Origin of the sequence: Mycolicibacterium aubagnense (assembly GCF_010730955.1) — a bacterium.
GTDB lineage: Bacteria > Actinomycetota > Actinomycetes > Mycobacteriales > Mycobacteriaceae > Mycobacterium > Mycobacterium aubagnense.
The window spans coordinates 1,373,482-1,484,801 of the sequence record NZ_AP022577.1; the positions used below are offsets into that span (position 1 = coordinate 1,373,482).

A 111,320-nucleotide genomic window follows, 5' to 3' on the forward strand; every position below is an offset into this window, starting at 1 on the left:
CGTCGCGAGTTCGCGCGCAAGCGATTTGGTGAAACCGATGATGCCCGCCTTGGCCGCCGAATAGTTCACCTGGCCGAGCGTCCCGGTCAGCCCGGCCGCCGACGTGACATTGACGATGCGCCCGGTACCGTCCGTCGGAAGGTACGAAAGTGCGGCCTGCGTGACGTTGAACGCGCCCATCACGTGGATGTCGAACAGCAACCGGAACGCATCCTGCGTCGTCTTCTCGAACATCGCGGGCTTGGTGACGCCCGCGTTGTTGATCAGGATGTGCAGCGCCCCATCGCCCAGTGCCGCCGCCTGCGCCACCGCAGCGTCCGCCGAGTCGCGGTCCGAGACGTCGAGCGCCGCGGACTCAGCCCGGCCACCCCCCTGCGAAATACGTTCTGCCACAGCGGCGGCAGCATCTTTGTCGAGATCGGTGACCAACACGGCGGCGCCCGCGGCCGCCAGTGCGCTCGCCACTGCCGAGCCGATTCCCCCGGCGGCACCGGTGACCAACGCCGCGCGCCCGGTCAGGTCGAAATACGTCCTCATCAGTAGCTCCTCGGCAGTCCGAGCACATGTTCGCCGAGGAAATTCAGGATCATCTCCTGGCTCACCGGTGCGATCTTCATCAGGCGGGATTCCCGGAAGTACCGCGACACGTGGTACTCCTCGGAATATCCCATGCCGCCATGCAGTTGCAGGGCCCGGTCGGCCGCGGCGAATCCCGCGTCGGCACAGAGGTATTTCGCGGTATTCGCCTCACGCCCGCAGGGTTTGCCGTTGTCGTAGAGCCACGTCGCCTTACGCAGGATCAGCTCGGCCGCATCGAGACGGGCCAGCGAGTCGGCCAGCGGGAACTGCAGGCCCTGATTCATCCCGATGGGGCGGTTGAAGACGTGGCGCTCGTTGCCGTACTTCACCGCCTTCTCCAGCGCGACCCGTCCGATCCCGAGCGCCTCGGCAGCGATGAGCATCCGCTCCGGGTTGAGGCCGTCGAGGATGTACTTGAACCCCTGACCCTCCTCGCCGACCCGATGGGCCTCGGGCACCATGAGGTCGTCGATGAAAACCTCGTTGGAGCTGACGGCGTTCCGGCCCATCTTGCGGATCGGCCGAATGTCGACGTGGTTGCGGTCGAGGTCGGTCAGGAACAGCGTCATGCCGTCGGTCTTCTTGGTGACCTGGTCGTACGGCGTGGTACGCGTCAGCAGCAGGATCTTCTCCGACTCGATGGCTTTGGAGATCCATACTTTTCGGCCGTTGATGCGGTACTTGTCACCTTCGCGCTTGGCGAACGTCGTGATGCGCGAAGTGTCCAGTCCCGCACCCGGTTCCGTAACACCGAAGCAGACGTGCAGGTCGCCGTTGACGATGCGCGGCAGCGTCTCCTTCTTCATCTCCTCGGAGCCGTGCTTGACGACCGGTTGCATGCCGAAGATCGACAGGTGAATGGCGCTGGCACCGTTCATGGCGGCCCCTGATCGGGCCACCTCCTCGAGCAGGAGCGTCGCCTCGGTGATGCCCAGACCGTGGCCGCCGTACTCCTCCGGGATGGTCATGCCGAGCCAGCCGCCCTTGGCGATGGCGTCGTAGAACTCCTGGGGGAACTCGTGTGCCTGGTCCTTCTCCATCCAGTAGTGGTCGTCGAACTTGGCCGCCAACTCCGCTACCGATGACCTGATGAGCTCCTGATCTTCGGACAGCGCGAAGTTCATGCCGGATGAGATCAACTGTTGGCCTCCGCAGCAGCGTGCAGCGCGTCACCCCGAGCGCCTTCGTCGTGATGACTGAGCGCCTGGATCGACACGTCGTGGCCCTCGGCCGCCTTGCGCAACGCACCCACGGTGGCCTGCTCACGCGAAATGTGCTGGAACGGGTCGAAGTTGTACCAGCGCATCGCGTTCTCATGGGTGATCTTGTTGATCTCGTCGTCCGGAACACTGTTGGCGGTCAACACGTCCCATAGTTCTTCGGGCGCACCCGGCCACATCGAGTCACTGTGCGGGTAGTCGGCTTCCCAACAGATGTTGTCGATGCCGATGTTGTTGCGCAGCGTGACACCCACGGGGTCGCTGATGAAGCACGTCAGGAAGTGCTCACGGAACACGTCGCTGGGCACCTTGCCCTTGAAGTCCTGCTTTGTCCACGTCGAGTGCATCTCGTAGGTGCGGTCCGCACGCTCGAGGAAGTACGGAATCCACCCGGTGCCGCCCTCGGACAGCGCGATCTTGAGGTCCGGGTACTCCTTGATGGGCCGCGACCACAGCAGGTCGGCGGCAGCCTGCACGATGTTCATGGGCTGCAGGGTGATCATGACGTCCAGCGGGGCGTCCGGCGCGGTCATGACCAGCTTGCCCGACGAGCCGATGTGGATGTTCATCACCATTCCGGTGTCGCACAGCGCTTCCCAGAGCGGGTTCCAGTACGGATCGTGGAAGCTGGGGTATCCCATGGCCGCCGGGTTCTCCGTGAAGGTCAGCGCATGCACGCCCTTCTTGGCGACGCGCCGGACCTCCTGCGCGCACTTCTCGGCATTCCAGATCACCGGGATGGCCATCGGGATGAAACGGGCCGGGTAGGCGCCGCACCACTCGTCGATGTGCCAGTCGTTGTAGGCCTGCACCAGCGCCAGCGAAAAGTCCTCGTCCTCGGTGGCGAACAGCCGGCCCGCGAAGCCGGGGAACGACGGGAAACAGATCGAGCCCAGGATGCCGCCGGCATTCATGTCCTTGACGCGCTCGTCGACGTTGTAGCACCCCGGCCGGATCTCGTCGAGCCCCTGCGGTTCCAGCCCGTACTCCTCCTTGGGACGGCCGGCGACCGCGTTGAGCGCGACGTTCGGAATGACGACATCGCGGAACTTCCACATGTCGCTGCCGTCGGCGTTATGCACGAGGCGGGGCGCGTCATCGAGGTACTTGGCGGGCAGGTGGTTCTTGAACATGTCCGGCGGTTCCACCAGGTGGTCGTCCACGCTGATCAGGATCATGTCTTCCTTGTTCATTACACGCCTTCCTCCCGCTCAGTTCTCTATCAATGAAAACTAGCTTCTCGTTGAGAGAGAATCAACGTCTACAGTCACAAACGCCAGTCGACCAGGCAACACGGCAGCCGGAATACGGCCCGGCGTTGACCGCGGCGACGAAACGTGCAAATCTATTAGTCAGAAATGAGAATCACATTCTCATCGACGAGAGGACCCAGCCTGATGCGCCTCCCCCCGCTTCCCGCAGACCGCTGGGACGACGAGGTCGACAAAGCGTTGGCAGGCCTCGTATCGGACGAGCAGCGCGATCCAGAAAGGGTGAGCAATCTGATCGGCACGCTTGCCCGGCACCCGAAGCTCGCCAGGCCCTACCTTCGGTACAGCTTCTATCTGCTGTACTCCTCGACACTGCCGGAGCGGGTTCGCGAGCTCGCCATTCTGCGCGTCGCACACCGGACCGGTAGCGAGTACGAATGGTTCCAGCACGTCAAGATCGGCCGGCAGGTGGGACTGACCGACGATGAGATCGACGCAATCACCCGCGGCGAGGCCGGCGACGACTTCGAGCGAGCGGTGCTGATCGCGGCCGACGAACTGCTCGACAAGTTCAACCTTTCCGATGCCACGTGGTCAGCGCTGAGTACGCGGCTCGAAGAGCGTCAACTCATGGACCTGATGTTCACCATCGGTTCGTATGCGGCGCTGGCCATGGCTTTCAACACATTTGGCGTAGAGCTAGAACAGGAGACGTAAACATATGGCCCACTTCCCCAAACCCGCTGCAGGCAGCTGGACCGAGAACTGGCCCGAACTGGGCACAGCGCCGGTCGACTACACCGACTCCATCGATCCGGAGCAGTGGAAGCTGGAGCAGCAGGCCATCTTCCGCAAGACGTGGCTGCATGTGGGCCGCGTCGAGCGGCTGCCGAAGAGGGGCAGCTACTTCACCAGGGAGATGCCGTCGGTGGGCGCCGGTACGTCGATCATCGTGGTGAAGGACGAGAAAGGCGGAGTCGAGACCGTCCGGGCGTTCTACAACCTGTGCCGGCACCGCGGAAACAAGCTGGTGTGGAACGACTATCCGGGCGAGGAGGTGTCAGGCTCCTGCCGCCAGTTCACCTGCAAGTACCACGCCTGGCGGTACGCGCTCAACGGCGACCTGACGTTCATCCAGCAGGAGCAGGAGTTCTTCGACGTCGACAAGGCCGACTACCCGCTCAAGCCGGTGCGCTGCGAGGTGTGGGAGGGGTTCATCTTCGTCAACTTCGACGACGACGCCGCGCCGCTGAACGAATACCTCGGCGATTTCGCAAAAGGCCTGGAGGGCTATCCATTCCATGAGATGACCGAGGTCTACAGCTACCGCTCCGAGATCAAAGCGAACTGGAAGCTGTTCATCGACGCCTTCGTCGAGTTCTACCACGCACCGATTCTGCACATGAAGCAGGCGACGAAGGAAGAAGCCGACAAGCTCGCCAAGGTCGGCTTCGAGGCGCTGCACTACGACATCAAGGGCGACCATTCGATGATCTCGTCCTGGGGCGGCATGAGCCCGCCCAAGGACCTCAACATGGTCAAGCCGATCGAACGGATTTTGCACAGCGGCCTGTTCGGTCCATGGGACCGTCCCGACATCAAAGGCATTCTGCCGGAAGAGCTTCCACCGGCCGTCAACCCTGCCCGGCAGCAGACCTGGGGCCAGGACTCCTTCGAGTTCTTCCCCAACTTCACCCTGCTGCTGTGGGTTCCGGGTTGGTATCTCACCTACAACTACTGGCCGACGGGCGTCGACAGCCACATCTTCGAGGCGAACCTCTACTTCGTCCCGCCGAAGAACACGCGGCAGCGGCTGTCCCAGGAGTTGGCGGCGGTGACGTTCAAGGAGTACGCACTCCAGGACGCCAACACCCTGGAGGCCACCCAGACCCAGATCGGCACGCGGGCGGTCACCGAATTCCCGTTGTGCGATCAGGAGATTCTGCTGCGCCACCTGCACCACACCGCGCACAAGTACGTCGACAAGTACCAGTCCGAACAGTCCGTGAAGACCAACGGGAGAGTTGCACATGTCTGAGACCCTCTTGCTTCCAGCAGAGTTCGCCGATCTCGAGCGGTTCTCCGACTGGATTCTGGCAACAGAGCCGGAGCGCTACGCCAAACGTCTGGCCTCCACCATGGACGAGATGCAGGACCTTTACGACGTCGGGATGGCCCGGCTCGAAGAGGTCATGGTCTACCTGGACGCCCGATTCCCGTTGCATGACATGCCAGATGACGCCAAACGGTTGATGCATCTCATGCAGTCGGTGGTGATGGTGTCCTTTCCCGTCGAGGTGTGGAAGCAGCCGCGCGTCCTCGACAGCGGGGCGGCGTGGGTCGAACTCATCAAGGAGCCGGTGGTCTAACCCGTGCTCACCCTGAAAGCCGCTGGGCTGCTTGACGTCGATGCCGGGGAGATCGTTCGCCCCGGCATCGTCCGGGTCGACGGCGACCGGATTGTGGGAGTGGGCGGTCCGGTCGAAGGAGAGGTCATCGATCTGGGCGACGCGATCCTGCTGCCTGGACTGATGGACATGGAGGTCAACCTCCTGATGGGCGGGCGGGGCGAGAACCCCGGCCTGTCCCAGGTACAGGACGACCCGCCGACGCGCGTGCTGCGTGCTGTCGGCAACGCACGCCGCACCCTGCGCGCAGGGTTTACCACCGTGCGCAACCTCGGCCTGTTCGTCAAAACCGGTGGCTATCTGCTCGACGTCGCACTGGGCAAGGCGATCGACGCCGGCTGGATCGACGGACCACGCATCGTGCCGGCCGGCCACGCCATCACCCCGACCGGCGGCCACCTCGACCCCACGATGTTCGCCGCGTTCGCCCCCAACACGCTTGAGCTGACCATCGAGGAAGGCATCGCCAACGGTGTCGACGAGATTCGCAAGGCGGTCCGCTATCAAATCAAGCATGGTGCACAGCTGATCAAGGTCTGCTGTTCGGGCGGCGTCATGTCGATGACCGGCCCGCCTGGTGCACAACACTATTCAGATGAGGAACTGCGGGCGATCGTCGACGAGGCGCATCGGCGCGGCCTGCGCGTCGCGGCACATACGCACGGCGCCGAGGCGGTCATGCACGCAGTCGACGCCGGCATCGACTGCATCGAGCACGGCTTCCTGATCGACGACGAGGCCATCGCATCGATGGTCGAGCACGGCACCTTCCTGGTCAGCACCCGACGTCTGGCCGACGCCATGGACGTCTCGCACGCCCCACCCGAACTGCAGGCCAAAGCAGCCGAAATGTTCCCCATTGCCCGCAAGTCGATCCTGGCCGCCTACGAAGCCGGGGTGAAGGTTGCCGTCGGCACCGACGCGCCGGCCATCCCGCACGGCAAGAACGCCGACGAACTCGTCACTCTCGTCGAGTTGGGACTGCCACCGCTGGCGGTGCTACGGGGCGCCACCACCACCGCGGCCGACCTGCTCAATGTCACCGACCGCGGCCGGATCGCCGAGGGCCTGCTGGCCGACATCATCGCCGTGCCGTCGGATCCGTTGTCCGACATCAGTGTTACGCAACACGTCAGCTTCGTGATGAAAGGGGGAAAGGTCTATGTCAACAACTGACGAAATCGTCGCGATCCAACAGCTCCTCGCCAAGTACGCCGTCACCATCACACAAGGCGACATCGACGGCCTCGTGTCGGTATTCACTCCCGACGGCACCTACAGCGCGTTCGGCGACACCTACCCACTGGACCGGTTCCCCGAATTGGTCGATGCAGCACCCAAAGGCCTGTTCATGACCGGGACCGCGCTCGTCGACCTCGATGGCGACGCCGCGACGGGAACCCAGCCCCTGTGCTTCGTCGAGCACTCCACCCACGACATGCGGATCGGCTACTACCGCGACACCTACGTTCGCACCGACAACGGCTGGCGATTACGCACCAGGGCAATGACTTTCATCCGCCGCAGTGGTGAACACGACTCCGGGCGGCCGCACGCGGTAGGTCGCCCCCGCCCGTGACCGAGGTAGCCGAGTTCCGCGCCAAGCTGTCCACCTGGCTCGACGAAACCGACCTCACCCCAGGGCCCGACCACTCGCTGGAAGGGCACATCCGCCAGTTCGCGCGCGTGCAGAAGGCGCTGTACGACGCCGGCTGGAGCCGCTACGGCTGGCCCGAGCACGCCGGCGGGCTCGGTGGTCCGGCGATGCTGCGGGCCGTCGTCGGCGAGGAAGTCGTCGGCCGCCGGCTCGCCGAGCCCGGGCCGTACTCGATGCTCGAAGTCCTGGCTCCGACGATGATCGACTACGCGTCGCCGGAGTTGGCCGCGGAGATGGTGCCCAAGCTGCTCAGCGGTGAAGAGCAATGGTGCCAAGGGTTTTCCGAACCGGGCTCGGGCAGTGACCTAGCGTCGTTGACAACCCGGGCCGTGCGGCGCGGTAGCAAATGGATCGTCAATGGCCAGAAGGTGTGGACGAGCTTCGCGCAGTACTCGCACCGATGCATCCTGCTGACCCGGACCGGCGACGCCGAGACCCCCAACCACCAAGCCATTACGGCGTTCTTCGTCGACATGGACTCGCCTGGCATCACGGTGCGGCCGCTGCGCACCATGCACGACGTGGACGAGTTCTGCGAGGTCTACTTCGACGACGTCGAGGTCGACGCGAGCCGCATGCTCGGCATGCCCGGCGACGGCTGGCAACTCGCGATGGACCTCCTCCCCTACGAGCGTTCGACCTGCTTCTGGCAGCGCATCGCCTACCTGTATTCGCGGTTCGACGCCTTGATTCAGGAGGTCAAGAATCAGGGCCAGCCCGTAGATTCCGATCTGGGCGAAGTCTTTCTGGCCCTGCATACGCTGCGCTGCCGGTCCAGAGCCACCCAGCACCGGCTGGCCAAGGGACAGAAGCTGGGCCCGGACACGTCGATCGACAAGGTGCTACTGGCCGCCGCCGAGCAGCGGCTGTACGACGCCGCACGCGATCTGTTGCCCGGGGTCGTCGAACTCGACGAAACCCCCTGGCGCACCGAGTATCTGTACTCACGAGCAGCCACCATCTACGGGGGAACCGCCGAAGTGCAGCGCAACATCATCGCCCGTCGGCTGCTCGATCTGGGGAAGGAGTGACCATGTCCGCACATCTTGACGCCGAGTCCCTCGCGCTGCTGGAAGACACCCTACGCAAGACGATGCTGACGTCGTCCGGCCCCGAGTTGGATGCGACGCTCATCGAGCTCGGTTGGGCCGAGATGCTCACCGACATGGCCGACGTGGCGGTACCGATGGTGTTCCGCCTGCTCGGCGAAACCGGTTCGCACGCTTCGATTCTCATGGACGTCGTGCTACATGCCACCGGCAACACCATCGGCGACACCGTGGCACTGCCGCTGCCGTATGCAGGCAATACCTGGGTCGTGTGGGACCGCAGCGCCGCGAGCCTCGACCCGACACTCGGCGGGTTGCCGCTGCGACGCGAGGACGAGGGCTATCCCATCCGCGTCGCCGAAGCCCGGATCGCCGTGGGCTGGTGGCTGGTCGGCTCAGCCCGGGGCATGCTGTCGCTGGCCCGTCAGCATGCGCTGGATCGGGTGCAGTTCAGCCGACCGATCGCTGGGTTTCAGGCGATCCGCCACCGGCTCGCCGAGACGCTCGTCGCCATCGAAGGCGCCGAAGCAACTCTGGCGCTGCCGATCTCGGGCAGCCCCGACCTGGTCGCGCTGCTCGCCAAGGCTGCGGCCGGCAAGGCGGCCCTGACGGCGGCGAGGAACTGCCAACAGGTGCTCGCCGGTATCGGGTTCACCGCAGAGCACGATCTGCACCACCACGTGAAGCGCGTGCTGGTACTCGACGGATTACTGGGCAGCTCAAGGGAACTCACCAAGAAGGCCGGAGGCGGACTACGGGCTCGGGGCTCGGCCCCGCGGCTGGCTCAGCTCTAGTCTCCAAAGAGCTTTGGTCACTTTGTTTGCGCCGGTCACAGTAGGTAACTAACGCCACTTGCGCTACCGGGCCCGGAAATTGTGATGTATCAGGACTTCGGTGATAGTTCTGCATCAGGACATCGGTGACAGTTCCGGAGGTCTTGGTCGTGACACTTCCGCCCACAGGCTCGGGTGGTGGCTGTTCATGAACCGATCGATCCTCGTGTCCGTCTGGCGATCGCGCAGTGGCCTGATGACGCGCGCGCCCCGCGGGGCGGTCTCGACGTTCTGCGCCGACTATGGAATCTCGCGAAAGTCGTTCTACGCCTTGCGTAACCGCGCCAAGACCGATGGAGCACGCTGCAGCGCTCGAACCCCGGACACGACGGCCGAAGTCGAGCCCGTCGACGCTCGATGATGAGGTCAACGAACAGGCCACCAAGGTGCGTGCCGCGCTCGAGCAGTCCGGGCTGGACCACGGGCCGATCAGAACTGTCACCGATGTCCTGATACATCACCACCGCACACCGGAAATCCGCCCTTGTTGTTCGAATGTTTGTTCGATAAAATGGGGTATGGGAATCACGCAGCGTCTCACCACCAGCCTCGACGCCATCCGAGGCGTGCACGTCCCCGACGACCTGGCTGGAGATGACGCGTTGGAGTCGATGCGCATGCTTGCCGTGCTGCAGAACGTGGTTGATCATCTAGCGGCAACAGTGGCGGGCGCCCTGGATCGGCGTGGGGTGGCCGCCTCGCAGGGGCGGACGCCGCGGGAGCTGCTGATCGCGCTGGGGTGCGCACCCGCGGTCGCCGAGCGGCTGGTACGGGTCGCTGCTGCGTTGCCGGCACTGCCCACCCTGGCCGCACATGCCGGCGACGGCGCGATCTCGGGGGAACATGTCGACGCGATCGTCAAGGGCGTCAACCACATCGCGGCACGCTCCCCCGACCCGCCGGACGAGGAGGCCCGGTTCGGTCAGGTCACGGATCTTCTCGGACAGTTCTTCTCCGGGGCCACCCCGGCGGAGATCGGTGCTCGGGCCCGCCGGCTCGGCAACCGGCACGCCGCCGCGACTGGGGGTCTGCCCGCGGCCGAGGACCGGTCCATCAACACAGTCGACCACCGAGTGACCAGCGACGGCCGGCTACAGGTGCGCGCGGATCTGGACGCCGAAGTGGGCGCCAAGCTCGCGGCCGCGATGGATGAGCTGTCCGCACCCCGCCCTGAACCCGACGGCAGCCCCGACACCCGCTCCGCGGGGAGGCGACGCGCGGACGCTCTGGAGGCGGTGTTGGATATCGCGGCCCGCGGCGGCGATATCGCGTCCGCGCCGCGCACCCAGCTGTTGGTGACGGTGCCCGCCGACACCCCGGACCTGGCGGAGTTGGCGTTCATGGGATCAATCAGCACCCTGACCCTGGACCGGCTGACCTGCGACACCGCCGTGACGACCGTGATCGTGGACGGCGAGCAGGTACCACTCGATGTCGGTCGGGACAAACGCCTGTTCCCGGCGCATCTGCGCAAAGCGCTGTATCTGCGGGATCAATGCTGCATCAAATGCGGTGCGCCGCCCGGGCGCACCCATGCCCACCACATCGTGCACTGGACCCACGACGGTGAAACCAGCCTGAACAACGGGTGCCTGCTGTGCCCGGCCTGCCACGCCAACATCCACCACGACGGCTGGGACGTCGTCATGGGACTGGACAAACACCCCTGGCTCATCCCACCAGCCACCGTCGACCCACACCGCAGGCCCATCCCGACCTACAACCGACGCACCCTGCGACTCGACGTGGCTGCGTAACCCGCAACCTCGAACCTTTTGCGCACCTTGACAACTCAACAGTGACCCTGGCTGTAGCTGCCGCTCGACATCCGGTAGCGATGTGTGTCAGTATCAGTCGAATTCGGCCGCTTCGCCAATCCTGCTGAAGCCGCACGCGGCAACGGGCGCAGCGGGTCGTCGCAAAGACCTCCGCGCCAACGTGTTTGGCATCCCCTACCTTGGCAACCCGAGCACTCGCTGCGCGATGATGTTGCGCTGGATTTCCGAGGTACCACCGGCGATGGTGCCGGCGAAGCTGCGGACGTAGCGGTCGAACCAGCTGCCGGCATGCGGGTCGAGGTTCAGCGGCACATGCGGGGACGTCATGGCCGGGTGGGTGAGGGCGTCCGAACCCGCGACATCCATGGCCAGTTCAGAGGCAGTCTGCACCGCCTCGGAGCCAAGGAGTTTCAGCACCGACATCCGCGCCACATCGTCTTCGCCGCGCGCGGAACGAGCCAGCGCGGCCGACCCGAGGCAACGCAGCGCTACGTTGTCCATCACCAAGGTGGCGAACCGAGACCGGTCCCGCTCAGTCGCCGGCTTGATGTCCGCCACGAAGTCCTGCAGCCGGTCGGCGAACCCCATCCACAACATCGTGCGCTCGTGGCCCAGTGACCCATTGGCGACCCGCCAGCCCTCGTTCAGGGGCCCGACGAGATTTTCGACGGGCACCCGGGCGTCGGTGAAGAACACTTCGTTGAAGTCGAGATCGTCAACGTCACACGCGGAGGCGAACGGCCGCCGCACGACGCCCGGGGTGTCGGTCGGCACCATCAGCACGCTGATGCCCTTGTGCTTGGGTGCGTCGGGATCGGTTCGGACGAACGTCAGGATGACGTCCGCGTCGTGCGCACCGGAGGTCCACACCTTTTGCCCATTGAGCACGAAGTGATCGCCGTCGCGGACTGCACGCGTGGACAGGGACGCAAGGTCTGATCCCGCACCCGGCTCGCTCATGCCCAGCGCGGCGGTCATCGCGGCGCGCAGAATCGGTATGGCCCAATGCCGTTTCTGCTCCGGAGTGCCGAACGTCAGCAGCGACGCCGCGATGATGCCGACACCCTGCGGGTTGAAGCTGTGGTGAATCCGGCGCTTGGACATCTCCTCTTGGTGCACGTACTGCTGCAACAAGGTGGCGTTGCGTCCGCCGAACTCCGGAGGATTGCCGGGCAGCAGCCAGCCATTGTCGAACAGCAGACATTGCCAGCGGCGCGCCCAGTCCGGGATGTGCGCGGTCGACCGAGGCCGTTCGACGGACTCGGCCTCCGATGGCAGATGCGCTTCGAGAAAGTCGATGAACTCGGATCGGAAGGCCTCAACATCCGCATCGAACGTCAACTGCATCTCAGCAAACCCCTTCCAGCAGGCAGCACATGAGAATACCATTCTCCGCATGAGACAGTTACAATCTCTGACACGGAGTATGAGAAGGCCCGTGACGAACAGTTACCAGGCCCTTCTCAGGTACAGTTCATGCATGTTCTCCGCTGATGACATGGGTGTACGGTGACCAGCCCGACGGAAGATCCCGCCTGGAAGCAGCGCGCTGTCGAACGCTCCATCAAGACGGCGAAACTCCGGGCGGCGCAACGCGTCCAACGATTCCTGGACGCAGCTCAATCGATCATCATCGAAAAGGGCAGCACGGACTTCACCGTCCAGGAGGTCGTCGACCGCTCACGCCAATCCCTGCGGAGCTTCTACCTGCAGTTCGACGGCAAGCATGAACTCCTCCTGGCACTGTTCGAAGATGCGCTGAGCCGTTCGGCCGACCAGATTCGGGCCGCCACCGAGACCGAGACCGACCCCCTGCAGCGGCTGAAGATCGCGGTCGAGTTGCTCTACGAACTGTGCCGCCCCGATCCCCTGGCCAAGCGTCCGTTGTTCACCGACTTCGCACCCCGGCTGCTGGTCACCCATCCGGCCGAGGTGAAGATCGCCCACGCACCCCTGCTCGCATTGCTCACCGAATTGATGGAAAGTGCCAGCGCTGCAGGCGAACTGCGCTCGACGGTCAACCCCCGGCGGATGGCGGCAATGACCATGCAGACGGTGATGTTCATCGCGCAATCCAGCGGCGGCACCGACGACGCAACCACGCATCCCATCACCACCGACGAAGTCTGGGACTTCCTGGCGAACGGTTTCGCCGCACAAAAGTGAGAATCCCGCAAAAGTGAGAATAGGGTTCTCACTTTCAAGAATTTGACTTACACTGCGTAGGTGCCCGACCTGTGGACCGATCTTCTCGATTGCCTGTATCTGGCTCCGCAGTCGTCTGACGACGCCGACATCTTCGTCGGGCGTAACCAGACACTGGAGTATCACCGGGTTTTCGGCGGCCAACTACTCGGACAGTTCGTCCGCGCGGCCTGCCTGTCCACGCCCGGTAAGGCGATCAAATCCATCCACACGGTCTTTCCCCGCGAAGGCCGAGCCGACGAGCCGATCACCTACCAGGTGACGCGCCACCACGAGGGCCGCTCGTTCGCAACGCTGTCAATCGTCGCCTCGCAGAGCAAGGGCGCGGTCGCGACGGCCTCGATCTCGATGCACGCCCCCGAGGACGGACACGATCAGCAGTTCGTCGGTGACGTCCCAACCGTTCTCGGTCCCGAGCACGAGGCGAAGATCGATCTGATCCCGTGGGAGACCCGCTCCGCAGACAGCCTCGACACGACCGCGGTGGGGCCGGCCGAGTACTCGCTCTGGATGCGCACCCCCGCTGTCGACGCCGAGTTCGCCCCGGCGCTGGCCGCGTACGCCACGGACCTGACGCTGATCGGCACCGCCATCCGCCCGCTCGACGGCCTGAGCCAACGTGGCAACGGCACCGCCTTCACGTCCGCGGTGACGTCACACACGCTGTGGTTCCATCGCGCGTTCCGCACCGATGACTGGCTGCTGCTGCGTCAGCACAGCCCACTGGCCGCACGCGGCCGCTGCTTCGGCCGCGGCGACATCCTGACTGCCGAAGGCGTACTGGTCGCCTCCTACGCGCAAGAAGCTCTTCTCCGGCTGTAGCGCCGGCCCCAAGACGGTAAATATCCACTGCTAGTACGGAATTGAGGCACCACATGACCGGAAGAGTTGAAGGCAAGGTCGCGTTCATCACCGGAGCGGCCCGCGGCCAGGGTCGAGCCCACGCGGTCCGGCTCGCCGAGGAAGGCGCAGACATCATCGCGGTCGACGTTTGCAAGTCGATCGTCGAGAACACCCCGATCCCGCCGTCCACCCGGGAGGACCTGGCGGAGACCGCAGCGCTGGTCAAGGACAAGGGCCGCCGCATCTTCACCGCTGAGGTCGACGTGCGGGACTTCGACGCCCTCAAGTCTGCGGTCGACGCCGGTGTCGAAGAACTGGGCCGACTGGACATCATCATCGCGAACGCCGGCATCGGTAATGGCGGCGACACCCTCGACAAGACCAGCGAGACCGACTGGACCGACATGATCGACGTCAACCTCAGCGGCGTCTGGAAGACGGTAAAAGCCGCAGTGCCGCATGTACTTTCCGGTGGCCGTGGCGGATCGATCATCCTGACCAGTTCTGTCGGCGGGCTCAAGGCCTACCCCCACACCGGACACTACATCGCCGCCAAGCACGGCGTCGTCGGGCTGATGCGCACGTTCGCCGTCGAACTCGGCCAGCACAATATCCGGGTCAACTCGGTGCACCCGACCAACGTGAACACCCCGCTGTTCATGAACGAGGGCACCATGAAGCTGTTCCGCCCGGATCTGGAGAACCCGGGCCCCGACGACATGAAGATCGTCGCGCAGCTGATGCACACGTTGCCGATCGGCTGGGTCGAACCCGAGGACATTGCCAACGCGGTGCTGTTCCTGGCTTCCGACGAGTCCCGCTTCATCACCGGCGTCACCTTGCCGGTCGACGGCGGTAGCTGCCTGAAGTAGCGAGCGTCTCCCAGGGGTCCGGACAATGACGTCCGACGCCGTACTGGTCACGGGCGCCTTCGGCCTGGTGGGCAGGCAGACGGTGCTGCGCGTCGCGGCGTCGGGCCGGCCGGTGGTGGCGACGAGCCGCGACTCGAAGGCGAATCGCAAAGCCGCACGGCGCTTTCCGCCCAACGTCACGGTGCACTGGGCCGACCTCACCGATGGCGACGCAACACGCCGGATGATCGCGGCAGTGACGCCTGCCGCGATCGTCCATCTGGCAGCGGTCATCCCGCCGGACATCTACCGGAACCCCGGCTTCGCCCGCCGTGTCAACGTCGAGGCCACCGAGAGCGTGGTCCGCGCGGCAGAGGCATTGCCGGAGCCGCCACGATTCGTGCATGCGTCGAGCATGAGTGTGTACGGCCCTCGCAATCCCCATCGATGCCAGGAGTTGGTGCGCGCCGATACTCCCCTGCGCCCATACGACGCCTACGGACGGCAGAAGGCCGAATCCGAACGGATCGTGCGCTCGTCACGGCTGGACTGGACGGTGCTGAGGCTGGGCGGCGTATTGAGCCATGAACCCGGCGCGATGGGGATGGGGACCGACAATGCCTACTTTTCCAGTCTGCTGCCCGCCGACAGCCGACTGCACACCGTCGATGCGCGCGATGCGGCGTGGGCCCTCGCCGCGGCCACTACGGCAGACATCGTGGGTGAAATCCTTTTGGTCGCAGGCGATGAGTCCCACAAGATCGCCAACTGGGAGGTCACTGCGGCGATGATGCGTGCCGCAGGGCTGGGCGATGCGCCGCCGCCCAGCCGGCCCGGCAATCCCGACAGCGACGACGACTGGTACCCGGCTGCCGACTGGATGGACACCAGCAGGGCACAGGAAGCACTTGGATTCCAACATGTTTCATGGGACCAGATGATCGCCGACTACCGGCGGGAGGTCGGCTGGCGTCGATATCCCCTGCGTTTGGCCGCACCGCTGGCGCGCGCGGCCATGAAGCGCAATGACGCGTTTCGCGGCCGGCCTGGCCCGTATACCGACCCGTGGGGCGCCATCCGGGCACGGTGGGGCGAACCGTTGGTCGACGGTTAGCGGCTCGGGAACCAACGGCCGGCAGCGTCGCGTACTCGGGGCGAGATCCGCACCGAGAAGACAGCATTGAACACGTCTTCCCGCAATCGCGTCAGTGTGGACGTCTTGATCCGCCACTGCCCGTCGACCTTCTCGTACGTTTCGTGGTAGTGACCGTAGCCCTGCAGGTTCACCCCGGGAGCGAGCCGCACCACGTCGTTCAGCGCCCACACGCCACTGGCGGTCAACGGTGACGTCAGCTCGATTTCCGGCGCGTGGACCTGATGCACGGTCGGCTGCGACGGCTTACCCAGTGTCCGCCGGAGGAAGACCACGAATTCATCCGCACCGCAGATGATCTTGCCGCCCGCCTGGCTGGTGTCACTCACGAAGTCGTCCGTGAACAGCTGCCGCCACGCCACCCAGTCCTTGGTGTCGAGCAGCCGGCAGTACCGGGCCTTCAGCTGCTTGATGGCCTCGATGTCGGCCCAGGCCGCCGGGTCGGTCGTGCGATCACCAGACATAGATGACAACGATCGCACCGAACAGTGCCACGAGCCAGCCATCGGTTGCCAGTTTCAGCCACACAGGTGCGGTCCGCACCTCCATGAACTCCTGGATGATCAGGCGGGTCTTGATGATCGCCAACACGAGCACCCCGATGGTTATCGGCGTGCTCGCGGCGACCGGCTCCGTGTGACGGGCCGGAGCCAGGAACCAGGACACCACCGTGATCATCGACAGTCCGGCCCAGACCGCGGTGGTGCGTGCGGCAGCAGTCATCTCACCTCATCACATAGAGCAGCGCGAAGATGACGACCCAGAGCAGGTCGACCATGTGCCAGTAGGTCGCACCGGTCTCGACCGGCTCGACGCGTTGGCGATTACCCAGTTCGGCGTAGGCAACGGCGAGGAACACCAGGCCGATGGCAACGTGAAACAGGTGTACGCCGGTGAGCATGTAGTAGTACATGAAGAAGCTGTTGCTCGGAAAAGTATGTCCCTGAGCGATTTTCGCCGACCACTCGTAGGCCTTGACGAGCATGAACACCACCCCGCACAGCCCACCGCCGATGGTCAGTTTCCGGGCCCGCTCGAAGTCGCCGCCGCGGGCCACCTGCACAGCGCGCGCCACGAACCACGAACTGGCCAGCAGCACCAGCGTGTTGACCACACCGATGTTCAGGCTGAGGTGCCGCTGCGACTCGATGAACAGGTCGCGCTCGTGGTGGCGGGAAATCATGAAGATGACGAAGTAGCTGCCGAAGATGACGAAGTCGCCCAGGACGAAGACCCAGAGGTCCTTATTGGCGGGCAGGTGCTTTGTCGCTGAAGTCGCAGAGGTGTGCGCCATGGTTCAGTCCTGGACCTGTTCGCTCGGCGACTGATTCTTGATGGCCACGTAGAGCAGCCGGATCATGCAGAACTCCCACACCACGAAAACCACTGTGCCGAGGTAGAAGCTGATGGACCCGTTCCAGGCCAACGGTCCAGACCGGAAGACAAACACGGGGCTGGCGAGCAGTTCGGTCACGATCATCCAGATCGACATGTAGGCAAGCCATTTCGGCAGCACGTTGTTGTGGTCGAGGAAGATCGCCAACGCCAGCACCATGTTCTGGGTGCAGAAGCATCCCAGCGATCCGACGAATGACAACAGGCACCAGTCGTAGAGCATCACCATGATCTGCGGATCACGGTCGGGCCGCAGCGCCGCCGCCACGAACGCGAACGCCGGAATCAGGCAGCCCGGCAGCCCGCCGACCACCAGCGAGCCGATGTACGCGTAGGCGAAGACGGGACTCACCGACATCCGTTTGATCTGTTGTGCGATCAGCCCATTCGCGACGCTGGCGAAACCGATGAAGAACATCAGCAGCGCGAAGCCGACCCGGATGGTCAGCGAGTGGTCGACGAAGAACTGCACGATCTGGGCTGACGTGATGTCGGGCCGCGGCGGTGGCATCACGCGCGTCAGCACCACGAAGATGAGGCCGAAGATGTTGTAGAAGACCGGGATGGTCCACCACGCGATCCACTGGTCGATCTTCGGCTTCCGGGTCCACGCCGGGGCGGTCCACGCTGGGGCCAGCGTCATGGCTCCCCCGCCTGAGCGCTGATCGCCGACCGCACCACCACGAACATCACGACGAGATACAGGCAGAATGCGCCCAGTCGCAGCCAGAACGACACGGCGCCGTTCCAGGCGAACGGTCCGGCTGTGACGATCACCGCACCCACCGCGGGGGCCATGGCGGCGGCGATGAGCACGTTGAATCCCGCCACCCAGCGCGGGAAGATCGGTACCGGTCGCTGGTCGAGGTAAACCGCCAGCGCCAGGGCGAGATTCATCACCACGACAGCCCCCACCGGCGCGGTGAACACCAGCCAGGCCATGTCGTTGAGCAGCAGGATCAGCTGTGGGTCCCGGCCGGGACGGTAGGCAGCGATCAGCCAGAAGATATCGGCGATGGCGAACAGCGTTGCACCCGTCGAGGCCGCCCCGATGTAGCTGTACGCCAAGACGTGGCTGGGCAACGACATTCGCTTCATCTGTACGGCGATGGTCATGAAGAACGGGATCAGCATGATCGCGCACAGGTTGAAGGTGACCATCGAGAACCGGATCGCTGCCGTGTGCTGGGCGTAGAAGTCCGCAACCTGTACTGCCGTCAGGCTCGGCGGCATCGGCGGCAGAAAGCCCGGGAAGGCAACGAACGCCACCGCCATGATGGCGCCGAAAACCGGCACCAGCCAAAGGCTTATCCATTGGGGCCGTAAGTCCACCGGGGACTCCCTCCATCCACCGATCGGTTGCCGATCGGCTACTTCGGACGGTAGCCGATCGGCAACCTGGTGGTCAATCCTCAGTTACGCTGTGACACGTGGGGAGATTCAGCGAGATCACGCGCAGCGCGGCGCAGACCCGCGTGCTCGACGCTGCGCTGACCCTGATCGCCGAGCACGGGGTCAGCGGCACCTCGCTGCAGATGATCGCCGACACCATGGGCGTGACGAAAGCCGCGGTCTACAAACAATTCAAGACCAAGGAAGAAATCGTCGTGGCCATCACCGAGCGCGAACTCGGCAAGCTGGAGGACGCACTTGACGCCGCCGAGGCGACCGGCCACGCCACCCAGGCCCGGGACGTGTTGCTCGACAGGGTGATCGACCTGGCCATCGACCGCCGCGGCGCGGTGAACGTACTGCAATTCGACCCCGTCATCATCCGCCTGCAGGCCGAACACGAACCGTTTCAGCGGTTCGTCGAGCGGTTGTACGGCGCGCTGCTCGGCACCGACGACGGCGTCGCCGCCAGGCTGCACGCGGCGATGTTGTCGAGCGCGATCAGCGTGGCGGTGATGCACCCTTTGGTGGCCGACATCGACGACGACACCCTGCGGGCACAACTCCTCGAGATGACGCGGCGGATGCTGGGCCTCTAGGTATCGCCGGCGAACAGTCGCTCGGCGGCCGAATATGGATCGTCACCACCGCTCGCCACCGTTTCAGCGAGCCGGTCGAGATCGGGGTGGCCCCGCAGGCGGGTGAGCGCCAACGACAGAATCTGCGCCCGGGCGCGCGCGGTCCGGCGGGCCGGACTGTCGGCCCGGTGATGCGCATCGATCGCGTCGACCAGTTCGGACAGCCCCCGCCCCTGCGCGGCAACGAGTTTGAGGATCGGGACCGCGGTTTCCGCACGTAGATCGCGGACCGTCTGGTCGGCGCCGTCCCGGTCGGCCTTGTTCACGACGACAATATCCGCGACCTCGAGCAGACCGGCCTTGGCGGCCTGCACCGCATCGCCGGCGCCGGGGTTGAGGATCACGATCGTCGGGTCCGCGATGGCGGCGACTTCAACCTCCGACTGTCCCACGCCAACGGTTTCGAGCACGATCAGGTCATAGGCCAGCGCGGCGAGCACCCTGATGGCGGCCGGCACCGCGGCAGCCAGACCGCCGAGGTGGCCGCGGGTGGCGACCGATCGAATCAACACATCCGGATCATTGATGTGGGCGGCCATCCGGATCCGGTCACCCAGCAGCGCGCCGCCGCTGTACGGCGACGACGGGTCGACAGCCAGCACCGCCACCCGCATCCCCTGCTCTCGGTACGCCCCGACGAGTGCCCCGACGGTCGTCGACTTCCCCGCACCGGGCGGCCCGGTGACACCCAGCACCCGCAGCGGAGTCGCGGCGCCGAGGGCATCGAGAACCTCAGTCCGGCGCGCACTCTCGACCATGCTCAGCAGCCGGCCGGCCGCGCGGAGGGAACCGCCGCGAGCCGCCGCGATGAGCTCATCGATCGTCATCGTCCGAACTCTATCCGACCGACCCCCTTGATTGAGAATGTTATTCTCCACTAAAGAGAGTATTCCTTGCACGAAGGGTAGGCGGTATGGAGATCAGCGGAAGTTCGGCCATCGTCGTCGGGGGCACCGGCGGGCTCGGCGAAGCGACGGTGCGGCGCCTCGTCACGGCAGGCGCAAAGGTTGTCGTCGCCGACGTCGCCGACGACAAGGGCAAGGCGCTCCAGGACGAGCTGGGCATCCGCTACGTCCACACCGACGCCACCTCCGAGGAATCGGTACAGGCCGCCATCGCGGAGGCTGAATCGCTTGGTCCACTGCGCATTTCGGTGGACACGCACGGCGGTCCTGCGGCGGGCGGACGGCTGATCGGCAAAGATGGTTCGCCGCTCGGACTGGACGGCTTCGAGACGACCATCAAGTTTTACCTGACCGCGGTGTTCAACGTGATGCGCCTGGCAGCCGCCGCCATCGCCAAGACCGACCCGCTCGAGGAAGGCGCCCGTGGCGTCATCATCAACACCGCGTCCATCGCCGGCATGGAAGGCCAGATCGGCCAGCTGCCGTACTCCGCCGCCAAGGGTGGCGTACTCGGCATGACGTTGGTGGCCGCGCGTGACCTGTCACCTCTCGGCATCCGGGTCGTCAGCATCGCGCCGGGCACCATCAACACCCCCGCCTACGGTCAGTCGGCCGACCAGCTCGAGAAATACTGGGCCCCGCAGATCCCGTTCCCCAAGCGGATGGGCCGCTCGACCGAGTACGCACAGCTGGCCCAGAGCATCATCGAAAACGACTACCTCAACGGCGAAGTCATCCGCCTCGACGGCGCGCTGCGCTTCCCGCCGCGGTAATCGACTGCTCAATGGAATGTGGGGTTCACGCCGGTCGCGTGAACCCCACATTGATACCGCGACTACCCCTTGGCGATCAGTCCGTCGACGATCTTGTTGAAGTCGGCGGTGCCGAAGGACACGTACTCGGCGAGGTTCGCATAGTCGAGTGACGCCATCACCGAACGCTCCAACTGGATGTTCATCAGGCGTTTGGTGGCCTCGACAGCCTGATTGGGAAGCTCGGCGAGCTGTTTGGCGCAGGCGATGGCCTCGGCCACCGGGTCGGCGACGACGTGATTGGCCAGGCCGAGCTCGAGGGCGCGGGCCGCCTTGATCCGCACACCGGTCAGCGCAAACTCCTTGGCCTGCAACAGACTTATCTGTGATCCCCAGACGAGCGGACCGCCATCGGCGGCGACAAGGCCGATCTGCACGTGCGGGTCGGCGAAGAACGCATTCTCGGCCATGTAGACGATGTCCGACAGCGCGGCCAGGCTGCACCCGAGGCCGACGGCCGGCCCGTTGACCGCGGCGATGACCGGGATACGGCATCGGACCATGCCGATCACGAGGTCACGGCCGTGCTTGATGGTCTTCTGCCGCAACGCCTCATCGTTGCGCAGCTCGTTGAGATAGTTGAAGTCGCCACCCGCCGAGAAGGCTCGGCCCGCACCGGTGATCACCGCGACGCGGGCATCGGCGTCCTCGTTGAGTGCCTCCCAGATACTTGCCAGCCCAACGTGCAGCGGGTCGTTGACCGCATTGAGCTCGTCCGGGCGGTTCAGCGTGATGATCCGCAGCGGACCGTCGGCGCGGACGTCGATTTCCGTTGGCATGCCGTACAAGTCAGACTCCTAATCCCAGAATGCGTTGCGCGATGATGTTCTTCTGAATCTGCGACGTGCCGCCCATCACGCTCTGCGCACGGCTGTACATGTAGGCACCGAACAGTTCGGGGTCGCCGGTACCCACGGTCGCCAGCGCCGCATGGCCGACGGACTGTTCGGTCCACGTCATCAGCAGCTTGTCCAGGGAGCCCTGCGGTCCGTGGGTGATGCCGTCGAGTTGCTCGGACAACCGCCTGCGCACATGCAGGCGCAGCATCTCGGTCTGCACCCACGCCCAGGACAGCGCCTCCGGCGGGGTGCCGTCGACCCGGGCGGCCAACTGCCGCACCAGCTTTCCGTAGCGTGCCGAGAAGCCCAGCGTCGAGGGCTCACGTTCGTGGCTGACGACCGTCATCGCCAGCTTCCAGCCCTCCCCCGGCGCGCCGACCATGTTCTCCGCCGGCACCCGCGCGCCGTCGAACAGCACCTGGCCGAATTCCTTGGTGACACCGCTGATCATCTTCAACGGCCGCTGCTCGATGCCGGGCTGGTGCATCGAGACGATGAACGCCGAGATGCCTTTATGTTTGGGCAATTGCTTGGCTTCAGCCTTGTCCGTGCGTGCCAGCACCAGACACCAGTCGGCCACATCGGAATAGCTCGTCCAGACCTTGTGCCCGTGGATGACGTACTCGTCGCCGTCCCGAGTCGCCGTCGTGGTCAGCGACGCGAGATCCGAACCGGCCCCGGGCTCCGAGAACCCTTGGCACCATCGCTGCGTGCCGTTGATCATCCCGGGCAGAAACCGTTGCTGCAGTTCCTTGCTGCCGTGATGGCCCAGTCCCACCACGAGGTAGCCGAGGCTCGGCCGCGCCGGCGCGCCCGCCTTGGCGATCTCCTCGTCGACGATCACGTCGTACACCGGCGGCAGCTCCTGGCCGCCGAACTCCTTCGGCCACGACGTGCCGAAGAAGCCGGCACCGTAGAGCGCGCGGTGCCAATCACCCTGAGCAGCCCAGTACTCGTCGCCCGAGGTCGGGAACCTACCCTTCTGCTCGGTCAGCCACGCGCGAAGCCGGTCCCGAAAGGCGGCTTCCTCCGGCGAGTCACGAAAGTCCAATGGTCAGCTCCTCCAACTTGGCCGGCCACAGTTCGGTAGCCGTCAGCACACGGCGCAGGTACACGTGCGCCAGACATTCCCAGGTGTTGCCGATGCCGCCGTGCACCTGGATCGACGTCTCACAGGCCGTCAATGCCGCACGCGCACAATAGATCTTGGCGATGCGCGCCGCCTCGATCGCCTCAGTTGCGGGCAGTGCGTCGACAGCCCAGGCGGCGTGTCGCAGCACGCTGACCGATCCTTCGATGAGCGCGAGGCTTTCGGCCAGGAGATGCGCGACGGCCTGGTAGGAGCCGATGGCAGCGCCGTACTGTTCGCGCACCTTGGCATAGTCGACGGCAAGCGCGTGCGCCCCGCGTGCGGCGCCGACGAGATCGGCGCACGTGACGGTGAGGGCGAGCGCATGCCACCGGCCGGCATCCTCGGCCGACACCTCGCTGAGCTCCGGCGGCGCTTCGACCACACCGGAGATGCCACCCAGCAGGTCGACCGAATCCGGTTGTGCGCCGGCGTCTGCCGGATCGCGGCCGAGCACCCGCCGCACATCGTCGGCCAGCACTGGACCCAGGAATGGCACGTCGACGAGTCCGCGGGCGAACTCCTCCGCGACGATGGCCACCTCGACGCCGGAGGCCCCGTCGGATCGCAGGGTCCGGAAACCGGTGCTGTCGACGGCCTTCTCCAGTTGCGCGCGACGATTCGCGTCGTCGAGATCGGCGACGGAGTGCAGGCCGAAGTCAGCGGCCAATTCAGCTGCCGATTCGGCGAGTTGCCGTTGTTCGGCGGTCAGACGGACGTCCACAGGCGCTCCTTGAGCACTCGGCGCAACACCTTCCCCGAAGGCAGCCGCGGAATTTCGGGTACGAACACAATGCGGCTCGGCCGCTTGTAGGAGGCCAGCCTGTCGCTGACCAAGTCCACCAATTCGCTATCGGAGACCGCGGCGTTCGTGGCAACTGCGGCCACCACCGTCTCGCCGTCGTGCGCGTCGGGCAGCCCGAACACCGCGCAGTCGGCCACGGCCGGGTGCGAGTGCAGGACTGCCTCGATCTCCGCGGGCGCCACCTGGAAGCCCCGCACCTTGACCATTTCCTTGCAGCGGTCGGTGATCCGCAATCGCCCGGACTCATCGAGATGTCCGATGTCTCCGGTGTGGAACCAGCCAATGACGATAACGCTCGACGTTTCTTCCGCAGGCAGGTAGCCGGCCATCACCGCTTCCGAGCGCACCTGAATCTCCCCCGACTCCCCGATGCGCACCTCGACGCCGGGCACCGGCCTCCCCACGGTATCGAGCTCTCCACCGCTGAGGTCATCGCACGCAATGACGACCAATTCCGTTGCCCCGTAGGCGGTCACCCAGCCCACGCCGGTGCGCCGCGTGACGTCCTCGGCCACCGTCGCGGTCACCGGCGTCGCGCACCACATGAGATACCGCAGCGACGAGAGATCGTAGGTTTCCAGCCGCGGGTGGGCCGCGAGGGCCAATGCAATTGGCGCCACGGTCATTTCGATGGTGATCCGGTCGGATTCAATGTGCCGCAGCATGGTCTCGACGTCGAACCGCGGGTGCAACCGGACCCACGCACCCGCGTCCAACACCGTCATGATGTTGAGTAGGCCCAGGATGTGCGACGGCGGTGTCATCACCTGCAGGCGGTCCGTGGCGGACAAACCGAGCGCGGCGCGCCACTGCCGCACCGCAGCAGCAAGCCCGCGGTGCGTATGGCGGACGGCCTTGGGCATCCCGGTGGTGCCAGAACTGAAGGCCAGGACGGCGTCGGAATCCGGCGCGGGCATGCTGCCAGACAGTTCACCCGGAGCGATCGGCTCGTCGAGGTGCACCATCGGCATCAGCTCGGCCAGCACGGAGCAGTCGCCTACCGCGTGCGAAGGCGCCGTCAACGCGAGCGCGTGCTGCACCTCGGCATGTCGCCAGGCCGGACTGAGCAGCACCGCAGCGGCGCCCAGACGCCAGATGGCGTGCAGCGCGACGACGAACTCCGGGCGGGTCGAGGACATCACCGCGACACGGTCACCGGCTCCGACGCCGCGTTCGGCCAACTCGGCTGCCATCCCGCCGGCGAGAGCGTCGAGCTCCACCCGGCTGTACTCCCGCTGGTCGAAGGCGAGCACCGCACCGTCAGCCACGTCGTGCCCGCCCCTTTCTCGGTCGTGAGAAGTTCTCCGGTTGATACCGAGAATCATATTCTCCTATAGTTAGAACGACAATACGCGACGATAGGACACCGATGCGGCCAGCCACGACGACGGCTCAGACCGGCATGGACGCGGGCACGATCACCATCCACCTCGACCGGCAGCAGGTGTCGGTGGACCGCGTCGGCGACGAAACGTTGCTCGACAGCGCGCGGCGGGCCGGGCTGGCGCCGCCGTTCTCCTGTGAGGCCGGCAACTGCGGCACCTGCATTGCCCGGCTGACCGAGGGCCGTGCGACCATGCGCAACAACGAGGCTCTCGACGACGACGAGGTTGCCGAGGGCTACGTGCTGACCTGTCAGGCAGTGCCGGACACCGCGTCGGTGACCGTGCGCTATGAAGACTGAGCCGACTCAGCGGCCAGCGGCGGCCGGTACCGCGGGTCGTAACCCGCCACCTTGATCGGGCTGCCGATCAAGCGGAAATCCCCTGCGGTGACGATGACTTCCGGAGTCGCTTCCAGCGCCTCGGGCAACGTGCGGACCGCGGCCGTGGGAATCCCCAGTGCCCGTAGCCGCTTCTCCCAGCCGGCGGCGGTATCGGTGGCCAAAACCTTCTCGACCACCGCCAGCACCTCATCCCGGCGCGCGGCCCGTTCGGCCATGGTCGCGAACGGAATCTGATCGCCGTCGCCGAAACCTGCCTCGGCGACAAACGATTTCCAGAATCCGTCATGGGTGATGAACAGCGCCAGATACCCGTCTGCGGTCTCGAAGAGTTGCGCCGGAACGTAATACGAGTGGGCGCCGTTCGGGTGGCGACGCGGGTGGGTACCGTCGTTCAGATACGCTGCCGCACGGTAGTTCAGTTGCGACAGCATCACATCGCGCAGACAGACCTCGACCTGACCGCCGCGACCGGAGACGATCTGGGCGAGCAGCCCCAGCGCCGCAGCCATACCCGTCGAGTTGTCGGCCGACGAATAGCCCGGCAGCGTCGGCGGCCCGTCCGGGTCACCGGTCATCGCCGCGACGCCGGTCGCCGCCTGGATGACGTAGTCGAATGCGGGGTCGTCGCCACCGTTGAGCCCGAAGCCCGTCATCGCCACGCAGACGATCTTCTCGTTGAAGCGCGACAGCGCCTCATAGGTCAGGCCCAGCCGGCGGATCACCGACGGCTTCATATTCACCAGCAGCGCATGGGATTCGGCGACCAGCTCACCGAGCCTGGCTTTGCCGGCCTCCGACGCCAGGTCCAGACAGATGCTGGTCTTGTTGCGGTTCAGGCTGGCGAAATAGCTGTCGCCGACCTGCCGGGAAATCTCGCCACCGGGCGGCTCGATCTTGATCACCTCGGCACCCAGGTCCGCCAGCAGCATAGTGGCGTACGGGCCGGCCAGCATGACGCCGACCTCGAGAATCCGGATACCGGCGAGAGGACCATTCATTTCGGCGCCGAGATTACGGTTTGCGGGGTGATTTCGCCGAAAAGTCGCGAAAATTCGTCATCTCGGCGCATCACGAGACTGCCTTGGCCAGCGCGGCGATCACATCCCGCGTGCGGTTCTTGGAGGCGATCAGTTCGTCGCGGTTCTCGCCGATGGGCAGCAGCCGCACCGACAGATCCGTCACGCCCGCGTCGGCGAACTGCTTGAACCGCTTGAGAATCGACTCTTCGTCGCCGGCCGCGCACAAGTCGCCGACGCTACGCGCGTCGCCGCGATCCAGCAGCTTCTGGTAGTTGGGCGACGTCTCGGCCTCGGCGAGAACCCGGTTGGCCCGGTCTTTGGCGGCCTCGATCTCGGAGTTCGCGCACAGGGTGACCGGGATTCCCGCGACGATGCGCGGTGCGGGCCGCCCCGCTTCCGCGGCTGCCTTGTTGATCTTGGGCGCAATGTGATCACCGATGGCCTTCTCGTCGGCCATCCACAGCGACGTACCGTCGGCCTGCTCGCCGGCGATCTGCAGCATCACCGGCCCCAGCGCGGACACCAGCACCGGCATCGGGGTGTCTGCGGCGAGCACCGTCGGGTTGTGCACGGTGAACGAATCGTTCTCCACGTCAACGGGTCCCGGCCCGGCGATGGCGGTGTTCAGCACCTGCAGATAGTCGCGGGTGTACGCGGCGGGCCTGTCGTAGGGCAGGCCCAGCATGTCGCGCACGATCCAGTGGTGCGACGGCCCGACCCCGAGGGCCAGGCGACCGCCCGACATGGCGTGCACCGAAAGCGCCTGGCGGGCAAGAGCGATCGGATGCTGAGCCTGTAGCGGCACCACCGCCGTGCCGAGTTCGATGCGCGACGTGTTCGCCGCCATCAGGGCCACCATCGTCAGGCAGTCGAAGTCATTGGGAACCTGGGGCAGCCACGCGCTGTCGAGCCCCGCGCCCTCGGCCCACTGGATATCGGAGACCAGCTTGGAGACCTTGCGCGCCATGTCGCCGCGCTCGGCCCCGATCATCACACCGAGACGCATCTCAGCCCACCGCGCTTTCGGACGTCAGCTTCCGCACTTCCGCCACCAGGGTGTCAAGGCCAGTACCGGTCGGAAACACCGCCGCGGCACCGACTTCCAGTAGTTTCGGCACGTCCCCGAGCGGGATCGTCCCGCCCACCACGACAGCGATGTCACCGGCGTCGGCGGCGCGCAGGGCCTCGACCGTACGGGCCGTCAGCGCCAGGTGCGCTCCCGACAGGATCGACAGCCCGACGAGGGCGACGTCCTCCTGCAGCGCGATCGACACGATGTCCTCGATCCGCTGCCGGATGCCGGTGTAGATCACCTCGAAGCCCGCATCCCGCAATGTTCGGGCGACGATCTTGGCGCCCCGGTCATGACCGTCCAGGCCCGGCTTGGCCACCAGCACTCGTATCGCCATCAGAACACCACCGGCTGCTGGAACTCGCCCCACACCGACTTCAATGTCGACACCATCTCTCCCACCGTGCAGTATGCATTCGCGCAGTCGATGAGGCGATGCATCAGGTTGTCGTCCCCATCCGCCGAACGCGCCAGGGCCGCAAGGGATTCCTTCACGGCAACGTCGTCGCGCTCGGCCTTCACCTTGGCGAGGCGCTTGAGCTGCTTGTCGCGGCCCTCGGCGTCGAGTTCATACGTCGCGAGGTCCGGCGCCGGTTCCTCGACGACGAACTTGTTCACCCCGACCACCGGCCGCTCCCCCGACTCAGTCTCCTGGTGGATCTTGAACGCCTCGTCGGCGATCAGCCCCTGCAGGTAGCCGTCCTCGATGCAGCGGACCATGCCGCCGTGGGATTCGAGATCGTGCATGATCTCGATGATCTTCTCTTCGGTGGCGTCGGTGAGCGCTTCGACGAAATAGGAGCCGCCCAACGGGTCGGCCACCTTGGCGACGCCCGTCTCGTAGGCCAGAATCTGCTGGGTCCGCAGTGCGAGTGTCGCGGACTCCTCACTGGGCAGCGCGAACGGCTCATCCCAGGCCGCGGTGAACATCGACTGCACGCCGCCGAGGACCGATGCCAGCGCCTCATAGGCGACCCGCACCAGGTTGTTCTGTGCTTGCGGGGCATAGAGGGACGCGCCGCCGGAGACGCAGCCGAACCGGAACATCGACGCCTTCTCCGTGGTGGCGCCGTACCGTTCGCGCACGACGGTGGCCCAACGGCGCCGTCCCGCACGGTATTTGGCGATCTCCTCGAAGAAGTCACCGTGCGTGTAGAAGAAGAACGAGATTTGGGGCGCGAACTTGTCGATGGTCATGCGTCCGCGCTCGACGACAGTGTCGCAGTACGTGACCCCGTCTGCGAGCGTGAACGCCATCTCCTGCACGGCATTGGCGCCCGCGTCGCGGAAGTGCGCGCCAGCCACCGAGATCGCGTTGAATCGCGGCACCTCGGCGGCGCAGAACTCGATGGTGTCGGCGATGAGGCGTAGCGAGGGCTCGGGTGGCCAGATCCAGGTGCCGCGCGAGGCGTACTCCTTGAGGATGTCGTTCTGGATTGTGCCGGTGAGCTTTTCGCGCGGCACACCCTTCTTCTCGGCGGCCGCGACGTAGAAAGCCAGCAGGATGGCGGCGGTGCCGTTGATCGTGAAGCTCGTGCTGATCTTGTCCAGCGGGATGCCGTCGAACAGGACCTCGGCGTCGGCCAGCGTGTCGACGGCGACACCGACGCGGCCGACCTCCTCACCGTACTCGTCGTCATCGGAGTCGTAACCGCACTGCGTCGGCAGGTCGAGGGCGACGGAGAGTCCCGTCCCACCCTGACCCAGCAGGTAGCGGTAGCGCTGATTCGACTCCTCGGCAGTGCCGAATCCCGGTGGCGGTGGCCGGGTGACACCTTCCTGCTGACGAAGTCCGCTCAGTGGATAACCGTACCATGCGCAAGGTGACGGCCGACGCCCGTCGTCGCTGACATTGCTCCCAACCCCTGGCTCCGACATCCCCCCGTGTGGTCGAGGTTCGGCGGGCGCACTGCGTCAACAACGCGAGCGCCATCGGCGTCGAGCCGACAGAGGCGTTGTCCGCGAAGAAGTTCGACCTGATGCAACAGGTGAACATCCGGGGCACCTTCCTGCTGACGAAGTCCGCTCTGCCGTACCTGCGCAAGTCGGCCAACGCCCATGTGCTGACCATTGCACCACCCCTGAATCTGACTCCCCGTTGGTTGGGCGCACACCCGTCCTACACGCTGTCGAAGTATGGGATGACGCTGCTGTCACTGGGCTGGGCAGCCGAATTCGCCGATGCCGGCATCGCGTTCAACTGCCTATGGCCTCAGACCTATATCGCCACCTCCGCGGTGGCGAACATGGCCGACGGCGACGCACTCCTGGACTCGTCGCGCAGCCCGGCGATCATGGGTGACGCGGCAGTGCAGATCCTGACCCGACAGGCCGCAGAGTGCACCGCGGGCTGCTACATCGATGCCGATGTCCTGACCGGAGCCGGCCGGGACCTGGCCCCCTACGGCGGCGGAGCCAACCCGATCCCGGATCTGTTCCTGGGCTAGGTTTCCCGGCGATTTGTGCACGATTCGGTGCGCTGGGCGCTGTGCGCACCGAATCGTGCACAAATCACTCAGAAGTTCGAGTTGGGGTTGTCGTAGTTGTCGCCGCGAATCCAGCGCGTCACGCCGGAGCCGTTGCGATCAAGCTTGGGCCCACAGAACAGGAACAGTCCGTCGGGCGCCTGAGCCATCTGGTTGAACGGTTGATCGCACGGCGTGTCGAATTCACGGATACCGACCACAGGCAGTGCCCGGAAATAGCGCGGCGACAACCCGCGCGCCGAGTCGCAGTAGACGACCCTGCCCCAGTCGGTGGTGGCGAACACGAAGTAGGTGACGTTGTCACAGTCCGCACCCAATGCCACAACGCGGTTGATTCCCGGCACGCACGACGGATCATCACACCGAACCGGATCGGCCGACGCAGCCGCAGGCCAATGCAATCCGACGAGCGCCAAAGCACCCACCGCACACGAGAAGCGCCGCATCACTAGAGCGTACCCTGAAACCGCTCTCCGATTTCGGTAATACCACTCTCGATAATGCACAATGGGAATACCAATGATCGGGAGACCCCTTTGAGTACCGTCGATGACGCGTCACCCAGCTTGACGACACTGAAGCAGCTTTTCGACCACCTCGGCCTGGCCGAGGTGGATTCTCCCGAAGGCACTCTGGCCATGGAACTCCCGGTGACGCAGGCGGTCGTCAACACCAACGGCGGTCTGCAGGGCGGGCTGATCGCCACCATCGCCGACGTCGCCGGCGGCCTTCTGGTCTCGCGCACCATGTCGTTCGGAAACCACATCACCACAACGGATCTGCACATCCGCTATCTGCGCCGCATCGACACCGGGCCGGCCCGCGCGGTGGCGCACATCGTGCACCATGGGCGCCGATCAGCCGTCATTCAGGTCGAAATCCTGCGCGGTAACGGCGATCTCGCCGCGACGGCAACCGTCAACTTCGCGGCGCTGGAAGGCCGGGCCTGATCACTGCCCGCCGCGCGCCTGATCCTTGACCGCCGGCACCACGGGCGGCGCGGTGCGCCAGTTCGGCAGACCGTCCTCCTCCAGTCCGACCGGGAAACCGTTCTCGTGCACCTGCGCCCAGTGACTGTGGTTGAGCTCGTGCAGGGTGAAGCAGGCATTCAGGGAGTTGTAGAAGCCCATGTTGTCCTGCGTCTGGTTCACCGATTCTTTGATCAGCAGGGCGGCCATCGTCGGCACAGCGGCGATCCGACGGGCGAATTCCAGTGTGCGGTCGGCAAGTTCGTCAGCCGGGAACACCTTGCTGACCATGCCCATCCGATGAGCCTCGTCCACCGACAGACTGTCGCCGGTCAGCATCAGCTCCTTGGTCTTGCGGGGACCGAATTCCCATGGGTGCGCGAAGTATTCGACTCCGCACATACCGAGCCGAGTACCCACCACGTCGGCGAAGGTGGTGTTGTCGGCCGCGACGATCAGGTCGCACGCCCACATCAGCATGAGCGAAGCGGCGTACACGTCACCGTGTACCTGGGCGACGGTGATCTTGCGCAGGTTGCGCCAGCGGCGGGTGTTCTCGAAGTAGTAGTGCCACTCCTGCAGCATCAGCATCTCGGCACCCGAACGAGTGGCGCCGTTGATCCGGAAACTCGGATGCTGGTCGGGCCCCGGCGTCCGTTCGGCGCGGGACTGCGCCGAGCCGAGGTCGTGGCCGGAGGAGAACATCGGGCCCAGGCCGCCGAGGATGACGACCCGCACCGTGTCGTCGGCCTCGGCCCGCAGGAACGCCTCGTGCAGTTCGGTGAGCATGCCACGGCTCTGCGCATTGCGAGTGTCCGGACGGTTCAACATGATCCGGGCGATGGTGCCTTCATCGAGGGTTTCGTAGGTGACGTACTTGTAGTCGGTCATGACGTGCTTCCCCTAAAGGCTCAGAATGGTCGCCGAGGCGGTACCCGGCGCACCGTACACCTGAGCCAGGCCGACCCGCGGGTTGCCCGGCACCTGCCGGTCCCCTGCCTCGCCGCGAAGCTGGCGCACCAGCTCGTGCATCTGACGCAGGCCCGATGCACCGATCGGCTCGCCGTTGGCGATCAGACCGCCGTCGGTGTTGATCGGCAGCGACCCATGAATTTCGGTGGCGCCGTCGGCCAACAACTTCTCCTGCTCGCCGTCGGCACACAGTCCGGTCTCGGCCATGTGGATGACCTCGGCACCGGCGTCGGTGTCTTGCAGCTGCGCGATGTCGACGTCCTCCGGGCCGATGCCGGCGGCTTCGTAGGCGGCCTTGGCCGCATACACCGTGGGCGACACATCCTCGTCGAGCGGCGCGGAGGTGGCGTGCACCTCGTAGGCGCCGTAGGTGCGGGTACGGATCTCACTGGCACGCACGTACACCGGCTTGTCGGTGTAGCGGTGGGCAATGTCGGCCCGGCACATGATGACCGCGGCGGCACCCTCATCGGGCGCGCAGAACATGTACTGCCGCAACGGGTAGTTGAGCACCGGAGACGCCATGATCTCGTCCACCGTGATCTCTTTGCGCCGGAACGCGTTCGGGTTCAGGATGCCGTTGCGAAAGTTCTTGTTGGCCACCCGCGCCAGCGTCTCCTCGGAGATGCCGTGTTTGTTGATGTAGTGGTTGGCCTTCATCCCGAAGAACTTCGTGGTGACGAACTGCCCGTTGTTGGCGTACCACTGCGGCAGCGCGAGCTTGGCCGGGTCGTCGGTGAAGGCGCCACGCGGATGCTTGTCCAGGCCGATCGCGATGCCGATGTCGTACTTCCCGAGCCGGATCGTGTCGGCGGTCTGCTGGATGGCGCTGGCCGCGGTGGCACAGGCGTTGAACACGTTGGTGAACGTGATACCCGTCAGCCCCACCAGGCGCGTCACCGCATCGGGATTGGACACCTCGTAGCTGCCGCCGAACCCGAACTGGATGTCTTTCCACTCCAGCTTGGCATCGGTCAGCGCACCCTGGATCGCTTCGGCGCCCATCTCCATCGCGGTCTTGTCGAACCGGCCGAACGGGTGGATACCGACACCGATGATCGCTACGTCATTGGACATTTTCTGTACCCCTAAACCGGCTGGAACGCGAAGGTGACGATCTCGTTGCCATCCGCGTCGGTGGTGAACGGAATCATCGTGAGCTCGACCTCCATGCCGAATTCCAGCTTGGCAGGGTCGTTTTCGGTGAGCCGGCCCTCGACGCGGATCACGTCGCCGAGCTGTACCAGTCCGACGCCGAACGGCACGAAGTCCTTGCCGGTGGGACCGGCGTACGGCGCGCCGGGCGGGAATCCCTGTGTGGTCCAAGCAATCACGGTGCCGCGGCGCGGCAGCAGCACCTCGGACATCTCGGCCTTGCTGCACTTCGGGCAGCGATCCTGGCGCGGGAACGTCGTCGCCGAACACTCACCGCACCGACTACCGATGAGCTGCGGCTCCGCATCGGGCCAGGTGGAGATTTCCGGGGCAAGCGCCTTCTGCATCATCAGTCCTAATCGCTCGCAGGGAGGGGTTTGGCTTCCTTGAGCGCAAGCGGTGTGGACCCGACGCTCAGCGTGCCCGCACCGGCCTTGGTGACCAGCACCTCTGCCGCGGAATCGTCGACATACCGCTTACCCATCACGGCGCCGCCGGACAGCTCCGGGTCGAGAGCCAATGCGCCGTCGGCCTGAGCATCGGAACTGGCATCGAGCGCCACCATCGGGGCGCCTCCGCACCGCAGGTCGTCCAGGCTGTCACCAGTGCGGACGACGATCACCTGGGTGTCGCACACCTGACTCCGCAGGCGACTACCTGTTTTGACCATGAGAAGCACATTATCAGATAGGAGAACGTCACTTCCCCGAAGTCAGCGAGTAACGGATCGGCAGGTGTTTGAGGCCGCCGACGAAGATGGTCGCGACCTGCTGCGGAGTGCCCGCCAGCTCGATCGACCGGAGCCGTGGGATCAACTCCGAGAAGAAACTGGTGACCTCCATACGCGCGAGCGCTGCGCCCAAGCAAAAGTGAACGCCGTAGCCGAACGCCACGTGCTTGTTGGGGTCACGACCCGCATCGAAACGGAACGGGTCGTCGAAGACGTCTTCGTCGCGGTTGGCCGACACGTACGACAGCAGTACCGACTCCCCCGCCGCGATCGGCACGCCCCGGATGGTGGCATCCTCGCGCGCGGTGCGCATGAACTCCTTCACCGGCGTCACCCAGCGGATCATCTCCTCGGTGGCGAGAGGCATCAGTTCGGGGTTCGCGCGCAGCCGCTCGAGTTGATCCGGATTCTCGATGAGCGCCCGCAGACCGCCGGAGACCACCGCACTCGTGGTGTCGTGGCCGGCCGTCGCGATGATCACGTAGTACGAGACGGTGTCGATGTCACCGAGCGGCTCCCCCTGGAGCCTGGCGTTGGCAATGGCCGACGCCAGGTCGCCGGTGGGGTTCTCGCGGCGCGCGGCGGTCAACGCGGTGAAATAGCTGAACATCTCGAACAGCGCGGCACCCTTTTCCTCGGGAGTGACGCCCCGGGAGAACTCCGAATCGTCGGCGCCGAACAATTCCTGGGTATACACCAACATCCGGGGGAAGTCGGATTCGGGCAAACCGAGGAGCGACATGATCACGTACAGCGGGTAATTCACCGCCACCTCTTGGACGAAGTCGCATTCGTCGCCCAACTCCATCATCCGGTCGACGTACCGCTTCGCGAGTTCATCGACGCGAACGCGCAAGTCCCGCATGGCCTTCGGCCGAAACCAGTCGGCACCGATCGCCCGCACCAGCCGATGCTGCGGGTCGTCCAGGTGGATCAGGGTGCTGATGCCCAGAGCGGCCTGGTGCTCGTCGGCCTCTTCGGTCATCAACACCGGCCGCGGCGAGTTGGTGAACTGTGTGTTGGCGCGTTCGATCGCCATGACGTCGTCGTGTTTGGTGATCGCCCAGAATGGCTTATAGCCGGCGACGTCAACCTTGGATACGGGTGCATGGGCACGCAGAAAAGCCAGTGCCGCATGGAGTTTCGACTCGTCGGCGTAAGCGGATGGATCTGCGAACACCCCGGCGGCATCGGCGGTGGTCGGGGCACTCATGGGCGGCTCCTCACTGTTGCAACTCTGCGAGTACGGCTTTGACGGTTTCCTCCGGCAGCTGCGGCGGCAGACCGATGGTGACCCGGTCGATGACACCGGCACACCGTTCCGTGATCGCGACGGCCAACTCGTTGACCGGCGCGACGACCGCGATCTCGGCGAGCATGACGTCGTCGATGAGCTGAGCCATCGCATCCCATTCGCCGCCCAGCGACAGTCGACGCAGCTCGGGCTGCAGGTCACCCCAGCCGTGCAGCTCGAGCACCCGGCGGTAGGCGGGCGTCGATGCGTAGAAGGCGATCTGCTTGCGGGCCCGTCCTGCAGCGGCGGCCATCTGATCGTCGTCGGTACCGGTAACGACCATGACCGGGAATGCGAGCTCGAAATCGACACGGTCGCGGCCCGCTCGCTCCAGCCCGCGCCGCACTGCCGGTTCGGTGACTTCCGTGAGGTAGCGCCGGGTGGTGAACGCATGGCCGACCAGACCGGCAGCCACCTCAGCGGCCAGCCCGGTCATCGCATCGCCGACAGCGGCCACGAACACCTTCGGAAATCCGTACTCGTGCGGTTCCGGGACGAACATCGGGGTCATCAGCTTGTGCGTATAGAAATCGCCCTCGAACCGCAGGGTGCCGCCGTCGCGCCAGCACGTCCAAATCGCTTGCAGTGCAGCGATGAATTCCCGCATGCGGCGTACCGGATGACTCCACGGCATGCTGAACCGGTTCTCGATGTGGGGCTGGATCTGCGACCCGAGACCGAGCAGGAACCGACCCCTCGAATAGCCCTGCAGATCCCACCCTACGTTGGCGACCGTCATGGGCGATCGGGCGAAAGCCACGGCGATACCGGTGCCGAGTTCGATACTGGAAGTGTGTTCGGCGGCAAGTGCCATCGGCAGGAACGGATCGTGGTTGACCTCTGCGGTCCAACAGCCGCTGTACCCGCGCCGCTCCAGGGTGCTTGCGGCATGCGGCACATCGGCGAGAGCGCAGTTCACGCCCCCGTCGACCGTCAGGCCAACGCGGTCGCCAACCATGTTGTAGACGCTACAGTAAGCAATTCAGTATGGTCAACGTGACAAGCCATCAGTGAGGAACTGCGATGACGGATCGGCCCGACTGGAAGCAGACTCTCGAGGACCTCGAGGGCCTGCGCGAACGGACCCGCGCGATGGGAGGGCCCGAGCGACTGGCCAAGCACCACGGCAAGGGCAAGCTCGACGCGCGCGGCCGACTGGACCACCTACTGGACCCTGGGACCTTCCGCGAATTCGGCACCTTGGTGGGCGGTGACATCGCCGCGGACGGCATCGTCACCGGATCGGGTCTCATCAATGGCGCACCGGTCATGGTGGGGGCAGAGGACTTCACCACGCTGGCCGGCAGCATCGGGCCGGGCGGCAATGCCAAGCGGTACCGGCTCGCCGAACTCGCTCTGCACGACCGGATTCCGCTCGTGATGTTGCTGGAGGGCGCGGGGTTCCGGCCCAGCGGCGAACATTACGGCCGCACACCCACCGACCTGATCGCGCAGGCTCGCTGCTCAGGCCGGGTGCCGACCATCTCGGCGGTATTGGGACCGTCCGCCGGACACGGCGCGCTCGTCGCCCCGGTGTGCGACTGGACGATCATGAGTCAGCAGGGCGCCATCTTCACCGCCGGTCCACCCGTCGTGAAAGAGTCCACCGGCGAGGAGATTTCGAAAGCAGAGCTCGGTGGCCCCGGCGTCGCGCTGACCAGTGGCGTCATCCACAACGGCGCCGCCGACGACGAGTCCGCCCTCCAGGACATCCGCCGCTACCTGTCGTACTTCCCGTCCAGCGCGTGGTCGTATCCGACCAAGCTGTCGGCGACCGACGTGTGCGCATCACGGCAGACACCTGAACTGCTCGACGTGGTGCCGCGGGACAACCGCCGCGCCTACAACATGCGCAGCGTCCTCGACATCGTGTTCGACACACCGGACTGGTTCGAGGTGCAACCCAAGTTCGGGCCCGCCATCATCTGCGCGCTGGCCCACCTCGGCGGCCATCCGGTGGCCGTCATCGCCAACCAGCCCAACGTCCTGGCCGGCGCCATCGATGCCGACGCCGCCGACAAGGCAGCGCATTTCATCACGGTGGCCGACTCGTTCCACCTGCCGATCATCTTCCTGGCCGACAATCCCGGGATGCTGCCCGGCAGCCGCTCCGAGCGCACCGGCGTACTGCGCAGCGGCGCCCGGATGTTCGCCGCCCAGACCGCGGCGACGACCGTGAAGCTGCATGTGACGTTGCGCAAGGCCTACGGTTTCGGCTCGATGGTGATGTCGCTCTTGGGTTTCGACAATCAAGGGGCGACGTTCGCCTACCCGGGCGCGACCATGGGCGCGATGAGCGCGGCCGCCCTGAGCCGGGCATCGCACGCCGACGAGGACGTCGAGGCGAAATTGCGCCGGATGGAACTCGAAGCATCATTCCGATCGGCGGGCCACCTCGGCTTCGATGAACTCATCTCACCGGTCGAAACGCGCGACGCGCTGTTGCACGCGCTCGAGCGCGGCGTGCGCGCTCGGCAAGCCGCACCCGAGCCGGTGTCACGTACCACGATCATGCCGTAACAGACCTTTCAGGAGCTGGCGTCAGTGAAGTTCACCCTCGAATATCCGATCGAATCACCCACGGCCACAGATGGTTTCCTGCATCCCCAGGCCATCCGGCAGGTGTGCCAGCAGGCGGAGGCCTCGTGGTTCTCCGCCGTGGCGCTCAGTGAGCACCCGGCACCGTCGGCGAAGTGGCGGCGCCGCGGTGGGCACGACACCCTCGACCCGATCGCGGCGCTCGGGTTCATGGCCGGCGTGACGTCGACGGTCAAGCTGGTGACCAACTTGTATGTGCTGCCTTTTCGCAATCCATATCTGTCCGCCAAGGCGCTCACGTCGCTGGACCTCGTGTCGGGCGGCCGGCTCATCGCCGGCGTCGGCGCCGGGTACCTCCGATCCGAATTCGCGGCCCTGGGGGTAGATTTCGATCGCCGCGCCGAACTGCTCGACGAAGCCCTCGCCGCGCTGTGGTCGATCTGGATGGACCCCGAGATTCCGGTAGCCGGCAGTGATTTCGGCGCCGTCGGTGAACTCTGGCTGCAGCGCCCCGCGCAACGGCCGCATCCCCCGCTGTGGATCGGCGGCAACGGTGGCGCGGCGATGCGCCGCGTCGTCGAGTACGGGACCGGCTGGATGCCCGTGATCTCACCACCGGAATACGCGGCGAGCATGCGCACCGTCGCTATTTCCGATGCGCGTCAGTTCGGCGCCGCAGTGGACACGTTGCGTGGCCGGCTCGCCGCGGCCGGGCGCGATCCGGCGGGCCTGGACGTCCAGATCTTGTGCCCTGAGGTCGATCTCGACGACGAGTCAGCGGTGCGGCGCACTCGCGAACTGCTCGATGAATTGGCGGGCTACGGCGCCACCTGGGCCGTCGTCCACGTCGACGGGTCGAGCGTCGACGCGGCCGTCGACTACATCAAAGGGTTTGGCGCAACCATCATTTCGGGTGCATCATGAAAGTCCCCTTCACTTGGAAGGTCACCGGCTGGTTCATGATCGGCTGGTCGCAGGAGTTCGCCGCAGCAGAGGTCAAACCGCTGCGGTACTTCGGTGAAGACCTGGTCGCCTACCGCGACGAATCGGGTGAGCTGCACCTGCTCAGCGCGCACTGCCGACACCTCGGGGCACACATCGGCCACGGCGGCAAGGTGGTCGGTGACTGTGTGGAGTGCCCGTTCCACGGCTGGCGGTGGGGCCCTGACGGCTCCAACCAGTACATCCCCTACCAGCCGGACCGGCCCAACAAGGCGTTGCGGCTGCGGGTGTTCCCGGTTCGCGAGCAGTACGGGTGCGTGTTCGCCTGGTATCAGCCCCACGGTGAGGAACCGCAATGGGAATTGCCCGACCTGTTCGGCAAATTCCCGCAGTTCCCCACCGACCGCGACGCGTATTACCGTCCATACCCAGAGTTTTCGCGTCGCGCCGAACGCGAGCCCGTCCACCCGCAGATCGTCGCCGAGAACGGGCCGGACAGTGCACACTTCCGCTACGTGCACGGTGCCACCGTCACGCCGGTGTGCCTGAACTGGGAAGTCGTCGACGAAGAGTGGCGGTTCCTCACCGGGTGGCCGGATGCCCGCAGCGACGACCCGGACAAGATGGCGCTATATATCCACAGCCATTTCTCGGGCCTCGGCTTCGCGGTCAGCGCCTTCGAGGGCTCGTCGAACCACCGGCTGATCTTCGCCTGCACGCCGGTCGAGGACGGCTGCTCGGACATGTTCTACTCGATCTGGTGGCCGCGCCGTCCTGGTGACATATCCGACGTGCCACCGGACGAGGTGCGTGAGCACGTCGAAAGGCGATTCCTGCAGACGGTGTGGGAAGACCTCGACATCTGGCGCTACCAGGAGTACATCGAGCACCCCGCATTGTCCAAAGCAGACGCGAAACCCTATATGGCCATGCGCAAATGGGCGACGCGGTTCTACGAGGCGCCCGCGTGATCAGGGCCCAGCCGGCGTCGGTTTCGGCGGCGCGCCAGCCAGAGCGTCAGCTCGGTGCCGGACCGCATCGATCTGGTGAACGGCGGTGCCGCGCGACCGGTGATGCTGAACGGCAGGTCGGTGCCGACCACCGACCGGTAGTGGCTGAACGTGTCGAAGCCGGCCTTGCCGTGATATGCGCCGCTGCCACTGGTGCCGACGCCACCGAACGGCACGGCCGACGGAATCATCTGGGCGGCAAAGTCATTGCGGGCCACCCCACCGCTTCGGGTGTCGCGCACGAAGGCCCGGAACTCGTCGTCATCCGGCCCGAACCAGTAGGCGACCAGCGGCGCGGCCCGCCCATTGAGGTGATCGACCACGTCGCGGACGCTCGAATACGCCCGCACCACCAGCACCGGACCGAAGATCTCTTCGGTGGTGATGCGCATGCGGTCGTCGACATCACGGACGATGGTCGGGGCGATCTTGCGGGTGCACCGGTTCGGCAGCACCTCACCGGGCGGAGCAACGGCCTCGACCATGGCACCTTTCTCCTTGGCGTCCCCGATCAGCGCAAGCACTCGGTCGAAGTTCGCCTCGTTGACCGACGAACAGTAGTCCCCGTTGCTGACGATCGACCCGAACATGGACCGCAACGTGTTTCGCGCCGCGTCGACAAAGTCATCAACCCGGTCGTCGGGCACGAAGACGTAGTCGGGGCTCACGCAGACCTGCCCCCCGTTGATCATCCGGCCTTGCGCGATCCGGGCCGCGGCGCGGGTGAGATTCGCGGCCCGCGACACCACCACGGGGTTCTTGCCCCCGAGTTCGAGCGTCACCGGCACCAGGCTGCGTCCGGCGGCCTCTGCCACCTTGGCTCCCACCGCGGGTGAACCGGTGAAAAAGAGGTGGTCGAAGGGCAACCCGGAAAAGGCGGCCGCCACCTCGGGTCCGCCCGTGACGACCGCCAGCTCCGTCTCATCGAAGTACTCGGGCGTGAGTGCCTTCATCAGCGCCGCGGTCTGTGCGGTGACTTCCGACATCTTGACCATCACCCGATTACCGGCGGCGAAGGCGGCCGTCGCAGGCAGTACCACAAGATTGAGCGGAAAGTTCCACGGGCCGATGACCCCGACGACCCCCAGCGGGGACGGCACCACCTCGGCCCGCAGGCCCAGCACCCGGGCCGCGCGCATCGCAGTGGTTGATTTCATCCATTGCGGCACATGCGATCTGGTGTGCTCGATCACGGACATCATGCCGAGGACCTCGGTGAACAATGAACCGGCTTTGGCCCTCGTGCCGTAGTCCGCCGCCATCGCGTCGGCGAAGGCGTCAGCGTTGTCCAACACCAGCGCGACCAGGCGGTCGATGCGATTGCGCCGCAGGGCGGCCCCGGGAAAACCGTCGGCCAGGAACGCCTGCCGCTGGCGGTCGAGAACCACCCGCAACGCTGCCGGTTCCGCGCCGTCGCCCATGGCCGGACAGTAGCACTTCGGGGAACTTCCTGACGCCGTAACGGCATCTACTGTAAGCTTTACGGTATTGGCAGCCGGATGCCCATCAGTTAGAGGTGGTGAGTCTCGTTCAGGACACTGACGTCAACGAGGGTGTCGACCTCCTCCGTGACCCGTACGTCTTCTTCGCCCAGAAGCGAAGGGAAGGTGGCGCCTTCCGGGGCAGCGTCATGGACTGGTCGAAAACGCCCGAGGCATTCAGGCCCGAACATCTCTACGCCGCGGTGTCTTTCGACGCCGTCAACCGCGTGTTCCGGGACGGCAAGGTCTTCAACTCGCACATCTACGACAGCACCATAGGGCTGTTCATCGGGCCCACCATCCTGGCGATGGAAGGCAAGGCACACTGGCAACACCGCAATCTGGTCTCCGCGGCGTTCAAGTCGAAATCGCTGGCGCGGTGGGAACCAGAGATCGTCCGCCCTGTCGTCAATGAGCTCATCGACGAATTCGCCGACGCCGGCACCGCCGATCTGGTCGCCGACTTCACGCTGGAGTTCCCGACCCGCGTCATCTCAAAGCTGTTGGGGCTGCCCGAAGAGGACCTGTCCTGGTTCCGGCAGCGCGCGGTCGAGCTGATCAGCTATACCGTGAAGTACCAGCGCGCCTTCGAAGCGTCGGCCGCGCTCAAGGACTACTTCCTGCAGCAGATCGAGCAGCGTCGCTGCAGCCCGACCGAAGACATCATCGGCGACCTGGTCACCGCAGACATCGACGGCGAGAAGCTCACCGACGAAGCCATCTACTCGTTCTTGCGGCTGCTACTGCCCGCGGGGCTGGAGACCACCTACCGCTCGTCGGGAAATCTGTTGTATCTGTTGCTGACTCATCGCGAACAGTTCCAGGCGATTCAGCACGACCACACACTCATCGCCGATGCCGTCGAAGAGGGCCTGCGGTACGAAACGCCGCTGACCACCGTGCAACGCTTCGCCACCGAGGACACCGAACTCGGGGGTGTCGAGGTGCCGGCGGGCGCCGTGATCGACGTGTGCATCGGCTCGGCGAACCGTGACGAGCGCCGGTGGGAACGCTCCGAGGAATTCGACATCTTCCGGAAACGTCTGCCGCACATCTCGTTTGCCGCCGGCGAGCACACCTGCATGGGTCTGCACCTGGCCCGGATGGAAACCCGGGTGGCGGTGGAATGTCTGCTCACCCGTCTCACGGACATGGAACTCGTCACCGACGACGACCCACATATCTCCGGAAATCCGTTCCGCTCCCCTACGGCGCTGCCCGTCACGTTCAGCGCGGCGGGATGACGACATGGTCAAGGTGATGCAGGGCGTCCGGGTCCTCGAAGTCGCACAGTTCACCTTCGTTCCCGCGGCCGGCGCCATTCTCGCCGACTGGGGCGCCGACGTCATCAAGGTCGAGCACCCGGTCCGCGGCGATACCCAGCGCGGCTTCGTCAACATGGGCGGACTCCAACTCGATCCCGATCGGCACCCCCTGATCGAGCACCCCAACCGGGGCAAGCGCAGCGTCGGCATCGACGTGTCCACGTCCGGTGGGCAGGAGGTCCTCTACGAGATCGCCAAGACGGCCGACGTCTTCCTCACCAACTACCTGCCGACAGCCCGCCAGAGGCACAAGTTCGATATCGAGCACATTCGTGCCGTGAACCCGAACATCATCTATGCGCGCGGCAGTGCCTACGGCGACAAAGGCCCTGAGCGCGACGTCGGCGGCTTCGACGGCACCGCGTTCTGGACCCGCAGTGGGGTCGGGCATTCGCTGACACCCGAAGCGCTGGGCGGCGCGTTGTCACAAGGCATTCCGGCGTTCGGGGATTCCATCGGCGGGGCGAACATCGCCGGTGGCATTTCGGCCGCGCTGTTTCACCGCGAGCGCACGGGCGAGGCCGTCGAGCTCGATGTGTCCCTGCTGAGCACCGCGTGGTGGGCCGCCGGCGCGAGTATGACCCAGGGCATGGAGACGGGCGAGACCATGCGATCACTCATGCCCGACGACGCCGGCCAGAGCGTCAACCCCTTCATGGCCAACTATCTGACGTCCGATGGCGGAACGATCAACCTGTGCATCGTCAGCCCGACCGGCTACATCCGCGACGCCTTCGAACACCTGGGGCTTGCCGAGTTGGCCGACGACCCACGGTTCAGCGATGTGCTGCCGCTGATCGAGAATGCCCCGGCGGCTGCGGCTCTCATCAGCGAGGCGATCCGCAGCAAGCCGTTCGAGTACTGGCGAGCGCACCTCAAGACCATGAAGGGTCAGTGGGCGCCCTTCCAGAGCTTCCTCGACCTCGCCACCGACGAACAGGCCATCGCCAACGACATGATCGTCGAAGTCGACGCCGGCGTGGGTGAGCGACCGTTCCGGGTGGTCCGCGGGCCGGTGCAGTTCAACCACGAACCGCTCCAGACGACCCGGGCACCACAGGCCTCCGAGCACACCGAGCTGATCCTGTCCGAACTCGGAATCGACTGGGACCGGATCGACGCCCTCAAGAAGGCAGGAGCCATCGCCTGATGCACGACGTAGCGATCATCGGTGCCGGGCTGCACCCGTTCGGCCGGTTCGAGGGCAAGTCCGCGATGCAGATGGGCGTCGACGCGATCTTCGCGGCCGTCGCCGACGCCGGCGTCGAGTGGAGCGACATCGGTGCCGCCACCGGCGGCAGCTGGACCGTCGCGAACCCTGATGCCATCGTGGGCATGGTGGGCTTGAGCGGGATTCCGTTCACCAACGTGTTCAACGCGTGCGCGACCGCGGCCAGCGCGGTCAAGGCGTGCGCCGACGGAATTCGCCTGGGCGACTACGAGATCGGTGTAGCCGTCGGGCTGGACAAGCATCCCCGTGGCGCCTTCACCGAAGACCCCGCCCTGGTCGGCATGCCCAGCTGGTATGCGGAGAACGGACAGTACCTCACCACCCAGTTCTTCGGGATGAAAGCCAACCGGTACCTCAACGACCACGGGATATCGCAGCAGACGCTGGCCAGAGTCGCCGCCAAGAACTTCCGCAACGGCGCGCTGAACCCCAATGCCTTCCGGCGTAAGCCCATTTCGGAGGATGACATCCTGGGCTCGCCGATGCTGAACTACCCGCTGACGCAGTACATGTTCTGCGCACCTGACGAGGGCGCCGCCGCGGTGGTGATGTGCCGCGCCGAGATCGCCCACCGCTACACGGACAGGCCCGTCTACGTGCGCGCCGTCGAAATCCGCACCCGGTCCTATGGCGCCTACGAGGTCAACACCACCTTCGCGCCCGTCGAGGAAGACGTGGCACCGACGGTGTACGCGGCGCGGGCCGCCTTCGAAAAGGCGGCTATCGCACCGGAAGACGTCGACGTGATCCAGCTGCAGGACACCGACGCCGGCGCAGAGATCATCCACATGGCCGAGTGCGGTTTCTGCGGACACGGAGACCAGGAAAAGCTCCTCGCCGACGGCGCCACCGAGATCGGAGGCAGCATGCCGGTCAACACCGACGGCGGCCTGATCGCCAACGGAGAGCCCATCGGTGCATCGGGCCTGCGGCAGCTCCATGAACTGGTCCGTCAGTTACGCGGCGAGGCCGGGGACCGGCAGGTACCCGGCGAGCCGAAGGTCGGCTTCGCGCAGTTATACGGTGCGCCCGGTACCGCCGCGGCCACGATTCTCACGCGGTGACGACGATGTCGAGGACGGTCGTCATCGGCGCGTCGAGCGGGCTCGGCCGCTGCATCGGCGTCGGCCTGGCCCAGCGCGGCGCCCAGGTCGCGCTGCTGGCGCGGCGCCTCACGCGGCTGGAGAACGCCGCGAAGGAAGCTGGACCCCACGCGGTCGCACTCGAATGCGACGTCACCGACGAAGCGTCGGTCCGGTCGGCCATCGACGCGGCAGCCGTTGCTCTGGGCGGCATCGACAACCTCGTCTACACCCCCGCCATCGGCCCGGTGGTGCGGCTCGTCGACACCGATGCCGACATCTGGCGGCGTGTCTTCGACACCAACGTGGTCGGTGCGTCGCTCGCGACGACAGCTGCCATCCCCCACCTCACGGCCGCTGCCGGCAAGGCCGTCTATCTGTCTTCTGACGCCGGCACTTTCGGCCCACCGTGGCCCGGACTCGGCGCCTACGGGGTGAGCAAGGCCGCGCTCGAGCGGCTTGTCGAAGCCTGGCGGGCCGAGCATCCCGACATCGGCTTCACGTGCCTGGTGGTCGGCGAATGCGGCGGCGGCAAAGGCGACAGCCAAACCGGCATGAACGCCGACTGGGACCTGGAACTCGCCGCAAAAGCGCTGCCGCTGTGGATGTCCGGAGGCTGTCTGCCCGGCAAATTGATGCCGGTCGAAGACCTGGTCAACGTGGTGCAGACGATCCTCAGCACCAGTTCGTCAACGTCGATGCCAAAGGTGATCGCCCGCGGCGCCCCGAAGGGAACGGCAATCCTGCCATGACGCGATTCACCTCAGCGCCGATCTTCGACGCCGACCAGCACATGTACGAGACAGCCGAGGCGCTGACCAAGTACCTGCCCGAAAAATACGCACGGGCAGTGCAGTTCGCGAAGTTCGGGAAGCAAACCCGCATCGTGATCAACGGCCGGGTCAACGACTTCATCCCCAATCCGACATTCGAGCGCGTCGCCGCACCCGGGGCGCACGAGAGATTCTTCGCCGGGGAGAACGCCGAAGGCCTCAGCCTGCGCGAAATGCAGGGTGCCGCAATCGAAGCGCCCGCAGCCACGCGCAATCCCGCCGAGCGGGTCAAGGAGCTCGACCGCCAGGGCGTCGTCGAGGCCTTGAACTACCCGACGCTGGCCAGCCTCATCGAACACGCCACCGCCGACGATCCCGAACTGTCACTGGCAGTGATTCACGCGCTGAACCAGTGGATGCTCGAGCACTGGACTTTCAACTACGAGGACCGGGTGTACTCGACACCGATCATCAACCTGTCCGAGGTCGACGGTGCGCAACGAGAACTCGAGTACCTGCTGGCGGGCGGCGTGCGCGTGGCCCTCGTCAAACCGGGGCCGGTCAACGGGATTCGGGGGTGGCGCTCCCCCGCGTTACCGGAATTCGACCCGTTCTGGCGCGACCTGGAGGCCGCGGGCCTGCCGGTGGTGCTGCACGCGAGCTATCCCCCGCTGGACACGTACGTCAACCAGTGGGAACCGCCTCACACCCAGAGCTTCATGGCGCAGAGCGCGTTCCGGTGGATGGTGCTCGGCCACCGCGAGATCGCCGACATGATCACCAGCCTGATCTGTCATGGCACCCTGACCCGGTTTCCGAAGCTGCGCATTGCCAGTGTCGAGAACGGCAGCTCGTGGATTTACCCGTTGTTCCACGACTTTGCCGACCTGTACAAGAAGATGCCGCAGAACTTTCCGGAACACCCGCACGAGGTGTTTCGTCGCAACATCTGGGTGAGCCCGTTCTGGGAAGGCTGTGTGGCCGACGTCGTGAACACCGTCGGGTGGGATCGGGTCATGTTCGGTTCGGACTACCCCCATCCCGAAGGCCTCGCCGAGCCGAAAGGCTTCTGGCGCTACGCCGAAGACATGGATGAGCGGCGGACCTACGACTTCATGGGCGACAACGCCCGCCGCTTCATGGGGCTGACCATCGCCAACCCCGATCCCGCGGGGGCGCGGCCACCGAAACTAGCGGGGTTCGCCCGCTCCTGATCTGGCCTGACCGCTCGCCAAAGCCCCTGGACCGTAGTTCTTCTCGATCAGTGCCCACGGGTCGGCGTAGCGTCCTCGCCCCTCCACCTTGCGCTGGACAGCGAGAATCGTCCTCAGCACCGGACGGATCGCGGGCCCGAGCGCCCACAGCACCGGACGGAGCCGCCCCAGCGAATCCGCCACCCAGGCCAGCGTCTCGGACCACGAATGCTCTTGGAAATCCAGTAGCGCCTGCGCTTCGCTGGTGTCGAAGAACCCGGTGAAGCCCCAGCCCCGGTCGTCTTCCGGATCACCGGGAAGACTCGCCGAAGGGCCGAGCCGCCCGACACCGACCGCCTCCATGATGTCGTCCTCGACGTCACGGAAGGTGTGCAGGTGCGTGTCGTCGCCGCCGATCAACAGCGTCTTGCCGTTCACCGCATCCCGACGGTCGACGGCGTTGGCGAAGGCCAGCGCGACGTCGCGGGCGTCGACGGTGTGCAGCTGATTGTCCCGCGGCGTGGCGCGCATCAGCACCAGATAGTCGGTGTTGAAGTTGGCCGAGACGTCGGTCGAGATCACTCCCCCGAGGCGCAGCACCGCGTAGGGCAGCCCGCTGCTCCGCACCACCTCTTCAGCGAGCACCTTGTCCTCGCCGTACTGGTCGACCGGGTTCACCGGGGTGTCCGCGGTGATGCGCTGCGGATGGGTGTACCGATTGCGGGATCCGTAGACCGACGCGCTCGACGCGTCGACGAACAGCGGTGGTTCGGAGAGCGAACGTGCGGCCGCCACCAGGTTGTGGGTTCCGTCGACGTTGATCCTGCGCGCCAGCAACGGGTTTCGGTACGACGCGGGGGCCAGCATCGCGGCCAGATGCACAATGGCCGCAGGCCTGTGCCGGCTCACGCACTCGGCGATGGTGTCCGCGTCGAGCAGGTCGGCGTACGCGACGACGAGTGTGCCACCGTCTGACCGGGTCGCGAGCTCGTCGGCGACCACGGTGGTCTTGTCGTTCTGCAGGTCCATCGCGATGACGGTTCGCCCTCGCCTGAGCAAGATCTCGGCACACCGCTTCCCGACTTGCCCGAAGGCGCCGGTGATCAGTACGACGTCGGCAATCTGGTCTGTCACTTCATCCTTTCTGCGCACCGATTGGTGCGTACGCAGGCTTCCCGAGCCCGAGAACGTGCTGGGCGATCATGTTGCGGAACACCTCGAGGGTGCCGCCGTAGATGCCGACCAGCGGTGCGAACCGGTACACGTATTCGGCCGCTCCGTCGTCGGCCGCGCCCTCGGCGCCGACGGGCAACGCCGACGCCGCGCCGAGGATGTCCATGAGGTCCGGGGAGATGTCGCGCATCGCCTGCGCAAGCGCCACCCGGCCGAAGATGCTCGGGGCACTCAACGCCGCCTCCATCCGAGCGGCGCTGCGGCCCAGCCGATAAGCCACGGATGCGTCGTCGATGAGCCGACGCCCGCCGGCCCCCGCCTGTGCGGTCCGCGCGGCGACCTTGTCCACGGCCGTGGCCATGAAGCCGGCCTGGTGCATCATGATCGACACGTCCTGCAGGCCGTCGGGATCCGCTGCGACAGCGCCGTGTTCGGTATTGAGCGGTTCACGCAGCACCGCCCAGCCGCCGTTCACGTCACCGAGCCGGTAGCGGTCATCGACGCGTACGTCGCTGTAGTACACGATGTTGGTGCGGTCACCGTCGACGGTCCGGATACCCTGGATTTCGATGCCCGGTGTGTCCAGCGGCACCAGGAACATGGTCAGGCTCTTGTGCTTCGGCGCATCCGGGTCGGTGTTGGTGATGAGGAAGACGTACCGGCAGTTGTGTGCGCCAGTCGTGAACATCTTGGACCCGTTGATGATCCACTGGTCGCCATCGCGCACGGCGCGGGTCTTGCATGTTGCCACGTCAGACCCGCCCTCGGGCTCGGTATAGCCCAGGCACAGCCGGACATGACCGCTGAAGACCCCGGGCAGCACCTCGTCGCGCAGCTCGTTCGATCCGAATGTCGCCACGGACTGGGCCACCATGGCCGTCGTCCCCCAGGTGACCCAGGGGACGTGGAAGCGGCGCTTCTCCAGCTGCCAGATTCGCCGACGGACCCGGCTGAATCCGCCGTCGGCCTCCGACTTCCATTCGGCCTCAAGGTATCCCGCCGCGCCCAGAGCGAGGTGGACTCCCTCGTCGAAGTTGTCACCGGTTTCCCGGTCTCGGCGGATCACCTCGTCGGTGACGATGGTGCGCAGCAGCTTTCGGACCTCGTCGCGGAATGCCAGGTCCTCGTCCGACAATTCAACCGTCGAGAAATCCATCTCAGCTCACCTTCTCCCGCGCGGCCAGAATCTCACCGATGCGTGTGGCGGTGGCGCCGGAATCGCCGGCGGCCAGCGCCCATCCCCGCGCCCGCACGAGATACGCCGGGGCAGCGGCTTCGTCGGACACTCCGAGCCCACCTTGAATGTGGACCGCCATCGTCGCCGCGCGGGGCGCCTCGTCGGCCATGAACACGAACGCGGCAGGCGCCAGTTCCGCTCTCTCGTCCGGCTCGTTGTCGAGGAACCACGCCGCCCGCCGCGCCAGGTTCCGGCCACTTTGCACGACGATCGCCATATTGGCCAGCGGATGCGAAATCGCCTGCAGCGACGCGATCGGAACCCCGAGAGTGAAGCGGGTCTTCGCGAACTCCGCCGCGATGGTCATGGTCGCCTCGACCAGCCCCACCAAAGCCGCGGCGGTCAGCAACCGCCATTCATCCAGCGCCCGTTGATATTCCGCGCGCGCCACCGAACCGCTGGCCACCACCGTCCTGGTGTCGGCGGCGTCGGGATCGATCCAGGCCATCGGCAACCGGCCGATGTTCTCGACCTTCGCCGGCCGGATGCCGTACGTCAGCCACACGATGTCCTCGCCGTCACGCATCAGAATGTGTTCGGCGACCGAACCGCTCGGAATCAGCCTGGCACCAGGCATGTTCGCCTGAGCCGGGTCGAACCCGGCCAGCTGCCTGCCACTGACGATGTCGGCCTCCAGTACGCCGAACCGCTCCAGTAGCCGGGCCGCGCAAACGTGATCGATCCACGGCACCGGCGCCAACACCCGGCCGATCTCCTCGGCCACCAGCGTCAAGTCCACCAGGGTCGCCCCGTCGCCGCCCACCGACTCAGACAGAGCCATGGTCGTTGCGCCCATGCCGCACAGCCGTTCCCACAGGCTCTTGTCGAACCCCGGCCCCTCGGCGGCGCGCACGACCGAGATGGGACAGTGCGCGGTGAAGAACTCTCGATACGCCGCCTGCAGTGCGTGGTGATCCGGCGACAGGCTGTAGTCCAGCTTGCGCAACTCGTAACGGTCCATTGCCTCAGCTCTCCCGGTTTCCGAAGAAGAAATCGTTCGCGTTGCGGTAGAGGTAGTTCTCCAGCACGTCCGGCGGCAGGTCGAGTACCCGCGCTTCGGGCACGACGCGGCTCATCTTGAGCACCGGCCAGTCCGATGCGTAGATCACCTTGTCCCCGCCGCGGGTCCGCATGTAGTGCAGCAGGCTCTCGGGCAACCGCTTCGGTGACCACGCCGACGTCATCAGGCGGAGGTTGGCATACTTGATGAGCAGCCGAATCGCGATGTCCCACCACGGATCCGCACCGTGGATCATGCAGAGCTTCAGTTCGGGGAATCGCACGCAGACGCGGTCCAGGTGGATGGGGTTCTGCACTTCCCCGGGAATCGGTGGGCCGGGGATTCCGGTGTTGATGCACAGCGGCAGCTCCAGCTCCGCGCATTTGGTGTAGAGCGGGTAGTACACCGCGTCACTGGGTGGGTACTGTCCGTCACCCCAGAAGCTCGGCCCGACAACGGCATACGCGACCGGCAGATCAGCCACGGCGGCGGTCAGTTCCCGCAACGACGGCATCGGGCGCAGCAGGTTCACGCCGCCCAGCGCCAGGGCGAACCGATCCGGCTGGGCCAGGGCGAATTTGCGTGCGGTCACCGACGGATTGGCCAGGCTGTCCATCAGGATCGCCTTGGTGACCCCGTGCGCGTCCATCTCGTCGAGCAGTTCCGACAGCTCCACGGGCGCGAACATGGATTCGGGTCCCTTGAAATAGTCGTCCCGCACCTTGACCATCCACGACGGTTGTCGCTCGGTCTCCCCGAAGTGCACGTTCACCAGACAGTCGATCGCTCGTGTCATGTCATCACCCGCCCGTCGGCAACATTTTTGGCCCAGCGGTAGTCGGCCTTGCCATTGCCCAGCCGGCGGACCTGGTCCACGAAGAGGAACTCCTTTGGAACTTTGAACCGCGCGAAGTGCGCCATACATGCGACGCGCAACTGCTCGTGCGTGACCTCGGCATCGTGCTGTGCAGCCACCAGGGCCACGACTTCCTCGCCCCACCGCTCGCTGGGCCTGCCGACAACCAGCGCGTCGGCAACCCCCGGGTGTGCCCGCAGTAGCGCTTCGACCTCTTCGACGAACACCTTCTCGCCTCCGGTGTTGACCACCAACGAGTCCCGGCCGAACAGTTCGAGGGTGCCGTCCGCGGCCAGTCGCCCCCGGTCGCCGGAGATCACCACACGGTGGCCGTCGATCTCCGGGAAGGTGGTGCGGGTGGCCGGTGGATCGTCGAAGTATCCCAGCGGGATACGCCCTCCACGGGCTACCCATCCGATCTCCGCGTCGCCGGGGCGCAGAAAGCGTTGCAGGTCGGCCGACACCACCGAGGCGCCGGCCCGTAACTCGAAGGTGTCCTGCTGGCTGTCGCGCCGGCTGCGACCGAATCCGACGTTCCCGGTCTCCGACGATCCGTACCCGTTGACCATGGTGATCGCCGGAAGCAGCTCCAGCAGAGCCCGTTGGTGTTTCGGATTCGTCGCCGCGCCGCCGCTCGCAACCGCGGACAGCGACGACAGGTCGTAAGGGTGCCGCCGGAGCTCCTCGACCAACGGACCCGCATAAGCGTCACCGACCATCGTCATCAAGCCCACCCGCTCGCGCTCAGCGGTCTGCAGGACGGTGCGGGCGTCGAACGCCGCCCGGTTGTCGTAGAGCACGACCGTCTGGCCGCCGAGCACCGCGGCGAGCGTCGTCCACAGGCCCGCGGCGTGCATCAGCGGAGACACCGCGAACCACGGCGGGCCGCAGTCGCGCACCTTGTCGTGGATCTCCCTGACGGATGAGTGGTCGGCGCCGTTCATCGACACGACGTAGGTGTCGCTCTGTCGCCACATCACGCCCTTGGGGCGCCCGGTGGTGCCACCGGTGCAGATCATCAGTACGTCGTCGGGACGCGGTTCGATGACGGCATCGGTGTCTCCCTGGGCGAGTGCGTCATTCAGCGTGAGTGCACCCGGCAGTTCGGGCGCCGTACTGCCGTCGTCGACCGAGATCAGCAGGTCCGCACCGACAGCGGGCAGTACGTCGGCGAATTCGGCGCCCAGTGACCGGTGATAGATGACCCCGCGCGGCTTCAGGTAGTCGAGCAGCTCACGGACTTCTCGGGGGGTGTACTGGTGGTTGACATTGACGGGGACGACTCGCGCCTTCAGCGCACCGATCAACACGTCGGGGTACAGATCGTTGTGCATGATCAGCGCGACCCGATCCTGGCCGCACTCCCACCGCTGCAGGCTCTCACGTTCTCGCTGGGCGCCAAACCCTCTGCCTGCCAAGAAGTTCGCCAGTCGTCGCGTGCGTTCCGATACCTCCGCGTAGGTACTCCGGCGAGCACCGCAGACCGTCATGACGCGGTCGGGCACCGCGTCCGCAATGGCGTCGAGGACGGCGCCGAGAGTCCATTCGCTCACGGGTATGACGGCTGGGCCGTCCCCTCCACACTGACCGCTCCCACCGAGACACCCAGGAGGTCCAAGGCGTTGTCGCGCATGACTTTCCGGGTGTCCTCGGCGCTGAACTCGGGAAACTGCGGAATGTCGGCGGTGAACGACATCGGGTCGGCGAGTCCTTCACCGTGCGGCCAGTCGGAGCCGAACAAGATCCTCTCCACGCCAACGGTTTCGGCGAGCAACAACACATCGTCCTCGTAGTACGGGGCGATCCAGACGTTGTTGCGCAACTGCTCGACCGGATCCTCCTTGAAGTGGTAGGGCGCGTTGTTGGCGGCCTTCTTCAGCCGCTTGATCAAGCGGTACACGAAGTACGAGCCGTTCTCGATGCTGGCCACCTTCAGCGCCGGGTGCCGGGTGAAAACCTGGTGGACGATCATCGACGCCATCGTGTCGTGGATGGCCCGGTCGTCGAGCAGAATCTGGTCCAGCGGGTCCTTCTTGCCGAACCCCTCGAATGTCGCCTTGCCGCCCCAAAGTGCGGCGATGGCAAGGTAACCGCTGTCGCTCAGGTGGAAGCCGACGGGCACGCCGGCTTCGGCCAGCCGCGCCCATACCGGGTCGTGCAGTGGGTCGCCGAGGGACCGTGGCTTGGCCACACCGGGCACTGGCGCGGGCCGGACCAACACGAGTTTGGCGCCGCGACCTAGGACGAACTCGACCTCGTCGACCGCCGCGTGCGGGTCGGCGAGCGAGATGATCGGCGCCGAGATGATCCGGCCGTCGGGGCGGTGGAAGCCCCAATCCTCGTCCAACCACAGGTTGAAGGCGTGCACCGTCGCGATGGTCGCCTCGATGTCGCCCTTGAGCGCCTCTTCGACCCCGCAGGCGAAAGTGGGCAGCATGAAAGCGGTTTCGAGGTTCTGCTTGTCCAAGACCTTTACCCGGGCATCGCGATTCTGGTACTCCGGATGGTTCGCCATCCGGTCCACCTTCATCAGCGACGCCGGATCGACACCGTCGGGAATCTCGCCACGGAACAACAGATCCAGGCACCCCGGTTCGATGATCGGGTCGAAGGTGGGATTCGGGATGAAGTGGTTGATCTTTTCCCCCATCACAGCCCAGGTGCGCTTACCGTCCTGGACCATCTGGACGCCGCGTCGCTTGAACTCCTTGGGCAGATACCGGGTACAGGAGTCGACGGGTTCGTAGTAGTGGTTGTCGACGTCAATTGCCCTGTAGTCCAGAGTCGGATGCGCGATCCGCTCCGCTGTTCGCTCCAGCGTCATCAGCACTGCCCCTTCAACGGCGGAAACTCGGGTGGGCGCTTCTCAAAGAAGCTGGTAATGCCTTCGATAACATCCGGGCGCTGCAACGATTCGTGCATGAGTGTCTCCGAGCGGGCACTCGCGCCGGCGGCGTCGCGCATGATGTCGGAGTAGACCTGCTCTTTGATCACCGCGAGCGAGCTCGGTGAGCAATGCGCGGCCATGTCCTCGGCGTACGCGATGGCGTGGGGCAGCAGCTCATCGTCAGCGACAACCGCTTTCACGAACCCGAGCAGGGCCGCCTCTTCGGCGTCCACCTTCCGGCCACTCAGCAGCAGGTCCAGCGCGGCACTGACACCGATCAGGCGCGGCAGGATCCAGGAGATTCCGTACTCGGCGATCAGGCCTCGTCGTGCGAACGCGGTGGTGAATTTGGCGCTCCGGGCGGCGAATCGGACGTCGCACATCAATGCTTGGGTCATCCCGATGCCGGCACAGGCACCGTTGATGGCGGCGATGACGGGCTTGCGCAACGTCGTGACGAAAAGCGGGTGGCGCTCGCCCACCAGCTTGTCGACGTCCGTGTCGCCATCGATGACGGCGCCGCTGATCGACGTCAGATCGCCCATGTCCGCGCCGGCGCAGAACGCCCGCCCACTGCCGGTCAGCACGATCACTCGGACCGCCGGGTCGGCCTCGGCCGCGTCGAGGGCGGCGTAGAAGGCGGCGGCGAGACCGTCACCCCAGGCATTCATCCGCTCGGGCCGATTCAAGGTCACGACCGCAACGCCGGATTCCCGCACCTCGTAGAGCACCACGGCATTCGGGACGTCGGCCGTCACACGGTCAGGAACCGTCACCGGATGGGCCTCCTCGACGTCGCCTCTCGGACGTTTGTATGGCCATACTGTACACCTATCAGTATCTCCGCGACACTACTCAGGTGAAGTCGCTGCCACCGTCGACGTTGACGTTGGCGCCGGTCATGTACGAATTGCGACGAGATACCAAAAATGCAGCGACAGGGCCTATTTCGTCAGGTAGCCCGGCGCGCGGCAGATGCGCGGGGTGCCCGAAGTGCTCGCCGACGGCAGCCATGAGCGCATAGGGGTCGGCGCCGTCGACGCCGACCGATTCAGCCCAGCCGACGAGCGCCTCGGAGGCGATGCTTCCGGGCGAGACGACATTGACAAGGATTTCGTCCGGCGCCAGCAGCAGCGAAAGATTCTTCGAGATGCTGGTCACCATCGCCTTCGCCGCCGTGTAGGCGGGCAGGATGACGCTCTGCCGCTGAGTCGAATGCGCCGAGAAGTTGACGATACGGGCCCACGATGCCTTGCGCAGCAACGGAAGTGCCGCGCGGACACACCGCACCATGCCCATGGCGCCGTCGTCGACGGCGGTGCGCCATTGATCGTCGCTGAGGTCTTCGAAGTTTCCCACCACCGTCGGCCCGGCGGCGTTGACGAGCATATTCAGCGCACCGCCCCACAGCGCAGCCACCTGTGCGAAGAGGTCGTCGACCTGGGCGGCATCGCACACATCGGCCACCAACCCGACCGCGTCCGGACTGCCCCGACGGGCGAGGTCCGCCGCAGCCGCGTCCAGCACCTCGCGGGTACGGCCGACGACCGCGATGCGTGCACCGTCGTCGGCCAAGCACCGGGCGGTCGCCAGCCCCATGCCCCGACCGCCGCCGACGATCACCGCAGCGGCGCCGCGAACACCTAGTTCCATGAGGCGTTACGTACCGGTCCACTTCGGGGCGCGTTTCTCGGCGAACGCGATGGACCCCTCCTTGGCATCATTGGACGTGAACACCGGAATGATGAGTTCGAGCTGCTTGGACCACATTTCGTCGTCGGACCAGTTGGTGCCCTTCACCAGAATCTCCTTGGTCGCCGCGACGGCCAGCGGCCCGTTGGCAGTGATCCGTTGCGCGAGCTTGATGGCCTCGGCCAGCGCGTCGCCCGGCTCGGCCAACACGTTGACGAAACCCCACAGCTCTCCCTGTTCTGCGGTGAAGCTGTCGCCGGTGAGGGCCAACTCGAGCGCCTTCTGGAACGGGATACGCCGCGGCAGCCGCAACAACCCGCCGCCGGCCGCGATCAGACCGCGCTTCACCTCGGGGATGCCGAACTTCGCGGTGCGCGAAGCGACGACAAGGTCAGTGGCCAGCACAACCTCGGTCCCGCCCGCCAGCGCGTAGCCCTCGACAGCTGCGATCAACGGCTTGCGCGGTGGCCGTTCGGTGAAGCCGATGCCGCGCCCAGGGATGTCGACGCGCTCGCCCGCCGCAAAGGCCTTCAAATCCATTCCGGCGCAGAAGTTTCCACCCGCGCCGGTGATCACGGCCACCGACAGGCTTGCGTCGGAGTCGAGTTCGTCGACCGCGTCGGCAAGCCCCTGACTCACCGCGTGATTCACCGCGTTACGCGAATCCGGTCGATTGATCGTGATGACGAGAATGCGACCCTGCCGCTCGACGAGAACTTCGCCTGCCACCGCTTGCCCTCCATAGTCCACAGAAACACTTACTATATGTCTTACAGTAGACAGACGTGCCAGTCGAGAGGGCAGCACACGGTAGATTCAACAGTTGCGCAGCATCGATCGTGATGGAGGTGCCCACAGTGGCAAAGGTGGCAACCGCTGAAAAGCGCCAGCGGCGTGAGCGAGGTTCGATCAACCCCGATGACATCATCAATGGCGCATTTGAACTCGCAGAACAGGTTTCGATCGACAATCTCAGCATGCCGCTGCTGGGCAAACACCTCGGTGTCGGCGTCACGAGCATCTATTGGTACTTCCGCAAGAAGGACGACCTGCTCAATGCGATGACGGACCGCGCCCTGCGTGAGTACGTGTTCGCCACGCCGTACGTCGAAGCCAAAGATTGGCGCTCGACGCTGCGCAATCATGCCCGCACCATGCGTGAGACGTTCGTGGGCAACCCGATCCTGTGCGACCTGATTCTCATCCGCTCGGCACTGAGCCCGCGGGCCGCACGCTTGGGCGTGCAGGCGGTGGAGAAGGCGATCGCGAGCTTGGTGGAGGCCGGACTGTCGCCGGAGCACGCTTTCGACATCTACTCGGCGGTGTCGGTTCACGTCCGCGGATCAGCTGTGCTGCAACGCCTTCGCGACAAGAAGCAGGCCGACGGCGAAGGGGCGGGCGACATCCAGGACGCCATGACCATCGATGCCGAGACCACCCCGCTGCTCGCCCGGGCCGTTCAGCAGGGCCACCACCTCGGCACCGCGGACGAGAACAATTTCGACTTCGGCCTCGAGTGCATCCTCGACCAGGCCGAACGCCTGATCGAGGCCGACAAGAAGCCGGCGCCCCGCACCCGCAAGGCGCCGCGCTCCTAGTTCGGGTCAGACCTCGATGACGACTGCGCCACCCTGGCCACCGCCGGCGCACATCGCGGCAACCCCGATGCCGCCGCCGCGGCGCTGTAGTTCATAGATCAGTGTCGTCACCATCCGCGCGCCCGACGCCGCGATGGGATGCCCCAGGCTGCAACCACTTCCGGAGAAGTTGACCTTCTCCTCGTCGAGGCCGAATTCCTTGCACGCAGCGATCGGTACCGCGGCGAACGCCTCGTTGACCTCCCACAGCGCGACATCAGACGGTTGCAATCCCGCTCGCTGCAACACCTTTCCGATGACCCGCACCGCACCCAGGCCGGTATCCCGCGGCGCGACACCCGCGGCCGCCCACGCGCGCACGGTGGCCATCTTCGTCAGTTTCTCCGCCTCGGCATACGCGGCATCGACGATCGCGACCGCGGCGGCCGCGTCGTTGGTACCACTGCTGTTGCCGGCGGTGATCGAGAAGCCCTCGATCTCCGGGTGCAGCGGCTTCAAGGCCGCGAGCTTTTCAGCGGTGGTGTCGCGCCGCGGATGCTCATCGACACTGAAGTCGATCACCGAGCCATCGGGTAGTTGCACCTTGAGAGGCACGATCTCGTCGAGGAACTTGCCGGCATCCATCGCGGCAATGGCCCGCTGATGTGACCGCGCGGCCCAGGCGTCCATCTCTTCGCGGGTGATACCCATGGCCTGCGCGGTGTTCCAGCCGACGGTGATCGACATGTCCTTGGCCGGCGCGTCCGCGGTCTCGACGTGAGTCGGCGGCATCCACCGCTCCTCGAATTTCAGCTCCGGCCCCGGGATGCGCCAGTTCACCAGCGGCGTCATCGACAGCGACTGCACGCCACCGGCGATCAGCACCCGCTCCATGCCCGAGCCGATCTGAGCCGAGGCGTTACCGATCGCGGTGAGGCTACCCGCGCAGTGCCGGTTCACGGACTGACCGGGAACCTGTTGCATGCCGGTCGCATCGGCCGCGTACCGGGCGAGATCGCCACCACCGTAATGGGATTCAGCGAAGATGAGATCGTCGATCGCGTTCGGGTCGACGCCGGCGCGCCGCACCACCTCTGGAAGCACCGTGGTGATCAGTGTCTCCGGCGGGGTGTTGACCAGAGTCCCCTTGAAGGACCGGCCGATCGCCGTCCGGACGGCACCGACGATGACGGGTGTGGGCATGCTCGACCTCGGCTTCTCGGGTTGTAACAGTTACTGTTGCCTTCACAGTATACGAGACCGGTCAGCGCGGCTCATCGACATGGAAGTGTTCGTCGCGCAGCCGGAAGGCCTCCTTGGCGCCGTGTTCGGCACGCGTCTTGACGAAGTTGAACTCACCCGGCGCGAACTGCAGATTCGTCCCGTATGCGTGGAACAGGTAGCTCGCGACTTCCTCACCCTGATAGGCCTGGCTCTGTTCGACGAGCCGGAACGCCTCCTTGGCGATGACCACACCGTCAGCAGGCATTTTCGCGGCCTTGGCAGCCCAGTACCGCGCTCGTGCGGTAACCGCCTCCGGCGCACAGGTTTCGGTGAAGACACCGAGATGTTCGACCGCGCCGGCTTCCACGACGTCTCCGGTCAGCAGAAGTCTGCGCGCCAACACCGGCCCGAGGCGATGGAAGAACATGTGCAGGCTGCCCAGCGCCGGCCCCAGGAATCGGGTCGCCGGCATCCCGATCCTGGTATCGCGGGCGATGACGGAGATGTCGGCCATCAACGCCATCTCGAAGCCGCCGCCGAGGGCATATCCGCTGATCTCACCGACGGTAACCTTCGGGAAGCCCATCAGGTTGTGATAGAAGCCGAATGACTTGCGGTCCACCGTGAGTCGCCGACGCTGGCTCGGCCGGCTCCCGGCTTTCCGCTCTCCCGGGCCGTACCAACCGTAGGCGTTGTTCATGTCCGCCCCGGTGCTGAACACTCCCCCATTGCCGCGCAGCAGGACCACGGTGATGTCGTCGTCTTCGGCGACCTGATCGAGATAGCGGGCCAGCTGATCACGCATGGTGGCGTCGTAGGAGTTGCGCTTGGCCGGGTCGTTGAGCGTGATGGTCGCGATGCGGTGGTCGTCGTCGACCGAATAGAGAACGCGATCGTCAGTCATCATTCCTCGAATGCCCCGCGCGCTTGCCGAAGTGGAAACCACTGAGCCCCGCCGGCCGCGAGGCCGCAGTGCTGAACTCACCGATACAGAGCACCTCGTCACCGCGCAGCAGTCGCGCCGTCGAGATGACCGAGCCGTCGGATTCCACGCGCACGATGTCGAAGTGCAGTTCCGTGAGGATCGGGGTCGGCCGGCGGAAAGTGAGTGTCAGCGCCCGGGTCTTGCCGGTCCGTTCCACGGCACAGCTCTGATGTTGCGTGACGCAGTCGAAGAAGACAGCCAGGAACCCACCGTTGACCAGGCCCGGCGGGCCCTCGTACACCAGCGGGAACGTCACGCGCCCGCTCGCCGTTTCGTCATCAAGGTGGTCGAAGGCGTATTCGGGGAAGCACGGGTTGTACGCGCCGATGTCGAAGGCGTGGTCCAGGTAGATGCGCTGAGCATCCCCGGCGTCCGCACCGATGCGCGGCGTCGAGTCCGGCGGGCCTGCCGCGGCCAGCACACCCTCCCACTCGGCGAACCGGGCGAGCATGTCGTCCACCACCGGATGGTCCTGCTCGAGTGCCAGCAGCAGCCCGGCCAGGCGCCGCATCGCCCCGGCCGCCGCGACCGTCTGCGCCAGCGGACGTTCGCCGTACTGGACCGTCGACATATGCCTCTTTCCTGCTTGCCGAATGCAATCGTAGTACATACTGTTGGCATCACAGTACGGTATGAGAGAGGACCCTGACAGTGGGCGACGACGGTTCGATCACCGTGCTTCGCACCGGTTCCGTCCTGCGCCTCCTGCTCGACCGGCCGTCACATCGAAACGCGTTGAGCCACTCGATGATCGACCGGTTGGTCGGCGAGCTCACCGCAGCCGCGAGCGACGATTCCCTGCGCGCCGTGCACATCGGCGCAGTCGGTACAGATTTCTGCAGTGGCGCAGACTGGATCGCCACGAACGATCCGGCGACGCGCCCGCGGACGGGTCACCTACTCCGGCGCATCCCGCACACCGCCCATCGCCTCGTCGAACTCGTTGCGACGATTCACCTTCCGGTGGTGTGCAGCGTCCGCGGTTGGGCAGTTGGTCTCGGCTGCAACCTGGCGCTGGCGGCCGACTTCACCGTGGCCGCAAACGATGCCACGTTCTGGGAACCCTTCGCCGCGCGCGGCTTCACCCCGGACTCCGGCGCCACCTGGTTGTTACCGCGGCTGATCGGCCTGGTCCGCGCCAAGGAGATGCTGCTCCTCGGCGAGAAGGTCAGCGCGATCGAGGCGGCGAACTGGGGCATGATCCACCGCGCCGTCGCCCCTGCCGACCTCGATGACACCGCCGCCGCCCTCGCGGAGCGGTTGGCCTCGGGCCCGACCGTGGCCATCGGCCTGGCCAAGCAGGCCATCCATCACGCCCAGTACGCGACCTTGTCCCAAGCGCTGAACCAGGAGCTGTACAACGTGGAATTATCCTGTCGTACAGCCGATTTCAAGGAGGGAATGGCCGCTTTCCGCGACCATCGCCCGCCACAGTTCGGCGGGCGGTGACGATGTTCGACACCATCAAGTACGAGGTCGAGGGCCACAAAGCCATCATCACGCTGAACCGGCCCGACGCCCTCAACGCGCTGAGCCCACACATGGTCACCGAGCTGCGCACGGCCTACGACCAGGCCGAGAACGACGACGCCGTGTGGCTGCTCATCATCACCGGCACCGGTCGCGGGTTCTGCACCGGCGCGGACGTGAAGGAGATTCCGGGCGACGGCAAGGTCGTCGACGAACGCCCCTACCTGTCCACCTATGACCAATGGGAGGCACCGCAGGAAGGCACTCCGCCATTCCGGCGGATGGCGAAGCCGGTGCTGGCAGCCATCAACGGCATCTGCTGCGGTGCAGGCCTCGACTGGGTCACCACCGCGGACATCGTGATTGCCTCCGAACGGGCCACCTTCTTCGATCCACACGTCAGCATCGGCCTGGTCGCCGGCCGCGAAGTCGTCCGACTGGCACGCGTGTTGCCACGATCGGTTGCCATGCGAATGGCGTTGATGGGCAAGCACGAGCGGCTGAGTGCGATACGCGCGTTCGAGCTCGGGATGATCAGCGAGGTGGTCGAACACGACCGCCTGCTCGAGCGGGCCCAGGAGATCGCCGACACCATCAACTCCAATGCGCCGCTGGCTGTTCGGGGTACCCGGCTGGCGGTCCTCAAAGGCCTGGACCTACCACTACACGAAGCCGAGATGCTCGCCGAGTCCTTCCGGGAACGCAACCTGCACACCGCCGACTCCCTGGAGGGGCCGAGGGCGTTCGTCGAGAAGCGCGCACCGAACTGGCAGTGCCGATGACGTTCGAGACCATCACTCTCGACGTGGACACCGCCGACCACGTCGCCACCATCACGCTGAACCGGCCCGAGGCGCTCAACGCGTTCAACCGCACCATGTGCGAGGAGATGGTGCGAGCATGGCAGGCCGTCAAAGGTGACGACACCGTCCACGCCGTGGTGCTGCGCGCCGCGGGTGACCGGGCGTTCAGCGCCGGACTCGACGTGAAAACGCCCTACGGCCAACCGGATAACGTGTGGAACCACGAAGACCCCGGCGAGGCGCTCAGCCCCAAGTGGCAGAAGATGTGGAAGCCCGTGGTCTGCGCCGTCAATGGCATCTGCACCGCCGGCGCGTTCTACTTCGTCAACGAATCCGACGTCGTCATCTGTTCGGAGGATGCGACCTTCTTCGACTCGCATGTCAGCGCCGGACTGGTCTCAGCGCTGGAGCCGATCGGGCTGATGCGACGGATCGGGCTCGCCGAAACCCTGCGAATCGTATTGATGGGCAACGACGAACGCGTCGGGGCGGCCACCGCCCTGCGCATCGGGTTGGTATCCGAGGTGGTGCCCGCCGATCAGTTATGGGATCGTGCACACGCCGTCGCCGCCGGCATCGCTGCCAAACCGCCCTCGGCCACCCAGGGCACCGTCAAGGCCATCTGGGAGTCGCTGGACAAGCCCTACCGCGCGGCCATGGAACAGAACCTGATCTACACCCGCCTAGGAAATCCCTTGGGCACGGCCGAACTCGGCACCGAACCGGCCAAGAGAAACGCGCCGAGGATCCGGTGACGCACCCGCTGAGCACGCGCATCACCGAGGTGCTGCAGCTGGACCCAGCGGCGAATGCCATTGAATACCAAAGGCAGTGGTATTCGTGGCGCCAACTGGCTGATACCGCCGAGACGGTCGCCGGCATCTCCCCCGGCGGCCAGATCGGGATGCTGCTGCGTAACCGGCCCGATCACGTCGGGGCACTGCTCGGTGTCTTGATGTCAGGTGGCACCGTCGTCACCATCAACCCGGCGCGCGGCGACGAGCGGATCCGTGCCGACCTCGCGGCGCTCGACCTGTCGACCGTCATCGGCGATCCCGGCGACCTGGACGCCCAGCCCGCAGCATCCTTGGGAGGTTTGCGGGTCTGGGCGGGCAATGGCACCGCCGAAACTCTTCCATCGGTTGCGGTACGCATGCTGACCAGCGGAACGACGGGGCCGCCCAAGCGAATCGACCTCACTTACGACATGCTGAGCCGCAGCCTGATGGGTCCGGCACCGACAGCACTGCGGCGCGGCGTGGCAATCGTCAACGCGCCCATGGTTCACATCGGCGGGGTGTTCCGGGTGCTGCAGTGCATCACGTCGGGACGGTCGTTCGCTCTGCTGGACCGGTTCGACCTCGACCGATGGGCCGATGCGGTCCGCCGGCACCGTCCCGCGGCGGTATCGCTGGTCCCGGCAGCGCTGCGCGCGGTCTTGCATTCGGACCTGGGTGCCGACGACCTGGCGAGTATCCGCGCGGTGACGTCGGGTACCGCCCCGCTGTCCCCCGACGATGCCGACGCCTTCACGGCCAAGTTCGGCATTCCCGTCCTGACTTCCTATGCGGCAACGGAATTCGGCGGCGGCGTCGCAGGCTGGACCATCGATGACTATCACCGGTTCTGGAAAGCGAAGCGCGGCAGCGTCGGCCGAGCGACACTCGGCGCCTTGCTCCGCGTCGTCGACGATCGCGGCAACCCGCTGACTCCAGGCGAACCAGGTCTACTGGAGGTCAAGCCGGGCCAACTCGGGCCGTCCACGGACTGGATGCGCACCACCGACCTGGCCCGAATCGACGCCGACGGATTCGTGTGGATTCTGGGGCGCGCGGATCAAGCCATCATCCGTGGCGGGTTCAAGGTGCTACCAGACGACGTCCGCGCCGCGATTGAGGGTCACCCGGCGGTGGCGGGCGCCGCGGTGGTGGGCTCCCCCGACGAACGATTGGGCGAGACGCCCGTCGCCATGGTGGAACTGCGAGCACCCGCTGAGGTCGACGACATCGTCGACTACCTCCGAACCCGGTTGGCACGGTACGAGATTCCCAGCGCGATCACGATCGTCCAGCAGATTCCCCGCACGCCCTCCGGCAAGGCGGATCTGAGTGAGGTCCACCGATTCTTCGCCGAGCAACATGCCGAATAATCCGGGCACCATCGACCACCTGGTGCGGACGTGCAGCGCGGCACATCCCGACAAGCCGGCGGTGATCGACACCACCCGCTCGATGAGCTACGGCGAGCTCGATACATCTAGCCGCAGCCTGGCCGCGACGTTCGTGCAGGCCGGGATCGGCATGGGTACCCGCGTCGGCCTGATCATGCCGAACACCGTCGGCTGGGTGCGGATCGCCGTTGCGGTGACTCGGATCGGCGCAGTGCTGGTTCCACTGAGCACCCTGCTGCGTGGGCCGGAATTGGTCGGTCAACTACGGGTTGCGTCGGTGCAACACCTGATCACCGTCGACGAGTTCCGGGGACACCGCTATCTGGATGAACTCCGAGCCGAGCACGCGGCGCTGCCCCAACTGCGCCGTGTCTGGGCGGCCACCGAGCTGGTCGCTGGATCGGCGACTGATCGTGTCGACGCGATGGCCGAAACCGTCACGCCCGCAGACACGCTCGCCATCATGTTCACCTCCGGCAGCAGCGGTCCGCCCAAGGGTGTCATCCACTCTCACGGCAATGCGCTCGGCGCCGTGCGAGCGGGGTTGGCGGCGCGGTGCATCGACACCGACACGCGGCTGTACCTGCCGATGCCATTCTTCTGGGTGGGCGGATTCGGCAGCGGCATCCTATCGGCACTCGTGGCCGGCGCGACGCTGGTCACCGAGGAGGTTCCCCGGCCCGACACCACCTTGCCGTTGCTGCAGCGCGAGCGCGTGACGCTGTTCCGCGGCTGGCCGGACCAAGCCGAAGCGATTGCCCGCCATGCGGATTCGGTCGGGGCCTCGCTACCCACGCTCCTGCCGGGCAGCCTGCCCGCGCTCCTGCCGGAAGCGCAGCGCGCCGCACCTGAAGCGCGCGCACGCCTGTTCGGGATGACGGAGTCGTTCGGCCCGTACTGCGGCTATCCGGCCGACACCGACCTGCCGCCCGGGAAATGGGGCAGCTGCGGTAAACCGTTCTCCGGCACGGAGGTACGGATCGCTGATCCGGAGACCGGTACACCCGTGCAGGTCGGCGAGGTCGGCATGATCCAGATTCGCGGACCGCATCTCATGCGCGGAATCTGCGGGCGCACAAGCGAAGAGCTGTTCACGGCCGACGGCTACTACCCCACCGGCGACCTCGCACATGTCGACGAGGACGGCTTCGTGTTCTATCACGGCCGGTCCGACGACATGTTCAAGGTCAATGGCGCGACCGTCTACCCGAGCGAGGTCGAACAGGCGTTGCGCGCCATCGACGGTGTCGACGCCGCAGCGGTGACGGACGTCGCCGGCGCGGTCGGAGCAGCCGTCGTCAGTCGCACCATGACCGTGGGCGAGGTGCACGCGGCGGCGCGAAAACGATTGAGCTCCTTCAAAGTACCGACGGTGTGGCTGCTGCTGACCTCCGACGACGAACTACCTCGCGGATCCACCGGGAAGGTGAATGCGTCCGGCCTGCGGGAGTTGTTGACGCAATCCTGACTTATAGGCGCGCCGTCGCGGCGACGGCGGTGTCGGAGGTGCGCAGCGGACGGATCATGCCTTCTTGTGTGAACGACGCGATCAGCCGGCCGTCCTCGGTGTGGACTTGCCCACGCACATAGGACATTCCGGCGCCGACCTGGGTGCTCTCGTGCGAGTACAGCAGCCACCCATCCCAGTCGACGGGCTCGTGAAAGGTGACCGTGACGGTCATCGGCGCGGTGGAAACCGTGAGGTGCGCCTGACTGGTGCCGATGCCGGCGTGCGCACGCATGGTCGTCGAGATCGACAAGTGGCCGGTGAAGTGCGCGAGCAGCGCCTTGGCCAGGTCGTCACGACGCGGGATCGGGTCATAGTGCAGCCACGCGTGCAATTCGGGTGGGCCGACCTCGTCGGGGCTGTTGACGTCTACGACATCGACGAGGCGGAGTTCGCGACCGGTCATCGGCATGTGGCTCTGAATCGCCTTTGCCGGCAGCGCGATATCGGGACGTTTTGCGTGGTGCCGGATCACGTCGGGCGTGGGGGTGTCAGTCAGCACCGTCACCGTCGCGCAGCGTCGGCCGTCCTGTTCCACCGCCACCACCGCGGCGGCGAAGCTCCGGCCGTCGTTGACCACGTCGACGACGAAGTCGACGGGCAACTCGACCTGAACGGCCCGGCCGAAGATCGCGTGCGCAGACCGAACGGATTTGGTGGGCAACTGTTTTGCCACGGCAACAATCGACTGCGCCAGCAGTTGGGTACCGTCGACGATCGCTCGTTCACCGCCGTCATTGAAGCCACGGAAGCGCCCGGGCCCTGCCGGCTGGACATCGAACACCTCGAGCATCCCGGTGACGGAGGACGGTGTGGTCATGCCTGGCCGTATCCGAGAACCGCGGGGTGGGCCTGGCCGACTCGGACGTTCACCCGGTCCTGGTAGAACGCGATGTGGTCGCGCAGCCGCGCCACTTGTTCAGCCGGATCCTCGTAGCTCCAACACACCGGTTCGCCCCCGTCTCCATCGAAGCGCCAATAGGTGGCTTGTCCCTTGAATGGGCAGCGGCTGGTGGCGTCCGGATCTCTGCGCAATTCGGTACGGACGTCCGAGCGCGGGAAGTAGAACACCAGGCCGTGATCCTGCTCGTCGACGAGCAGAGCGGCGGTCGTCGCGGCGATCAGCCGGCCGTCGTGCTCGGCCGTAATCGTATTGCGGCGCCGATGGATGTCGACGCGGTAGTCGGGGCGGTCCTCGAAACTCATGTCGCTGTCACCACCGTCTCGGCGAACTCTCGCAGGGTGTCCGGCCGCGCGAAGTCGGCGAACCATACGTAGAACCGTTCCACGCCAAGCTCGCTCATCCGGCCGAAGTGGTCGATCAGCTCGTCGGACGTTCCGCACGTCAGCCCGTCGCCGAGGTAACCGAACCGGCGGGTGCTCGTCTCGGTGACCGTCGCGCGGTCCGCACCGGATCCGATGAACCCGACCATCTGCTGCACCGACACCCGCGCGTTGCCCGCATGTGGACGCAGCTGCTCAAGCCGACCGAGCTGGTTGCACGGCAGGTTCCACCAATCGGCATGTCTGCGAACCAATTCCATGGTCCGGTTGCCGACACCGCCGAGCACCAGCGGAATCGGATGTTCACGGCGCGGGAATTGGGCGTTGTCACCGTCGTCGCCCCAGTACTGCCGGATCAGAGTCAGATCACGTTCCAGCCGGCGGAATCGGGCCGGTGGGTCATCAGCGTTGTCGACACCGAAACGTTCGAATTCGGCCGGCATCGATCCCGCACCCAGGCCGAGTTCGAATCGCCCGCCCGACGCGGCGGACATCGTGACGGCGTGTTTGGCGAGCACCGCCGGGTGCCGGAAACCGTCGCACAGCACGAGATGCCCGACGCGCAGCCGCTGCGTCCGCGCCGCGACCCATGCGGCGATCGCCGTGGCGTCCCAGATGCCGCGGTCCGGGGCACCCGGAGCTTCGAGGTGGTCGATGAACGCGATGCCGTCGAAGCCCGCGCGCTCGGCTACCCGTGCACGCTCGACGATCTCATCGATACTCAGCTGCACCTGCGGCAGAAAGAGGAACCACTCGGTCATGACCTCATCACTTTAAGTGATTGGGAAGTCACCTTCTACCTTTTCGGTAATGCAATTCTCTTTCCCAACGGTTTTCCAACGGTCCGTCACTAGCGTTCACGGTGCCAACGCACTGGCGATCACGAAGGGTGTACCGACCAGATGACAGTCCTCAGCAACCGCACGAAGCTTGTCGCAACCGTAAAACGCAACGCCGCCAATGCCCTTCGCGTCGAACTCGCCGACGCATCGGCACAGCCCGTGGGAGAGGCCCGCCAGAAGTCCGGCCTCGGCGTCCTCCTCGGCTTCAAGAACGGCGGGCGCAGCACCTACAACCTCGCAGCAGAGGGTCGCACGCTGACCATCGACGTCGCCGGCACCACCACTGTCAGCGAGTCCGGCACCGAAATCGGCAAGCTCGTCCCCCACGACGGCGCCGCCCGGTTCGACGATCCGACCGGAGCCGTCCTGGCCTACCTGCGTCCGCACGTCGGTCATACCGCGGGCGAAGCCTGGCGGCACCCGATCCTCACCCCCCATGGCGAGCCCATGGGCACGCTCACCCTGTTCCCGATGTCCTCGGCCGCCGAGCTCCGCGAGTATCTCGACCGGATTGTCGACCAAGTTGTCCTGGACTGGGACATCAACTACACGAACTTGCGGCTGCCCGCGCTCGGCTCGGCGCTCGACCTGCAGCAGCCCGTCGCGGGCCGGCTCGGCGACCTCCTGGCGTGTGCGTGTGTCGACAGCTGCACCCTGCCGCGCGGGTACTCCGCCTGAGAGGACCCCGCCTAAGCCCGGCTCGTCTTGATGTCGAAACCGACCTTCTCCCCGTCGACGCTGGTGATCTTCATGTGCGCCTTGTACGGACCTTCCGGCCCGGTGAAGGTGCAGTCGAATTCACCGCCGACTTTGGCGTCGACCCCGGAGGGGCATTTGACGTCAGTCGGGTGGAAGCCGGTTTTACTGGTCACCATGTCGGTCACCGACTGCGCGGCCCCGTCGGGCTTGATGGTTGAACCGCAAGCGCTGAGCTGCAGCGCGAGAACTCCGATGATGAGCGTGGTGCCGAGGAAACCGGTGGATCGGGTCATGGCTGGAAGGTAGCCAGGTGCCGTTGGAAAAGCGTTGGAGGGCCGCGTCCCGCGCGTGCCTCAAATCTATTTCGCAAAAAGTGTCCTGTTTCAGTTCGGTGGCCGCTCCTACCCATAGGCGGAGCCTCACCGTGGGGCCCCCGAGCCTAGAAATGGGAACCGACATGAACCACACCCACAACACCAAGACAAACCGGCTCATCGCAGCGGTCGGCGCAGCAGCGGCACCCGCCCTGATGTTCATTGCTTCGAGCTGGACAGCTGCCCCTGCTTTCGCAGTCTGCAACGAGGGCACCCCGAACTGTCAGCAGGTCGACTCCGGGCACCAGCGGGCTTCCGACCAAATCAACGGCGCGTTGCTGAGCGGCCAGTGCGCAGGACCCGACGGCTTCTGCGACGACAGCATCCCGGGCAGCGACGTCACGCCCCAGCAAGGGACTCCGAAGCCCCCGACCAAGACGGGCATCGTCCACACTCCAGTCACGACGACTGTACGGAAATAGCCGGCACCCCACCCGCCAGGCACCCCACCCGCCTAAGTGGACCCGGCCTGCGCTCCACGGAGGCGATCCCCGACAGCGGCCACCCGACGCCGTATGCGGGTGACCCGCGGTACGTACTCGGCCGCCCGCCGGGCATCGTCCAGAATCGTGGTCATGGACTGCAGCGGAGCAGAGATGCGAGGCCGCGTGCGATCGACCTGCGGCGGCCGATTTCCTTCCCACCACACCGGCTCGGTCAGCCGCTGCACGAACGGCACCGAACTCTCGACCGACGCGTTACCCCACTCGATCGCGCGATCGATGGCTTCCGGCGAGGCTGCCAGGGTGACCGGGGACAGCGTCGGACTGAACCGGATGACGCGGTCGGCGAACGGTGCGTTGCGCACCATCTGCAGCTGCAGCGCCTGCGTAATCGGTTGCAGCCACAGGTGTCTCGGATTCCATTGCGGATGGAAGCAGTCCCAGCCGATGAAGCACGCGTTACGGGTGCCCAGCCGGCCGTCCTGAATTCGTTTCCACGCCAATTCAACTGGCACGTTACTGGCCGCGCCGCCGTCGACCAACGCGGCGACGTCCTTCTCGATGAGCAGCTTGTCGAGGAGGTCCCACATCCGCGGATCGCTGGACTCATGATGCAGAATCCCGGGAATCGCCGACGAAAAACTTGCAGCGTCAACGACATTGAAGTCGGCCGTCAGGTCGTCGCCGCCCAGAACGATCGGCTTGACCACACGTGAGTCGATGAACGCGCCGATCTGCCACAGGCGGTTGACGGCACCCGGCGCGTAACCCAGCTTCAGGTGCTCGAGTGCCCGCACCCCCATCAGCGTGAAGTGCGACGGATGGAACCGCCCCGGCAGCCGATCGAAAGACTGTTTCCTGACACCGGCGACGACGGTTTCGTAAGGGATCGCGAGGTCCGTCAGCCGCATCGGTTCACCGTCTTCCCGGGTGAACATCTCCTTGGCGAACTGGTCGAATTGCAGCGAGAACAGGCCGTTGAGGCCGTGGCGGCGCCGCGTCCTGGCCGGCCCGAGGACCCCGCGATAGGTGACGGTCTTGGCCCAGGCGACGTAGTCCTCGATGGGCACCGGCAGCACGCGGGCCATCACGCTGCCAACGATGGCTCCGAAAGAGTTGGTCAACATATAGGCCGGCGGCAGGCCGGCCGCGAGCATGCGCTGCATGCCACCCAGGTAGACGTAACCGGCGCCGCCCCCGCCGCCGAGGACCGCGACGTAGGTCTTGTAGCCGAGCTCGGCGTCGAGCTCTGCCGCAGTGAAGTCGTTGCCGTGGCGCTGCAGCAGCGCCGAACGCTCGTACTCCACGTCCTCGGAGAAGTTCGCGAGCACCTGCTTGGCCGCGGCCAAGCGTTCGGGCGCGGTGGTGCGCCCACGGAGTGGGTTGTACAGCGCGTCGATCACCCGCTGCCGGAATCCGAGGACCTCGTCACCGACCGTGGCATCGCCGCGGCCGCGGGTACCGCCCGGGCCGGCCGCGCCCGGTTCGAACACGGTGAGCCGCGCGAAGCTCAGCAGGTAGCGCAGGCGGCGAAACTGCTCGGGGCTGAGCGCGTCGGGGCATTCGAGGTCGGCGCGAACCAGCGCAGCCTCCATGTGCTGCAGCGCCAGGGTGGGGTTGCTGCCCGGGAGGCCAGGGGGTTCCGCTACTTCTATTTCCGCCAACTCGTTGGACAGCTCGCCGAACGGTACGAGCTCGGAATTCGCCATCCGACCATTCTTGGCCACCCGGGACCCGGTCGCGGCAGCAACCCGAGATTCCACCGCATGGTGCTCGTGCGCGGCGGCTGTCGCGGCTGAGCGCCGTCAGGTTATTCACAGCCGACAGGCAGTTTCACGCGGAGATCCGCCGCTAGCGTGGCGACCGACCACCTGGGACGAACGAGAGAATGAGGAGTCTGTGCCCATGGACGTCCAGACCGTCGATCAGCAGTACGCGACTCTTCAGCAGCAGTCTCAGCAGACCGCCTCGCTGATTCAGGCGCTGGCCGGCAAGCTGTCGGCTGCGGCCGCCGCCGGCGATACGAACGCGCGGGAGTGGCAGCTGGACCTCAAAGAGATCGCGTTGGCCATTCGGGATGAGGAGAGCGCGACCGGGTCGGTGTTTCAGGCGATTCATGCCCTCGTCGCCAACCACGTGCAGAGCCCTGAGCCGCAGTACCAGCAGCCGGCCCCGCAATACCAACCGCAGTACCAGCCGCCGGCCCCGCAGTACCAACCGCAGTACCAGCAGCCGGCATACGTCGAGCCGCAGTATCAGCCTCAGAGCGGCGGCACGCTGCAGCGATTCCTGGGCGGGAACTTCGGTCAGTCGATCGTGCGCGGAGCCGGCTTCGGCATCGGCGACGACATCGTCAACAGCATTTTCGATCGACTCTGACGAGCCGCCAAAAAAAGAAACCCGCTCCGACCGAAGTCGGAGCGGGTTTTCTGTCTGGAGCTAAGCGGACCGCGGCTCCGCCAGCACCTCCGAGAGCCACTTCACCACGAGGTCAGGCTGCTCGTCGACAATGAAGTGACCGCAGTCGGGCACCTCGGTGATGTTCAGGTCGTCGGCATGGCCCGTGAAGCCCTCCAGTAGCGACGGGTGCACCGCCACATCGTCGAGACCGAACAGCACCCGCACCGGCATGGCGAGCTTCTGGTCGTCGTAGGGGCCGCGCGCCAGTTTGGCGAACTCCTTGCCGACCATGGCCCGGTAGATCTTGGAGCCCGCCACCCGACGGTCCCGGTCCCGGAAGCAGCTGCGGAAGAAATCCACCGACTCCTTGGGCATACCGCTGCGCCGGATGAACCACCACAACGTCGGCGACAGGTGCGAAAGCGGCCCGGCCACAGGCGCTCCCACGACGAGTTGGTACGCCAACTTGTGCGCATGCCGGGCCACTCGGCCGGGCTCCTGCCACACCGGCGGGATGTTGAGGATCGCCAACCGCCGAACGCGCGCGGGCGCCTTCAGCGCGACCAGCTGCGCGGTCCAGCCACCCCAGTCATGGCCCACCAAGTCAAAGGATTCCACTCCCAGCGCGGTCGCCGCGGCGAGCACGTCGGAGGCGAACTGCTCCTTTTCGTAGCCCTTCGGGGTGACCTCGCTCCAGCCGGCGCCGCGCAGGTCCATGGCATGCACCCGGTAACCGGCATCCGCCAGTGCGGGGATGACCTTGTGCCACATCCACCAGTTCTCCGGCCAGCCGTGGAGCAGCACGACTGGGCGCCCACCCTCCGGTCCGGCGACGGCAACATGAATCTTCACGTCACCGGCCTGCACATATTCATGGGTCACGCCATCGAGAGTGGGCATGCTGCGCTGAGTCATGCGACGCATCTTACCGCGCGGTAAGTTCGGCGGCCGAGCGCCAGGCGCGCGTGCCGGCAAAACGCGAAAACCCGCCCTGACCGAAGTCAGAGCGGGTCTCGAACGTGGAGCTAAGGGGACTCGAACCCCTGACCCCCACACTGCCAGTGTGAAACGGGTTGTGCTGGCCCGTATTCGGACGTCCAACCTGCGCCCAAACGTCCACGTCAGAGAGTCCGATCCGTGTCGATCTGTCTACGGCGTGTTTGCCCGTGACTCAGAGTCCTAGGACACCGTTAGGACACGTCGAACAGCTGTGCGGCGTGCCGGTCAGAACATCATGCGGCCGACGCTCAAGCTGCCCGGCTCGGCACCGGCCCGAATGGCGGCGGTGTACCGGTGCGCATCCTCGGCGCTCGGGATACCGAGAGCGGCGAGCACATCCTGATGTTCGACCCGGTGCCGTTTCTTCAGTTCGAACGCAAGGTCGGCGATGGGCCGCCACAACCGATCAACCAACGGCAGCAACCGTTGAACCACCGCCGCCGGGTTCTCACCTGCTCGGTGACTGAGGTGCATCACGTCGTCGTGGTCGTGGGTGTGCGCTGAGAGCGCTTTGAGCACTTCGCTCAATGTCGGCTGGCCATAATCCCAGATGCTTTCGCCTGCCGCGCCCGCTGCCGCTACCAGGGCGTCGTGTTCGGTGATAGCTCGGCCATCGGCGCGATATGTGGTGATTCCGGCTGCGTGTTGCTTCAGCGGCTTGCCGCCCCACGATGTCGCGGGCGTGGTCAGAATTTCAGCGAAATTGACGGTCCGACCATGCACCGCCGCCAGGATGCCGTGGGCCGACTCATGCACGGCGGTGCGCAGCACCGGGTCTCTGAACAGGCCGGGAGTCACGTTGTTGCCCTTCGATAGTTGGTCGGGTAGGTCGGCGGCGAGCTGGTCAGGGGCGATTTCGCCATTCTTTGCAGCCCGCCGCCGCCCTTCATGCAGCGACCGGGGGACGCGCCGGTCGGGGTGTGGCTTGGGCTATCACCGCGCGCCGATCTGCGCGAGACGACAGGCAGCCCGTTCGGCGTCCCGACGTTCCTGCTGGGCGGCGTTGAACTGGGTCACGCTCGGAAGCGATTGGCGCGCACGGATTTTCGGGATGCGTACCGCGAGGGTCAACGCGGCCCGGTCGACCTCACGTAGTGACCGTTCGACGCGCTCGGACGCCGACGGTTCGCCCCGCAGCCCCGGCGCGTCAGGCGGCAGCGCGTGACCGAGCATCCGGCCCAGATCGGCCCGCAGCTGGTCGGCGTAATCGGTCAACGCCGCCGACCACGAACCCGACGTGAGCATGTCGTCCGTGATGGCGGGCTGACGCGGCCGTGCGGCCAGATCAGCGGCAAGTTGTCGGGTCTGGCCGTCGGCGGCGCGAGACTCGGCGACCAGACCGGCCGCCACGTGGACAACCTCGGCGACCGCGTCGGCCAGGTGGTCGACCTCGCGGCGCGCGGCCTGCGGTCGCTTGAGCTGGGAGGTTTCATAGGCCAGCGGCGACACGATGGCGGCGACCTCGGCCGCCAGATCGAACTTTCCGTCATACGTCACAGGCAGCCGTTTCCGTCGCCGGTCGCGCTGGTCGTCCTGATCTGCGGCAGCGTGTCCAGTCTGCGGAGTTCTGCGCAGGCTCACCGTGCCACCGCCTCGGCAAGGTCGGCACGCAGGCGGTCGACACCGGCAGGGCTTATCTGCCCCGCCTCGCGCTCGACACTGCGGCGAACACGCCAGTAGGCCAGCCCCTGACGCGCTGCGAGCACACGGGGGTCATGGTCGGGTGCATTGCGCGATTTGAGACTGGCCAATGTCGCCGACCAGCTCGATGCTGACCGGCTGGCCGGATCGCTCGTGAGGGTTGCCATGAGGCCAGCATTGCACGCGACGGTGCACGGCAGCGACGACCGCGACGGCTCGGCGTCTCGACAATGCAGCGCTCGTGCACCATTGTGGCCCAACCGATTACGGGTCTAGTTCGGGAAACACGACGTCACCGAGGTAGCCCGCGCGGCGGGCCAGCTCGGGCCGGGGGTCGCGGTCGGCGGGGTCGGTGAGCCGCTGCCGGAACCCGGCCACGTATCCGCTCACGCCGCGCTCTGCCAGAACTTCATCAAGGGTCATCCGAACGACCCGTCGCTGGCCGGGCGGCACGGGTTGGGGCGGCGCGTCGGCGGTGAACACTCCCGGCCTGTCGGCGTCAGCGGAGAACGTGTGCATTCCGGAAACCACCTGCTCGGGCGGTGCGGTGTTCACCGCCTCGGCGCGCTTGGATCGGATCCGTGACAACAGGCTCATTCCGCACCGCCTCGGCGATGGTTGGCGATGATCGCGGCTGCGGCAGCTTCGGCGGCGGCGAGCACGTCGGGCGGCACGTCGGCCAAATCGTCGTCCGGCTCGGGCTGCGCAGGCGAAACATGCGCCACCGCCCCAATATTCGACCAGCCGTCGGTGTCAACGGCTGCGGCAGCAGTGTTTTCGGCGCTGTGCGCCCCGCTGGCGGTCGAAACGGCGTCCGGCGGGCAATCTCCCTCGGGCGGCGCAGTTCGGCTGCCAGCGTCGAACACCGCCACCGCCTCGGGCGTGGTCGCGAACGCTGTCCTCAGTGAGTCGGGCCGCAGCTCCGCAATCAGCTCGGCTGCGCGTTCGGCGAACTCGATCCCGCTCATCCCGTCATCGGGTGCCACGGCCAGCCGTGTCGGTGCGTTTGTCCCCCACAGCTTTACGAGGCTGTCGAGCGTCCGCAGAACGATTTTCGCGGCGTCCGCGTCGCCGCCCGTCATCGACTGCCAGAATTTCGACAGCACCGTTTCGAACTGTTCGGATTGCAACGCCCGCAGCTCGGTCACCGCCTCGGCCTCCTGCCGGGCCAGCAGCCGGGAGACGGCATGACGTGCTCCGCTTTCGTCGGCGTAGTCGAGCCGGTCGGCGATGACGCGATAGGGCAGCCCCTGTATCCGCAGCTCGACGGCCTTGGTTGCCCGCTCGCGTTCTTCGGGTTCGGGTCGGTCAGGTCGGCCCATAGTGAGCACCTTTCAGTTGTCGGACGGGTTCTAGGGCGGACAGCGGACAACGCCGCCGCTATGTGCTGACGAAAGTGCGGCAGCGGGATACCGGCAGCGGGTGCCGGGTTTGCGTCTGACGGTCGCGCTCAGCGGCAGCGGCGGCACGGTCGTAGTCGGTGGCCAGCCGGACGAACGTCGCGCCGCGCAGCTTCACCGCCGTGATGGCGTGCCGCTCGTGAAGATCGACCATCGCCGCCGCCTTGTGTTCGTCACTGCCAGGTATCCGTGATCGCACCGCCGCCCACGGCTGCAACTCGTCGGTCAGCTCGGCCAGGATCGCCGCCGCCATCGCGGTATCGGTTGTCTCGGTCATCGGTTCCTCACTCGGTTCATATTCCAGTGCGCCAGTGCGCCGGGGGATTTCACTGCCGAGTGCGTGCGCAGGTAGTGCCAGTGCCCTATAGGCACACTGGCGCACTACTGCATGACTGTGCGGCGGCACACTGCGGCACACTCGTTCACTCGATGTCATTTCGGGGTCTCGCCGTCGAAACTGAAGGGGTCTCCGGACGGGTTCGGAGTGCCTGCGGGAGACAACAATTGCGCCCGACGCGCCCCCAATGTGACGACCAGAGACCCGTCTTTAACGGCGGCGTCCACCGCCGACCGGGCGACGTATCGCGCCACACCGTGGTTATCCATCAGGCGTTCGACTGCCGCCCGCCGCGACAGCGTGCCCGGCTCGGCAGCGACCATCGCCAGCAACTCGGGCACCGCTTCGCGTCCGATGGAATCGCGACGACTGCCGCCCTCGTAGGTCAAGTGGCGGGTGCCGGGGTCAAACGTCAGTTTGCCCTCGGCCAGTTCGACATCACGGCCAAGTGCAGAGAAGTAGGACGAACGTCGAGTGCCACCCGCATCGTCGCCGCCGAGAACGATGTTCCACATGGCGTCATTCCAGTCGAGCAGCCGTGAGTCGCCACGTGCACGCTCACTGGCCGGGCCGTTCTGGTGGCCCATATGCGTGACCACCATGCCCTCACCGGCACCGATTTCAGCCAGCAGTGCGTCGAACGCCACCAGCACCTTGCCCGCGTCCTTGTCCTCCGATAGCCCTAGGGCGTCCAGCACGGGCCGCAGACAGTCCAGGATCACCACGTCGGCGCCAGCAAGGCTGCGTGCCCAGGCGGCACGAATCGCCGGATCGGTGATGTCGAACGTCGACACCGCGCCCCGCAGCGACAGCACCGCGACAGCTGCGGTGTTCTGTATGCGTTGGTCACGCAGCCAGCGTCGTAGGTTGCGACGATCCAGCTCGGTGTCGATCAAGACGACCTTGTCGACCGGTGCTGTGTCGAACCGTCCGAGGAACGGGTCACCGTCGACCAGGCTGCGGATCGCGTTGCCGACCGTTGTCGACTTGCCCGCCTTGTATGGCGCAGCCAGCAGCACCCGGCCGCCCGTCGGCCAAACCTCGGCGATCCGATAGGCGGCGTCTTCATCCGGTTCGGCCAGCAGCGCAGCCAGGCCGACAGGATCGGGCGGCGGTACCGCCTCGCGCTCGGTGGCCAGGCGGCGGGCCAGCGTGTCGACCTGCGTTCGGCAGTCTCGCCGGATCGCGGCGGCGCGCAACTTCAACACCGCGGTGTCGCCCGGCTGCAACTGCGGCAGCGCGGCCAGGTGATCGTCTTGTGCGCCAGCCTGTACGCAGTCCGGCCCGTTCACCATCAGCTTTGGCAGATCGGTGATCGGGTCGCGCAGACCGTCTTTACGTTCGATGCTCCACGCCAGTTTCTGTGCCCAGTCATACGGCGACGCCGCGAGGTCGGCGACGGCAAACCAGTGTGGTTTCCAGCGGCTAATGCGGTCGTCGGTCGCCGCCGCCTCGGCCTTGCGCTGCCGGTGCGCCTCAAGCACTTCCGGCGTTTCGAACGGGTTGACGTCGTGCCCATTCACACCAGCGAATGGCACTGCGAGAGCGGTACTCTCTAGTGGTTGGGTCATATGGTGTTGTGGCCTCTCACATCGGTAAAAACGCCGCCTGGCAAAACCGTGGGGCCGGGCGGCGTTTCCGTTTCTCGGGTCTGTGGACTAGTCGCGGTCGCCGAGCAGTCGCAGCAGACCGGCCGCCGGTACACGGACCCGTCGCGTGCCCAACTTGATCGTGGGCAATCGACCCTCGCGCGCCATTTCGTAGGCATACGCCCTGCTCACGCCGAGGTATGGGCCCGCCTCGGTAACACTCAAAGTCGGTGGGCCACTGCGCAATTCGTCCAGGGTGGGCGCGGTCCGTACGGTGGTTGTCGTCGTCATTCCACAACTGTGCACGATGCGAGTGATATCTGTCTAGGCGATCCGCCCTCATTCCGCTATTGTTTTCACATGAGTTCTGATAGCCGCCCCGGCCAGCGGGCGATCAAAGGTGACGTGATGCCCGGCAGCATCCGGCGCGTCAGTGGCACGCGCGGCAAGGATGACGGGCTGATTGAGCTGCGGCTGGTCGGCCATCCTCACCTCTACCGGGTGCGCGTCCAGATGGGCAGCGGCGCACCGAAACTGGTGGAGCTGCACCTACTGCCCGCCGACGATGACGCCGCCGCCGAGATAGACCCGGCCACTATCCGGAACGTGCCGGTGCGCCGACTGGCCAACGCCGCTGCTCGGTGGATCGCCTGCGTGGATGGATCGTTCATCGGCGTGAAAGAGCTACGCAATCCGACCCTTACCCTGCGGCCCGAACGGCCAGCCGACGGCGGCAAACGCCGCAAGCTGGACGACATCCATTACCGCCAGGTGGCCGATCTGCTCATCGCCGCACGCACAATCGGCGAACCGCCGCGCAAGTACGTCCGCGATCAGCTCGGCCCGGCTTCGGTGGCCACCGTTGACCGATGGATTGCCGAGGCCAAAGAGCGCAAATTCCTCCCCCGCGATTGGGCCACCAACGACGCCGCCACTGCCGACCCTGACCAGGAGAACTGACCATGTCTGACGACACCACAGCCTCACAGCCACGGCAGCGCGGAGAACGTGCCGACAGCAGCATCAAGAAACTGCCGGGTGGCAGATGGCGCGCACGTCCGACCCTCGGCATCGACCCCGTGACCGGCAAGCAAGTCCGGCCTACCAAGGTGTTCGATACCAAACGGGCCGCACTGGATTGGGTTGCCGAGCAGCGCGAACAGTGGCGGGCAGCGTCGTGGGCACGCAAGTCGACACAGACGTTTGACGAGGTCGCCGATCACTGGCTCAAGTTGCGCGCCGCCGATTCATCCATTGGCCCGAACACCGTTCGCGCCGACCGCGAGTCGCTGGCCTACGCACGCCGGGCGTTCGGTGCGGTGCCGGTACAGAAGCTGACCCCCCCTGCCCTGGCCGACTGGTCGGCAACGCTGACCGGCAAGGGTGGCAAGGCACTGGCACCGGCTACCAAACGGCGGGCAATCGTCCGCCTCAAGTCGGTGATGTCGCACGCCAAGCGGATGCGCTGGGTCACCTATGACGCTTCGGCTGATCTGGACACGCCCGAACAGAAGGCCATCACCGCCGCTGCCGCTGGCGACATCTGGACCCCGGCGCAGATGGCGGCGTTTCTCGACTACGTCGCCAGTCACCGGCTGGCCGGGTGTTTCGCCCTGACCTTGCTCGGGCTGCGGCGTGAGGAGGTCGGCGGGCTGCGCTGGCAGGACATCGACCTAGATACCGGCGCGCTGCGTATCCGGCAGGCTCGGGTCGACGTCAACGGCAAGGATCACATTGTGCCGACCAAGACGGACCGGTCAGCCCGCGATCTGCCGCTGCCGCCCCGCGAGCTGGCCATGATCAAGGCGATGCGGACGGCGCACCAGCGCGAGCACCTGGCCATCGGCCGACCCCTGACCGGGGGTGACCTATTACTCTCACGCGCCGACGGCACGCCGCTGCCGGTACGCGACTACTCGCGGGAGTTCACCGCCAGGCGCAAGGCGGCGGGATTGAAAGCAATCCCCCTCGGCAAGCTGCGTCACTCGAATATCTCGCGGATGCGGGCAGCGGGTGTTTCGGCGGACGTCGTCGCCGCCTGGCACGGCCACACTGAGCGGATGACGATGGCGGTCTACGGCCGCGTGACTGACGACCGACTCACCGCCGCCTCGGCGGTGTTCTCGGCAGCGATTGAGACGGCATAGCGGGCGTCAGACTGGCGGCAGGCCGTCGAGCCAGTCAGCTAGCTCGATTGGAGTGCGCGGAAGGAAGGTACCGAACACTTCAAGCTCGGGGCTTCTGACCATCTGATTTCGGGCAGCCTTGTCGGTGAAAACTGCATCGCAGTAGGGCACTGCAATGCTCAACGCGTCGATGTCATGAATGTCGTTGGTCGTCCACTTATGCCTGTTGTCCTTGTGGTACGCGGCCTTCAACGACACGGCTACGCGGGTCGATGGCATGCGGTCGGTGAAGTCGCGCGCCTTGGCCCGGTCGTCATTCAGCAGCTGGGTGATCGACGTCCCCATGGGTGCCGTGAGGCGTTCCACCATGTGCCCCAGCTCTATCTCTAATTCTCTGGCGTTTACAACGTCTCGCAGCCGTCCCTGCCGGAGCTTTGGATCGAGGTCAAGTTGCCTGACGAGATAACGCTCCTGCTCAACGCGCTTCTCCACGATGTCGCGCCACTTTTGCCGGTCGTACCCGTCGGCAAGAAGGTTGGGGTCTTCGTGGTCATCGGGTCCCGTCAGCAGCTGGCGTTCCGCCCATAGGTTCAAGGAGACCATCGGGTCAGTCCCCATATCGATGCCCATTTGTTCGCAAACATGCTTGGCCATCGCGGCTGGATCATCCGACCCCTCCATTTGAAGCCCACCGCGCTTACCGAATGCCCACAGGAGACTCGGCCCAATGAGATCGATCGGGCCTTGGGGCGCGATGCTCACACCTTCGATGTCGTTGAGCGCGGCCTCTAGTTCGAGCTGCTGAATCTGGGGGCGGCCCAACAGATAATTGAATCCGCTCAGCTCCTCCATGATCGCGACGCGCTCCCGACGTCGCTGCACGTCCCCGATGTTGTTGAGCTCGGTCGCGTGAGTTGACGAGAGCGGGAACACAGCCCGACCCTCGCTTCTGGCTCGCCGCGCCGCAGGAAGAAGCACGTCATACCCAGTCTCGGGGGGTTTCCTGCCGCAAATTCGCTCAAATTGATATACCCCAACATGTCGAGGTACACCAAGGCTGGTGGCCGGTGCGGTAACTGCAGACTGCCCGGCCAGATGACGTCGCTACTTACCTCATAAGTTGTGGCCACGGCCCGATCCTCGTTGTCGTGTCAATCAGTGCATTTCCGATGAACCATTGCCAATGGTGCGCCTCGCCACTGGGTGTCCGCAAAGGAATTTCGCGTGAGCGCCTTGGCACGCGGCGTACCGCCCCCTACTTCGACCATATTCTCGACAGCAATAGGACAAAGTTAGGACATTCGGCCCGACAACTGACCTCGCTAGCAAAACGACAAAACCCGCCTTGACCGAAGTCAAAGCGGGTTTTCTCTTGGGTGGAGCTAAGGGGATTCGAACCCCTGACCCCCACACTGCCAGTGTGGTGCGCTACCAGCTGCGCCATAGCCCCTCAAGTGGTGCCTGATGAAGCTACACCACCGGCCCCACGGTGAACAAAACGGCTGGTCAGAGGGACCCTTCCACCGGCTCGTGGCCCAACGGACAGATCGGGGTCTCTTCGTCGCCACCAGAAAGACGCGTCTCCGGCGCGAGCCACCAGCCCACCGCTGCCGCCAGCAGGACCACTCCGCCCGCGCCGAACGCCGCCGTGAACGACACGTGCTGGGCGATCTGCCCCGCGGCCAGCGAGCCGACGATGGTGCCGAGATCCGACATCATCTGGAAGGTCGCCACGGCGGTGCCGCCCCGGGCCTGATTGCCGATGATGTCCGCGACGGCGGCCTGCTGCGGCGAGATGAAGATGCCGCTCGCCGCGCCGGTCACGAACGCGATCACCAAGAACACCGGTAGCGACGTCGTCCAGCCCAGCAACACCGTCGAAACCGACGACACCGCCAGCCCGACGATCAGCAGCTTGCGCCGGCCGATCCGGTCGGACAGATGCCCACTTGGAATGACGGCACACACATTGCCGACCGCGAACACCGCCAGCACGAGGCCGGCCATGCCCGCGCTGCGGTGCAGCACGTCGACCACGAACAGCGGAACCAGCGCCACCCGCAGGCCCAGCGCCGCCCATCCGGACGCCAGATTGGACAGCAATGCAGCCTGGTAGGCGCGGTTGCGCAGCACGGTCCGCACCGACACCGTCGGCCCGGTTTCCTCTTCCCGTGCCGCCAGCGTCGAGTTCCGCAGGCTGACGAACACCACGGCCGCAGCGACAGCCAGCGCCGCGCCGTAGATGACGAACGGCACGGACAGGCCCAGCCCGGCGGTCAGGCTGCCCAGCACCGGCCCGGCCACACCGCCGATCATGAAGGCGCTGGAGAACAGGCCGGCCACCCTGCCGCGCGCGTCGAACGGCGACAACCGGATCATCAGCGCCAGGGACGACACCGTGAACATGGTCGACCCGGCACCGCCGAGAGATCGGAACAGCAGCAGCTGCCAGTAGCTTTGGGCGAAGGCACAGGCGAGCGTCGACAACGCGACGATCACGAGGCCGGTGAGATAGACGCGCCGCTCGCCGAGCTTCTGCACCAGCAGACCGCTGGGCGGCGCGAAGATCAGGCGCATGGCGGCGAACGCGGTGATGACGAACGTCGCCGCGCCGATGCTGACGCCGAAGTTGCGCGCATACGCCGGCAGCACCGGGGCGACCACTCCATAACCGAGTGCGATGACGACGTTGGCTCCGGCCAGGACCCAGATCTCGGTGGGAAGTCGGGTCGGGGCCGGACAGTCGCCCTCCGTGACAGCGTTCACCCGATAACTGTATTCACCACTTCCCGCGCCGCTTTCTGCACCTCGGCCAGGTGCTCGGACCCCTTGAAGGACTCGGCATAAATCTTGTAGACATCCTCGGTACCCGACGGCCGGGCGGCGAACCACGCGTTCTCGGTGGTCACCTTCAGACCGCCGAGCGGCGCGCCGTTGCCGGGTGCCGCCGTGAGCTTGGCAACGATCGGTTCACCGGCCAGCTCCGTCGCGGTCACCTGCTCGGCCGACAGCTTCGACAACCGTGCCTTCTGTTCGCGGTTGGCAGGCGCGTCGATGCGCGCATAGGTTGGGGCGCCGTACTTTTCGGTCAGCTCTGCGTAGCGCTGCGATGGCGACAGCCCGGTGACCGCGAGAATCTCAGAGGCCAGCAGCGCGAGGATGATGCCGTCCTTGTCGGTGGTCCAGACCGTTCCGTCGGTTCGCAGGAACGACGCCCCGGCACTCTCCTCACCACCGAATCCGATTGTGCCGCTGATCAATCCATCGACGAACCATTTGAAACCGACCGGCACCTCTACGAGCCGGCGCCCCAGCCCGGCGACCACCCGGTCGATGATCGACGAGCTGACCGCGGTCTTACCCACCGCCGCAGAACCGGGCCAGCCCGCGCGATGCGTGTACAGGTAGTCGATGGCCACGGCCAGGTAGTGATTAGGGTTCAGCAGCCCGCCGTCGGGCGTGACGATGCCGTGCCGGTCCGAGTCCGCGTCGTTGCCGGTGGCGATCTGGTAGGTCCCAGGCTCGCCGATGACTTTCTGAAGAAGACCAGCCATGGCATTCGGCGAGCTGCAGTCCATCCGGATCTTGCCGTCGGTGTCGAGGGTCATGAACCGCCACGTCGCGTCCACGAGCGGATTGACGACGGTCAGGTCCAGTTGGTAGCGCTCGGCGATGGCGCCCCAGTAATCGACACTCGCCCCACCGAGCGGGTCCGCCCCGATGCGCACACCCTCGGCGCGAATGGCGTGCAGGTCAACAACATTCGACAGATCTTCGACGTAGGCATTCAGATAGTCGTGCCGCTCCGTCGAACCCAGCGCGCGCGCCAGGGGCATCCGCTTCACGTCGCGCAATCCGTCGCGCAGAATCTCGTTGGCGCGCCTGGCAATCAGGCTCGTCGCATCGGTGTCCGCCGGGCCGCCGTTTGGCGGGTTGTACTTGAAGCCCCCGTCACGCGGCGGGTTGTGCGACGGGGTGACGACGATGCCGTCGGCGAGATCGCCTTCGCGCCCGCGGTTGAAGGTCAGGATCGCGTGGCTGACCGCCGGGGTGGGCGTGTAGCGGTCGGCGGTGTCGATCATCGCGACGACCTCGTTGCCGGCCAGCACTTCGAGCGCCGTCACCCAGGCCGGCTCGGACAGGGCGTGGGTGTCGCGACCGATGAACAACGGCCCGGTGGTGCCCTGCGCGGCTCGGTATTCGACGATCGCCTGCGTGGTGGCCAGGATGTGCGGCTCGTTGAACGCCGCGTCGAGGCTCGACCCGCGGTGACCTGAAGTGCCGAACACCACCTGCTGGTCGACATTCTCAGGGTCCGGCACCACCGTGTAGTAGGCGGTGACCACATGGGCCACGTCGATCAGGTCGTCTGGCTGGGCCGGTTGGCCGGCGCGCGGGTTGGCCGTCATGAGCTCGATTCTGCTACCGGTTCTCCCCCGGCGTGCACCTGTCGGCGTTCGGCCACCATACTTTTGCCTTATGTTCGGCCACGACAACCGAGAATTGGCCGCCGTCTTCATCGGGGGCGCCATCGGCACCGTCGCGCGTGCCGCTCTGGCCGTCTTCGCCGTGCCTCATCCCGAGCACTGGCCATGGCCTACGTTCGTCGTCAACATCGTGGGCGCGTTCCTGCTCGGGTACTTCACGACCCGACTCCTGGAGCGACTGCCTGTGTCGAGCTATCAGCGCCCACTGCTCGGCACCGGCGTGTGTGGCGGCCTGACCACGTTCAGCACCATGCAGGTCGAGACGGTCCGGATGCTCGAGCACGGCGCCTACGGGCTGGCCGCGGGCTACACGGTGGCAAGCATCGTCGCGGGCCTGGCTGCGGTGTACCTGGCCACGGTGCTGGTGCGGCGAGTCCGGGTGCGGGCATGACGGCGGTCATCTGGCTCGGCGTGGCCCTCATCGGCGGCGTGGGCGCGGTGACGCGTTTCCTGGTGGACCGCGCGGTGTCGAAGCGCAAGAGCAGCAGCTTCCCGTACGGCACGTTCGTGGTGAACCTCAGCGGCGCCTGGCTGCTCGGCTTCTTCGGCGGACTCGCGTTGAGTCCCAACGTCGCCCTGCTGGCCGGGACCGCATTCGTCGGCGCGTATACGACGTTCTCGACGTGGATGCTGGAAACCCAGCGCCTCGGGGAGGAACGGCAGGTCTGGTTCGCCCTGGCCAATATCGTGGCGAGCGTGGTGCTGGGCCTCGCCGCCGCAGCGCTCGGATTGTGGATGGGCGGCTTACTGTGAACGACTCCGCGGACTACCTGAAACTCACGACGTACTTCGGTGAGCGACAACGTATCTCCCGTCGCTTCGCTCGCCCCGGCCGCCACGAGGGCCGATTCCTGGCCGAGGAGTTGCTCGACCTCTACGGCGCCGAGAACGTTGCCACCAGTGTCCTGCTGCGTGGAATCGCCGGATTCGGGCCGCGGCACCAGCTGCGCACCGACCAGAGCCTGAGTCAGTCCGAGGACCTGCCGGTGGCCATCGCCGCGGTGGATACCGCCGACAAGATCGCGGGGCTGGCCGAGCGGACCGTGGAGCTGACGACCCGCGGACTCATCACGCTCGAACGTGCGCGCCTCATCACCACGACGAGCCTCGGCGAGCACACCAAACTCAGCGTCTACGTCGGGCGCCAGCACCGGATCAACGGCCGTCCCGCCCACATCGCGGTGTGCGACCTGCTACACCGCAGCGGATTCGCCTGCGCGTCGGTGTTTCTCGGGGTCGACGGCACGGTCCGCGGCCGCCGCGAGCGGGCCCGGTTCCTGAACACCAACACAGACGTTCCGGTGATGATCATCGCGGTCGGCGACGGTGCCCGCGCCGCCGCGGTGTTACCCGAATTGGAGCGCTTGCTGCCCAACCCCTTGGTGACCGTGGAGCGGGCCGAGCTGTGCAAACAGGCCGGGACGCTGCTGGCCCGCCCCGGCGCGCTACCGTCCCATGACGCCAATGGAACTCCGTTATGGCAGAAGCTGATGATCCATACGGCCGAAGACACCCTGCACGACGGCGAACCGGTACACCGGGAGATCGTCCGGCGCCTGCGCGCCAACGAGAACAGCCGCGGCGTCACCGTCCTACGCGGCATCTGGGGCTTCCACGACGGACGGATACCTCACGGCGACAAGCTCTTTCAACTCGGGCGCCAGGTTCCAGTCACGACGATCGTGGTGGACAGCCCCGAGAACATCGCTGCCGCATTCGATCTCATCGATGAGGTGACCACGATTCACGGAGTGGTCACCTGCGAACGGGTGCCTGCGTTGGTTTCCGTCGACGGCGGAAACCAGTCAGGCGGGATGGCGCTCGGCCGCTTCAGCTGACGGTCAGCGCTTGACCAGATTCACCAGGAATTCGATGGTGACGATCGGATCGACGGCGAGCAGACCGGCCGGCGGCGGCGGCGGGGCGATCCCGTAATCGGCGAAGGTGACGGGAATTTGCCCCACGGCGACCACCCCGCTACCCGACCGCTGCACTTCCAGCCGCACCGCCACCTGCCGGCTGACGCCTTTGAGGGTGAGTTGCGCCGACACCTCCAGGGTGGTGGGCGTGCCGTCGCCGGAGACGGCGGACAGGTTGACCGGATCGAGCACAGCGAGCTTGGCTGTCGGGAACTGCGCGGCGTCCATCACGTCGGTGCTGCGGAACTTGTCGTCCCGGCCGCGGTGCGCCGACTGCATGGTCCCTACGTCGACGACGAAGCTCGCCGCCTGCAAGTTGCCGCCCGCAACCGTGGCGTCGCCCCTGACCGAATTGGTCCGCCCGGTGACGATGACGGTTTCCCACAAGAGTTTTTGCCGGGCGCGGTAACCGGCCTGGGTGCGTTTGGCTTCGTCATCGGGGCCTGCACTCACCACCCATTTGCCGTCGAGGTTCGTGCTGGCCGGACGCGTCGTCGGCAGGCTCAGCACCGGTGCCGGCAGGCCCTCCATCTGGGTTCGGTAGAACCAGGGTCCGGCGCACACCCCCACGACGGCGAGCACTGCCAGCAACAGCAGAAGCCTTTTTGCCACTCCCTCTATATACAGGGCGGGTGCGACGTCAGCTGGATGGGCGCGCCAGCGCGTAGAGAGCCATCCTGCGGTTGGCCATGTCATGCTCACCGAGGAATTCGGCGCCACCGTGCTCGACCAGCCGGCGCGCACCGACATTGCGATGGTCGGGATCGAACATCACCCGGCGGCAGGACGGGACCAGTTCGAACAGACTCGTCAACAACTGGGGCATCAGCGTCGGTCCGAGTCCGCGGTTCACGAAGCGCTCGTCAGCGATCGCGGCATGCAGTCCCAAGTCATAGGGATCGGCATCGTATCGAGGAGCGATGGAATCCTTCGCTGCCCAGTACAGCTCGAGGTAGCCCATGGCCTTGTCCTGGTAACTCACCAACAGCGGCCGCGAGTACTCACCCTCGAGCTGTGCCTGAAGATGCCGCCGCCACCATTGCGGCGGCCGGTCATACTCCCAGGCCTCGGCCAGATGCGGACGATTCATCCATTCGGACAGCATCTCGGCGTCGGCTTCGGCATCGACAAGACGCACTGCCCACGGGCTTGCGAGCCGTGGAACGGGTGGGGCGCCCACTGCTCGCACCTCAGCGGACACTGACGTCAACTCGCGCGGCAGGACCGGCCCCTGATCAATCTCGGTCATTTCAGCGGCCAGCCTACCCGATCTGCTTAGGTTAGCTTTGCCTACATCCAATCGCCTGTTGCTTCGCTACGCGCCTGTATGCGCGGGCGTCGGCCTGCCGGCCCAGGGTCCGAAAACATGCACCGAAAGCGCAAGACGGACCCTGTAACGCTCAGCCACCCAAGGTCGATAGAGCTGCTAACGTAGTCATCAATCACTTTGGTCGCATCGGTTAGCTGGTGCGGGAGGGGAATACACCATGTCTTTCACCACTCGGATGATGGTCGGCGCAGGTTCTGCATTGGTGGCGGTCATGGCCAGCGGCGCTGTCGCGACCGCCCAGCCGGACCCCACCCCGATCATGTACTCGACCTGCACCTACCCGCAGGTGATCGCCGCGCTGACCGCGCTCGACCCGGGTGCCGCCGCCGAGCTGCAGGCAAACCCGATCGGCGTCGGCTACCTGCACCAGCTGATCGCCTCCGGTCCGCAGCAGCGCAAGGCCCTGATCACGCGGGCGTACAGCACCCCGGGTGCCGCTGGGTACACCGACCTGGTGCTGAACGTCGCGAACACCTGCAACAACTTCTGATCCCAGAAGCAAAAACAACGCAGCTCAATCCTTCGGGATCGAGCTGCGTTGTGCTTTCTGGCGGTACGCGCCGGTGGTCAGAATCCGCGGTGCGAGCCCCGGACCGCGGCCACAGCCTCGTCAGGTCCGGTAAAGGTCACCTGCGCGGGTCCACGGCCCGCCGCGAAGAGCAGTAGCTCGCCAGGCGCGCCGGTCACCGTCACCTCGGCGCCGCGGCCGACAGCAGCCAGGCGGCGGCCCTCGGGGGTCACAAGGGTGATCCGCGCCGGCGAGTTCCGCATCCCCATCCGCGCCATGTTCGCCACCTGTCCCGCCAGCGCCGACACCAGGCGCTCGTCGAGCTCGCGCGGCTCCCAGGTCGGCTGGGCCCGGCGGACGTCCTCGTTGTGGATGAACATCTCGGCGACGTTGACAAATGGGTCGAGCAGTTTGAATGGCGAGTACAGCGGCGGACCCGCGGCAATCATGTCCACCAGCTTTTCCCAATCGGTCGACGCGGTCACCTGCGCCTGCACCCGATCGGTGTAGCCGGCCAATTGCGGCACCAGAATGCCGGGCGCGGCATCGAGCCGGCGTTCCCGCACCACCAGATGCGCGGCGAGATCGCGGGCGTTCCAGCCCTCACACAAGGTCGGCGCATCAGGCCCGTGCACGCGCAGGGATTCGACGAGTGCGGCGCGTTCCCGCTGGGCGGCTGTCATGCGGTGAGTCTAGGTCGGACGGCGCCGCGCGAGCATTGCGACGCGAGTCACCATCGCTGGGCAAACGCCAGGTGAACGGTCGCGACGCGGTTACAGATGGGTACCCATCCGCGCAGCAGGGGTCTCAACAACCCCATTGATAACTATGGTCACAAAAGCCCCTCGCTGGCGTCCGAGCGCCGCCCGCCATCCGAAAGGTGTGACCGTGTCGCCGCGTCCTCGACTTGCATCGGTGGCTTTGACGGCCGCCGTCGTTCTCGGTGGAGCGGTAGGCATCGCACCGCCCCGCGCAGCAGCGGAACCGTGCACCGGTCCCAATGCCGGCATGCTGCCGCCGAACGGGGTGCCGTCGAGTGGCGTCATGCGGCCGACGAACGGCGGCCACCGACCGAGCAATGCGAACGACAAGGCACCGCTGCCGACACTCGGCAAACTGTCGCGATCACTGCTCAGCGTCTTCACCCAGGGCACCGTGCAGCAACAGGCCGGTGTGCTACCCGGCACACCTCGCGTGCCACAGCCACCGGTCCAACAACGCGTGGCGCAGCCTGCTCCCGCTGCGGCGCAACCCCAGCCCGGAGCACAACCGGCGCCACCCATCGATGCGGGCACCACGTCGTTGGTCGGCTGGGTGACCGGCGACCAGAGCGCGGGCGGCGACACCCTGCAGCGGTTCGGCATCTCCGGCACCGACCTCGGCATCATGTGGGACAACGGCGACCCGGTGAACAACCAGGTCCTGATGATGTTCGGGGACACGTACGGCTATTGCGCCACCCCCAACCAGCAGTGGCGCTACAACACCATGTTGCGCACCAGCGACCGCACGCTGTCGCACGGCGTCCACGTCCCGCCCGGCTCGGTGACCAACCCCTATTCGGGCTCCCCCGAGTGGCAGCCGAACCTCGCCAAGCAAACCATCCCCACCATTCGCTGGGCGCCCGTCGAGAAGGGCATCATCCCGACTTCCGGTGTCTCCGTGGGCAAGACGCAATACGCCAGCTTCATGTCGATCAAGAACTGGGATAGCACCGGTCAGTGGACGACGAACTACTCGGCGATCGCCGTCTCCAACGACAACGGCCAGAACTGGGGTGTGTACCCGAGCAGTGTCCGGCCGATGTCGCCGGACAGCGTGTCCCAGGTCGCCTACCTACCCGGCAACGAGAACTTCCAGCAGGGCGCGTTCCTCAAGGGCAATGACGGGTACATCTACTCGTACGGAACCCCTTCCGGCCGAGCCGGATCCGCGTACATATCACGGGTGCCGCAGAATCTGTTGCCGGACATGAGCAAGTACGAGTACTGGAACAACGAGAGCCAGTCGTGGGTGCCCAACAACCCCGGTGCGGCGTCACCGATCATCCCCGGCCCGGTCGGCGAGATGTCGGTGCAGTACAACACCTACCTCAAGCAGTACCTGGTGATGTATTGCAACAACCTGTCCGACGTGGTGATCCGCACCGCGCCGACACCGCAAGGACCTTGGGGCCCAGAACAATTGGTGGTGTCTTCTCAGCAGTTCCCGGGTGGCGTCTACGCGCCTTACCTGCACCCGTGGTCCAACGGCCGCGATCTGTACTTCACGCTGTCGCTGTGGTCGGCGTACAACGTGATGCTGCTGCACACCGTACTGCCCTGAGCCAGTTCGGCTTTGACGTTCAATCGAGGGTGGCTGGGAAACCGACAGGCAGCGGCGCGCCGAATCCCGGTGGCGACAACCGCACCAACAGTCACGGCGCGATCCTGGCACTGCCATGATCGCTGTGCTACCAAATCGCAACGCCGGCCTGAGGATGACTAGGAGCTCGGTGGCGGGGTGGCCGCCGGCCCCAGCAGATCAGCGCGGCTGTTCGACGAGGTGCGCCGCCACCGCCCGTACAGCGGCAGCTCACGCAACGACTCTCCACCGACGCCCCACCGTCGAGCGACGAAGCGCATGACGGTCCGCACGTAGCGGTTCGTCTCCGAGTACCAACGCCATTCGTACAGCCGACCGGCCTGCAGCCAGTGCGCGAGCGCCTCGGACTCGACGCCCTGCAGATACGGCCGGACCCAGGTGACCAGCACCCAAGCCTGCCCCGCCGCGCCGCCAGGAAGCCGAAAGGTCCATTCGATCGGATCGTCACCGGCAATCATGGTGGGGCGCAACGGGGGTGGTGGCGGCTCAGCGCCCTGGCCGCCAGACAACTGCACCGACACGTTGTGGAACACGGCCGGCCCACCGACCTCGAACCGCACGGTGTAGCCATCAGCCGCGTCGCGGTCGACGGAGAACGCCGCCAACCCGCCGACGGCGACATAGCGCGCGAACACCAATCCGCTGACGACCATGACAACTCGGCGTACCGCAAGCAGCACGGTGAACGTCGCGACCGTCACCGCGACGACACCCCACACCAGATCCACCCGCACAGCGTGGCAGAGCGTCAGCGGCCCGTCATGGCAATGGCGGACGTGCCGCTCAACCGGCCGGCGTGGCCTTCGCCAGTTCGTGCAGAAGGGATAACGACAGGAAGGTCATCGGCCCTACGTTCTCGAACTTGCTGCCGACGTTGCCGGCGATGCCGCCCTGGATGGCGAGTTCGCTGATGAGGTCGAGTTTGAGCTGCGGGCTGCCTTCGCTGAAATCGAGGTCGGCCAGATCCACCCAGACGATGTTGGGCCGCGTCGTGGATTCATAGACGTACCGTTTGTTGGTCAGGTCCAGGACTACCTGCCAGATGGTCTGCGAGGCATCCGGCTTGCCGGGATCCGGGATCCGGAAGGGCTGCGCCGCGTTGCGGATCACCGAGAACATGCTCGCGATCGCATCCACCTGGCTGGACGGCGTGGGCAGCCGACCGGCGTAATAGGTGGCTCGCGCGAACCTGTCGGAGGCCAACGTGGAACCCGGCAAGGGCTCGGTGCCACCGAGGCCGTCGAAGTTCTTCACCAGCTCGAGCTGCTGTTCGAAGGTGGGCGAGTTCGTCATCACCCGAAAGTCCTTGCTGTGGTAGACCTTCGGCTCACCATCGAGGTACTCGATGATCGCCGAGTCACCGGTGGCGTCATCGAGCGCCAGATGGATGGTGGGCGGGTCACCACCGGTGGGGTCAGCCATCTGGACCACCTGCACGTTGGTCTCGCCGATCCACGCGACCGCCTCGGCCACTGTCGCGAAGTTGTCGAGGAAATACTGCAGCCAGATCGCCTGACTCAGCTGGGTCCGGGTGTCATCCGGTGTCCCGTAGGTGGATTCGGCCAGCCACAGCACGTGCCCGGCCAGGCCGGCCTCGTTGATGCCGTCGACCGAGATGATGTCGAAGGCGGTGGCGATCACGCTGCCGAACTTGGAGGTCCAGGTCAGCTTGCCGGCGACCCCGTCATCGCGGGTCACGCCGCGGGGCTGCTTCCACAAGTTCGTCATGAGGTCTCTGTGAAAGTCCATGTTGCGGCCGACCAGAACCGCATCGCCTGCGTCGGGCCAGATCACTCGGGTGCACACTGGAGGAAGCCTAACCTTCCTCGTGGCAGGTGCAGCGCATGACAGCACGACTCGGCGCGGTGAAACATGCGCTCACGCAGGCCCTCTGGTGATCTACGTCAACACGTCAACGAACACCTGGCTGACACACCGGGCTGCCGAAGGCGCCGAAGCGCACAGCACTAGGCCCAGCGGTTCGCAAGCAACTTGAAACTCGGAAGATCGTCCAACGACACCAGTGCCTCATAGATCCGCCGGTACTCGGTGCTGGCAATCCGCCACGAACCGTCCTCATCCTTGCTATACGTGTCCGAGTAATAGCCCGAGCCGCGGATCATCGCGTGCCCCGGCACGATCACGGTGTCCTCGAAGACCCACGAACCGTGCGCGGTGGTGTCGGAGTCCATCTCGATCTCGGGGTGGCTGGCGATGTGCGTCGTGATGATTCCGTTGTCGAGATTCGTCCGCATGAAGTCAACGACGTCGGATCGCCCCGTGTAGTGCACCGGTTCTCCCATGGCATGCGTGCCATAGCGGGTCACGACATCTGAAGCGAGACAATCACCGAAGGCATCCCACTCCTTGAGGTCCAAGGTCCGAAAGTACCGGTATTTGAGTTGACGAATGTCTTCGATTGCCGCCGAGTTGCCCATGACGCGACACTAGAACACGTTTCAGTTCTTGTAAACGCATGCCAGCAACATGACGATACCGGCACTACGGCACGTCTCTGCCGAGCCTGGACCCCGTCCGCAGAGAAACTCCAGCTGCCGGCGCCCCTGGCGGCGACCCGGATCTGACGTCACGTAAAAACCATTGCCCCACAATTCATTTCATCCTCGACGAGGCAAGTTCCCCCCTTATGATCGATGTCATGGCACAAAAATTCGCGTCAGCTGACAAAGTCGATCTACCGGGGTTGGTCGACTTCGTCCGAGACAGACACCACATGATCTTGACGACGTTTCGCGCGAACGGTTCGCTGCAAAGCTCGCCTGTCACCGGCGGTTTGGATGCTTCTGGCCGCGTGGTCATCGCAAGCTATCCGCAACGAGCCAAGTGTGTGAACATTCGCCGCCGGCCCACCGCCAGCGTGCTCGTACTCTCGGACGAATTCAACGGCGCCTACGTGCAGATCGATGGAGGCGCTGAAGTCATCGATCTTCCCGATGCCATCGAATTGCTCGTCGATTATTACCGCACGATCGCTGGCGAGCATCCGAATTGGCCCGAGTACCGGCAGGCCATGGTCGACCAGGGAAAGTGCTTGATCCGGATCACGCCAAGCCGCTGGGGACCGCTGGCGACGGGCGGTTTCCCGCCGGCACGCTGACCGTGGTTCGCGGGCTCGTTCTACATATCGGGCGACATCTGGCCAGCTCACGTCGCGCCCGACTGGAGTAAGCACCCGTCAGTTACGGGTGTGCCGCTAGCCCATGGCCTAAGATTCTGGGGTGCCCGACATGGACCGCCGCAGCGTCGCGAAGTTGATTGGCCTGGGCGTGGCAGCGGCCGCGCTGCCCTCCCCGAAGGCCTACGCCGAGCCGATTCCGGTTCGGCCTGGCCCTGGAACCGGCCCGGCCGCGCCCGCAGCGCCCGCCGGCCAGTCAGCCGGTCCGGCGATGCTGTTCCAAGACGAATTCAACGGCCCCGCCGGCGCGCCGCCGGACCCGGCTTGGTGGTCCATCGTGCCCGCGCGTGAGGTCATCAGGAATCCCGTCGAATGGGACCAGCCGTACAACATGGGCCGTTACGTGACCGACCAGGAGCACGTATTCCAGGACGGAAAGGGCAACCTCGTCATCCGGGCCACCCGCGGCCCCGGCAATAACATCCAGGAGCGTTACGCCAGCGCCAAGATCATCGGTAACTGGCGCGGCGGAATCGGCACCACCTGGGAGGCTCGCGTCAAGCTGAACTGCCTGACCGACGGCGCCTGGCCGGCCTTCTGGTTGCTCAATGACGATCCCGTCCGCGGCGGTGAGGTCGACTTGGTGGAGTGGTACGGCAACCGGGACTGGCCATCGGGCACCACCGTGCATGCCCGGTTGGACGGCACGTCGTTTGCCACCGACCCGCACCCGATCGACGGCGGCTGGCACACCTGGCGGGTGACCTGGCAGCCAACCGGTATGTACTTCTGGAAGGACTACACGCCGGGCATGGAGCCGTTTTTCACGGTGCCGGCCAACTCACTGGACGACTGGCCATACAACGATCCCGGTTACACCCTGTTCCCGGTGTTCAACCTCGCTGTCGGTGGCTCCGGCGGGCGTGAGCCCGGTGGGGGCACATACCCCGCCGAGATGCTGATCGACTGGATCCGCGTCTTCTGATCACGGCCGCGGTGCTGGCGGCTGCGCGTCATTACGGGGCCCTCGACGAGGTCGCGTGGGCCTGTCGGCAACCTTCGCGACGCGGAAACCGGTTCCACCCCAACGGATTTACCCACCTTGGAGGCGGCTGTGCGCTCGCTGAGCCACACAGATATCCTTCAAGGCGAAATCGTCATCAGCAGGGGGTTGCCATGCGCTGGCCATCGCTTCTCGTCATGCCAGTTCTTGCGGTAGGAATCGCTGCGCCGGCACACGCCGACGACGACGGTTTCCTCGAAAGAGTCCGCCTCGACTACTTCTCTCGGTCGTTCACCGATGCCCAGCTATTGGCCGAGGGGTACAAAGTGTGCAGCATGAGCGGCCGGGCGAGCGATGACCAGCTCTACAACATGGTGGCTTCGGATCTCGGAATCTCCGAGAACGGGGCGATGAATGTCGTTGTCAAAGCACAAGTCTGGCTAGGCTGCTAACGTCGCCGCGCGGAAAGAAAACAGGCCAGGCCCCGTAGGGCCTGGCCTGTCGTTATTCCGGTGGAGCTGCCGGGAATTGAACCCGGGTCCTACGGCATTCCCTCAAGACTTCTCCGTGCGCAGTTCGCTATGCCTCTACTTGGATCTCCCGGTCACGCGAACAAGCCGAGATGACGATCCCAGTCGCTGTTTGATGTCCCCACGGGCCCCGCGACCGGCCCCGTGGGTGGGTCCCTCTAGTCGATGCCAGGGTCCGGGCCGAGGGCATTCCCGGTCTGACAGACACGCGGTCGCTACTTAGGCAGCGAGGGCGTAGTCGCGCTGATGAGAATCGGCGCTTAATTGGTTACAACGACGCTTACGGTGGTCTCTTGCCTGCACCGGCACGCTTCCCTTGATTCGATGCGCGAAGTCGAAACCGTTCAGCCCCTCGCACCCCCGCCGACTTTCGGCAGGACACTCCATCATACCGGTTGCTCCGACAAGCTCCACCGAATATCCCACCGCGGCCAAATGACCAGGTCAGATGACGTAACCCAGGTTCTCGACGATGCGCCGCCCGACTTCGGCGTCACCCTCGAGCTCGATACCCACCGGCCGCACCGCGCCCAGCGGCCGTCCGCCGCACAGCCGCGTGAACTGCCAGCCGTCCATCCGGATCACCGTCGTCGGCTCGGCGTCCCCGAAGTCGGGCACGACCGCGGCGCGGCCGTCGACCGCGACCCGGATGGTGCGCGCCATGGGCCCGGTCAGCTCGATCGCGACCCGCGATCCATCAGGGGCTCCCCCGCGCTTGGCGACGACGAACCCCATCATGGTCTCGATCTCGTCGAGCGACAGCCGTGCTTCCGGCTTCTGCAACGCCGCGTCCGATGCCGGGCGGGCGACGGACTCACGGATGTCCTGTTCGTGCATCCACGAGTCGAACGTCCGGATCCGCATGAACCGACCGACACTGTCCTGGCCGGCCGGGGTCATCGTGGGGGTGTTCCACTCCTCGTCAGACATCGCGGTCAGCGTGGCCTTCCGGTCACCGGTCACGGCGCGGAACTTCTCCAACAACTCGGCGCTCGACAGCGGACCCATCGAGCGGGTCCAGCACTCGTTCATCACGCCGATGGGGTTGTGTACGTGGTCCAGCTCGGCGAAATCGATGTCGGCCTCCGGCACGGGCTCACCCTTGAGCATCAACTCGGTGCCGATGATGTGCGCGACGACATCCCGGACATGCCAGCCGGGCAGCTCGGTCTGCGTGGTCAGCAGTTCTGCCTCGGAGATGGTGGACAAGAGTTGGTCCAGGTCGTCCCACACCCCGAAGAGAGCGGGGAGAACATCGGACTTCTCCAGGACAGTGACGGGACGAGTTGAGCTGCTCACCGGCTGACCGTACGACGACCGCCCCGCCGCGGACAGCGAATTGCGCGATGCGTCTCAATCAATGGTCATGCGACGATGGCCGAATGGGCGACGACCGGGCCGAAGCGCAACGCCTGCGGGACATCACAGTGATCCGGAGGGTGCGGGACCGGATCGACCGGGAGTACGCCAAGCCGCTGAATGTCGAAGATCTGGCCCGTGGCGCGCACATGTCAGCCGGCCACCTCAGCCGCGAGTTCAAGCGCATCTACGGTGAGTCACCGTACTCGTACCTAATGACGCGACGCATCGAACGGGCCATGACGCTGCTGCGGCGCGGTGACCTCAGCGTGACGGATGTCTGCTTCGCCGTTGGCTTTTCCTCACTGGGCACGTTCAGCACGCGGTTCACCGAGCTGGTCGGGGTGGCGCCCAGTGTGTATCGCCGCGACCATTCGCAGGCGGCCAACGGCATTCCCGCTTGCCTGGCGAGGCAAGTCACCAGACCGATCAGGAATCAAGAAGCACCGCCACACTGACCGGCACTAGCGTTGCGGGCATGGACATCTCCATTCACTACGCATTCCTGCCCCACACCGACGCCGAGGCCGCGCTGAAGTTCTACCGCGACGACCTCGGCTTCGAGGTGCGCAAAGACGTTGGCTACCAAGACATGCGGTGGATCACCGTCGGCCCGCCCGGGCAGCCCGGCACATCGATCGTGCTGCACCCGCCCGCCGCGGACCCCGGCATCACCGACGACGAACGTCGCACCATCCTGGAACTGATCGCCAAGGGCTCCTACGGCGCCGCCCTCACGCTGGCCACCGATGATCTCGACGCGCTGTTCGCACGCTTGGAGGCCGCCGGCGCCGACGTCCTGCAAGAACCCACCGACCAGGATTACGGCGTGCGCGACTGCGCATTTCGCGATCCGACCGGCAACCTGATCCGGATCAACCAGCTGTAGTTCAACCGGCTACCCGGCGGCGATCATCGCGACCGAGCCAAGTGCCAACGCCATGCCGACGGCCTGCCAGGCCCGCACGCGTTCCTTGAGCACCACCATGGCCAGCGCGACGGTCGCCGCCGGATAGAGGGAAATCAACACGCTCGCCAACGACAGCATCGAGGCCTGCAGCGCCAGCAGCATCCCCACGTTCGCGATGACGTCGAGCGCCGCCGCGACCAGGGCGAGCTTCACCGGAAGTCCGCGCGGCAGAGCGAAATTGCGGGTCGCCAAGGCGGCGACCATCACCACGGCGGTGGCCGCGAACCGGGCGAACACCAACGGCCAGAGCTTCGCATCGTGCGGCACCTGATGGATCACGGCGAAGCTGAGCCCGAAGGTCAATCCTGAACCGATGGTCAGCCAGGCGACCTTGGCGGTGAACCGGTGCGGCGTCTCGTCCTCATCGGTGGCCTGCGCACTCACCAGCGCGACCGCGACCAACGCCAGCGCGATCCCGGCGATCGCCACCCCGCTGGGCCGCTCTCCCATCGCGACCCCGACGACGATCGGCCCCGCCGACACCAGGATCGCGGTCAGCGGTGAGACGACCGATATCGGTCCGGAGCCCAGTGCCGCGTAAAACCACCAGATGCCGAACGCCTGCAGCACGCCGCACAACACGCCCCAGGCCACCGCACTCGACGAAACCTGGCCGCCGACAACGCACGCCATCACCGTCAGCAGCACGCCGGCGACGGGGTAAGACACCAGCACAACCCGCAGCGCCGCCACGCGCCGCGCCGCGATACCACCGACGAAATCGCTGATGCCATAGCCCAGCGCCGACAACAGCGCGAGCAGGACCCCGGTCAGCTCCTGCCCTTGAGGCGTCGACCCGTCTCGCGGGTGATCTCACGCTGCGCGTCGCGCTTGGCGATGTCCTGGCGCTTGTCGTGCGCTTCTTTACCGCGGGCCAGCGCCAACTCGACCTTGACCCGGCCGTCGGAGAAGTACAGCTTCAGCGGCACCAGGGTGAAGTTGCCGTCCCGCAGCTTGCCGACCAGCATGTCGATCTGCCGCCGGTGCAGCAACAACTTTCGGTTGCGGCGCGGTGCGTGATTGGTCCAGGTGCCGTGGTGGTACTCGGCGATGTGGAGATTGCGCAACCACACCTCGCCGTCGTCGACGGTGGCGAACGCGTCTGCCAACGACGCCAGGCCCTCGCGCAGGCTCTTCACCTCGGTACCGACCAGAGCGATACCCGCCTCGTAGGTGTCGATGATCGAATAGTTGTGTCGCGCTTTGCGGTTGGTGGCGACGACGGCGTTGTTGCCCGACTTGTCCTTGTCGGCGTCTTTCTTCTTTGTCATCGCTATCGCCTTATGTACGCGCGCAGCGTGGCGTACGCGGTGATGCCGGACATGCCGAGCCCCAACAACAACATCCACGGCGCGCAGAAGACGAGGACGTCGGCGTAGTCGACCTTGGCGATCAACCCCGCTTGATAGAACTGGTTGAGCACATCCTCGAGGAACATCGCCCGCACGATGATCAACCCGATCACGGCAAGTACCACACCGATCAGTGCGGCGAGCAACGCTTCGACGAAGAATGGCAACTGCGTGTACCAACGCGAGGCGCCGACCAGCCTCATGATGCTGATCTCGGTGCTGCGGGTACGCGCGGCGATCAGCACGGTGTTGGCGATCAACAGGGTCGCGGCGATGGCTTGGACCAGCGCCACGGCGAAGGCCGTCGCGCTGATGCCATCGAGGATTCCGAACAGGCGGTCCACCAACTCTTTCTGGTCGGTCACCTGGCGCACGCCGGGGCGGCCGCGCAGCGCGTCTTCAAATCCCTTGTGCTGCTCCGGATTGTCGAGCTTGACGACGAACGAGGCCGGGAACGCCTTCTTGCTGGCGTAATCCTTGAACGCCGGAATTCGGCGGACCGCGTCGTCGTACGCCTGGTCCCGGTTCATGTACCGGACCGACTTGACGTCCTTGCGGTCGTCGATCAGCTTGCGCAGCGACTTGCACGGGTCGGCTTCGCAGTTGGGGTCGTTGGACGAGACGTCGTCGGTCAGGAAGACCTGGCTCTCCACGCGGTCCAGATAGATCTGCTTGGACTGGTCGGCCAGGCGCACGATCAACAAACCACCACCGAACAGACCGATGGAGATGGCGGTCGTCAAGATCATGGCGACCGTCATGGTGACGTTGCGACGAAATCCGGTCAGGACTTCATTGACAAGAAAGCCGAAGCGCACTTAGCGATCCATTCCGTAGACGCCGCTCTGCTCATCACGGATGAGGCGGCCGAGTTCGAGTTCGATGACGCGCTGACGCATCGAGTCGACGATGTGATGGTCGTGGGTGGCCATCACGACCGTCGTACCGGTGCGGTTGATCCGCTCCAGCAGGTCCATGATGTCGTTGCTCGTCTCGGGGTCCAAGTTTCCGGTGGGTTCGTCGGCCAGCAGCACCAGCGGCCGGTTGACGAAGGCGCGCGCGATCGCGACGCGCTGCTGCTCGCCACCGGACAGCTCACCGGGCAGCCGGTTGGCCTTGCCCGACAGGCCCACCATCTCCAGCACGTCGGGCACGATGCGGTTGATGGTGTCCGGACGCTTGCCGATCACCTCGAGCGCGAACGCCACGTTCTCGAACACCGTCTTCTGCTGCAGCAGCCGGAAATCCTGGAACACGCAGCCGAGCACCTGGCGCAGGCTCGGGATGTGCCGGCTCGGCAGCTTGTTGACGTGGAACTTCGAGACCCGGATGTCACCTGAGGTCGGCACCTCGGCACCGAGCAGCAGACGCATGAACGTCGACTTGCCGGAACCGGACGGACCGATGAGGAAGACGAACTCACCCTTGTCGATCTTGAGCGACACATTGTCCAGGGCTGGGCGTGCCGAAGACTTGTAGTTCTTGCTCACGTGGTCGAGGGTGATCATCACGGCACGCCAGTGTAGTCGGACGCTGAGGTGTGACGGGTGAGGCTGATGCCGCTAGCTCGCCGCCGGTGCCGCGCCGGGCGAAATGACGGTGGTCGTGACGGGGCCGTCGGGCGGCGCCGCAGCCGGGAGCGGGCCGGGCGCCGGAGCGGGTGCCGGAGCCGGCGGTGGAGGCGGGGCCATGCCGGGCAGCACCGGCAGCGTGAGCGGCGGCAGGATGCCCGGAGCGGGAGTGATGACGGTCGTGGTGGGCGGCACCGACGGGCTCGACGTGGTTGTACTGGTGGTGCTCGGCGTGCTGGTCGTCGTCTCGGTCGTCTCGGTCGTATCGGTGGTGGTCTCCGTCGGCGTCGGCCGGTACGTCGTCCTCGGGCGCGGGTTCACATCGGTACGCGGCACCCAGGTGTACTCGGGGTTGGGCACGAAGCCGGGCGGCACCACCGCGGGCGGCGGTGTCGGCGGTGGTGGTGGCGGCGCATAGGTCTGATGTAGCCAGTACGCCACGAAGAAGGCCACGACCAGGGCGGCCGTCGACGTCCGCACCCGCCCGAGGATGTACGCGGGCCAGGCGCGGTCAGCGTGTTTGACCGCGATGCGGGACAACGCATTCATCGTGGTCCGTCCCCCGGCCCCTGGGTCTTGTCTTCCGCGCCGCCGACCGTGGCGGGATGGACCATGACTTCCACCTCAGGTTTGTGTTCGGCAGGACTCTCGATGCCGACTCGGCCCAGCCCGGCGACGACCATGACGCGCAGCCGGCGGCCGACCTCGAACTGCTTGCCGGGCAGCGTCCGCGCCACCATCCGCAGGTTCACGGTGTCGAGTTCGATGCTCTCCACGCCCATCAGCTGGGGCTTGTCCAGGAGCAGCGCGCGCAACTGGAGGTCCTCCATCGCACGTTCGCACACCCGGTTCAGCACGTCGTTGACCTTGCCCAGGTCGGCGGTCGTCGGCACCGGGATGTCGACCACCGCGCGCGCCCAGTCCTTGGACAGGTTGACGGTCTTGGCGATCTGCCCGTTCGGGATCGTGTAGACCTCGCCGTCGCTGGAGCGCAGCTTGGTGACGCGCAGCGTGACGTCTTCGACGGTGCCTTCCGCCGGCACGGTGATACCGCTGACGGTCAATGCGACGAGGTCACCGAAGCCGTACTGCTTCTCGGTGATGATGAAGAACCCGGCCAGCAGATCCTGCACGATGCGCTGGGCGCCGAAGCCGAGCGCTGCGCCTAGTACCGCGGCAGGGGCAACCAGCGAGCCGATGGGTATCCCGAGGATTTCGGTGATGTCGACCAGCACGACCACCGACACCATCGCGATGGTCACCCACGAGATCACCGAGGCGACGGCCTGCCGGTGCTTGGTCGTCTCCGACCGGACCAGTGCGTCGCTCTCCTGAAAACGCTCATCGATGCGAGCGGTGATCCGGTGCGTCACCCAGGTGACGAATCGCGAGACCAGCATCGCCGCAATGACGAGCATCACGATCCGCAGCCCGCGGGTGATGATCCATTCGCCGATCGAGCCCCGCCAGAAGTCGTGCCACTGCTGGGCCCACCAACCGAATGACTCCGGTTGGCTCGCGGCGATCACAGAGAGATAGTTAGTCATCTTCTTTTCGGTTGCGCCAGCGGATTCCGGCCTCCAGGAAGCCGTCGATATCGCCGTCGAGCACCGCGGCCGGGTTGCCGACCTCGAACTCGGTGCGCAGGTCCTTCACCATCTGGTAGGGATGCAGCACATATGAGCGCATCTGGTTGCCCCAGGAGCTGCCGCCGTCGCCTTTGAGGGCGTCCATCTCGGCCCGCTCTTCCTGGCGTTTGCGTTCCAGCAGCTTGGCGCTGAGCACCCGCATCGCGGAAACCTTGTTCTGCAGCTGCGATTTTTCGTTCTGACAGGTCACGACGATGCCCGTCGGGATGTGCGTCAGCCGGACCGCCGAGTCGGTGGTGTTGACGGACTGACCACCCGGACCACTGGACCGGTAGACATCCACGCGCACATCGCCTTCGGGGATGTCGATGGAGTCTGCGGTCTCGACGACCGGCAGGACCTCGACGTCGGCGAACGACGTCTGACGGCGGCTCTGGTTGTCGAACGGGCTGATGCGCACGAGTCGGTGGGTGCCCTGCTCGACCGACAGCGTTCCGTACGCGAACGGCGTGTGCACCGCGAAGGTCGCGCTCTTGATGCCCGCCTCCTCTGCGTACGACGTGTCGAAGACCTCGACCGGATACCCGTGCTTTTCGGCCCAGCGGATGTACATGCGCATCAACATCTCGGCCCAGTCGGCTGCGTCCACGCCACCGGCGCCGGAGCGGATGGTCACGACAGCTTCCCGCTCGTCGTATTCCCCCGACAGCAGTGTTCGAACCTCGAGCGCCTCGATGTCCTCGCGGAGCTTGGCCAATTCGGCGTCGGCATCGGCGACGGCGTCGGTCTTGGCCGCGCCCTCTTCTTCCTCGGCCAGCTCATAGAGCACGGGCAGGTCCTCGACGCGTCCGCGCAGTTCCTCGACCCGGCGCAACTCGCCCTGTGCGTGCGACAGGCTGCTGGTCACCTTCTGGGCGTTGGCCTGGTCGTCCCACAACTTGGGGTCAGATGCCTCATCTTCGAGTTTGGCGATGCGCGCCCGCAGACCTTCGACGTCGAGCACCCGCTCCACAGTGGTCAGTGTGCTGTCGAGGGCGGCAATGTCGGCTTGACGGTCGAGGTCCACAAAGGATGAGGGTACCGACCAGTGAGACGGACTTTCACATTGCAAGCCTTGATCGCGTAGACCGGTTTAGCATCGCCGTGTAACCCGCTCGGCCGCGTCGCGACAGCCCCTTGCGCGCACTGAGCAGAACAAGAAGGCAAACCATACATATGCGCCCTTACCATGTGGCGGTTGTCGGATCCGGCCCGTCAGGGTTTTTCGCTGCCGCGTCACTGTTGAAATTCGCCGATGCCAAGGCCGCCGCGGCCGATTCAGAAGAACCGATCGACGTGCGCATCGACATGCTCGAAATGCTGCCCACCCCGTGGGGACTGGTGCGCTCGGGCGTGGCTCCGGACCATCCGAAGATCAAGACGGTGGCGGCGCAGTTCGACAAGATCGCCGACGACCCGCGTTTCCGCTTCTTCGGCAACATCACCGTGGGCGATCACGTGCAGGCCGCAGAGCTTTCCGAACGGTACGACGCCGTCATCTACGCCATCGGCGCCCAGTCGGACCGGCCGCTCGGCATCCCCGGCGAGGAACTGGCAGGCAGTGTGGCCGCCGTCGACTTCGTCGGTTGGTACAACGCGCATCCGCATTTCACGGGCATGAATCCCGATGTCACGCAGGACCGGGCAGTGGTGGTCGGCAACGGCAACGTGGCCCTGGACGTGGCCCGGATCCTGGTCAGCGATCCGGGCGAACTCGCGAACACCGACATCGCCGACCACGCGTTGACAGCCTTAGGCGCGCGCGGCGTCCGGGAGGTCGTGATCGTCGGACGACGCGGCCCGCTGCAGGCCCCGTTCACGACCCTGGAGCTGCGTGAGCTCGGTGACCTGGCGGCCATGGCCGATGTCGACGTGATCGTCGACCCGGCCGACGTCGACGGCATCACCGACGCGGAACTGGAAGCCGCAAGCAAGACCGTGCGGCAGAACATCAAGATCTTGCGTGGCTACGCCGAACGAGGAGCGCTTGGCCGCGAGCGCCGCATCGTGTTCAAGTTCCAGACTTCGCCGATCGAGATCAGGGGCGCTGAGATCGAGGGCCGCGCGCGCGTCACCTCAATCGTGTTGGGCCACAACGAGCTGGTCGACGACGGCGGCCGGATCGTCGCCAAGGACAGCGGCCACCGCGAGGAACTGCCGGCCCAGCTGGTGGTGCGTGCGGTGGGCTACCGCGGTGTCCCGACCGAAGGCCTGCCGTTCGACGACCGCGCCGCGACCATCCCGCACACCGAGGGCCGGGTCGAGGGCAGCCGCAACGAGTACGTGGTCGGCTGGATCAAGCGCGGGCCGTCGGGCGTCATCGGCAGCAACAAGAAGGACTCGCAGGACACCGTCAACACCCTGATCGAGGACATCTGCGGCGCCGAGTTGGCCGATTTCGGGACGACTCACAGCGAGGACCTGGAGGCCTGGTTCCTGTCCCGGCAGCCGGCGCTGGTCACCAATGACCACTGGCGCCTCATCGATGCGCACGAGCGGTCCGCCGGCGAGGGCAACAACAGGCCGCGCGTGAAGCTGACCGATGTCGCCGCGATGCTGCGGGTGGCGCACGGCTGAGGCCGTGCGCTTCCCCAGCGCCGGTCGTTCGGCCGCCTAGTGGGCGGGGCGCAGTATGCCCTGGACCGCGAAAGTCGTGAGGCTGCCGCCCGAATTGAGCAGGGACGAGGTGGCCGTCGTTCCCGACAGGACGCCGGAGCTCAAGGAACCGACGCCGGCCTGAAGTCCGTTTGCGTTGATCGCGGCAATGCCTTCGAGTCCACCGATGTTGTGGGTGGCGAAGTGCTGCGCGAAGCCCGCCTCACCGCTCAACGCGCTGCCCAGCCCGTCGAGCGGGTTGGTGTCAGCTGATGCGAAGCCGGCCGGCGCAGCGAGCATGAGGCCCCCGGCAACCAGCCCCATCACGAGTACTTTCACGGTCCTGCGGTACGGCGAGAGCTGAGACTTGGCCATGCGTGTTGGTGTCCCCTTCTTGGAAAACTCTGGCTGACGGTCGATTCCGAGCGATGCCAACCGGAGGTCAGCAAGCTCGATGCGATAGCTGGCTGATCGCATAGTGAATCTATTAGCACAGGGCAACCAATGAATTGGCCTATTTTCCGGAAATCGCAGAGAGTGCTGAGCAAACTTCCAGGCGACCTGAGGGAAACCGCCTGGACTACGGCTGAGAGGCGTGCGGCGCGAAGTTCCAGTTGTCGGGGTTCTTGGGCGAGTACACAACGGGCACCAGCTGGCCCACCGCGGGCCAATTGGCCACGTCGATCGCGACGCGGCCGTACACCTCGTGCTCATTCACGCTGGGGCCGTTGATAACTCCGGCGACGGTGACGTACTGCTCCCCCGCGGCGTCGGGCCGTGGACTGACGCCGGTGATCAGCAGCGTCCCGCTTTCCCCGCTACGCGTACGGCGCAGCCACGGAGCGGCCAGCAGCACGAGCGCTCCGAGCAAGACAATGAGCACGACGAATTCCCACACGTACTCATGGTAGGACTGCACCCATGAGTGCCACCGAAGCCGACATCAACCTTGCCCTGAGATTGGCCGAGGAGGCCGATGCCGTAACGCTGGACCGCTTCGGCGCACTGGATCTGCGCATCGAGACCAAGCCCGATCTGACGCCGGTGACCGATGCCGACCAGTCGGTGGAACGAGCGCTGCGGGAGACGCTGTCCACGGCGCGGCCGGACGACGCGCTGCTGGGTGAAGAATACGGTGGCACAGCGGTTTTCGCCGGGCGGCAATGGGTGATCGACCCCATCGACGGCACCAAGAACTTCGTCCGCGGGGTCCCGGTGTGGGCGACGCTGATCGCCCTGCTGGAGGACGGCGTGCCGGTCGTCGGCGTCGTCAGCGCCCCGGCCCTCGGCCGCCGCTGGTGGGCCGGCACCGGACAAGGTGCGTTCAGCTCTTTCGGCGGCCAAACCCGGCGCATCTCGGTATCGGGTGTCGACGCACTGGACGCGGCAAGCCTGTCCTATTCGGATCTGACCACCGGCTGGGAGGACCGGCGCGACGCGTTCGTCGCGCTGACCGACGCGGTATGGCGGGTGCGGGCCTACGGCGACTTCTGGTCGTACTGCCTCCTGGCCGAAGGTTCGGTCGATATCGCCGTCGAACCAGAGGTCAAGCTGTGGGATCTCGCGGCGCTGGACGTCGTCGTACGGGAGGCCGGCGGGGCGTTCACCAACTTGGCCGGCGCCTCCGGCCCGCACGGCGGCAGCGCCGTCGCGACGAATGGCTTGCTGCACGAAAAGGTGCTCGCCGCCCTGTCCTGACCGAGCAATGTCCGCCCGAAAACCCGCGTTCAGGGCGGGTTTTCGGGCGTCTGGCCCGCGGCCCGCAAATGTGAAGTTGATAACACGGGCGTCGTACCTTACTCCGGAGTAAGATACGGTCATAACGCACTGCCCCAACGACGCGAGGCTGTCGAAATGACCAACACCCTTCCCCAGAACGGCACAGCTGCCGGTTCCTCCCAGCGCCCCGTGCGCAAGGGCCCGGAGAGCGCCATCGGCCTGCAACGGCACAAGCGGACAGCGACCGACATCGGTCTGGCGCTGATCACTCCTTTTGTCGGCCAGGAATTCCTCGACAAGTACAACCTGCGCGAGCCGATGAACCGCGGCCTGAAGTACGGCGTCAAGACGGCGTTCTCCACCGCCGGTGCCGCAGGCCGCCAGTTCAAGCGCATTCCCGGGATCAATGGCGCACCGACTCGCCTGAAGCCGGGCGGTTCGGACTACTTCGACCTGACTCCGGACGAAGACCAGCAAATGATCGTCGAGACCGTCCGCGAGTTCTCCGAGGAGATCCTGCGGCCGGCTGCTCATGACGCCGACGCTGCCGCGGTCTACCCGGCCGACCTGATCGCCAAGGCTGCCGAGCTGGGCATCACCGCGATCAACGTGCCCGAGGAATTCGACGGCATCGCCGCCTCCCAGAGCACCGTCACCACGGCACTGGTCGCCGAGGCCCTGGCCTACGGCGACATGGGCCTGGCCCTGCCGATCCTGGCACCCGGCGGCGTGGCGTCGGCGCTGACCCGTTGGGGCAGCGCCGGTCAGCAGGCCACCTACCTGCCGTCGTTCGCCGGCGAGAACGTGCCGCAGGCCTGTGTGGCCATCGCCGAGCCGCACGCACTGTTCGACCCGACAGCGCTGCGGACCACCGCGATCCGGACCCCCGGCGGTTACCGCCTCAACGGCGTCAAGTCGCTGGTTCCGGCTGCCGCCGACGCCGAGCTGTTCATCATCGGCGCGCAGCTCGACGGCAAGCCCGCGCTCTTCATCGTCGAGTCCGGCTCCGAGGGCCTGTCGATCACGGCCGACCCGAGCATGGGCATCCGCGCCGCGGCGCTGGGCAAGATCGAGCTGAACAACGTCGCGGTGCCGCTGGCCAACCGTCTCGGCGAGGACGAGGCCACCGACAACGACTACTCCGAGGCCATCGCGCTGTCCCGATTGGGTTGGGCCGCACTGGCAGTCGGCACGTCGCACTCGGTGCTCGACTACGTGGTGCCTTACGTCAAGGAGCGCGAGGCGTTCGGCGAGCCCATCGCCCACCGCCAGTCGGTCGCGTTCATGTGCGCCAACATCGCCATCGAACTCGACGGCCTGCGGCTGATCGTCTGGCGCGGCGCCTCCCGGGCCGAGCAGGGCATGCCGTTCCTGCGCGAGGGTGCCCTGGCCAAGCGGTTCGCCACCGACAAGGGCATGCAGATCGGCCTCGACGGCGTGCAGCTGCTCGGTGGCCACGGCTACACCAAGGAACACCCGGTTGAGCGCTGGTACCGCGATCTGCGGGCCGTCGGCGTCGCCGAGGGTGTCGTCGTCCTGTAGACCGGCCCCCAGTCCTCAATCTTCCAACTCTCCCGAAAGACCAATCATGGCAATCAATTTGGAACTGCCCCGCAAGCTGAAAGCAGTCGCGGAAAAGGGCCATCAGGGCGCCGCGGAGATGCTCCGCCCGATCTCCCGCAAGTACGACCTGGCCGAGCACGCCTACCCATCGGAGCTCGACACCCTGGCCAGCCTGTTCGAGGGCATCCAGGAGTCGAACGCCGTCTCGATCGCCGGCGCCGGCTTCTCGGCCAGCGAATCCAAGAGCAAGCACGCAAACGTCAACGGCGCCAACATGTCTGCGTTGCTGAATGCGCTGGAGGTCAGCTGGGGCGATGTCGCTCTCCTTCTGACGGTCCCCTTCCAGGGCCTGGGCAACGCCGCGATCTCCGCCGTCGCCACCAAGGAGCAGTTGGGCAAGTGGGGCAAGGTGTGGGCCGCGATGGCCATCACCGAACCCAGCTTCGGTTCCGACTCTGCGGCGGTCACGACCACCGCCGTGCTCGACGGCGACGAGTACGTCCTCAACGGTGAGAAGATCTTCGTCACCGCCGGCTCGCGCGCCACCCATATCGTGGTGTGGGCGACGGTCGACAAGTCGCTCGGCCGGGCCGCCATCAAGTCGTTCGTCGTGCCGCGTGAGCACCCGGGTGTCATCGTCGAGCGGCTGGAGCACAAGCTCGGCATCAAGGCGTCCGACACCGCGGTCATCCGATTCGACAACTGCCGAATCCCGAAGGACTGCCTCCTCGGCGATCCGGAGGTCAAGGTGGACAAGGGCTTTGGCGGGGTCATGGAGACCTTCGACAACACCCGTCCGATGGTGGCCGCCATGGCCATCGGCGTGGGCCGCGCCGCCCTGGAGGAGCTGCGGGCGATCCTCACCGACGCCGGCATCGAGATCTCGTACGACAAGCCGGCCCACTCGCAGAGCGCCCCGGCCGCCGAGTTCCTGCGGATGGAGTCCGACTGGGAGGCCGCTTACCTGCTGTCACTGCGCGCCGCCTGGCAGGCCGACAACAAGGTCCCGAACTCCAAGGAAGCGTCCATGAGCAAGGCCAAGGCCGGGCGCATGGGCACCGACGTCACTCTCAAGGCTGTCGAATTGGCCGGCACCACCGGCTATTCCGAGACCACCCTGCTGGAGAAGTGGGCCCGCGACTCGAAGATTCTCGACATCTTCGAAGGCACGCAGCAGATTCAGCAGCTCGTGGTGGCGCGACGCCTGCTGGGCCTGTCGTCGGCACAGCTCAAGTGACCGGCGCTCCGGTGGCCCGGCACCCGCTGGGCTACCGGAGCACCGTCGCGAGCGCTTCGGTTGGTCGCGAGCACCTGACCGAAAATGCCCAGCGCACAAAGACATACATTGTCTCGGTCGCTCACTCATGCACCGCGACAAACGAACAGGCCCCGGGATTGCTCCCGGGGCCTGTTCGTCGCTGAGGTGTCGGTTACGACGACGCGTTGGCGCCCAGCACGCGCTGCAGATCAGGCTTCATGGCCTGCAGCTGCTGGCCCCAGTAGCCCCAGTCGTGGGTACCGCTGTCGGGGAAGTTGAACACCGCGTTGTTGCCGCCCGCGGCCAGGTAGTTGTCCTGGAAGGTGCGGTTGGTGCGGATGGTCAGGCCCTCGAGGAACTTGGCCGGGACGTTGTCGCCGCCCAGGTCGCTCGGGTTGCCATTGCCGCAGTAGACCCACAAGCGGGTGTTGTTGGCAACCAGCTTGCCGATGTTGACCATCGGGTCGTTGCGCTGCCAGGCGTTGTTCGGGTCACCGGTGGAGCCCCACATGTCGTCGGCCTTGTAACCACCGGCGTCACCCATGGAGACGTTGATCAGGAAGGGCCACCAGCCCTCGGACGGGTTGAGGAAGCCCGACATCGAGCCGGCGTAGATGAACTGCTGCGGGTGCCAGATGGCGAGGGTCATCGCGGATGAACCAGCCATGGACAGACCGACCGCCGCCATGCCCGTCGACTTGACGTCGCGGTTGGCCTGCAGCCACTGCGGCAACTCCTGGGTCAGGAAGGTCTCCCACTTGTAGGTGGAGCAACCGGCCTTACCGCAGGCCGGCTTGTACCAGTCGCTGTAGAAGCTGGACTGGCCGCCGACCGGCATGACGATCGACAGACCGGAGTTGAGGTACCACTCGAAGGCGGCGGTGTTGATGTCCCAGCCGTTGTAGTCGTCCTGGGCGCGCAGACCGTCGAGCAGGTACACCGCCGGCGACCCGTTACCACCGCTCTGGAACTGGATCTTGATGTCGCGTCCCATCGCCGGCGACGGGACCTGGAGGTATTCGACCGGCAGGCCGGGACGCGAGAACGCGCCTGCGGTGGCTGTCTGGCCGGCAAGTCCGATGAGACCCGGGAGCAGGACGGCGGCCGAGACGGCACCGGCGATCCTGCGTGCCAGGCGGCCGCGAATCTTGTCAACGAACATTCACAATCCCATTTCAGTATCAGGTACCGGGTATCGTGCCCACTCGGCGCGATCAGACGGCGCTGGTGGCACGGCCGCGATTTCTCGCAGCCGTGTGCGGCGGGCTCAGCCTGGTACGGGAACTGAACGCACCGAAGGTTTCAGTTGTCTGTGGGCAGTAAAACACGCATGCGACATGCCGAGGAACCCCCGAATCGCGCTTGAGACCAGGTTGTTGCGGACTTCGTACCGTTCAGCTATCACCTTGCCTTCGCGGGGTGCGGTGTTCATCCGGCCGTAGGCTGCCGTTTGTGACGAGCGACCGGAACGACGTCGACGAGCTGCCGGACTCCCGATCGGGCAACCGGCTGGGCATTGAGGACTGGCTCGCGGCCGGATACGCGATCCTCGCCGAGGAAGGGTTGAAGGCCCTGAAGATCGACCGGTTGTGCGCTCGGTTGAAGGTCACCAAGGGCAGCTTCTACTGGCATTTCGACAACATCGCCGCCTACCGGACAGCTCTCATTCAGGGCTGGAGCGAGCTCCGCGACGCGGACCGCAGCCAGATCGAAGAGATCGATTCGCTGGCACCACGGGACCGGCTGGTGCAGATGATGAATTCGCTGGTCAGCCCCAGGCACTGGACGCTGGAACGCGCGATGCGGGAATGGGCTCGCTCCGACCAGGCCGTCGCCGCGAGTGTGCGCGCCGCGGACCGGCGCGTTCTCGGGGCGGTCCGGCGCGCCTTCGAGGACTACGGCTTCGACGCCGACGAGGCCGAGCTGCGGGCCGACGCCACGTTCGCCGTCGGCATCGGATTCCTGCACCTCTCTGGCGATGCACCGCATCCGCGACTCGCGGCCCGCAGTGAGCGGTTTCTCGATCTGATGCTCGCGACCTGACTTCCATACCAAAAGGTATGGTACGGTCCGGCTCATGTTGAGTACGCAGACCGGCATCACTGATGGATTCGTAACAGCACTCGGGGAACGCGCCGCCGAGGCAGAAGAACTTCGTCGCCTTCCCGACGACACCGTGAGCGACCTGATCGCTTCCGGATTCACCGACCTCCTGGTGCCGGCCCGCTACGGAGGGCAGCAGGCACCGTTCCCCGCCATCCTCGATCCGGTACGCCGCCTCGCCCACGGCTGCACCTCGAGCGCCTGGACCATCGGCTTCCTGGCCCTGCACAACTGGATGCTGGCGCTGTTCGGCGAGCAGGCCCAGCAAGACGCATTCGACAGCCGGCCGTTCCTCGCGCCGGCGCCGCTGGCCCCGACAGGCCGAGGGCTGCCGGCCGACGGCGGTATCCGCCTGTCCGGGCGCTGGTCCTGGGCCACCGGGGTCATGCACGGAAACTGGATCATCGTCGCGGCACTCTGCGGCCCGGATGACGGCATCTACCCCGCCCTCGCACTGCTGCCGATCAGCGACGTCACCGTCGACGACGTCTGGCACACCGACGGTATGCGG

Annotated in this window: 122 protein-coding genes, 1 tRNA gene, 1 other RNA gene and 3 pseudogenes (2 of these 127 only partly in view); 53 read left to right on the forward strand and 74 right to left on the reverse strand. The window is 65.8% G+C overall.

Annotated features, from left to right (window positions below; translation table 11 throughout):
• The 3 genes in view from G6N59_RS06745 to G6N59_RS06755 are tightly spaced (at most 11 nt apart) and all read right to left on the reverse strand, a layout consistent with a single transcriptional unit that may run on beyond the window.
• Positions 1-537 carry the 5' portion of an SDR family NAD(P)-dependent oxidoreductase gene (locus G6N59_RS06745; protein ID WP_138231376.1) on the reverse strand. It extends 222 nt beyond the left edge of the window, so 537 of the gene's 759 nt are visible here — the first part of the coding sequence; it begins with the start codon at positions 535-537; its stop codon lies off the left edge, out of view.
• Entirely contained in the window at positions 537-1,703 is a 1,167-nt protein-coding gene (locus tag G6N59_RS06750) for an acyl-CoA dehydrogenase family protein (RefSeq protein WP_138231377.1), read from the reverse strand. Before G6N59_RS06750 ends, G6N59_RS06745 begins: the two co-directional genes overlap by 1 nt.
• Positions 1,704-1,714: 11 nt before the next feature.
• Positions 1,715-2,992, reverse strand: coding sequence for an amidohydrolase family protein (locus G6N59_RS06755; protein WP_138231378.1), 1,278 nt, complete (start codon positions 2,990-2,992; stop codon positions 1,715-1,717).
• Between the two features lie 204 nt (positions 2,993-3,196).
• Between G6N59_RS06755 and G6N59_RS06760 the strand changes: the two genes are divergently transcribed.
• The 9 genes and pseudogenes from G6N59_RS06760 to G6N59_RS06800 all read left to right on the forward strand — a co-directional run bounded on the left by G6N59_RS06760 (position 3,197) and on the right by G6N59_RS06800 (position 10,714).
• Positions 3,197-3,727: a carboxymuconolactone decarboxylase family protein gene (locus G6N59_RS06760; RefSeq protein ID WP_138231379.1), complete on the forward strand. Its 531-nt coding sequence runs from the start codon at positions 3,197-3,199 to the stop codon at positions 3,725-3,727.
• Between the two features lie 4 nt (positions 3,728-3,731).
• Positions 3,732-5,048, forward strand: coding sequence for an aromatic ring-hydroxylating oxygenase subunit alpha (locus G6N59_RS06765; RefSeq protein ID WP_138231380.1), 1,317 nt, complete (start codon positions 3,732-3,734; stop codon positions 5,046-5,048).
• Positions 5,041-5,379 (forward strand): hypothetical protein, encoded by a 339-nt coding sequence (locus tag G6N59_RS06770; protein WP_138231381.1) that lies wholly within the window; start codon positions 5,041-5,043, stop codon positions 5,377-5,379. Before G6N59_RS06765 ends, G6N59_RS06770 begins: the two co-directional genes overlap by 8 nt.
• Positions 5,380-5,382: 3 nt before the next feature.
• Entirely contained in the window at positions 5,383-6,594 is a 1,212-nt protein-coding gene (locus G6N59_RS06775) for a metal-dependent hydrolase family protein (RefSeq protein ID WP_138231382.1), read from the forward strand.
• A complete protein-coding gene (locus G6N59_RS06780) occupies positions 6,581-6,997 on the forward strand; it encodes a nuclear transport factor 2 family protein (RefSeq protein ID WP_138231383.1) in 417 nt (138 codons plus the stop codon). The genes G6N59_RS06775 and G6N59_RS06780 overlap by 14 nt, the downstream gene beginning before the upstream one ends.
• Positions 6,994-8,106, forward strand: coding sequence for an acyl-CoA dehydrogenase family protein (locus tag G6N59_RS06785; RefSeq protein ID WP_138231384.1), 1,113 nt, complete (start codon positions 6,994-6,996; stop codon positions 8,104-8,106). The genes G6N59_RS06780 and G6N59_RS06785 overlap by 4 nt, the downstream gene beginning before the upstream one ends.
• Before the next feature lie 2 nt (positions 8,107-8,108).
• Positions 8,109-8,918, forward strand: coding sequence for an acyl-CoA dehydrogenase family protein (locus G6N59_RS06790; RefSeq protein ID WP_138231385.1), 810 nt, complete (start codon positions 8,109-8,111; stop codon positions 8,916-8,918).
• 174 nt (positions 8,919-9,092) lie between these two features.
• Positions 9,093-9,388 (forward strand): annotated as a pseudogene (locus G6N59_RS06795) (helix-turn-helix domain-containing protein); the annotation flags it as partial.
• A gap of 87 nt (positions 9,389-9,475) precedes the next feature.
• On the forward strand, positions 9,476-10,714 hold the full coding sequence (locus G6N59_RS06800) for an HNH endonuclease (RefSeq protein ID WP_163911932.1): 1,239 nt from the start codon (positions 9,476-9,478) through the stop codon (positions 10,712-10,714).
• A 195-nt stretch (positions 10,715-10,909) separates the two neighbouring features.
• Here the strand turns inward: G6N59_RS06800 and G6N59_RS06805 are convergent, their stop codons facing one another.
• On the reverse strand, positions 10,910-12,082 hold the full coding sequence (locus tag G6N59_RS06805; protein ID WP_138231423.1) for an acyl-CoA dehydrogenase family protein: 1,173 nt from the start codon (positions 12,080-12,082) through the stop codon (positions 10,910-10,912).
• A gap of 162 nt (positions 12,083-12,244) precedes the next feature.
• Here G6N59_RS06805 and G6N59_RS06810 point away from each other — a divergent pair, with 162 nt between their 5' ends.
• The 4 genes from G6N59_RS06810 to G6N59_RS06825 are packed head-to-tail and all read left to right on the forward strand — an operon-like array spanning position 12,245 to position 15,748.
• Positions 12,245-12,901, forward strand: a complete 657-nt coding sequence (locus G6N59_RS06810; protein ID WP_138231424.1) for a TetR/AcrR family transcriptional regulator — start codon at positions 12,245-12,247, stop codon at positions 12,899-12,901.
• A gap of 60 nt (positions 12,902-12,961) precedes the next feature.
• Positions 12,962-13,762 (forward strand): acyl-CoA thioesterase, encoded by an 801-nt coding sequence (locus G6N59_RS06815; protein ID WP_138231425.1) that lies wholly within the window; start codon positions 12,962-12,964, stop codon positions 13,760-13,762.
• A 53-nt stretch (positions 13,763-13,815) separates the two neighbouring features.
• Positions 13,816-14,655, forward strand: a complete 840-nt coding sequence (locus G6N59_RS06820; RefSeq protein WP_138231426.1) for a mycofactocin-coupled SDR family oxidoreductase — start codon at positions 13,816-13,818, stop codon at positions 14,653-14,655.
• A gap of 25 nt (positions 14,656-14,680) precedes the next feature.
• Positions 14,681-15,748 carry an NAD-dependent epimerase/dehydratase family protein gene (locus tag G6N59_RS06825; RefSeq protein ID WP_138231427.1) on the forward strand — a complete coding sequence of 356 codons (1,068 nt, stop codon included), beginning with the start codon at positions 14,681-14,683 and terminating at the stop codon, positions 15,746-15,748.
• Here the strand turns inward: G6N59_RS06825 and G6N59_RS06830 are convergent.
• From G6N59_RS06830 to G6N59_RS06850, 5 genes are read right to left on the reverse strand one after another with little or no spacing between them, the layout of a single operon-like run.
• Positions 15,745-16,251 (reverse strand): nuclear transport factor 2 family protein, encoded by a 507-nt coding sequence (locus G6N59_RS06830; protein WP_138231428.1) that lies wholly within the window; start codon positions 16,249-16,251, stop codon positions 15,745-15,747. The genes G6N59_RS06825 and G6N59_RS06830 overlap by 4 nt on opposite strands.
• The gene (locus G6N59_RS06835) at positions 16,241-16,510 is read right to left on the reverse strand and encodes a cytochrome C oxidase subunit IV family protein (protein ID WP_138231429.1); all 270 of its coding nucleotides are present in this window, start codon (positions 16,508-16,510) and stop codon (positions 16,241-16,243) included. The genes G6N59_RS06830 and G6N59_RS06835 overlap by 11 nt, the downstream gene beginning before the upstream one ends.
• Position 16,511: 1 nt before the next feature.
• Positions 16,512-17,081, reverse strand: a complete 570-nt coding sequence (locus tag G6N59_RS06840; RefSeq protein WP_138231430.1) for a cytochrome c oxidase subunit 3 — start codon at positions 17,079-17,081, stop codon at positions 16,512-16,514.
• A 3-nt stretch (positions 17,082-17,084) separates the two neighbouring features.
• A complete protein-coding gene (locus G6N59_RS06845; RefSeq protein WP_138231431.1) occupies positions 17,085-17,825 on the reverse strand; it encodes a hypothetical protein in 741 nt (246 codons plus the stop codon).
• A complete protein-coding gene (locus G6N59_RS06850) occupies positions 17,822-18,457 on the reverse strand; it encodes a hypothetical protein (protein ID WP_138231636.1) in 636 nt (211 codons plus the stop codon). Before G6N59_RS06850 ends, G6N59_RS06845 begins: the two co-directional genes overlap by 4 nt.
• 155 nt (positions 18,458-18,612) lie before the next feature.
• Between G6N59_RS06850 and G6N59_RS06855 the strand changes: the two genes are divergently transcribed.
• A complete protein-coding gene (locus G6N59_RS06855) occupies positions 18,613-19,173 on the forward strand; it encodes a TetR/AcrR family transcriptional regulator (protein ID WP_138231432.1) in 561 nt (186 codons plus the stop codon).
• Here the strand turns inward: G6N59_RS06855 and meaB are convergent.
• A complete protein-coding gene (meaB, locus tag G6N59_RS06860; protein ID WP_138231433.1) occupies positions 19,170-20,039 on the reverse strand; it encodes a methylmalonyl Co-A mutase-associated GTPase MeaB in 870 nt (289 codons plus the stop codon). The two genes, G6N59_RS06855 and meaB, sit on opposite strands and share 4 nt — an antisense overlap.
• A gap of 86 nt (positions 20,040-20,125) precedes the next feature.
• Between meaB and G6N59_RS06865 the strand changes: the two genes are divergently transcribed.
• Complete coding sequence (locus G6N59_RS06865; RefSeq protein ID WP_133762074.1) at positions 20,126-20,890, forward strand: SDR family NAD(P)-dependent oxidoreductase; 765 nt, start codon at positions 20,126-20,128, stop codon at positions 20,888-20,890.
• Positions 20,891-20,952: 62 nt separating this feature from the next.
• Here the strand turns inward: G6N59_RS06865 and G6N59_RS06870 are convergent, their stop codons facing one another.
• The 4 genes from G6N59_RS06870 to G6N59_RS06885 are packed head-to-tail and all read right to left on the reverse strand — an operon-like array spanning position 20,953 to position 24,970.
• Positions 20,953-21,717: an enoyl-CoA hydratase/isomerase family protein gene (locus G6N59_RS06870; RefSeq protein ID WP_138231434.1), complete on the reverse strand. Its 765-nt coding sequence runs from the start codon at positions 21,715-21,717 to the stop codon at positions 20,953-20,955.
• Position 21,718: 1 nt separating this feature from the next.
• Positions 21,719-22,819, reverse strand: coding sequence for an acyl-CoA dehydrogenase family protein (locus tag G6N59_RS06875; protein WP_138231435.1), 1,101 nt, complete (start codon positions 22,817-22,819; stop codon positions 21,719-21,721).
• Positions 22,806-23,621 (reverse strand): acyl-CoA dehydrogenase family protein, encoded by an 816-nt coding sequence (locus G6N59_RS06880; protein WP_138231436.1) that lies wholly within the window; start codon positions 23,619-23,621, stop codon positions 22,806-22,808. The genes G6N59_RS06875 and G6N59_RS06880 overlap by 14 nt, the downstream gene beginning before the upstream one ends.
• A complete protein-coding gene (locus G6N59_RS06885; RefSeq protein WP_138231437.1) occupies positions 23,606-24,970 on the reverse strand; it encodes a class I adenylate-forming enzyme family protein in 1,365 nt (454 codons plus the stop codon). The genes G6N59_RS06880 and G6N59_RS06885 overlap by 16 nt, the downstream gene beginning before the upstream one ends.
• Positions 24,971-25,071: 101 nt before the next feature.
• Here G6N59_RS06885 and G6N59_RS06890 point away from each other — a divergent pair, with 101 nt between their 5' ends.
• On the forward strand, positions 25,072-25,386 hold the full coding sequence (locus G6N59_RS06890; protein WP_138231438.1) for a 2Fe-2S iron-sulfur cluster-binding protein: 315 nt from the start codon (positions 25,072-25,074) through the stop codon (positions 25,384-25,386).
• Here the strand turns inward: G6N59_RS06890 and G6N59_RS06895 are convergent.
• From G6N59_RS06895 to G6N59_RS06910, 4 genes are all read right to left on the reverse strand, one after another.
• The gene (locus G6N59_RS06895; RefSeq protein WP_138231439.1) at positions 25,374-26,426 is read right to left on the reverse strand and encodes a CaiB/BaiF CoA transferase family protein; all 1,053 of its coding nucleotides are present in this window, start codon (positions 26,424-26,426) and stop codon (positions 25,374-25,376) included. The genes G6N59_RS06890 and G6N59_RS06895 overlap by 13 nt on opposite strands.
• Before the next feature lie 70 nt (positions 26,427-26,496).
• Positions 26,497-27,453: an LLM class F420-dependent oxidoreductase gene (locus G6N59_RS06900; protein WP_138231440.1), complete on the reverse strand. Its 957-nt coding sequence runs from the start codon at positions 27,451-27,453 to the stop codon at positions 26,497-26,499.
• 1 nt (position 27,454) lies between these two features.
• Positions 27,455-27,856 (reverse strand): cobalamin B12-binding domain-containing protein, encoded by a 402-nt coding sequence (locus G6N59_RS06905; protein ID WP_138231441.1) that lies wholly within the window; start codon positions 27,854-27,856, stop codon positions 27,455-27,457.
• The gene (locus G6N59_RS06910) at positions 27,856-29,397 is read right to left on the reverse strand and encodes a methylmalonyl-CoA mutase family protein (protein WP_235678729.1); all 1,542 of its coding nucleotides are present in this window, start codon (positions 29,395-29,397) and stop codon (positions 27,856-27,858) included. Before G6N59_RS06910 ends, G6N59_RS06905 begins: the two co-directional genes overlap by 1 nt.
• Before the next feature lie 32 nt (positions 29,398-29,429).
• On the opposite strand from G6N59_RS06910, the pseudogene G6N59_RS06915 reads away from it, so the two are divergent.
• Positions 29,430-29,966 (forward strand): annotated as a pseudogene (locus G6N59_RS06915) (SDR family NAD(P)-dependent oxidoreductase); the annotation flags it as partial.
• 68 nt (positions 29,967-30,034) lie between these two features.
• Here the strand turns inward: G6N59_RS06915 and G6N59_RS06920 are convergent.
• Positions 30,035-30,451 carry a hypothetical protein gene (locus G6N59_RS06920; protein ID WP_138231444.1) on the reverse strand — a complete coding sequence of 139 codons (417 nt, stop codon included), beginning with the start codon at positions 30,449-30,451 and terminating at the stop codon, positions 30,035-30,037.
• A gap of 90 nt (positions 30,452-30,541) precedes the next feature.
• On the opposite strand from G6N59_RS06920, the gene G6N59_RS06925 reads away from it, so the two are divergent.
• A complete protein-coding gene (locus G6N59_RS06925; RefSeq protein ID WP_234884314.1) occupies positions 30,542-30,955 on the forward strand; it encodes a PaaI family thioesterase in 414 nt (137 codons plus the stop codon).
• On the opposite strand, the gene G6N59_RS06930 is transcribed toward G6N59_RS06925, so the two are convergent.
• From G6N59_RS06930 to G6N59_RS06955, 6 genes are read right to left on the reverse strand one after another with little or no spacing between them, the layout of a single operon-like run.
• Entirely contained in the window at positions 30,956-31,864 is a 909-nt protein-coding gene (locus G6N59_RS06930; RefSeq protein WP_138231446.1) for an enoyl-CoA hydratase, read from the reverse strand. It abuts the gene before it with no gap.
• 12 nt (positions 31,865-31,876) lie between these two features.
• Positions 31,877-33,022 carry a thiolase family protein gene (locus G6N59_RS06935; protein ID WP_138231447.1) on the reverse strand — a complete coding sequence of 382 codons (1,146 nt, stop codon included), beginning with the start codon at positions 33,020-33,022 and terminating at the stop codon, positions 31,877-31,879.
• 11 nt (positions 33,023-33,033) lie between these two features.
• A complete protein-coding gene (locus tag G6N59_RS06940; RefSeq protein WP_138231448.1) occupies positions 33,034-33,447 on the reverse strand; it encodes a Zn-ribbon domain-containing OB-fold protein in 414 nt (137 codons plus the stop codon).
• A gap of 8 nt (positions 33,448-33,455) precedes the next feature.
• Positions 33,456-33,770, reverse strand: coding sequence for a hypothetical protein (locus tag G6N59_RS06945; protein WP_138231449.1), 315 nt, complete (start codon positions 33,768-33,770; stop codon positions 33,456-33,458).
• A 28-nt stretch (positions 33,771-33,798) separates the two neighbouring features.
• A complete protein-coding gene (locus tag G6N59_RS06950; protein ID WP_138231450.1) occupies positions 33,799-35,043 on the reverse strand; it encodes a cytochrome P450 in 1,245 nt (414 codons plus the stop codon).
• A gap of 10 nt (positions 35,044-35,053) precedes the next feature.
• Positions 35,054-36,082, reverse strand: a complete 1,029-nt coding sequence (locus G6N59_RS06955; protein WP_138231451.1) for an LLM class F420-dependent oxidoreductase — start codon at positions 36,080-36,082, stop codon at positions 35,054-35,056.
• 65 nt (positions 36,083-36,147) lie between these two features.
• On the opposite strand from G6N59_RS06955, the gene G6N59_RS06960 reads away from it, so the two are divergent.
• From G6N59_RS06960 to G6N59_RS06970, 3 genes are read left to right on the forward strand one after another with little or no spacing between them, the layout of a single operon-like run.
• Entirely contained in the window at positions 36,148-37,644 is a 1,497-nt protein-coding gene (locus G6N59_RS06960) for an acyl-CoA carboxylase subunit beta (RefSeq protein ID WP_138231452.1), read from the forward strand.
• Between the two features lie 24 nt (positions 37,645-37,668).
• Complete coding sequence (locus tag G6N59_RS06965) at positions 37,669-38,586, forward strand: TIGR03619 family F420-dependent LLM class oxidoreductase (protein ID WP_138231453.1); 918 nt, start codon at positions 37,669-37,671, stop codon at positions 38,584-38,586.
• Positions 38,583-39,575 (forward strand): Rieske 2Fe-2S domain-containing protein, encoded by a 993-nt coding sequence (locus G6N59_RS06970; RefSeq protein WP_138231454.1) that lies wholly within the window; start codon positions 38,583-38,585, stop codon positions 39,573-39,575. The genes G6N59_RS06965 and G6N59_RS06970 overlap by 4 nt, the downstream gene beginning before the upstream one ends.
• On the opposite strand, the gene G6N59_RS06975 is transcribed toward G6N59_RS06970, so the two are convergent.
• Positions 39,557-41,035 (reverse strand): aldehyde dehydrogenase family protein, encoded by a 1,479-nt coding sequence (locus G6N59_RS06975; RefSeq protein WP_138231455.1) that lies wholly within the window; start codon positions 41,033-41,035, stop codon positions 39,557-39,559. The genes G6N59_RS06970 and G6N59_RS06975 overlap by 19 nt on opposite strands.
• A 95-nt stretch (positions 41,036-41,130) precedes the next feature.
• Here G6N59_RS06975 and G6N59_RS06980 point away from each other — a divergent pair, with 95 nt between their 5' ends.
• Genes G6N59_RS06980 through G6N59_RS07000 form a run of 5 tightly spaced genes read left to right on the forward strand, consistent with a single transcriptional unit; the run spans position 41,131 to position 46,720 of the window.
• Positions 41,131-42,339 carry a cytochrome P450 gene (locus G6N59_RS06980; RefSeq protein ID WP_138231456.1) on the forward strand — a complete coding sequence of 403 codons (1,209 nt, stop codon included), beginning with the start codon at positions 41,131-41,133 and terminating at the stop codon, positions 42,337-42,339.
• A gap of 4 nt (positions 42,340-42,343) precedes the next feature.
• Complete coding sequence (locus G6N59_RS06985) at positions 42,344-43,570, forward strand: CaiB/BaiF CoA transferase family protein (protein WP_138231457.1); 1,227 nt, start codon at positions 42,344-42,346, stop codon at positions 43,568-43,570.
• Entirely contained in the window at positions 43,570-44,715 is a 1,146-nt protein-coding gene (locus G6N59_RS06990) for a thiolase family protein (protein WP_138231458.1), read from the forward strand. The genes G6N59_RS06985 and G6N59_RS06990 overlap by 1 nt, the downstream gene beginning before the upstream one ends.
• 5 nt (positions 44,716-44,720) lie before the next feature.
• A complete protein-coding gene (locus G6N59_RS06995) occupies positions 44,721-45,485 on the forward strand; it encodes an SDR family oxidoreductase (RefSeq protein WP_138231459.1) in 765 nt (254 codons plus the stop codon).
• Entirely contained in the window at positions 45,482-46,720 is a 1,239-nt protein-coding gene (locus G6N59_RS07000; RefSeq protein WP_138231460.1) for an amidohydrolase family protein, read from the forward strand. Before G6N59_RS06995 ends, G6N59_RS07000 begins: the two co-directional genes overlap by 4 nt.
• Here G6N59_RS07000 and G6N59_RS07005 read toward each other — a convergent pair.
• From G6N59_RS07005 to G6N59_RS07045, 9 genes are all read right to left on the reverse strand, one after another.
• Positions 46,697-47,833, reverse strand: a complete 1,137-nt coding sequence (locus G6N59_RS07005; RefSeq protein WP_138231461.1) for an NAD-dependent epimerase/dehydratase family protein — start codon at positions 47,831-47,833, stop codon at positions 46,697-46,699. The genes G6N59_RS07000 and G6N59_RS07005 overlap by 24 nt on opposite strands.
• Position 47,834: 1 nt before the next feature.
• The gene (locus G6N59_RS07010; protein ID WP_138231462.1) at positions 47,835-49,028 is read right to left on the reverse strand and encodes an acyl-CoA dehydrogenase family protein; all 1,194 of its coding nucleotides are present in this window, start codon (positions 49,026-49,028) and stop codon (positions 47,835-47,837) included.
• Between the two features lies 1 nt (position 49,029).
• The gene (locus G6N59_RS07015) at positions 49,030-50,070 is read right to left on the reverse strand and encodes an acyl-CoA dehydrogenase family protein (protein ID WP_138231463.1); all 1,041 of its coding nucleotides are present in this window, start codon (positions 50,068-50,070) and stop codon (positions 49,030-49,032) included.
• A gap of 4 nt (positions 50,071-50,074) precedes the next feature.
• Positions 50,075-50,905, reverse strand: coding sequence for an amidohydrolase family protein (locus G6N59_RS07020; RefSeq protein ID WP_138231464.1), 831 nt, complete (start codon positions 50,903-50,905; stop codon positions 50,075-50,077).
• A complete protein-coding gene (locus G6N59_RS07025) occupies positions 50,902-52,518 on the reverse strand; it encodes an acyl-CoA synthetase (RefSeq protein WP_138231465.1) in 1,617 nt (538 codons plus the stop codon). Before G6N59_RS07025 ends, G6N59_RS07020 begins: the two co-directional genes overlap by 4 nt.
• Positions 52,515-53,789, reverse strand: coding sequence for an amidohydrolase family protein (locus G6N59_RS07030; protein WP_138231466.1), 1,275 nt, complete (start codon positions 53,787-53,789; stop codon positions 52,515-52,517). The genes G6N59_RS07025 and G6N59_RS07030 overlap by 4 nt, the downstream gene beginning before the upstream one ends.
• Entirely contained in the window at positions 53,789-54,628 is an 840-nt protein-coding gene (locus tag G6N59_RS07035; protein WP_234884315.1) for an enoyl-CoA hydratase, read from the reverse strand. The genes G6N59_RS07030 and G6N59_RS07035 overlap by 1 nt, the downstream gene beginning before the upstream one ends.
• Before the next feature lie 79 nt (positions 54,629-54,707).
• Entirely contained in the window at positions 54,708-55,505 is a 798-nt protein-coding gene (locus G6N59_RS07040; protein ID WP_138231467.1) for an SDR family NAD(P)-dependent oxidoreductase, read from the reverse strand.
• Between the two features lie 6 nt (positions 55,506-55,511).
• A complete protein-coding gene (locus G6N59_RS07045) occupies positions 55,512-56,273 on the reverse strand; it encodes a crotonase/enoyl-CoA hydratase family protein (RefSeq protein ID WP_138231468.1) in 762 nt (253 codons plus the stop codon).
• Between the two features lie 128 nt (positions 56,274-56,401).
• Between G6N59_RS07045 and G6N59_RS07050 the strand changes: the two genes are divergently transcribed.
• The gene (locus tag G6N59_RS07050; RefSeq protein ID WP_138231469.1) at positions 56,402-57,142 is read left to right on the forward strand and encodes a TetR/AcrR family transcriptional regulator C-terminal domain-containing protein; all 741 of its coding nucleotides are present in this window, start codon (positions 56,402-56,404) and stop codon (positions 57,140-57,142) included.
• A 6-nt stretch (positions 57,143-57,148) separates the two neighbouring features.
• Here the strand turns inward: G6N59_RS07050 and G6N59_RS07055 are convergent, their stop codons facing one another.
• From G6N59_RS07055 to G6N59_RS07065, 3 genes are all read right to left on the reverse strand, one after another.
• Positions 57,149-58,324 carry a thiolase family protein gene (locus G6N59_RS07055; RefSeq protein WP_138231470.1) on the reverse strand — a complete coding sequence of 392 codons (1,176 nt, stop codon included), beginning with the start codon at positions 58,322-58,324 and terminating at the stop codon, positions 57,149-57,151.
• Positions 58,325-58,385: 61 nt separating this feature from the next.
• Positions 58,386-59,249 (reverse strand): enoyl-CoA hydratase/isomerase family protein, encoded by an 864-nt coding sequence (locus G6N59_RS07060; RefSeq protein WP_138231471.1) that lies wholly within the window; start codon positions 59,247-59,249, stop codon positions 58,386-58,388.
• A complete protein-coding gene (locus tag G6N59_RS07065) occupies positions 59,242-59,901 on the reverse strand; it encodes a hotdog family protein (protein WP_138231472.1) in 660 nt (219 codons plus the stop codon). The genes G6N59_RS07060 and G6N59_RS07065 overlap by 8 nt, the downstream gene beginning before the upstream one ends.
• Positions 59,902-59,981: 80 nt before the next feature.
• Between G6N59_RS07065 and G6N59_RS07070 the strand changes: the two genes are divergently transcribed.
• The 5 genes from G6N59_RS07070 to G6N59_RS07090 are packed head-to-tail and all read left to right on the forward strand — an operon-like array spanning position 59,982 to position 65,241.
• Entirely contained in the window at positions 59,982-60,779 is a 798-nt protein-coding gene (locus G6N59_RS07070; RefSeq protein ID WP_138231473.1) for an enoyl-CoA hydratase/isomerase family protein, read from the forward strand.
• Between the two features lie 2 nt (positions 60,780-60,781).
• Positions 60,782-61,582 carry an enoyl-CoA hydratase/isomerase family protein gene (locus G6N59_RS07075; RefSeq protein ID WP_138231638.1) on the forward strand — a complete coding sequence of 267 codons (801 nt, stop codon included), beginning with the start codon at positions 60,782-60,784 and terminating at the stop codon, positions 61,580-61,582.
• Complete coding sequence (locus tag G6N59_RS07080) at positions 61,579-62,358, forward strand: enoyl-CoA hydratase/isomerase family protein (protein WP_138231474.1); 780 nt, start codon at positions 61,579-61,581, stop codon at positions 62,356-62,358. Before G6N59_RS07075 ends, G6N59_RS07080 begins: the two co-directional genes overlap by 4 nt.
• Complete coding sequence (locus G6N59_RS07085; protein WP_138231475.1) at positions 62,355-63,752, forward strand: class I adenylate-forming enzyme family protein; 1,398 nt, start codon at positions 62,355-62,357, stop codon at positions 63,750-63,752. The genes G6N59_RS07080 and G6N59_RS07085 overlap by 4 nt, the downstream gene beginning before the upstream one ends.
• Positions 63,742-65,241, forward strand: coding sequence for a class I adenylate-forming enzyme family protein (locus G6N59_RS07090; RefSeq protein ID WP_138231639.1), 1,500 nt, complete (start codon positions 63,742-63,744; stop codon positions 65,239-65,241). Before G6N59_RS07085 ends, G6N59_RS07090 begins: the two co-directional genes overlap by 11 nt.
• Position 65,242: 1 nt before the next feature.
• On the opposite strand, the gene G6N59_RS07095 is transcribed toward G6N59_RS07090, so the two are convergent.
• The 3 genes from G6N59_RS07095 to G6N59_RS07105 are packed head-to-tail and all read right to left on the reverse strand — an operon-like array spanning position 65,243 to position 67,325.
• Positions 65,243-66,100: an acyl-CoA thioesterase gene (locus G6N59_RS07095; protein ID WP_138231476.1), complete on the reverse strand. Its 858-nt coding sequence runs from the start codon at positions 66,098-66,100 to the stop codon at positions 65,243-65,245.
• Positions 66,097-66,486 carry a DUF427 domain-containing protein gene (locus tag G6N59_RS07100; protein WP_138231477.1) on the reverse strand — a complete coding sequence of 130 codons (390 nt, stop codon included), beginning with the start codon at positions 66,484-66,486 and terminating at the stop codon, positions 66,097-66,099. Before G6N59_RS07100 ends, G6N59_RS07095 begins: the two co-directional genes overlap by 4 nt.
• Complete coding sequence (locus G6N59_RS07105; RefSeq protein ID WP_138231478.1) at positions 66,483-67,325, reverse strand: LLM class flavin-dependent oxidoreductase; 843 nt, start codon at positions 67,323-67,325, stop codon at positions 66,483-66,485. Before G6N59_RS07105 ends, G6N59_RS07100 begins: the two co-directional genes overlap by 4 nt.
• 141 nt (positions 67,326-67,466) lie before the next feature.
• Here G6N59_RS07105 and G6N59_RS07110 point away from each other — a divergent pair, with 141 nt between their 5' ends.
• Positions 67,467-68,084 carry a hypothetical protein gene (locus G6N59_RS07110; protein WP_138231479.1) on the forward strand — a complete coding sequence of 206 codons (618 nt, stop codon included), beginning with the start codon at positions 67,467-67,469 and terminating at the stop codon, positions 68,082-68,084.
• An 11-nt stretch (positions 68,085-68,095) separates the two neighbouring features.
• On the opposite strand, the gene G6N59_RS07115 is transcribed toward G6N59_RS07110, so the two are convergent.
• Positions 68,096-68,398 carry a DUF4333 domain-containing protein gene (locus tag G6N59_RS07115; RefSeq protein WP_138231480.1) on the reverse strand — a complete coding sequence of 101 codons (303 nt, stop codon included), beginning with the start codon at positions 68,396-68,398 and terminating at the stop codon, positions 68,096-68,098.
• 164 nt (positions 68,399-68,562) lie between these two features.
• On the opposite strand from G6N59_RS07115, the gene G6N59_RS30670 reads away from it, so the two are divergent.
• Complete coding sequence (locus G6N59_RS30670) at positions 68,563-68,901, forward strand: hypothetical protein (protein WP_179970280.1); 339 nt, start codon at positions 68,563-68,565, stop codon at positions 68,899-68,901.
• Positions 68,902-68,933: 32 nt separating this feature from the next.
• Here G6N59_RS30670 and G6N59_RS07125 read toward each other — a convergent pair whose 3' ends face one another.
• A complete protein-coding gene (locus G6N59_RS07125) occupies positions 68,934-70,631 on the reverse strand; it encodes a patatin-like phospholipase family protein (protein WP_179970281.1) in 1,698 nt (565 codons plus the stop codon).
• A gap of 196 nt (positions 70,632-70,827) precedes the next feature.
• Here G6N59_RS07125 and G6N59_RS07130 point away from each other — a divergent pair, with 196 nt between their 5' ends.
• Positions 70,828-71,301 carry a hypothetical protein gene (locus tag G6N59_RS07130; protein WP_138231641.1) on the forward strand — a complete coding sequence of 158 codons (474 nt, stop codon included), beginning with the start codon at positions 70,828-70,830 and terminating at the stop codon, positions 71,299-71,301.
• A gap of 60 nt (positions 71,302-71,361) precedes the next feature.
• Here G6N59_RS07130 and G6N59_RS07135 read toward each other — a convergent pair whose 3' ends face one another.
• The 9 genes from G6N59_RS07135 to G6N59_RS07175 all read right to left on the reverse strand — a co-directional run bounded on the left by G6N59_RS07135 (position 71,362) and on the right by G6N59_RS07175 (position 77,579).
• Positions 71,362-72,237 (reverse strand): alpha/beta fold hydrolase, encoded by an 876-nt coding sequence (locus tag G6N59_RS07135; RefSeq protein ID WP_138231481.1) that lies wholly within the window; start codon positions 72,235-72,237, stop codon positions 71,362-71,364.
• A 309-nt stretch (positions 72,238-72,546) separates the two neighbouring features.
• A complete protein-coding gene (locus tag G6N59_RS07140) occupies positions 72,547-73,119 on the reverse strand; it encodes a hypothetical protein (RefSeq protein WP_138231482.1) in 573 nt (190 codons plus the stop codon).
• 135 nt (positions 73,120-73,254) lie between these two features.
• The gene (locus G6N59_RS07145; RefSeq protein WP_138231483.1) at positions 73,255-73,818 is read right to left on the reverse strand and encodes a hypothetical protein; all 564 of its coding nucleotides are present in this window, start codon (positions 73,816-73,818) and stop codon (positions 73,255-73,257) included.
• 80 nt (positions 73,819-73,898) lie between these two features.
• Positions 73,899-74,129, reverse strand: coding sequence for a hypothetical protein (locus G6N59_RS07150; protein ID WP_138231484.1), 231 nt, complete (start codon positions 74,127-74,129; stop codon positions 73,899-73,901).
• Positions 74,130-74,226: 97 nt separating this feature from the next.
• The gene (locus G6N59_RS07155; RefSeq protein WP_138231485.1) at positions 74,227-74,559 is read right to left on the reverse strand and encodes a hypothetical protein; all 333 of its coding nucleotides are present in this window, start codon (positions 74,557-74,559) and stop codon (positions 74,227-74,229) included.
• Positions 74,556-75,284, reverse strand: a complete 729-nt coding sequence (locus G6N59_RS07160; RefSeq protein ID WP_138231486.1) for a hypothetical protein — start codon at positions 75,282-75,284, stop codon at positions 74,556-74,558. Before G6N59_RS07160 ends, G6N59_RS07155 begins: the two co-directional genes overlap by 4 nt.
• A gap of 58 nt (positions 75,285-75,342) precedes the next feature.
• Positions 75,343-75,639 carry a hypothetical protein gene (locus tag G6N59_RS07165; RefSeq protein WP_138231487.1) on the reverse strand — a complete coding sequence of 99 codons (297 nt, stop codon included), beginning with the start codon at positions 75,637-75,639 and terminating at the stop codon, positions 75,343-75,345.
• 155 nt (positions 75,640-75,794) lie between these two features.
• Entirely contained in the window at positions 75,795-77,222 is a 1,428-nt protein-coding gene (locus tag G6N59_RS07170) for an AAA family ATPase (protein ID WP_163911039.1), read from the reverse strand.
• A 135-nt stretch (positions 77,223-77,357) separates the two neighbouring features.
• Positions 77,358-77,579, reverse strand: a complete 222-nt coding sequence (locus G6N59_RS07175) for a helix-turn-helix domain-containing protein (RefSeq protein ID WP_138231489.1) — start codon at positions 77,577-77,579, stop codon at positions 77,358-77,360.
• A 117-nt stretch (positions 77,580-77,696) separates the two neighbouring features.
• On the opposite strand from G6N59_RS07175, the gene G6N59_RS07180 reads away from it, so the two are divergent.
• A complete protein-coding gene (locus G6N59_RS07180; protein WP_138231490.1) occupies positions 77,697-78,248 on the forward strand; it encodes a hypothetical protein in 552 nt (183 codons plus the stop codon).
• Positions 78,249-78,250: 2 nt separating this feature from the next.
• Entirely contained in the window at positions 78,251-79,435 is a 1,185-nt protein-coding gene (locus G6N59_RS07185) for a tyrosine-type recombinase/integrase (protein ID WP_138231491.1), read from the forward strand.
• 6 nt (positions 79,436-79,441) lie between these two features.
• Here the strand turns inward: G6N59_RS07185 and G6N59_RS07190 are convergent, their stop codons facing one another.
• From G6N59_RS07190 to pgm, 4 genes and pseudogenes are all read right to left on the reverse strand, one after another.
• A complete protein-coding gene (locus G6N59_RS07190; RefSeq protein ID WP_138231492.1) occupies positions 79,442-80,347 on the reverse strand; it encodes a hypothetical protein in 906 nt (301 codons plus the stop codon).
• A gap of 444 nt (positions 80,348-80,791) precedes the next feature.
• A tRNA-Ala gene (locus tag G6N59_RS07195) sits at positions 80,792-80,864 on the reverse strand.
• Positions 80,865-80,924: 60 nt separating this feature from the next.
• Positions 80,925-82,180, reverse strand: a pseudogene (locus G6N59_RS07200) (MFS transporter); the annotation flags it as partial.
• Positions 82,177-83,823, reverse strand: coding sequence for a phosphoglucomutase (alpha-D-glucose-1,6-bisphosphate-dependent) (gene pgm, locus G6N59_RS07205; protein WP_138231494.1), 1,647 nt, complete (start codon positions 83,821-83,823; stop codon positions 82,177-82,179). The pseudogene G6N59_RS07200 and the gene pgm, both read right to left, overlap by 4 nt.
• Positions 83,824-83,893: 70 nt before the next feature.
• On the opposite strand from pgm, the gene crcB (G6N59_RS07210) reads away from it, so the two are divergent.
• From crcB (G6N59_RS07210) to G6N59_RS07220, 3 genes are read left to right on the forward strand one after another with little or no spacing between them, the layout of a single operon-like run.
• Entirely contained in the window at positions 83,894-84,292 is a 399-nt protein-coding gene (gene crcB, locus G6N59_RS07210; protein WP_138231495.1) for a fluoride efflux transporter CrcB, read from the forward strand.
• Positions 84,289-84,654, forward strand: coding sequence for a fluoride efflux transporter CrcB (gene crcB / locus G6N59_RS07215; protein WP_138231496.1), 366 nt, complete (start codon positions 84,289-84,291; stop codon positions 84,652-84,654). The genes crcB (G6N59_RS07210) and crcB (G6N59_RS07215) overlap by 4 nt, the downstream gene beginning before the upstream one ends.
• Complete coding sequence (locus G6N59_RS07220; protein ID WP_138231497.1) at positions 84,651-85,739, forward strand: putative PII-like signaling protein; 1,089 nt, start codon at positions 84,651-84,653, stop codon at positions 85,737-85,739. The genes crcB (G6N59_RS07215) and G6N59_RS07220 overlap by 4 nt, the downstream gene beginning before the upstream one ends.
• Positions 85,740-85,742: 3 nt before the next feature.
• On the opposite strand, the gene G6N59_RS07225 is transcribed toward G6N59_RS07220, so the two are convergent.
• Positions 85,743-86,432: a YceI family protein gene (locus tag G6N59_RS07225; protein WP_163911042.1), complete on the reverse strand. Its 690-nt coding sequence runs from the start codon at positions 86,430-86,432 to the stop codon at positions 85,743-85,745.
• Between the two features lie 28 nt (positions 86,433-86,460).
• The gene (locus G6N59_RS07230) at positions 86,461-87,069 is read right to left on the reverse strand and encodes a GNAT family N-acetyltransferase (RefSeq protein ID WP_138231499.1); all 609 of its coding nucleotides are present in this window, start codon (positions 87,067-87,069) and stop codon (positions 86,461-86,463) included.
• Positions 87,070-87,307: 238 nt separating this feature from the next.
• Between G6N59_RS07230 and G6N59_RS07235 the strand changes: the two genes are divergently transcribed.
• Positions 87,308-87,640 (forward strand): hemophore-related protein, encoded by a 333-nt coding sequence (locus tag G6N59_RS07235; RefSeq protein WP_138231500.1) that lies wholly within the window; start codon positions 87,308-87,310, stop codon positions 87,638-87,640.
• Between the two features lie 77 nt (positions 87,641-87,717).
• On the opposite strand, the gene G6N59_RS07240 is transcribed toward G6N59_RS07235, so the two are convergent.
• Positions 87,718-88,341 carry a TIGR03085 family metal-binding protein gene (locus G6N59_RS07240; protein WP_138231501.1) on the reverse strand — a complete coding sequence of 208 codons (624 nt, stop codon included), beginning with the start codon at positions 88,339-88,341 and terminating at the stop codon, positions 87,718-87,720.
• Positions 88,342-88,546: 205 nt separating this feature from the next.
• Between G6N59_RS07240 and G6N59_RS07245 the strand changes: the two genes are divergently transcribed.
• On the forward strand, positions 88,547-89,983 hold the full coding sequence (locus tag G6N59_RS07245; RefSeq protein WP_170212417.1) for a glycoside hydrolase family 183 protein: 1,437 nt from the start codon (positions 88,547-88,549) through the stop codon (positions 89,981-89,983).
• A 158-nt stretch (positions 89,984-90,141) separates the two neighbouring features.
• Here G6N59_RS07245 and G6N59_RS07250 read toward each other — a convergent pair whose 3' ends face one another.
• The 3 genes from G6N59_RS07250 to G6N59_RS07260 form a co-directional block, all read right to left on the reverse strand.
• A complete protein-coding gene (locus tag G6N59_RS07250; RefSeq protein ID WP_138231502.1) occupies positions 90,142-90,750 on the reverse strand; it encodes a hypothetical protein in 609 nt (202 codons plus the stop codon).
• A 55-nt stretch (positions 90,751-90,805) separates the two neighbouring features.
• The gene (locus G6N59_RS07255; protein WP_138231503.1) at positions 90,806-91,828 is read right to left on the reverse strand and encodes a bile salt hydrolase; all 1,023 of its coding nucleotides are present in this window, start codon (positions 91,826-91,828) and stop codon (positions 90,806-90,808) included.
• Positions 91,829-91,989: 161 nt separating this feature from the next.
• Positions 91,990-92,460, reverse strand: coding sequence for a nuclear transport factor 2 family protein (locus G6N59_RS07260; RefSeq protein WP_138231504.1), 471 nt, complete (start codon positions 92,458-92,460; stop codon positions 91,990-91,992).
• A gap of 221 nt (positions 92,461-92,681) precedes the next feature.
• On the opposite strand from G6N59_RS07260, the gene G6N59_RS07265 reads away from it, so the two are divergent.
• From G6N59_RS07265 to G6N59_RS07275, 3 genes are all read left to right on the forward strand, one after another.
• On the forward strand, positions 92,682-93,140 hold the full coding sequence (locus tag G6N59_RS07265; protein WP_138231505.1) for a PPOX class F420-dependent oxidoreductase: 459 nt from the start codon (positions 92,682-92,684) through the stop codon (positions 93,138-93,140).
• Between the two features lie 130 nt (positions 93,141-93,270).
• Positions 93,271-94,143, forward strand: a complete 873-nt coding sequence (locus G6N59_RS07270) for a glycoside hydrolase family 16 protein (RefSeq protein WP_138231643.1) — start codon at positions 93,271-93,273, stop codon at positions 94,141-94,143.
• Between the two features lie 191 nt (positions 94,144-94,334).
• Positions 94,335-94,613, forward strand: coding sequence for a DUF732 domain-containing protein (locus G6N59_RS07275; RefSeq protein WP_138231506.1), 279 nt, complete (start codon positions 94,335-94,337; stop codon positions 94,611-94,613).
• Between the two features lie 58 nt (positions 94,614-94,671).
• On the opposite strand, the gene ssrA is transcribed toward G6N59_RS07275, so the two are convergent.
• Both ssrA and G6N59_RS07285 read right to left on the reverse strand, forming a co-directional pair.
• Positions 94,672-95,043: a transfer-messenger RNA gene (gene ssrA / locus G6N59_RS07280) on the reverse strand.
• Positions 95,044-95,135: 92 nt separating this feature from the next.
• Positions 95,136-95,990 (reverse strand): maleylpyruvate isomerase family mycothiol-dependent enzyme, encoded by an 855-nt coding sequence (locus G6N59_RS07285; RefSeq protein WP_138231507.1) that lies wholly within the window; start codon positions 95,988-95,990, stop codon positions 95,136-95,138.
• Positions 95,991-96,073: 83 nt separating this feature from the next.
• Between G6N59_RS07285 and G6N59_RS07290 the strand changes: the two genes are divergently transcribed.
• Complete coding sequence (locus G6N59_RS07290) at positions 96,074-96,508, forward strand: helix-turn-helix transcriptional regulator (protein WP_138231508.1); 435 nt, start codon at positions 96,074-96,076, stop codon at positions 96,506-96,508.
• A 20-nt stretch (positions 96,509-96,528) separates the two neighbouring features.
• Positions 96,529-96,939 carry a VOC family protein gene (locus G6N59_RS07295; RefSeq protein ID WP_138231509.1) on the forward strand — a complete coding sequence of 137 codons (411 nt, stop codon included), beginning with the start codon at positions 96,529-96,531 and terminating at the stop codon, positions 96,937-96,939.
• Positions 96,940-96,948: 9 nt separating this feature from the next.
• Here G6N59_RS07295 and G6N59_RS07300 read toward each other — a convergent pair whose 3' ends face one another.
• From G6N59_RS07300 to prfB, 7 genes are read right to left on the reverse strand one after another with little or no spacing between them, the layout of a single operon-like run.
• On the reverse strand, positions 96,949-97,794 hold the full coding sequence (locus G6N59_RS07300; protein WP_179970334.1) for an EamA family transporter: 846 nt from the start codon (positions 97,792-97,794) through the stop codon (positions 96,949-96,951).
• Positions 97,791-98,291 carry an SsrA-binding protein SmpB gene (gene smpB, locus G6N59_RS07305; protein WP_138231511.1) on the reverse strand — a complete coding sequence of 167 codons (501 nt, stop codon included), beginning with the start codon at positions 98,289-98,291 and terminating at the stop codon, positions 97,791-97,793. The genes G6N59_RS07300 and smpB overlap by 4 nt, the downstream gene beginning before the upstream one ends.
• A 2-nt stretch (positions 98,292-98,293) precedes the next feature.
• The gene (gene ftsX / locus G6N59_RS07310; protein ID WP_138231512.1) at positions 98,294-99,190 is read right to left on the reverse strand and encodes a permease-like cell division protein FtsX; all 897 of its coding nucleotides are present in this window, start codon (positions 99,188-99,190) and stop codon (positions 98,294-98,296) included.
• Positions 99,191-99,880, reverse strand: a complete 690-nt coding sequence (ftsE, locus tag G6N59_RS07315; RefSeq protein ID WP_020102687.1) for a cell division ATP-binding protein FtsE — start codon at positions 99,878-99,880, stop codon at positions 99,191-99,193.
• A gap of 54 nt (positions 99,881-99,934) precedes the next feature.
• On the reverse strand, positions 99,935-100,492 hold the full coding sequence (locus G6N59_RS07320; protein WP_138231513.1) for an Rv3103c family proline-rich protein: 558 nt from the start codon (positions 100,490-100,492) through the stop codon (positions 99,935-99,937).
• Positions 100,489-101,490: a mechanosensitive ion channel family protein gene (locus tag G6N59_RS07325; protein ID WP_138231514.1), complete on the reverse strand. Its 1,002-nt coding sequence runs from the start codon at positions 101,488-101,490 to the stop codon at positions 100,489-100,491. The genes G6N59_RS07320 and G6N59_RS07325 overlap by 4 nt, the downstream gene beginning before the upstream one ends.
• Positions 101,483-102,598 carry a peptide chain release factor 2 gene (gene prfB, locus G6N59_RS07330; protein ID WP_138231515.1) on the reverse strand — a complete coding sequence of 372 codons (1,116 nt, stop codon included), beginning with the start codon at positions 102,596-102,598 and terminating at the stop codon, positions 101,483-101,485. Before prfB ends, G6N59_RS07325 begins: the two co-directional genes overlap by 8 nt.
• Positions 102,599-102,747: 149 nt before the next feature.
• Here prfB and G6N59_RS07335 point away from each other — a divergent pair, with 149 nt between their 5' ends.
• A complete protein-coding gene (locus G6N59_RS07335; RefSeq protein WP_138231516.1) occupies positions 102,748-104,148 on the forward strand; it encodes an FAD-dependent oxidoreductase in 1,401 nt (466 codons plus the stop codon).
• A gap of 36 nt (positions 104,149-104,184) precedes the next feature.
• Here the strand turns inward: G6N59_RS07335 and G6N59_RS07340 are convergent, their stop codons facing one another.
• Positions 104,185-104,541 (reverse strand): hypothetical protein, encoded by a 357-nt coding sequence (locus tag G6N59_RS07340; RefSeq protein WP_138231517.1) that lies wholly within the window; start codon positions 104,539-104,541, stop codon positions 104,185-104,187.
• A gap of 205 nt (positions 104,542-104,746) precedes the next feature.
• Positions 104,747-105,064: a hypothetical protein gene (locus G6N59_RS07345; RefSeq protein WP_138231518.1), complete on the reverse strand. Its 318-nt coding sequence runs from the start codon at positions 105,062-105,064 to the stop codon at positions 104,747-104,749.
• Between the two features lie 23 nt (positions 105,065-105,087).
• On the opposite strand from G6N59_RS07345, the gene hisN reads away from it, so the two are divergent.
• The 3 genes from hisN to G6N59_RS07360 all read left to right on the forward strand — a co-directional run bounded on the left by hisN (position 105,088) and on the right by G6N59_RS07360 (position 108,685).
• A complete protein-coding gene (gene hisN, locus G6N59_RS07350) occupies positions 105,088-105,864 on the forward strand; it encodes a histidinol-phosphatase (RefSeq protein ID WP_138231519.1) in 777 nt (258 codons plus the stop codon).
• 156 nt (positions 105,865-106,020) lie between these two features.
• The gene (locus G6N59_RS07355) at positions 106,021-107,427 is read left to right on the forward strand and encodes an acyl-CoA dehydrogenase family protein (RefSeq protein ID WP_138231520.1); all 1,407 of its coding nucleotides are present in this window, start codon (positions 106,021-106,023) and stop codon (positions 107,425-107,427) included.
• A 46-nt stretch (positions 107,428-107,473) separates the two neighbouring features.
• A complete protein-coding gene (locus tag G6N59_RS07360; protein WP_138231521.1) occupies positions 107,474-108,685 on the forward strand; it encodes an acyl-CoA dehydrogenase family protein in 1,212 nt (403 codons plus the stop codon).
• A 193-nt stretch (positions 108,686-108,878) separates the two neighbouring features.
• Here G6N59_RS07360 and G6N59_RS07365 read toward each other — a convergent pair whose 3' ends face one another.
• Entirely contained in the window at positions 108,879-109,868 is a 990-nt protein-coding gene (locus G6N59_RS07365; RefSeq protein WP_138231522.1) for an esterase family protein, read from the reverse strand.
• A 290-nt stretch (positions 109,869-110,158) separates the two neighbouring features.
• Here G6N59_RS07365 and G6N59_RS07370 point away from each other — a divergent pair, with 290 nt between their 5' ends.
• Entirely contained in the window at positions 110,159-110,749 is a 591-nt protein-coding gene (locus tag G6N59_RS07370; RefSeq protein ID WP_138231523.1) for a TetR/AcrR family transcriptional regulator, read from the forward strand.
• Between the two features lie 34 nt (positions 110,750-110,783).
• Positions 110,784-111,320 carry the beginning of an acyl-CoA dehydrogenase family protein gene (locus G6N59_RS07375; protein ID WP_138231524.1) on the forward strand. It continues 621 nt past the right edge of the window, so the window shows 537 of its 1,158 coding nt (coding positions 1-537); it begins with the start codon at positions 110,784-110,786; its stop codon lies beyond the right edge, outside the window.

Bases quoted from the DNA above. Each gene is read 5' to 3' on its own strand.
- G6N59_RS06750 (WP_138231377.1), bottom strand. From the start codon at position 1,703: ATGAACTTCGCGCTGTCCGAAGATCAGGAGCTCATCAGGTCATCGGTA.
- G6N59_RS06755 (WP_138231378.1), bottom strand. From the start codon at position 2,992: ATGAACAAGGAAGACATGATCCTGATCAGCGTGGACGACCACCTGGTG.
- G6N59_RS06760 (WP_138231379.1), top strand. From the start codon at position 3,197: ATGCGCCTCCCCCCGCTTCCCGCAGACCGCTGGGACGACGAGGTCGAC.
- G6N59_RS06765 (WP_138231380.1), top strand. From the start codon at position 3,732: ATGGCCCACTTCCCCAAACCCGCTGCAGGCAGCTGGACCGAGAACTGG.
- G6N59_RS06770 (WP_138231381.1), top strand. From the start codon at position 5,041: ATGTCTGAGACCCTCTTGCTTCCAGCAGAGTTCGCCGATCTCGAGCGG.
- G6N59_RS06780 (WP_138231383.1), top strand. From the start codon at position 6,581: ATGTCAACAACTGACGAAATCGTCGCGATCCAACAGCTCCTCGCCAAG.
- G6N59_RS06790 (WP_138231385.1), top strand. From the start codon at position 8,109: ATGTCCGCACATCTTGACGCCGAGTCCCTCGCGCTGCTGGAAGACACC.
- G6N59_RS06800 (WP_163911932.1), top strand. From the start codon at position 9,476: ATGGGAATCACGCAGCGTCTCACCACCAGCCTCGACGCCATCCGAGGC.
- G6N59_RS06805 (WP_138231423.1), bottom strand. From the start codon at position 12,082: ATGCAGTTGACGTTCGATGCGGATGTTGAGGCCTTCCGATCCGAGTTC.
- G6N59_RS06820 (WP_138231426.1), top strand. From the start codon at position 13,816: ATGACCGGAAGAGTTGAAGGCAAGGTCGCGTTCATCACCGGAGCGGCC.
- G6N59_RS06825 (WP_138231427.1), top strand. From the start codon at position 14,681: ATGACGTCCGACGCCGTACTGGTCACGGGCGCCTTCGGCCTGGTGGGC.
- G6N59_RS06830 (WP_138231428.1), bottom strand. From the start codon at position 16,251: ATGTCTGGTGATCGCACGACCGACCCGGCGGCCTGGGCCGACATCGAG.
- G6N59_RS06835 (WP_138231429.1), bottom strand. From the start codon at position 16,510: ATGACTGCTGCCGCACGCACCACCGCGGTCTGGGCCGGACTGTCGATG.
- G6N59_RS06840 (WP_138231430.1), bottom strand. From the start codon at position 17,081: ATGGCGCACACCTCTGCGACTTCAGCGACAAAGCACCTGCCCGCCAAT.
- G6N59_RS06845 (WP_138231431.1), bottom strand. From the start codon at position 17,825: ATGACGCTGGCCCCAGCGTGGACCGCCCCGGCGTGGACCCGGAAGCCG.
- G6N59_RS06850 (WP_138231636.1), bottom strand. From the start codon at position 18,457: ATGGCGGTGGCGTTCGTTGCCTTCCCGGGCTTTCTGCCGCCGATGCCG.
- meaB (WP_138231433.1), bottom strand. From the start codon at position 20,039: ATGACGATCGATGAGCTCATCGCGGCGGCTCGCGGCGGTTCCCTCCGC.
- G6N59_RS06865 (WP_133762074.1), top strand. From the start codon at position 20,126: ATGGAGATCAGCGGAAGTTCGGCCATCGTCGTCGGGGGCACCGGCGGG.
- G6N59_RS06890 (WP_138231438.1), top strand. From the start codon at position 25,072: ATGCGGCCAGCCACGACGACGGCTCAGACCGGCATGGACGCGGGCACG.
- G6N59_RS06895 (WP_138231439.1), bottom strand. From the start codon at position 26,426: ATGAATGGTCCTCTCGCCGGTATCCGGATTCTCGAGGTCGGCGTCATG.
- G6N59_RS06900 (WP_138231440.1), bottom strand. From the start codon at position 27,453: ATGCGTCTCGGTGTGATGATCGGGGCCGAGCGCGGCGACATGGCGCGC.
- G6N59_RS06905 (WP_138231441.1), bottom strand. From the start codon at position 27,856: ATGGCGATACGAGTGCTGGTGGCCAAGCCGGGCCTGGACGGTCATGAC.
- G6N59_RS06910 (WP_235678729.1), bottom strand. From the start codon at position 29,397: ATGTCGGAGCCAGGGGTTGGGAGCAATGTCAGCGACGACGGGCGTCGG.
- G6N59_RS06920 (WP_138231444.1), bottom strand. From the start codon at position 30,451: ATGCGGCGCTTCTCGTGTGCGGTGGGTGCTTTGGCGCTCGTCGGATTG.
- G6N59_RS06930 (WP_138231446.1), bottom strand. From the start codon at position 31,864: ATGACCGACTACAAGTACGTCACCTACGAAACCCTCGATGAAGGCACC.
- G6N59_RS06935 (WP_138231447.1), bottom strand. From the start codon at position 33,022: ATGTCCAATGACGTAGCGATCATCGGTGTCGGTATCCACCCGTTCGGC.
- G6N59_RS06940 (WP_138231448.1), bottom strand. From the start codon at position 33,447: ATGCAGAAGGCGCTTGCCCCGGAAATCTCCACCTGGCCCGATGCGGAG.
- G6N59_RS06945 (WP_138231449.1), bottom strand. From the start codon at position 33,770: ATGGTCAAAACAGGTAGTCGCCTGCGGAGTCAGGTGTGCGACACCCAG.
- G6N59_RS06950 (WP_138231450.1), bottom strand. From the start codon at position 35,043: ATGAGTGCCCCGACCACCGCCGATGCCGCCGGGGTGTTCGCAGATCCA.
- G6N59_RS06955 (WP_138231451.1), bottom strand. From the start codon at position 36,082: ATGGTTGGCGACCGCGTTGGCCTGACGGTCGACGGGGGCGTGAACTGC.
- G6N59_RS06960 (WP_138231452.1), top strand. From the start codon at position 36,148: ATGACGGATCGGCCCGACTGGAAGCAGACTCTCGAGGACCTCGAGGGC.
- G6N59_RS06970 (WP_138231454.1), top strand. From the start codon at position 38,583: ATGAAAGTCCCCTTCACTTGGAAGGTCACCGGCTGGTTCATGATCGGC.
- G6N59_RS06975 (WP_138231455.1), bottom strand. From the start codon at position 41,035: ATGGGCGACGGCGCGGAACCGGCAGCGTTGCGGGTGGTTCTCGACCGC.
- G6N59_RS06985 (WP_138231457.1), top strand. From the start codon at position 42,344: ATGGTCAAGGTGATGCAGGGCGTCCGGGTCCTCGAAGTCGCACAGTTC.
- G6N59_RS06990 (WP_138231458.1), top strand. From the start codon at position 43,570: ATGCACGACGTAGCGATCATCGGTGCCGGGCTGCACCCGTTCGGCCGG.
- G6N59_RS06995 (WP_138231459.1), top strand. From the start codon at position 44,721: ATGTCGAGGACGGTCGTCATCGGCGCGTCGAGCGGGCTCGGCCGCTGC.
- G6N59_RS07000 (WP_138231460.1), top strand. From the start codon at position 45,482: ATGACGCGATTCACCTCAGCGCCGATCTTCGACGCCGACCAGCACATG.
- G6N59_RS07010 (WP_138231462.1), bottom strand. From the start codon at position 49,028: ATGGATTTCTCGACGGTTGAATTGTCGGACGAGGACCTGGCATTCCGC.
- G6N59_RS07015 (WP_138231463.1), bottom strand. From the start codon at position 50,070: ATGGACCGTTACGAGTTGCGCAAGCTGGACTACAGCCTGTCGCCGGAT.
- G6N59_RS07020 (WP_138231464.1), bottom strand. From the start codon at position 50,905: ATGACACGAGCGATCGACTGTCTGGTGAACGTGCACTTCGGGGAGACC.
- G6N59_RS07030 (WP_138231466.1), bottom strand. From the start codon at position 53,789: ATGACGCTGGAGCGAACAGCGGAGCGGATCGCGCATCCGACTCTGGAC.
- G6N59_RS07040 (WP_138231467.1), bottom strand. From the start codon at position 55,505: ATGGAACTAGGTGTTCGCGGCGCCGCTGCGGTGATCGTCGGCGGCGGT.
- G6N59_RS07055 (WP_138231470.1), bottom strand. From the start codon at position 58,324: ATGCCCACACCCGTCATCGTCGGTGCCGTCCGGACGGCGATCGGCCGG.
- G6N59_RS07060 (WP_138231471.1), bottom strand. From the start codon at position 59,249: ATGACTGACGATCGCGTTCTCTATTCGGTCGACGACGACCACCGCATC.
- G6N59_RS07065 (WP_138231472.1), bottom strand. From the start codon at position 59,901: ATGTCGACGGTCCAGTACGGCGAACGTCCGCTGGCGCAGACGGTCGCG.
- G6N59_RS07075 (WP_138231638.1), top strand. From the start codon at position 60,782: ATGTTCGACACCATCAAGTACGAGGTCGAGGGCCACAAAGCCATCATC.
- G6N59_RS07080 (WP_138231474.1), top strand. From the start codon at position 61,579: ATGACGTTCGAGACCATCACTCTCGACGTGGACACCGCCGACCACGTC.
- G6N59_RS07090 (WP_138231639.1), top strand. From the start codon at position 63,742: ATGCCGAATAATCCGGGCACCATCGACCACCTGGTGCGGACGTGCAGC.
- G6N59_RS07095 (WP_138231476.1), bottom strand. From the start codon at position 66,100: ATGACCACACCGTCCTCCGTCACCGGGATGCTCGAGGTGTTCGATGTC.
- G6N59_RS07100 (WP_138231477.1), bottom strand. From the start codon at position 66,486: ATGAGTTTCGAGGACCGCCCCGACTACCGCGTCGACATCCATCGGCGC.
- G6N59_RS07105 (WP_138231478.1), bottom strand. From the start codon at position 67,325: ATGACCGAGTGGTTCCTCTTTCTGCCGCAGGTGCAGCTGAGTATCGAT.
- G6N59_RS07110 (WP_138231479.1), top strand. From the start codon at position 67,467: ATGACAGTCCTCAGCAACCGCACGAAGCTTGTCGCAACCGTAAAACGC.
- G6N59_RS07115 (WP_138231480.1), bottom strand. From the start codon at position 68,398: ATGACCCGATCCACCGGTTTCCTCGGCACCACGCTCATCATCGGAGTT.
- G6N59_RS30670 (WP_179970280.1), top strand. From the start codon at position 68,563: ATGAACCACACCCACAACACCAAGACAAACCGGCTCATCGCAGCGGTC.
- G6N59_RS07125 (WP_179970281.1), bottom strand. From the start codon at position 70,631: ATGGCGAATTCCGAGCTCGTACCGTTCGGCGAGCTGTCCAACGAGTTG.
- G6N59_RS07130 (WP_138231641.1), top strand. From the start codon at position 70,828: ATGGACGTCCAGACCGTCGATCAGCAGTACGCGACTCTTCAGCAGCAG.
- G6N59_RS07135 (WP_138231481.1), bottom strand. From the start codon at position 72,237: ATGACTCAGCGCAGCATGCCCACTCTCGATGGCGTGACCCATGAATAT.
- G6N59_RS07150 (WP_138231484.1), bottom strand. From the start codon at position 74,129: ATGGCAACCCTCACGAGCGATCCGGCCAGCCGGTCAGCATCGAGCTGG.
- G6N59_RS07155 (WP_138231485.1), bottom strand. From the start codon at position 74,559: ATGAGCCTGTTGTCACGGATCCGATCCAAGCGCGCCGAGGCGGTGAAC.
- G6N59_RS07160 (WP_138231486.1), bottom strand. From the start codon at position 75,284: ATGGGCCGACCTGACCGACCCGAACCCGAAGAACGCGAGCGGGCAACC.
- G6N59_RS07165 (WP_138231487.1), bottom strand. From the start codon at position 75,639: ATGACCGAGACAACCGATACCGCGATGGCGGCGGCGATCCTGGCCGAG.
- G6N59_RS07175 (WP_138231489.1), bottom strand. From the start codon at position 77,579: ATGACGACGACAACCACCGTACGGACCGCGCCCACCCTGGACGAATTG.
- G6N59_RS07180 (WP_138231490.1), top strand. From the start codon at position 77,697: ATGCCCGGCAGCATCCGGCGCGTCAGTGGCACGCGCGGCAAGGATGAC.
- G6N59_RS07185 (WP_138231491.1), top strand. From the start codon at position 78,251: ATGTCTGACGACACCACAGCCTCACAGCCACGGCAGCGCGGAGAACGT.
- pgm (WP_138231494.1), bottom strand. From the start codon at position 83,823: ATGACGGCCAACCCGCGCGCCGGCCAACCGGCCCAGCCAGACGACCTG.
- crcB (WP_138231495.1), top strand. From the start codon at position 83,894: ATGTTCGGCCACGACAACCGAGAATTGGCCGCCGTCTTCATCGGGGGC.
- crcB (WP_138231496.1), top strand. From the start codon at position 84,289: ATGACGGCGGTCATCTGGCTCGGCGTGGCCCTCATCGGCGGCGTGGGC.
- G6N59_RS07230 (WP_138231499.1), bottom strand. From the start codon at position 87,069: ATGACCGAGATTGATCAGGGGCCGGTCCTGCCGCGCGAGTTGACGTCA.
- G6N59_RS07235 (WP_138231500.1), top strand. From the start codon at position 87,308: ATGTCTTTCACCACTCGGATGATGGTCGGCGCAGGTTCTGCATTGGTG.
- G6N59_RS07240 (WP_138231501.1), bottom strand. From the start codon at position 88,341: ATGACAGCCGCCCAGCGGGAACGCGCCGCACTCGTCGAATCCCTGCGC.
- G6N59_RS07260 (WP_138231504.1), bottom strand. From the start codon at position 92,460: ATGGGCAACTCGGCGGCAATCGAAGACATTCGTCAACTCAAATACCGG.
- G6N59_RS07265 (WP_138231505.1), top strand. From the start codon at position 92,682: ATGGCACAAAAATTCGCGTCAGCTGACAAAGTCGATCTACCGGGGTTG.
- G6N59_RS07270 (WP_138231643.1), top strand. From the start codon at position 93,271: ATGGACCGCCGCAGCGTCGCGAAGTTGATTGGCCTGGGCGTGGCAGCG.
- G6N59_RS07275 (WP_138231506.1), top strand. From the start codon at position 94,335: ATGCGCTGGCCATCGCTTCTCGTCATGCCAGTTCTTGCGGTAGGAATC.
- G6N59_RS07290 (WP_138231508.1), top strand. From the start codon at position 96,074: ATGGGCGACGACCGGGCCGAAGCGCAACGCCTGCGGGACATCACAGTG.
- G6N59_RS07295 (WP_138231509.1), top strand. From the start codon at position 96,529: ATGGACATCTCCATTCACTACGCATTCCTGCCCCACACCGACGCCGAG.
- smpB (WP_138231511.1), bottom strand. From the start codon at position 98,291: ATGACAAAGAAGAAAGACGCCGACAAGGACAAGTCGGGCAACAACGCC.
- ftsE (WP_020102687.1), bottom strand. From the start codon at position 99,880: ATGATCACCCTCGACCACGTGAGCAAGAACTACAAGTCTTCGGCACGC.
- G6N59_RS07320 (WP_138231513.1), bottom strand. From the start codon at position 100,492: ATGAATGCGTTGTCCCGCATCGCGGTCAAACACGCTGACCGCGCCTGG.
- G6N59_RS07325 (WP_138231514.1), bottom strand. From the start codon at position 101,490: ATGACTAACTATCTCTCTGTGATCGCCGCGAGCCAACCGGAGTCATTC.
- G6N59_RS07335 (WP_138231516.1), top strand. From the start codon at position 102,748: ATGCGCCCTTACCATGTGGCGGTTGTCGGATCCGGCCCGTCAGGGTTT.
- G6N59_RS07340 (WP_138231517.1), bottom strand. From the start codon at position 104,541: ATGGCCAAGTCTCAGCTCTCGCCGTACCGCAGGACCGTGAAAGTACTC.
- hisN (WP_138231519.1), top strand. From the start codon at position 105,088: ATGAGTGCCACCGAAGCCGACATCAACCTTGCCCTGAGATTGGCCGAG.
- G6N59_RS07355 (WP_138231520.1), top strand. From the start codon at position 106,021: ATGACCAACACCCTTCCCCAGAACGGCACAGCTGCCGGTTCCTCCCAG.
- G6N59_RS07360 (WP_138231521.1), top strand. From the start codon at position 107,474: ATGGCAATCAATTTGGAACTGCCCCGCAAGCTGAAAGCAGTCGCGGAA.
- G6N59_RS07365 (WP_138231522.1), bottom strand. From the start codon at position 109,868: ATGTTCGTTGACAAGATTCGCGGCCGCCTGGCACGCAGGATCGCCGGT.